General features: G+C 68.8%; 109 protein-coding genes and 4 pseudogenes (1 of these 113 cut by a window edge). 45 read left to right on the forward strand and 68 right to left on the reverse strand.

Features of this window, described 5'->3' with window-relative positions; translation table 11 throughout:
- Positions 1-250: hypothetical protein (locus tag ABZ552_RS31275; protein ID WP_357441521.1), on the reverse strand; the 250-nt coding region annotated here is incomplete at its 3' end.
- Positions 251-417: 167 nt separating this feature from the next.
- On the opposite strand from ABZ552_RS31275, the gene ABZ552_RS31280 reads away from it, so the two are divergent.
- A complete protein-coding gene (locus ABZ552_RS31280; protein ID WP_281874086.1) occupies positions 418-966 on the forward strand; it encodes a hypothetical protein in 549 nt (182 codons plus the stop codon).
- A gap of 91 nt (positions 967-1,057) precedes the next feature.
- The gene (locus ABZ552_RS31285; protein ID WP_281874087.1) at positions 1,058-1,396 is read left to right on the forward strand and encodes a hypothetical protein; all 339 of its coding nucleotides are present in this window, start codon (positions 1,058-1,060) and stop codon (positions 1,394-1,396) included.
- Positions 1,397-1,799: 403 nt separating this feature from the next.
- Here ABZ552_RS31285 and ABZ552_RS31290 read toward each other — a convergent pair.
- A pseudogene (locus ABZ552_RS31290) lies at positions 1,800-1,931 on the reverse strand (ANTAR domain-containing protein); the annotation flags it as partial.
- Between the two features lie 531 nt (positions 1,932-2,462).
- On the opposite strand from ABZ552_RS31290, the gene ABZ552_RS31295 reads away from it, so the two are divergent.
- On the forward strand, positions 2,463-2,807 hold the full coding sequence (locus ABZ552_RS31295) for a MerR family transcriptional regulator (RefSeq protein WP_281881038.1): 345 nt from the start codon (positions 2,463-2,465) through the stop codon (positions 2,805-2,807).
- A gap of 351 nt (positions 2,808-3,158) precedes the next feature.
- Here ABZ552_RS31295 and ABZ552_RS31300 read toward each other — a convergent pair.
- Positions 3,159-3,329 (reverse strand): annotated as a pseudogene (locus ABZ552_RS31300) (IS5/IS1182 family transposase); the annotation flags it as partial.
- A 98-nt stretch (positions 3,330-3,427) separates the two neighbouring features.
- On the opposite strand from ABZ552_RS31300, the gene ABZ552_RS31305 reads away from it, so the two are divergent.
- The 3 genes from ABZ552_RS31305 (at position 3,428) to ABZ552_RS31315 (ending at position 6,434) form a co-directional block, all read left to right on the forward strand.
- Entirely contained in the window at positions 3,428-3,784 is a 357-nt protein-coding gene (locus ABZ552_RS31305; protein WP_281874089.1) for a hypothetical protein, read from the forward strand.
- 185 nt (positions 3,785-3,969) lie between these two features.
- Positions 3,970-5,214 (forward strand): IS701 family transposase, encoded by a 1,245-nt coding sequence (locus ABZ552_RS31310; RefSeq protein WP_281880887.1) that lies wholly within the window; start codon positions 3,970-3,972, stop codon positions 5,212-5,214.
- 275 nt (positions 5,215-5,489) lie between these two features.
- Complete coding sequence (locus ABZ552_RS31315; RefSeq protein WP_281874090.1) at positions 5,490-6,434, forward strand: hypothetical protein; 945 nt, start codon at positions 5,490-5,492, stop codon at positions 6,432-6,434.
- 814 nt (positions 6,435-7,248) lie between these two features.
- Here ABZ552_RS31315 and ABZ552_RS31320 read toward each other — a convergent pair.
- Positions 7,249-7,443, reverse strand: coding sequence for a LysM domain-containing protein (locus ABZ552_RS31320; RefSeq protein ID WP_281874092.1), 195 nt, complete (start codon positions 7,441-7,443; stop codon positions 7,249-7,251).
- 9 nt (positions 7,444-7,452) lie between these two features.
- Positions 7,453-7,929, reverse strand: a complete 477-nt coding sequence (locus ABZ552_RS31325) for a LysM peptidoglycan-binding domain-containing protein (protein WP_281874094.1) — start codon at positions 7,927-7,929, stop codon at positions 7,453-7,455.
- A 431-nt stretch (positions 7,930-8,360) separates the two neighbouring features.
- Here ABZ552_RS31325 and ABZ552_RS31330 point away from each other — a divergent pair, with 431 nt between their 5' ends.
- The gene (locus ABZ552_RS31330) at positions 8,361-10,244 is read left to right on the forward strand and encodes a hypothetical protein (RefSeq protein ID WP_357441524.1); all 1,884 of its coding nucleotides are present in this window, start codon (positions 8,361-8,363) and stop codon (positions 10,242-10,244) included.
- A 133-nt stretch (positions 10,245-10,377) separates the two neighbouring features.
- Here the strand turns inward: ABZ552_RS31330 and ABZ552_RS31335 are convergent, their stop codons facing one another.
- Positions 10,378-10,770 carry a hypothetical protein gene (locus tag ABZ552_RS31335; protein WP_281874098.1) on the reverse strand — a complete coding sequence of 131 codons (393 nt, stop codon included), beginning with the start codon at positions 10,768-10,770 and terminating at the stop codon, positions 10,378-10,380.
- A 237-nt stretch (positions 10,771-11,007) separates the two neighbouring features.
- Here ABZ552_RS31335 and ABZ552_RS31340 point away from each other — a divergent pair, with 237 nt between their 5' ends.
- The 3 genes and pseudogenes from ABZ552_RS31340 to ABZ552_RS31350 all read left to right on the forward strand — a co-directional run.
- Positions 11,008-11,355 carry a hypothetical protein gene (locus tag ABZ552_RS31340; RefSeq protein ID WP_281874100.1) on the forward strand — a complete coding sequence of 116 codons (348 nt, stop codon included), beginning with the start codon at positions 11,008-11,010 and terminating at the stop codon, positions 11,353-11,355.
- Between the two features lie 5 nt (positions 11,356-11,360).
- A pseudogene (locus tag ABZ552_RS31345) lies at positions 11,361-11,537 on the forward strand (MerR family transcriptional regulator); the annotation flags it as partial.
- 8 nt (positions 11,538-11,545) lie between these two features.
- Positions 11,546-11,722: pseudogene (locus tag ABZ552_RS31350) on the forward strand (YnfA family protein); the annotation flags it as partial.
- Between the two features lie 15 nt (positions 11,723-11,737).
- On the opposite strand, the gene ABZ552_RS31355 reads toward ABZ552_RS31350, so the two are convergent.
- Positions 11,738-12,775, reverse strand: coding sequence for a YafY family protein (locus ABZ552_RS31355; protein ID WP_281874101.1), 1,038 nt, complete (start codon positions 12,773-12,775; stop codon positions 11,738-11,740).
- Between the two features lie 92 nt (positions 12,776-12,867).
- On the opposite strand from ABZ552_RS31355, the gene ABZ552_RS31360 reads away from it, so the two are divergent.
- Positions 12,868-13,284, forward strand: a complete 417-nt coding sequence (locus tag ABZ552_RS31360) for a VOC family protein (RefSeq protein WP_281874102.1) — start codon at positions 12,868-12,870, stop codon at positions 13,282-13,284.
- A gap of 39 nt (positions 13,285-13,323) precedes the next feature.
- On the opposite strand, the gene ABZ552_RS31365 is transcribed toward ABZ552_RS31360, so the two are convergent.
- The 3 genes from ABZ552_RS31365 to ABZ552_RS31375 all read right to left on the reverse strand — a co-directional run bounded on the left by ABZ552_RS31365 (position 13,324) and on the right by ABZ552_RS31375 (position 16,070).
- Positions 13,324-14,490 (reverse strand): MAB_1171c family putative transporter, encoded by a 1,167-nt coding sequence (locus tag ABZ552_RS31365; protein WP_281874104.1) that lies wholly within the window; start codon positions 14,488-14,490, stop codon positions 13,324-13,326.
- A 1-nt stretch (position 14,491) separates the two neighbouring features.
- The gene (locus tag ABZ552_RS31370; RefSeq protein ID WP_281874106.1) at positions 14,492-15,004 is read right to left on the reverse strand and encodes a hypothetical protein; all 513 of its coding nucleotides are present in this window, start codon (positions 15,002-15,004) and stop codon (positions 14,492-14,494) included.
- A 229-nt stretch (positions 15,005-15,233) separates the two neighbouring features.
- Entirely contained in the window at positions 15,234-16,070 is an 837-nt protein-coding gene (locus ABZ552_RS31375) for an NAD(P)H-binding protein (RefSeq protein WP_281874107.1), read from the reverse strand.
- Between the two features lie 101 nt (positions 16,071-16,171).
- Between ABZ552_RS31375 and ABZ552_RS31380 the strand changes: the two genes are divergently transcribed.
- Positions 16,172-17,110, forward strand: a complete 939-nt coding sequence (locus tag ABZ552_RS31380; RefSeq protein WP_281874109.1) for an AraC family transcriptional regulator — start codon at positions 16,172-16,174, stop codon at positions 17,108-17,110.
- A gap of 30 nt (positions 17,111-17,140) precedes the next feature.
- Here the strand turns inward: ABZ552_RS31380 and ABZ552_RS31385 are convergent, their stop codons facing one another.
- The 4 genes from ABZ552_RS31385 to ABZ552_RS31400 all read right to left on the reverse strand — a co-directional run bounded on the left by ABZ552_RS31385 (position 17,141) and on the right by ABZ552_RS31400 (position 22,327).
- Complete coding sequence (locus tag ABZ552_RS31385) at positions 17,141-18,658, reverse strand: serine/threonine-protein kinase (RefSeq protein WP_281874111.1); 1,518 nt, start codon at positions 18,656-18,658, stop codon at positions 17,141-17,143.
- A complete protein-coding gene (locus tag ABZ552_RS31390; protein WP_281874113.1) occupies positions 18,655-19,920 on the reverse strand; it encodes a hypothetical protein in 1,266 nt (421 codons plus the stop codon). Before ABZ552_RS31390 ends, ABZ552_RS31385 begins: the two co-directional genes overlap by 4 nt.
- A 13-nt stretch (positions 19,921-19,933) precedes the next feature.
- A complete protein-coding gene (locus tag ABZ552_RS31395) occupies positions 19,934-21,403 on the reverse strand; it encodes a serine/threonine-protein kinase (protein WP_281874115.1) in 1,470 nt (489 codons plus the stop codon).
- Positions 21,404-21,682: 279 nt separating this feature from the next.
- Positions 21,683-22,327 carry a dihydrofolate reductase family protein gene (locus ABZ552_RS31400; protein ID WP_281919022.1) on the reverse strand — a complete coding sequence of 215 codons (645 nt, stop codon included), beginning with the start codon at positions 22,325-22,327 and terminating at the stop codon, positions 21,683-21,685.
- Between the two features lie 58 nt (positions 22,328-22,385).
- Here ABZ552_RS31400 and ABZ552_RS31405 point away from each other — a divergent pair, with 58 nt between their 5' ends.
- The gene (locus tag ABZ552_RS31405; RefSeq protein WP_357441529.1) at positions 22,386-22,925 is read left to right on the forward strand and encodes a helix-turn-helix domain-containing protein; all 540 of its coding nucleotides are present in this window, start codon (positions 22,386-22,388) and stop codon (positions 22,923-22,925) included.
- Here the strand turns inward: ABZ552_RS31405 and ABZ552_RS31410 are convergent.
- Positions 22,883-24,091 (reverse strand): MFS transporter, encoded by a 1,209-nt coding sequence (locus tag ABZ552_RS31410; RefSeq protein ID WP_357441531.1) that lies wholly within the window; start codon positions 24,089-24,091, stop codon positions 22,883-22,885. The two genes, ABZ552_RS31405 and ABZ552_RS31410, sit on opposite strands and share 43 nt — an antisense overlap.
- Before the next feature lie 84 nt (positions 24,092-24,175).
- Between ABZ552_RS31410 and ABZ552_RS31415 the strand changes: the two genes are divergently transcribed.
- From ABZ552_RS31415 to ABZ552_RS31435, 5 genes are all read left to right on the forward strand, one after another.
- The gene (locus ABZ552_RS31415; protein WP_281919026.1) at positions 24,176-24,628 is read left to right on the forward strand and encodes a helix-turn-helix domain-containing protein; all 453 of its coding nucleotides are present in this window, start codon (positions 24,176-24,178) and stop codon (positions 24,626-24,628) included.
- A gap of 191 nt (positions 24,629-24,819) precedes the next feature.
- Positions 24,820-27,618 (forward strand): aminotransferase class I/II-fold pyridoxal phosphate-dependent enzyme, encoded by a 2,799-nt coding sequence (locus ABZ552_RS31420; RefSeq protein ID WP_357441605.1) that lies wholly within the window; start codon positions 24,820-24,822, stop codon positions 27,616-27,618.
- Between the two features lie 111 nt (positions 27,619-27,729).
- Positions 27,730-29,043 carry a solute carrier family 23 protein gene (locus tag ABZ552_RS31425; protein ID WP_281874126.1) on the forward strand — a complete coding sequence of 438 codons (1,314 nt, stop codon included), beginning with the start codon at positions 27,730-27,732 and terminating at the stop codon, positions 29,041-29,043.
- A gap of 91 nt (positions 29,044-29,134) precedes the next feature.
- Positions 29,135-29,326: a DUF3072 domain-containing protein gene (locus ABZ552_RS31430; protein WP_281874128.1), complete on the forward strand. Its 192-nt coding sequence runs from the start codon at positions 29,135-29,137 to the stop codon at positions 29,324-29,326.
- Between the two features lie 42 nt (positions 29,327-29,368).
- Positions 29,369-29,521: a hypothetical protein gene (locus tag ABZ552_RS31435; RefSeq protein ID WP_281874130.1), complete on the forward strand. Its 153-nt coding sequence runs from the start codon at positions 29,369-29,371 to the stop codon at positions 29,519-29,521.
- Positions 29,522-29,987: 466 nt separating this feature from the next.
- Here the strand turns inward: ABZ552_RS31435 and ABZ552_RS31440 are convergent, their stop codons facing one another.
- Entirely contained in the window at positions 29,988-30,767 is a 780-nt protein-coding gene (locus tag ABZ552_RS31440; protein ID WP_281874132.1) for an SDR family NAD(P)-dependent oxidoreductase, read from the reverse strand.
- Positions 30,768-31,113: 346 nt separating this feature from the next.
- Here ABZ552_RS31440 and ABZ552_RS31445 point away from each other — a divergent pair, with 346 nt between their 5' ends.
- Both ABZ552_RS31445 and ABZ552_RS31450 read left to right on the forward strand, forming a co-directional pair.
- Entirely contained in the window at positions 31,114-31,779 is a 666-nt protein-coding gene (locus ABZ552_RS31445) for a PAS and ANTAR domain-containing protein (protein ID WP_281874134.1), read from the forward strand.
- 243 nt (positions 31,780-32,022) lie between these two features.
- Complete coding sequence (locus tag ABZ552_RS31450; protein WP_281874136.1) at positions 32,023-32,694, forward strand: serine protease; 672 nt, start codon at positions 32,023-32,025, stop codon at positions 32,692-32,694.
- A 38-nt stretch (positions 32,695-32,732) separates the two neighbouring features.
- On the opposite strand, the gene ABZ552_RS31455 is transcribed toward ABZ552_RS31450, so the two are convergent.
- Positions 32,733-32,921 (reverse strand): hypothetical protein, encoded by a 189-nt coding sequence (locus ABZ552_RS31455; protein WP_281874138.1) that lies wholly within the window; start codon positions 32,919-32,921, stop codon positions 32,733-32,735.
- A gap of 208 nt (positions 32,922-33,129) precedes the next feature.
- On the opposite strand from ABZ552_RS31455, the gene ABZ552_RS31460 reads away from it, so the two are divergent.
- The gene (locus ABZ552_RS31460; RefSeq protein WP_357441535.1) at positions 33,130-33,696 is read left to right on the forward strand and encodes a hypothetical protein; all 567 of its coding nucleotides are present in this window, start codon (positions 33,130-33,132) and stop codon (positions 33,694-33,696) included.
- Positions 33,697-33,890: 194 nt separating this feature from the next.
- On the opposite strand, the gene ABZ552_RS31465 is transcribed toward ABZ552_RS31460, so the two are convergent.
- Together ABZ552_RS31465 and ABZ552_RS31470 are read right to left on the reverse strand one after the other, a co-directional pair.
- Positions 33,891-34,598, reverse strand: coding sequence for a hypothetical protein (locus ABZ552_RS31465; RefSeq protein WP_350356414.1), 708 nt, complete (start codon positions 34,596-34,598; stop codon positions 33,891-33,893).
- Between the two features lie 494 nt (positions 34,599-35,092).
- The gene (locus ABZ552_RS31470; RefSeq protein ID WP_281874144.1) at positions 35,093-35,578 is read right to left on the reverse strand and encodes a carboxymuconolactone decarboxylase family protein; all 486 of its coding nucleotides are present in this window, start codon (positions 35,576-35,578) and stop codon (positions 35,093-35,095) included.
- Positions 35,579-35,746: 168 nt separating this feature from the next.
- On the opposite strand from ABZ552_RS31470, the gene ABZ552_RS31475 reads away from it, so the two are divergent.
- A complete protein-coding gene (locus tag ABZ552_RS31475) occupies positions 35,747-36,667 on the forward strand; it encodes an RNA polymerase sigma-70 factor (RefSeq protein ID WP_281874146.1) in 921 nt (306 codons plus the stop codon).
- On the opposite strand, the gene ABZ552_RS31480 is transcribed toward ABZ552_RS31475, so the two are convergent.
- Complete coding sequence (locus ABZ552_RS31480) at positions 36,657-36,920, reverse strand: twin-arginine translocation signal domain-containing protein (RefSeq protein ID WP_281874148.1); 264 nt, start codon at positions 36,918-36,920, stop codon at positions 36,657-36,659. The genes ABZ552_RS31475 and ABZ552_RS31480 overlap by 11 nt on opposite strands.
- A 448-nt stretch (positions 36,921-37,368) precedes the next feature.
- On the opposite strand from ABZ552_RS31480, the gene ABZ552_RS31485 reads away from it, so the two are divergent.
- A complete protein-coding gene (locus tag ABZ552_RS31485) occupies positions 37,369-38,109 on the forward strand; it encodes an NAD(P)H-binding protein (protein WP_281874151.1) in 741 nt (246 codons plus the stop codon).
- 12 nt (positions 38,110-38,121) lie between these two features.
- On the opposite strand, the gene ABZ552_RS31490 is transcribed toward ABZ552_RS31485, so the two are convergent.
- Positions 38,122-41,328 carry a BTAD domain-containing putative transcriptional regulator gene (locus ABZ552_RS31490; RefSeq protein ID WP_357441538.1) on the reverse strand — a complete coding sequence of 1,069 codons (3,207 nt, stop codon included), beginning with the start codon at positions 41,326-41,328 and terminating at the stop codon, positions 38,122-38,124.
- Between the two features lie 27 nt (positions 41,329-41,355).
- Here ABZ552_RS31490 and ABZ552_RS31495 point away from each other — a divergent pair, with 27 nt between their 5' ends.
- On the forward strand, positions 41,356-42,108 hold the full coding sequence (locus ABZ552_RS31495) for a hypothetical protein (RefSeq protein WP_357441540.1): 753 nt from the start codon (positions 41,356-41,358) through the stop codon (positions 42,106-42,108).
- A gap of 67 nt (positions 42,109-42,175) precedes the next feature.
- On the opposite strand, the gene ABZ552_RS31500 is transcribed toward ABZ552_RS31495, so the two are convergent.
- From ABZ552_RS31500 to ABZ552_RS31520, 5 genes are all read right to left on the reverse strand, one after another.
- The gene (locus ABZ552_RS31500) at positions 42,176-43,891 is read right to left on the reverse strand and encodes an ABC transporter ATP-binding protein (RefSeq protein WP_357441541.1); all 1,716 of its coding nucleotides are present in this window, start codon (positions 43,889-43,891) and stop codon (positions 42,176-42,178) included.
- Positions 43,888-45,807, reverse strand: a complete 1,920-nt coding sequence (locus tag ABZ552_RS31505) for an ABC transporter ATP-binding protein (RefSeq protein ID WP_357441543.1) — start codon at positions 45,805-45,807, stop codon at positions 43,888-43,890. Before ABZ552_RS31505 ends, ABZ552_RS31500 begins: the two co-directional genes overlap by 4 nt.
- Positions 45,808-45,823: 16 nt before the next feature.
- The gene (locus ABZ552_RS31510; protein WP_357441545.1) at positions 45,824-46,768 is read right to left on the reverse strand and encodes an alpha/beta hydrolase; all 945 of its coding nucleotides are present in this window, start codon (positions 46,766-46,768) and stop codon (positions 45,824-45,826) included.
- Positions 46,769-46,943: 175 nt separating this feature from the next.
- Positions 46,944-47,621 (reverse strand): response regulator transcription factor, encoded by a 678-nt coding sequence (locus ABZ552_RS31515; protein WP_281919035.1) that lies wholly within the window; start codon positions 47,619-47,621, stop codon positions 46,944-46,946.
- Positions 47,618-48,838: a sensor histidine kinase gene (locus tag ABZ552_RS31520; protein ID WP_357441547.1), complete on the reverse strand. Its 1,221-nt coding sequence runs from the start codon at positions 48,836-48,838 to the stop codon at positions 47,618-47,620. Before ABZ552_RS31520 ends, ABZ552_RS31515 begins: the two co-directional genes overlap by 4 nt.
- 3 nt (positions 48,839-48,841) lie before the next feature.
- On the opposite strand from ABZ552_RS31520, the gene ABZ552_RS31525 reads away from it, so the two are divergent.
- Positions 48,842-49,096 (forward strand): hypothetical protein, encoded by a 255-nt coding sequence (locus ABZ552_RS31525; protein ID WP_281874166.1) that lies wholly within the window; start codon positions 48,842-48,844, stop codon positions 49,094-49,096.
- Between the two features lie 106 nt (positions 49,097-49,202).
- Here the strand turns inward: ABZ552_RS31525 and ABZ552_RS31530 are convergent, their stop codons facing one another.
- From ABZ552_RS31530 to ABZ552_RS31545, 4 genes are all read right to left on the reverse strand, one after another.
- On the reverse strand, positions 49,203-49,397 hold the full coding sequence (locus ABZ552_RS31530) for a hypothetical protein (RefSeq protein WP_063023499.1): 195 nt from the start codon (positions 49,395-49,397) through the stop codon (positions 49,203-49,205).
- Between the two features lie 373 nt (positions 49,398-49,770).
- The gene (locus tag ABZ552_RS31535) at positions 49,771-51,012 is read right to left on the reverse strand and encodes an oxygenase MpaB family protein (RefSeq protein WP_281919037.1); all 1,242 of its coding nucleotides are present in this window, start codon (positions 51,010-51,012) and stop codon (positions 49,771-49,773) included.
- 458 nt (positions 51,013-51,470) lie between these two features.
- Positions 51,471-51,671: a hypothetical protein gene (locus tag ABZ552_RS31540; RefSeq protein ID WP_281874173.1), complete on the reverse strand. Its 201-nt coding sequence runs from the start codon at positions 51,669-51,671 to the stop codon at positions 51,471-51,473.
- Between the two features lie 190 nt (positions 51,672-51,861).
- Positions 51,862-52,410 (reverse strand): PadR family transcriptional regulator, encoded by a 549-nt coding sequence (locus ABZ552_RS31545; protein WP_357441550.1) that lies wholly within the window; start codon positions 52,408-52,410, stop codon positions 51,862-51,864.
- Between the two features lie 46 nt (positions 52,411-52,456).
- Between ABZ552_RS31545 and ABZ552_RS31550 the strand changes: the two genes are divergently transcribed.
- Together ABZ552_RS31550 and ABZ552_RS31555 are read left to right on the forward strand one after the other, a co-directional pair.
- Entirely contained in the window at positions 52,457-53,011 is a 555-nt protein-coding gene (locus ABZ552_RS31550) for a peptide deformylase (protein WP_357441551.1), read from the forward strand.
- Between the two features lie 179 nt (positions 53,012-53,190).
- Positions 53,191-53,844: a LysM peptidoglycan-binding domain-containing protein gene (locus ABZ552_RS31555; RefSeq protein ID WP_281919039.1), complete on the forward strand. Its 654-nt coding sequence runs from the start codon at positions 53,191-53,193 to the stop codon at positions 53,842-53,844.
- Between the two features lie 8 nt (positions 53,845-53,852).
- Here ABZ552_RS31555 and ABZ552_RS31560 read toward each other — a convergent pair whose 3' ends face one another.
- Positions 53,853-55,094 carry a PepSY-associated TM helix domain-containing protein gene (locus ABZ552_RS31560; RefSeq protein WP_357441553.1) on the reverse strand — a complete coding sequence of 414 codons (1,242 nt, stop codon included), beginning with the start codon at positions 55,092-55,094 and terminating at the stop codon, positions 53,853-53,855.
- 189 nt (positions 55,095-55,283) lie between these two features.
- On the opposite strand from ABZ552_RS31560, the gene ABZ552_RS31565 reads away from it, so the two are divergent.
- Positions 55,284-55,448, forward strand: coding sequence for a hypothetical protein (locus ABZ552_RS31565; protein WP_357441555.1), 165 nt, complete (start codon positions 55,284-55,286; stop codon positions 55,446-55,448).
- 194 nt (positions 55,449-55,642) lie between these two features.
- Here ABZ552_RS31565 and ABZ552_RS31570 read toward each other — a convergent pair whose 3' ends face one another.
- The gene (locus tag ABZ552_RS31570; protein WP_281874184.1) at positions 55,643-56,200 is read right to left on the reverse strand and encodes a TetR/AcrR family transcriptional regulator; all 558 of its coding nucleotides are present in this window, start codon (positions 56,198-56,200) and stop codon (positions 55,643-55,645) included.
- Between the two features lie 379 nt (positions 56,201-56,579).
- Here ABZ552_RS31570 and ABZ552_RS31575 point away from each other — a divergent pair, with 379 nt between their 5' ends.
- Positions 56,580-56,771, forward strand: coding sequence for a hypothetical protein (locus ABZ552_RS31575; protein ID WP_281874186.1), 192 nt, complete (start codon positions 56,580-56,582; stop codon positions 56,769-56,771).
- 15 nt (positions 56,772-56,786) lie between these two features.
- Here the strand turns inward: ABZ552_RS31575 and ABZ552_RS31580 are convergent, their stop codons facing one another.
- Positions 56,787-57,257, reverse strand: a complete 471-nt coding sequence (locus ABZ552_RS31580) for an SRPBCC family protein (RefSeq protein ID WP_281919043.1) — start codon at positions 57,255-57,257, stop codon at positions 56,787-56,789.
- 164 nt (positions 57,258-57,421) lie between these two features.
- Between ABZ552_RS31580 and fabG the strand changes: the two genes are divergently transcribed.
- Genes fabG through ABZ552_RS31600 form a run of 4 tightly spaced genes read left to right on the forward strand, consistent with a single transcriptional unit; the run spans position 57,422 to position 61,178 of the window.
- On the forward strand, positions 57,422-58,174 hold the full coding sequence (gene fabG, locus ABZ552_RS31585) for a 3-oxoacyl-ACP reductase FabG (RefSeq protein WP_281874190.1): 753 nt from the start codon (positions 57,422-57,424) through the stop codon (positions 58,172-58,174).
- A 55-nt stretch (positions 58,175-58,229) separates the two neighbouring features.
- On the forward strand, positions 58,230-59,096 hold the full coding sequence (locus ABZ552_RS31590) for a sugar ABC transporter permease (protein WP_281874192.1): 867 nt from the start codon (positions 58,230-58,232) through the stop codon (positions 59,094-59,096).
- Entirely contained in the window at positions 59,086-59,907 is an 822-nt protein-coding gene (locus ABZ552_RS31595; RefSeq protein ID WP_357441559.1) for a carbohydrate ABC transporter permease, read from the forward strand. Before ABZ552_RS31590 ends, ABZ552_RS31595 begins: the two co-directional genes overlap by 11 nt.
- Positions 59,904-61,178 (forward strand): sugar ABC transporter substrate-binding protein, encoded by a 1,275-nt coding sequence (locus ABZ552_RS31600; RefSeq protein WP_357441561.1) that lies wholly within the window; start codon positions 59,904-59,906, stop codon positions 61,176-61,178. Before ABZ552_RS31595 ends, ABZ552_RS31600 begins: the two co-directional genes overlap by 4 nt.
- A 36-nt stretch (positions 61,179-61,214) precedes the next feature.
- Here ABZ552_RS31600 and ABZ552_RS31605 read toward each other — a convergent pair whose 3' ends face one another.
- From ABZ552_RS31605 to aztB, 6 genes are all read right to left on the reverse strand, one after another.
- Complete coding sequence (locus tag ABZ552_RS31605) at positions 61,215-62,339, reverse strand: amidohydrolase family protein (protein ID WP_357441563.1); 1,125 nt, start codon at positions 62,337-62,339, stop codon at positions 61,215-61,217.
- Between the two features lie 275 nt (positions 62,340-62,614).
- Positions 62,615-64,450: a hypothetical protein gene (locus tag ABZ552_RS31610; RefSeq protein WP_357441565.1), complete on the reverse strand. Its 1,836-nt coding sequence runs from the start codon at positions 64,448-64,450 to the stop codon at positions 62,615-62,617.
- A gap of 241 nt (positions 64,451-64,691) precedes the next feature.
- Positions 64,692-65,600, reverse strand: coding sequence for a class A beta-lactamase (gene bla / locus ABZ552_RS31615; protein WP_281874201.1), 909 nt, complete (start codon positions 65,598-65,600; stop codon positions 64,692-64,694).
- A gap of 83 nt (positions 65,601-65,683) precedes the next feature.
- Positions 65,684-66,847 (reverse strand): zinc metallochaperone AztD, encoded by a 1,164-nt coding sequence (gene aztD / locus ABZ552_RS31620; RefSeq protein WP_281874202.1) that lies wholly within the window; start codon positions 66,845-66,847, stop codon positions 65,684-65,686.
- Positions 66,848-66,878: 31 nt separating this feature from the next.
- Positions 66,879-67,796 (reverse strand): zinc ABC transporter substrate-binding protein AztC, encoded by a 918-nt coding sequence (gene aztC / locus ABZ552_RS31625; protein WP_357441567.1) that lies wholly within the window; start codon positions 67,794-67,796, stop codon positions 66,879-66,881.
- Positions 67,793-69,796 (reverse strand): zinc ABC transporter permease AztB, encoded by a 2,004-nt coding sequence (gene aztB, locus ABZ552_RS31630; protein ID WP_357441569.1) that lies wholly within the window; start codon positions 69,794-69,796, stop codon positions 67,793-67,795. The genes aztC and aztB overlap by 4 nt, the downstream gene beginning before the upstream one ends.
- Before the next feature lie 57 nt (positions 69,797-69,853).
- Between aztB and aztA the strand changes: the two genes are divergently transcribed.
- On the forward strand, positions 69,854-70,540 hold the full coding sequence (gene aztA / locus ABZ552_RS31635; RefSeq protein ID WP_357441571.1) for a zinc ABC transporter ATP-binding protein AztA: 687 nt from the start codon (positions 69,854-69,856) through the stop codon (positions 70,538-70,540).
- On the opposite strand, the gene ABZ552_RS31640 is transcribed toward aztA, so the two are convergent.
- On the reverse strand, positions 70,537-71,736 hold the full coding sequence (locus ABZ552_RS31640; RefSeq protein WP_357441573.1) for an MCE family protein: 1,200 nt from the start codon (positions 71,734-71,736) through the stop codon (positions 70,537-70,539). The genes aztA and ABZ552_RS31640 overlap by 4 nt on opposite strands.
- Before the next feature lie 148 nt (positions 71,737-71,884).
- Here ABZ552_RS31640 and ABZ552_RS31645 point away from each other — a divergent pair, with 148 nt between their 5' ends.
- Positions 71,885-73,249 (forward strand): cytochrome P450, encoded by a 1,365-nt coding sequence (locus tag ABZ552_RS31645; RefSeq protein WP_281874211.1) that lies wholly within the window; start codon positions 71,885-71,887, stop codon positions 73,247-73,249.
- 52 nt (positions 73,250-73,301) lie between these two features.
- Here ABZ552_RS31645 and ABZ552_RS31650 read toward each other — a convergent pair whose 3' ends face one another.
- The 7 genes from ABZ552_RS31650 to ABZ552_RS31680 all read right to left on the reverse strand — a co-directional run bounded on the left by ABZ552_RS31650 (position 73,302) and on the right by ABZ552_RS31680 (position 80,601).
- Positions 73,302-74,528, reverse strand: a complete 1,227-nt coding sequence (locus ABZ552_RS31650; protein WP_281874213.1) for a cytochrome P450 — start codon at positions 74,526-74,528, stop codon at positions 73,302-73,304.
- A 31-nt stretch (positions 74,529-74,559) separates the two neighbouring features.
- Complete coding sequence (locus ABZ552_RS31655) at positions 74,560-75,675, reverse strand: dihydrodipicolinate reductase (protein ID WP_357441575.1); 1,116 nt, start codon at positions 75,673-75,675, stop codon at positions 74,560-74,562.
- A 1-nt stretch (position 75,676) separates the two neighbouring features.
- Positions 75,677-77,278, reverse strand: a complete 1,602-nt coding sequence (locus ABZ552_RS31660) for an acyl-CoA synthetase (protein ID WP_357441577.1) — start codon at positions 77,276-77,278, stop codon at positions 75,677-75,679.
- 24 nt (positions 77,279-77,302) lie between these two features.
- Positions 77,303-78,553, reverse strand: a complete 1,251-nt coding sequence (locus tag ABZ552_RS31665) for a hypothetical protein (protein ID WP_357441579.1) — start codon at positions 78,551-78,553, stop codon at positions 77,303-77,305.
- A 5-nt stretch (positions 78,554-78,558) separates the two neighbouring features.
- Positions 78,559-79,110, reverse strand: coding sequence for a nuclear transport factor 2 family protein (locus ABZ552_RS31670; protein WP_159839742.1), 552 nt, complete (start codon positions 79,108-79,110; stop codon positions 78,559-78,561).
- Positions 79,110-79,337: a ferredoxin gene (locus ABZ552_RS31675; RefSeq protein ID WP_281874223.1), complete on the reverse strand. Its 228-nt coding sequence runs from the start codon at positions 79,335-79,337 to the stop codon at positions 79,110-79,112. Before ABZ552_RS31675 ends, ABZ552_RS31670 begins: the two co-directional genes overlap by 1 nt.
- 61 nt (positions 79,338-79,398) lie before the next feature.
- On the reverse strand, positions 79,399-80,601 hold the full coding sequence (locus ABZ552_RS31680; RefSeq protein WP_281874225.1) for a cytochrome P450: 1,203 nt from the start codon (positions 80,599-80,601) through the stop codon (positions 79,399-79,401).
- Between the two features lie 339 nt (positions 80,602-80,940).
- Between ABZ552_RS31680 and ABZ552_RS31685 the strand changes: the two genes are divergently transcribed.
- Positions 80,941-81,816 (forward strand): LLM class F420-dependent oxidoreductase, encoded by an 876-nt coding sequence (locus tag ABZ552_RS31685; RefSeq protein ID WP_357441582.1) that lies wholly within the window; start codon positions 80,941-80,943, stop codon positions 81,814-81,816.
- 95 nt (positions 81,817-81,911) lie between these two features.
- A complete protein-coding gene (locus ABZ552_RS31690; protein WP_281874228.1) occupies positions 81,912-82,490 on the forward strand; it encodes a TetR/AcrR family transcriptional regulator in 579 nt (192 codons plus the stop codon).
- 15 nt (positions 82,491-82,505) lie between these two features.
- Here ABZ552_RS31690 and ABZ552_RS31695 read toward each other — a convergent pair whose 3' ends face one another.
- Positions 82,506-83,372 carry a mycofactocin-coupled SDR family oxidoreductase gene (locus tag ABZ552_RS31695; RefSeq protein WP_357441584.1) on the reverse strand — a complete coding sequence of 289 codons (867 nt, stop codon included), beginning with the start codon at positions 83,370-83,372 and terminating at the stop codon, positions 82,506-82,508.
- Positions 83,373-83,545: 173 nt separating this feature from the next.
- Here ABZ552_RS31695 and ABZ552_RS31700 point away from each other — a divergent pair, with 173 nt between their 5' ends.
- The 3 genes from ABZ552_RS31700 to ABZ552_RS31710 all read left to right on the forward strand — a co-directional run bounded on the left by ABZ552_RS31700 (position 83,546) and on the right by ABZ552_RS31710 (position 85,512).
- A complete protein-coding gene (locus ABZ552_RS31700; RefSeq protein ID WP_281919057.1) occupies positions 83,546-84,034 on the forward strand; it encodes a nitroreductase family deazaflavin-dependent oxidoreductase in 489 nt (162 codons plus the stop codon).
- A gap of 146 nt (positions 84,035-84,180) precedes the next feature.
- The gene (locus ABZ552_RS31705; protein ID WP_281874233.1) at positions 84,181-84,555 is read left to right on the forward strand and encodes a helix-turn-helix domain-containing protein; all 375 of its coding nucleotides are present in this window, start codon (positions 84,181-84,183) and stop codon (positions 84,553-84,555) included.
- A gap of 189 nt (positions 84,556-84,744) precedes the next feature.
- Entirely contained in the window at positions 84,745-85,512 is a 768-nt protein-coding gene (locus ABZ552_RS31710) for a hypothetical protein (protein ID WP_350356339.1), read from the forward strand.
- Between the two features lie 54 nt (positions 85,513-85,566).
- Here the strand turns inward: ABZ552_RS31710 and ABZ552_RS31715 are convergent, their stop codons facing one another.
- Complete coding sequence (locus tag ABZ552_RS31715) at positions 85,567-86,061, reverse strand: hypothetical protein (RefSeq protein WP_281874235.1); 495 nt, start codon at positions 86,059-86,061, stop codon at positions 85,567-85,569.
- A gap of 198 nt (positions 86,062-86,259) precedes the next feature.
- Between ABZ552_RS31715 and ABZ552_RS31720 the strand changes: the two genes are divergently transcribed.
- The gene (locus ABZ552_RS31720) at positions 86,260-86,910 is read left to right on the forward strand and encodes a hypothetical protein (protein ID WP_281919059.1); all 651 of its coding nucleotides are present in this window, start codon (positions 86,260-86,262) and stop codon (positions 86,908-86,910) included.
- 192 nt (positions 86,911-87,102) lie between these two features.
- Positions 87,103-88,467 carry a wax ester/triacylglycerol synthase family O-acyltransferase gene (locus ABZ552_RS31725; RefSeq protein WP_281874239.1) on the forward strand — a complete coding sequence of 455 codons (1,365 nt, stop codon included), beginning with the start codon at positions 87,103-87,105 and terminating at the stop codon, positions 88,465-88,467.
- A gap of 51 nt (positions 88,468-88,518) precedes the next feature.
- On the opposite strand, the gene ABZ552_RS31730 is transcribed toward ABZ552_RS31725, so the two are convergent.
- Positions 88,519-90,537, reverse strand: a complete 2,019-nt coding sequence (locus tag ABZ552_RS31730) for an AMP-binding protein (protein ID WP_281881042.1) — start codon at positions 90,535-90,537, stop codon at positions 88,519-88,521.
- A gap of 386 nt (positions 90,538-90,923) precedes the next feature.
- Here ABZ552_RS31730 and ABZ552_RS31735 point away from each other — a divergent pair, with 386 nt between their 5' ends.
- The gene (locus ABZ552_RS31735) at positions 90,924-91,157 is read left to right on the forward strand and encodes a hypothetical protein (protein ID WP_281874241.1); all 234 of its coding nucleotides are present in this window, start codon (positions 90,924-90,926) and stop codon (positions 91,155-91,157) included.
- A 6-nt stretch (positions 91,158-91,163) separates the two neighbouring features.
- Here ABZ552_RS31735 and ABZ552_RS31740 read toward each other — a convergent pair whose 3' ends face one another.
- The 3 genes from ABZ552_RS31740 to ABZ552_RS31750 are packed head-to-tail and all read right to left on the reverse strand — an operon-like array spanning position 91,164 to position 92,906.
- Positions 91,164-92,003, reverse strand: coding sequence for an RNA polymerase sigma factor SigF (locus ABZ552_RS31740; protein WP_357441587.1), 840 nt, complete (start codon positions 92,001-92,003; stop codon positions 91,164-91,166).
- Complete coding sequence (locus tag ABZ552_RS31745) at positions 91,993-92,427, reverse strand: anti-sigma factor (RefSeq protein WP_281874246.1); 435 nt, start codon at positions 92,425-92,427, stop codon at positions 91,993-91,995. Before ABZ552_RS31745 ends, ABZ552_RS31740 begins: the two co-directional genes overlap by 11 nt.
- On the reverse strand, positions 92,427-92,906 hold the full coding sequence (locus ABZ552_RS31750; RefSeq protein ID WP_281874248.1) for a DNA starvation/stationary phase protection protein: 480 nt from the start codon (positions 92,904-92,906) through the stop codon (positions 92,427-92,429). Before ABZ552_RS31750 ends, ABZ552_RS31745 begins: the two co-directional genes overlap by 1 nt.
- A 480-nt stretch (positions 92,907-93,386) precedes the next feature.
- On the opposite strand from ABZ552_RS31750, the gene ABZ552_RS31755 reads away from it, so the two are divergent.
- A complete protein-coding gene (locus ABZ552_RS31755) occupies positions 93,387-94,835 on the forward strand; it encodes a mannitol dehydrogenase family protein (RefSeq protein WP_357441608.1) in 1,449 nt (482 codons plus the stop codon).
- Here the strand turns inward: ABZ552_RS31755 and ABZ552_RS31760 are convergent.
- The 14 genes from ABZ552_RS31760 to ABZ552_RS31825 all read right to left on the reverse strand — a co-directional run bounded on the left by ABZ552_RS31760 (position 94,832) and on the right by ABZ552_RS31825 (position 109,975).
- Entirely contained in the window at positions 94,832-95,590 is a 759-nt protein-coding gene (locus ABZ552_RS31760) for an acyl-ACP thioesterase domain-containing protein (protein ID WP_281919061.1), read from the reverse strand. The two genes, ABZ552_RS31755 and ABZ552_RS31760, sit on opposite strands and share 4 nt — an antisense overlap.
- Positions 95,591-96,043: 453 nt before the next feature.
- Positions 96,044-97,462: a ribosome biogenesis GTPase Der gene (der, locus tag ABZ552_RS31765; RefSeq protein ID WP_281874252.1), complete on the reverse strand. Its 1,419-nt coding sequence runs from the start codon at positions 97,460-97,462 to the stop codon at positions 96,044-96,046.
- Entirely contained in the window at positions 97,459-98,166 is a 708-nt protein-coding gene (gene cmk / locus ABZ552_RS31770) for a (d)CMP kinase (RefSeq protein WP_281881045.1), read from the reverse strand. Before cmk ends, der begins: the two co-directional genes overlap by 4 nt.
- 35 nt (positions 98,167-98,201) lie before the next feature.
- Complete coding sequence (locus ABZ552_RS31775) at positions 98,202-99,281, reverse strand: pseudouridine synthase (protein ID WP_357441590.1); 1,080 nt, start codon at positions 99,279-99,281, stop codon at positions 98,202-98,204.
- Positions 99,282-99,290: 9 nt separating this feature from the next.
- Positions 99,291-99,947, reverse strand: a complete 657-nt coding sequence (gene scpB / locus ABZ552_RS31780) for an SMC-Scp complex subunit ScpB (RefSeq protein ID WP_281874256.1) — start codon at positions 99,945-99,947, stop codon at positions 99,291-99,293.
- 55 nt (positions 99,948-100,002) lie between these two features.
- Positions 100,003-100,809: a segregation/condensation protein A gene (locus ABZ552_RS31785; RefSeq protein ID WP_281874258.1), complete on the reverse strand. Its 807-nt coding sequence runs from the start codon at positions 100,807-100,809 to the stop codon at positions 100,003-100,005.
- 902 nt (positions 100,810-101,711) lie between these two features.
- On the reverse strand, positions 101,712-102,686 hold the full coding sequence (locus tag ABZ552_RS31790) for a ParA family protein (RefSeq protein ID WP_245548908.1): 975 nt from the start codon (positions 102,684-102,686) through the stop codon (positions 101,712-101,714).
- A gap of 160 nt (positions 102,687-102,846) precedes the next feature.
- On the reverse strand, positions 102,847-103,311 hold the full coding sequence (locus tag ABZ552_RS31795; RefSeq protein ID WP_281874261.1) for a cupin domain-containing protein: 465 nt from the start codon (positions 103,309-103,311) through the stop codon (positions 102,847-102,849).
- A 160-nt stretch (positions 103,312-103,471) separates the two neighbouring features.
- Positions 103,472-104,416, reverse strand: coding sequence for a site-specific tyrosine recombinase XerD (gene xerD, locus ABZ552_RS31800; RefSeq protein WP_281874264.1), 945 nt, complete (start codon positions 104,414-104,416; stop codon positions 103,472-103,474).
- A 6-nt stretch (positions 104,417-104,422) separates the two neighbouring features.
- The gene (locus tag ABZ552_RS31805) at positions 104,423-105,082 is read right to left on the reverse strand and encodes an NUDIX hydrolase (RefSeq protein ID WP_159839722.1); all 660 of its coding nucleotides are present in this window, start codon (positions 105,080-105,082) and stop codon (positions 104,423-104,425) included.
- Positions 105,083-105,086: 4 nt separating this feature from the next.
- Complete coding sequence (locus ABZ552_RS31810) at positions 105,087-106,808, reverse strand: CTP synthase (RefSeq protein ID WP_357441594.1); 1,722 nt, start codon at positions 106,806-106,808, stop codon at positions 105,087-105,089.
- Between the two features lie 220 nt (positions 106,809-107,028).
- Positions 107,029-107,973 carry a copper transporter gene (locus ABZ552_RS31815; protein ID WP_281874270.1) on the reverse strand — a complete coding sequence of 315 codons (945 nt, stop codon included), beginning with the start codon at positions 107,971-107,973 and terminating at the stop codon, positions 107,029-107,031.
- A 10-nt stretch (positions 107,974-107,983) separates the two neighbouring features.
- Positions 107,984-109,198, reverse strand: coding sequence for a putative cytokinetic ring protein SteA (gene steA / locus ABZ552_RS31820; protein WP_357441596.1), 1,215 nt, complete (start codon positions 109,196-109,198; stop codon positions 107,984-107,986).
- A gap of 342 nt (positions 109,199-109,540) precedes the next feature.
- A complete protein-coding gene (locus tag ABZ552_RS31825; protein ID WP_357441598.1) occupies positions 109,541-109,975 on the reverse strand; it encodes a hypothetical protein in 435 nt (144 codons plus the stop codon).
- 445 nt (positions 109,976-110,420) lie between these two features.
- On the opposite strand from ABZ552_RS31825, the gene ABZ552_RS31830 reads away from it, so the two are divergent.
- Positions 110,421-110,840 (forward strand): SRPBCC family protein, encoded by a 420-nt coding sequence (locus ABZ552_RS31830; protein WP_159839717.1) that lies wholly within the window; start codon positions 110,421-110,423, stop codon positions 110,838-110,840.
- Between the two features lie 9 nt (positions 110,841-110,849).
- Here ABZ552_RS31830 and recN read toward each other — a convergent pair whose 3' ends face one another.
- On the reverse strand, positions 110,850-112,219 hold the 3' portion of the coding sequence (gene recN / locus ABZ552_RS31835) for a DNA repair protein RecN (RefSeq protein WP_281874274.1). 415 nt of this gene lie beyond the right edge of the window; only the last 1,370 of its 1,785 coding nucleotides appear in the window; the start codon falls outside the window, past its right edge; it ends in the stop codon at positions 110,850-110,852.

The raw sequence follows: 112,219 nt of genomic DNA on the forward strand, positions 1-112,219 counted from the left end.
CCCATTCCTGCACTGAGATCACCCTTCCGATCGTGGATGGGTGGCCGATTTTCAAAGAGCGCCGGTGGCCGGATTTTCGAAGAGCGCTGACACCCGCGGCCGACCATATCCTGCAACGCCTACTTTCCCGCAGCAGCGCGCGATCCTCCAGGACATGGATCCCCGTGACGGTCAGGTGTCGTAAAACGGTTCTCGACATCCCGCGGGTTTCATCCGTAAGGGGTGATCCCTGCTCCTGGAAGGTGCTCATAGCCTGTGGTTGAGCGCCGCGTAGAGGTGGGAGCCACTGTGCGGGTCTGCCGTATGCACTGACCCGTTCGGCCGGCTCAGCGCGACACGGCTCGGGAGTCTCGGGTGAACTGGCCGGGTTGGTGTCGTTGATCGCAAGGCCCAGTGCACGATCTTGTTGGAGGGGCAATGACCAGAACCGATCCACAGGAATTCACCACCCTGCTCGACACCATCGCCCAGCGCCGCAGCGCCGGCGACGGCACAGTTTCGGCGCAGTCCCCCACGCACATCCCCGAGGTCAGAGCGGCGGATGTTCCGCAGGAGGTCAAAGACGCCCTTCAACCCGCCGAGACCGGCATGCTGGAGCAGCTCGGCCACACCGGCGCCGCCGCGTACACATACGCTCAGCGCGTCCTCGCCGGTGACATCTCCCGCGAACAGTTCGAGGACCTGATCAGTCAACTGATGGACAGCGCCCAAACCCAGTTCACTCAGCTGCGGGACTCGACCAAGGCAAAACTTCAAAGCCTCGGCCGCCAGCACCCCGACTGGCAAGCGATGATCCTTTCCGTATTCGAAGCGGTCACCAACCTGCAGTCCGACGTGCTGACAAAGGAATTCAACTTCCTCCAATCGCTGATGTCGAACACGCCCCAGCAGGCAGGCCAGTTGAACGGATTCTTCAGCGACTTGATGCGTCACCTCGAGGAAGGGTGGAGTCAGATCGTGGGGTGATACCGGCAGCTCGGCGTGGGCTCGGGCGTGGATGTGCGGGTTCGCGCCACCGTTTCCTTGCGTGACGAACACCCGATCGAAGGAGGAGACAATGACCAAAGCGGAACAAGCTCTCGAAGTGAAGCAGGATACGTTGTCCGAAGCATCGAAGTCGGCGGAACGTACCTCGGTCGGCTGGTACAAGCTGTACAACGATCTGGACCTCCCCGTCACCGCCGTAATAGCGGCCGGCCGTGGCGGGACCCGCCTGAGGGTGCTGGTGATTGCGCCCGGCACCACCAGTGCGCAGTTCGATGACGGTACTGATGCACTTTTCTATCAGGGGACCGGGCCGGGGGAGGTGTACGACTGCGTCAGCGGTTGTGTCTGGTACCACTTCCGTGGGGATCTGCGAGGCAACCAGGTCAACAACCTGAGCTGGTTCCAGTAGCCGTGATCCAGGGGTCCCGCACTGGCCGGGACCCCTGATGCGGCTGATCGCCAGCGGGCACCTGCGGCGTATCCACGGCGCGTGGGGGCCACGTCCGCAGGATCCGCCGGTAAGACGCCACCGCAGAGAGTTTCGCGAGTCGGAACCACCTGCCGGGTGTTCCCAGACCCCCAGGCACTCACGACGAGGTGTCGATAAACGATCGGTTCTCCGACATCCGCCTCTCCGGTGGTGTGGTTCAGATGCTCATGTCGGTGGATCCGTGTGGCGGGTGCCGCGGCTCGGCACGATCGGGGGTGGCTTCATCGGCCGGAGGGCGGGGCTGTCCGGCCAGGATGCGGTTCAGCTCGACGCGTATCGGAGCTGCGGGGGCTTGCCCGCCCGCGGTGGGTAGTTCGGTGAGGATGCGTCCGGCCAGTTCGCGTAGTCGCACGTTGGTGTGTTGCGAGTAGGACCGCAGCAGCTCGAATGCTTGCTGCTCGCCGATCCCGTAGACCAGCATCAGCATTCCTTTGGCCTGCTCGATCACCGCGCGGCCGGCTTCGAACGCGCACCGATCGGCGTCAGCGGGCGGTCGGGGTTGTTCGATGTCCACACACCCACCCCTACCCGCGGTGTGGCGTGGAGAAAAGCCCTACCCAGGAAGCGGGAAAATCTACATTGCAGGGTGTAGACATTCGGGAAGCTGGGGTGTACTTTCTCTGTTGTTGGAGATGAGATGTCTGGTTGGCCGGGCAGGTGAACTGCACCGGAAGCAAGATCCACCATCCCCTCCGGCGGAGAAGAGAATCCGGTGCAGTCGGCCGGACCGCCGGAGGGGATGACGAACTCCCGCAGACACGTCCGGCAACCCCAGGAGGTGGTGACTGAACAGCTCTTCCCAGATTCCGCGTCCCGGGCTGTTGCCGGGCGCGGTCCCCGCGGTCGGCTTCACCGTCCGACCGGCGGGATAGACGTGAAACCCCTCGATCCCAGGCCCCGGCGCACAACGCGCCGGGGCCTGTCGACGTTGAACCCCAGAGGTGTTGTGCAGCAAGCGAACGACCCCACCAACTCCACCCACCCCATCGACTCCGCCGACGCTTCCAGTGCCGCCGACCGGCTCGATCACGAGGACTACCCCGCCTACAGCATGGGCAGGGCCGCGGAAATCCTCGGCGTCACCCCCGCCTTCCTGCGCGGCCTGGACGCCGCCGAACTGCTGATCCCGCAGCGTTCAGCGGGCGGGCACCGCCGCTACTCCCGTTCCCAGTTGCGGATCGCCGCGCGGGTCCGCGCGCTGGTCGATGCGGGCACACCGCTGGAGGCGGCGTGCCGGATCATCGCCCTGGAAGACCAACTCACCGAAGCCCGCGAGCTCAACGCCGAAATCACCCGGCGAAACCCGCCCGCGCCGGACCGCGACAGCTGAGTCCGGTCAGCCGCGGCCGCGGGTGCCGAGTTCGGCCCACACCGTCTTGCCGGGTCCGTGGTAGTCCACAGCCCAGCAGGTGGCCAGCTGATCGACCAGGATCAACCCGCACCCTCCGGTGTGATCGGGTCGGCGGATCCGCGCGGGCGCGGGTGAAGCATCCTCGACCTCCACACGCAACCAGCCGTGGCCGGCCACCATCAACCGGCAACCACGCGGGGCGCGGGCGTGCACGACAGCGTTGCCGGCCAGCTCGTCAGACACTTGCACCGCGTCCTCGATACGCAGGAATTGGTCGACGGGCTGATCCATATGTACTTCCAGAAGCGGACGCCCGGCATGCTCGACTATCTTGCGGCCTTTGATCTTCTTGCCCGCGTCGTAACCGGTCGTGCCGGCAGCGACCGTGTCGGCGCCACGAACGGTCTGCGAGTCGATTACCGCGGCAGTGGGCCGCGTGTCACGCCCTGCCTGGACTCGTGCCCGGTCCCGCAACACGTCGTGGATGCGTTGCCACACACCGGCTTTTGTCCACCGCCGCTAGATGTCATACAACGAGAGCTTCCCAGCGCTGATGGAAGCGATGGCCTGGCCGGACCGATCGGGGATACCGTCGCTTCATGTGTACCTACGGTTTCGTGCACTACAAACTGCACTATGCGTGCGTGGGGTGCCGGGTGTCGTTCAAGCGGCACCCGCCGATTGCCGGTGTAGCGCACCATTGCCCGCGATGCGGTAAACCGATGTTATGTGCGGGGCATGATTTCGCGGCGCCCCCTCGCCGTGACACCCGGGCGTGGTCGGTGGTCGCTGCCGTGGTCGGCGCCGGATTGCGTTACGAGGGTTTCGAACCGTGCGGCTGTGGCTGGGAACCGAAATACCGGCCGCGGACCCGCGCCGAACTTCGCGCCCGCCGCAAGTTCGCCACACGCAACGCTGTTCCGCTCGCCGATGCGCTCGCCCGCCCTAACGTGTGAACACACTGCCCAAGCGCACCGCAACCGGTCGAACGCGCCGCACCACACCGGACACGACCCCGAAGACAGGAATCAGGACCGAATACGCCTCGACCGCGCCTGAGGCCGAGTTCTCACATGCGTTCTAATAGTGCTTTGTTAGATGCGCCGGGATGTGCTGTGCTGCAATGGTGTTGCGCGAGGAGATGGACGTGGTCCGTCCGGTGATCGAGGAGTTCGCCGCCGAGATGTTCGCCGGGTTCGCCCGCCGGGACCAACGAGCCAAGGGGCAGCTGTACCTGCGGGGCCTGCTGGCAGACGGTAAACGCAAGTCGATGCAGCCCATGGCGGCGCGGCTCGGGGTCGATCATCAGCAGTTGCAGCAGTTCGTGACGACCTCGACCTGGGACCACACCCAGGTCCGGGCCCGGCTGACCGGGTGGGCGGCGCGGTTCGTCGACCCCGACGCCCTCGTGGTCGACGACACCGGGTTTCCCAAGGACGGGACAGCATCACCGGGTGTGGCGCGAATGTACTGCGGGGCGTTGGGCAAACGCGGCAACTGCCAGATCGGAGTGAGCGTGCACGCGGCCACCGACTGGGCCTCGGCCGCACTGGATTGGCGGCTCTACCTACCGAAGTCCTGGGACGACCACACCGCCACCGACCCGGACGAAGCCGAACAGATCACCGCACGGCGGGCACGGTGCGCGATTCCCGACCACGCTCGGTTCCGGGAGAAGTGGCGGCTGGCGCTGGACATGCTCGACGAGGTCCTCACCTGGGGAATGCCCGCCCGGCCGGTGATCGCCGATGCCGCCTACGGCGACAGCACCGCCTTCCGCGCCGGACTGACCGAACGCGGCCTGACCTACGTCCTGGCGGTCTCGGCGGCGACCAGCGTCCACCCCGCCACCGCTGAACCGGTGCCACCGACCTACTCCGGATTCGGGCGACCCCCAACCCGCACCGACTACCCCGACAAGCCCGTCACCGCCAAGACGATGATCATCACCACCGGCCGCTCAGCGGGACGGTTCGTCACCTGGCGGCGCGGCTCCCGCCACACCGCATCGAACCCGGGCGCGGTGATGCGCTCCCGGTTCCTCGCCTTACGGGTGCGCCCGGCCAACCGCAACATCACCCGCGGACCGGACGGCAGCCTTCCCGAATGCTGGCTGCTGGCCGAATGGCCCACCGGCGCGGCCGAACCCACCGACTACTGGCTGGCCACCGTGGCATCAAGCATCCCGCTACGAGACCTCGTGCGGCTGGCGAAAATCCGCTGGCGCATCGAACACGACTACCGCGAACTCAAAGACGGCCTCGGCCTGGACCACTTCGAAGGCCGATCCTGGCTCGGCTGGCACCGCCACGTCACCCTCACCTCCATCGCCCAGGCAATCTGCACCACGCTGCGCCTCACCCCAAAAGCCCCTGCGCAGGCCTGACCCTCTACGCCGTCCTGCGCCGACTCCAACACCTACTCGCCACCTGGACCGGGCACTGCCACACCTGCCACCAACCCCTACCAGCCCGAACACAACCACCCCACACCTAACAAAGCACTACTAAGAGGGCATCCGAGAACTCGGTGTCGCTGGTGATTTTCAATTGGCGAAGATGGCCTGGACCTGAATGTGGCATGTGTCCAGACAGCTCGTTTGATGTGGCGTCACCACGGCTGAGTTTGTTGCGGCGCGACGGTTCTGGTCAGAATGTGGGGGTGGCGCATGCTGATCTGGCTGCTGTGTGGTGGCGGGAACTGTCCGACGAGTCGGCAATGGGGGTTGCGCGTGCGGTAGCCCGCGAGAACGATGCGGAATTGATCGGTGTTTATCGCCATGAGTACGCGGGCCGACAGCAGCGTATTGCCCTGTTCGAGCGGGCGGGTATGCGGTTCTCGTTGGTTCCGGCCGACCGTGTGCGACTCGGTTACGACGGGGACAGGTTCGTCCCGTCGCCGCACCAGGTGGTCAGCTATGCCGATAGCGTTGAGGAGTACGGTCTGCCTGCGATCGCGGAATTCGTCGATGCGATGACTTCGCCGGATCGGGTGGTGGAACTTCCTGCGATGCTTGTCGGGGTCGAGGCACTGGAACCGTGTCTCGAGAGCGTGCGGATCGATGATCCCCGGGTTCAGCAGCTGGTCGCCGAGTCTGGTCCTCGCACTGGCACGATCACGCACTTGGGCCCCGGCGGCGGTCTGAAGGTCGAGTTCGGCGAGCTGGGACAAGTGCAGCGCGCCTGGGTGGCCGAACAGATCTCCTACGAGCAGGCGTTGGGAAGTGCGTCTGTGCTGGGCGTGCGGGCGAGCACTCCGGATGAGTGGGAATATGCCTGTGGTGCTGGGGCCAGCACTCTGTTTCGATGGGGCGATGACAGCTTGGACGACGGATATCCGTTCGATCACCGGAGGGGCCCGCACCGGGAGTCGAACTTGTGGGGTCTGAAGATCGGTCAGGATCCGTATCGACACGAGTTCACTACGGAGCCGACCATCGTCTGCGGTGGTGACGGGGGCGGTGCCACGTGTGGTGGAAGCGGGTTCTTCCTGGGGTGGCTCACGCTGGCCACCGCTTACCGCGACAAGGATTTCGGGGCCTGGCTCAATTCCGAAAACGGCTACATCACCGAATTACTCATCCGGCCGGTCGTCGAGATGGCCTGAAAGGTAGTTCGAAGAACTCAGGTGCGCTGGTCGGTTCGGGCGAGGCGTCGGTGAGTGTGTGGATGGCGGCGATGTAGGCCATGGCTTCGTGGCGGTCGGGTCGGGTCTCGTAGTCGCGGACCAGGCGGCAGTTGACCAGCCATCCGAAGCTTCGCTCGACGACCCAGCGGGGGCATGGCGTTGAATACGGTGGAGGTATCGCTGCGTTCGACGATCTGAACCATCGGTGCCAGAACGGATTTCGCCCACTGCACGAGTCGTCCGGCGTAGTCGCCATCGGCCCACACCAGCGAGATCGTGGCGAAGCGTGCCCGCACGGCGGTCAGCGGCTGGTGGACGGCGTCACGGTCCTGGATGGCGGCACTGGTGACCACGACCGCCACAACGCCGCGGCGAACCCGGAAGCGATCCGAGGCCGGCGAAACCGGCCATCGAGCCGAGCGGACGAGTCCGCGGGCAGGGTGTCGGACAGAGCGATAACCGCGCCGCCGAGGTCGCGTCCGGCGGCCGCGAGAGCGTACATGGCGGGCACGATGGCGAACACCCACTGGGCGTGGTGTGTCGACCTTCAAGCGGTTCGACTCCGGCCTCCGAGCCCCGCCGAGCCGAACCTATGGGTCGATACGCTGTCCACGCACCCGATCGGGTCCGCGGAATCGCCCGGCCGAGTCCCCCAGCCCCGTGCGCTGCACCGCACCTCGGCGAGAACATTCGGTCCGGCGCCGGTGTGGGTCCGGCCCTCCCAGAAGTGGAAGCATCCGCGACTGGGAGGGTTGCCCGTCGTCCGGATCCTGTCTCCCGCATCGATCGACGACTATTCGACGTCCGCCGTTCCGGCGAGAACGGACCGCAAGGGGAGCATGATCTCCTGGCCGACTCTGATCAGGTTCGGGTCCGCGATGTGGTTCAGCTCGGCGATCATCCGGAGGAATCTCAGATCGCCGTACTTCTTCTTGACGATCCCCGACAGGGTCTCCCCCGCGACGACTGTGTGCCATTCGGCTGCCATGAGTGTCTCCTAGCTCTTCGGGGGAATGATCAATTCCTGGCCGACGCGGATGACGTCGGGGTTCGGGATCTCGTTCGCTTCGGCGATCAGCGGGAACAGTGCCGCGTTCCCGTAGAAGCGCTTGGCGATCTTGGACAGCGTGTCGCCGGAAACGACCTTGTACGTGATGCCGGGAATGATCAGAACCTGGCCGACGTGAATCACGTCGGGATCGTCGATTCCGTTCGCCGCGGCGATCAACGGAAACAGGTGCGAATTCTGCGGGCGATAGAAATGCCCCGCCAGGCCGGAGAGGGTTTCGCCACGCACCACCGTGTGCTTGCGACTCACGTCGGGGAGAATCAGGACCGTCCCGATGCGTATCGAGTCGGGATCCGGAATCCCGCTGGCGACGGCGATCAGCTCGAAAAGCGAAGCCTGCCCGTAGAATCGTTTCGCGATCGCCGACAGGGTTTCACCCGCGGCGACCGTGTGGGTGTTGAGCATGATTCACTCCTTTTCGATGAAACCTCGGCGTTTCGGTACCCGAGGATGTCGATAATTCGATGAACGATGTCCGGGTCGGAATCGCCGAAACCAGCGTATAGTCGGCACAACGGCCGTCAAAGTCCTCGGACGGACGGATTCGAAGTCGGGTAGTGCGCTACTCATGCCGAAGCGCTCGGAAAGCAAATAATTGCAGCGCCCTCGACCGCGCCGTGCGCGGCCATCTGCTTCGAAATGAGTAGTCGACTACTCGTTACCACCCGGATGGGTGAGCCTACGGTTGGCCCCATCCAAGATCAACGCGGCGAGTCATGTGATGACGGTATCGAGCCCGGGTCGAACGCGCACATGAGTGCCCGCGAGGCGGCTGGGTTGGTTCGCAGTACGGCCAGATCAGCTCGATGATCGAGAAGTAGTTCGGCGGAGGAGATATGGACGCCACAGCACGAACGGATGCCTTGGCGACGGAACTTTCCGGGGCCCTCACAATGGCATCGCGGTGCCCTGGAAATCTCTCGCAGAACAGCCAGGACTACCGCCTCCGGGCTGCACAATTCTTCACCGAGAACGACCGGGTGGCGCGTGCTATCGACAGCGAACTCGGTGAATTGTTTCGCGAGGACCCGGAGCTCGGCCGCCTGGTCGAAGCCACGAGCCGCAGGGGCGGCCGCAAGCGTCTCGCGCAACACCTGCGGCAGACGCTGCCCGAGCACCCGCATGCACAAGAGTCCCTGCTCTCCTTGACGCAAGGGACCGCCGACCCCGCCGCCAGCCGTACACCCATAGGCGGCGCGGTGTCGTGGAGCCGGTCGTCGGGATGGTTCAGTCGCGAAGTCGTTCTGGTGCTGATGAATGTTCTGATCGTCGTCCCGATCGTGTTCGCGTTTCTCACCGTATGGGGTGGAGTTCATCGTCACAGTTCGGCAGACGACGTGTCCACCGCCGCACTGAGAGTCTTCATCGTATGGGTCCTGTCTTTCTTGCCCAGCTGGTTGTATATCCGATTCCTCGGGCAGCGCGCAGGCGCCCTGTGGAGCGAGTACGTCATCAATCTCCACCGCCTCGCAGTGGACGAACCGAGATACCTGCCGCGACCACCGAAGTCCTCCGAGTTCTACGCGGAATGGCTCGCGGACGGCGGCTACCTCCAGGAGGAGGAACACAATATCTATCGGCAGAAGTTCAACGCCTATTATGGACGCGCCGTTTCCTCCGCGGGCGGATCCGATTTCGTTATCAAGACCGACACGCTTTTTCCCATCTTCCTCGCCACGATCGGTTTCGCGACTTGCTGGACAGCGGTCCTCTGGGATCTGAGCTTCGTCGAGAACCCCACGACCGCGTGGGATATCCTCAAGTTCGGATTTCTCGGCGCCTACGCATTCACCGTGCAGAGCCTCGTCCGCCGGTTCTTCCAGAGCGACCTCAGGCCGAGTGCGTATGCCTCCGCGCTCCTGCGGATAATCGTCGTCTTCGCCACCTTGGTGGCCTTGTATCAACTGATCGACAGTTTCGAAGCCGGTGTTCGATCGGCAATTGCCTTCGTTGTGGGCGCTTTCCCGATCGTCGGCATCTACGCACTCCACAGGACGACGGCGGTCGCTCTGCGGGCTGCGGTACCCCAGCTCACTCCGAATTATCCGCTCAATCAGATCGACGGCCTGAACGTGTGGTACGAATCCCGGCTCATCGAAGAAGGCATCGAAGACATGCAGAGTCTGGTGACGGCGAATCTCGTCGATGTCATCCTCCACACGCGTGTTCCCATCGGCCGACTGGTCGACTGGATCGATCAGGCCCAGCTGTACTTCCACCTGGACCACAGTGAAGTGACGCGGCGTGAACGCCGGCAGGCCCTGCGTCAGGACAACACATCGTCGTCCAAACCCTCCTCCGAGGACCCGAGCTGGACCGCACAGCTCAGCGGAAGCCTCGGCCCTGGCGTTCGCGCCGGCACCAACACCCGCGTAAGGCTGCGCCAACTCGGCATCCGAACGGCGACCGACTTGCTTATCGCGTTCCCGCCCAGCGAAGTCGACCCCCGCACCGCCGCCGAACCGACGGGTCGGCAATACCGATACCTCACACCGGCAGGCATCGATCTCGAGCAGATCCGCATGCTCGTACGCGTTCTCAACGAAAGCAGCGAGCTGGTTCCCGTCTGGAACTGGCAACGCAGGGGCGCTCGTATCCGCCCACCTCAGGAAACGTCGAACAGAAGGCGTATCAATGGGCTGGAGCACTCCCAGCCGGAGACGACCGCAAGTGCACTCCGTCGACGAGAGCCACAACGAACGATCTTCGACCCGCACTGAACACCCCCGGCCGAGGTCCCGCGTTCCTCGCCGGCGCGGGATCGGCACATCCTTACGCGGCCTTACCGGCCGGTGGGGTCATGATCATCGTTGTTCACCGGCCGTGCCGATCTTCGTGGCGCGGCCGGAGCCGTCACGGTGCATCCAACACACTCGCCGGGACACCGTAGGGCAGAAATCGCACTCGACGGCGATCATCGGTGTTGTCGCGATGCGCGCGCAAGGCCTCGAGTTCGCTGGGAAAGACCTGGTCGACCCTGGCCTCACCGCTGTCATCGATGCTGTAGATCACCCACACCCCGCTGCCGGTCGCACCGGTGGTCTCGCCCTCGGGTTCCGGTGGGCGTGGCCGTTGCGGTTGGACGAACTGACCGAGCAGCGACGCCAGCGAACCGACGCTCGCGTGATCTACGCGATCCAGGAACACGCCGGCTTTCCCGAGCAGATCACGGAGCTCGGTTCCCGCTCCACGCAGTGCGCGTTCGAATTCTTCCGGATCGATGCCGAAAGGCCCGTTATCTGGCATCGCATGTGCTCCTGGAGACGAGTTGGGCGTTACGTCCTCAGTGTCCTCGCGAAACGCCGACTTCGCCACGACGGCCTCCGCGCCGTGGCGCTTTCCGACCGCACCGGTGGGTAGCCCCGACGGTTTGCCGATAGTCGGTCTCCGACATACCTGCGGCGCGGTTGCGTGCGGTCCGGGCGTAATTTTGCGCGGGTCGGGGTTGCATCCTGTACCTGGGTACAGGCTTACCGTGGCGGCATGATGATTTCGTCTTCGTCGGGTGATTGGGTGCCGGATTCGTGCACCCTGCCAACCGCTGAGCGTCCTGTTCGAGTCGCGGAGTTCGATCGGTTCTTCGCTCAGTCGGTGCGGCACACCCATCGGCCCGCCCGCACGCTGCTGGATCTGGTGCTGGCCGGCGACGCCGAACCGGCCGGCCGTGACCTGGCCGCCCGGGAATCGGCCTGCTGCTCGTTCTTCGCTTTCACCTTCGACACCACCGAGACCGGACCGGTGATGCACATCGAGGTTCCCGAGGCCCAGGTCGATGTTCTCGACGCGCTCGCCGTGCGGGTGGACGCCTTGATCGGCGGAGGCCGGAGTTGACCGGCTTGCGCACCGGCGAGCTGGCCGAAGCGGCCGGGGTGAACACCCAGACTTTGCGGTACTACGAGCGACGCGGGCTGCTCGCCGAACCGCGGCGGTCCCTGGGCGGGCATCGGCTGTATCCCGAACAGGCGGTGACGGTGTTGCGGGTGATCAAGGCGGCGCAGCGGCTCGGGTTCACCCCACCGCACAACCCGACGCCCACTTCGGCCGCATCCTCGCCGCCTACGGTGGCGTGTTCGTCGCGGGCTCGCTGGCCTGGGGCATGGCGCTGGACGGCTTCCGGCTCGACCGCTGGGATGTCACCGGCGCCCTAATCTGCCTGATCGGCGTCGCCGTCATCATGTACGCACCGCGCCACGCCTGACCCCTCGTTCCCGCGTCACCCCTGGAGCGGGGCTTGCGGTCTCTTTTCCGGGTTCGACCAGGTGACTCGACCCTGTCCGCTGTTCGCCGCGGCGGCGTAGCGGCGGGCCAGGCGGGCGAACGCGGCGGTGAGTTCGGGCGGCCCGAGGACTTCGATGTCAGCGTCGAACCTGCCGAGAACGCCGGCGAGTGCGGTCCATGACCACGAGCCGAGGACCACTCGGCAACTGTCGGGATCGAGCGCCTCGACTACTCCGTCGTGGAGGAACGGTGCGACCTCGGTGGCGGGCAGACGCAGGATCACGGCCCCACGGCATGGCCAGTTCCCGGTCGCATCCGAGCCACGGAACCGGCTGGTCACGAACGTGGTGACGTCTCCCTCCGGAAGTTCACGCGGAGTGAAGCGGGGGCCGGTGGGGATGCGCGGGGCGATCCGGTCGGCGCGGAACGTCCGCCAGTCCTCGCGGTCGAGATCCCAGGCCACGAGGTACCACCGTCCGCCCCACGTGACGAGATGGTGGGGTTGCACTCGACGTGCCGGGCGCGCGGCGGCATCCGTCGGTGATGCGCCCGCGTAGTCGAAACGCAGCACCTCGCGGGCGTGGACAGCGGCGCCGATCGCCGTGAGGACCTCCGTGCCGGCCTCGGGCGCGGGCCGGTCCTCGGGCGGTGCGACGGCGGTGATCCGGAGGGTGTCTATGCGGTGGCGTAGGCGCGCGGGCATGACCTGGCGGACGGTGTTCAGCGCGCGTGCCGCGGCCTGGTCGATACCGGCGCCTGCGGTGGTGGCGATCTGGAGTGCGACGGCCAGGGCGACGGCCTGTTCGTCGTCGAACAGCAGCGGCGGGAGTTGGGCGCCTGCGCCGAGCCGGTATCCGCCGTCGGGGCCTTTGGTGGTGGCGATGGGGTAGCCGAGTTCGCGCAGGCGGTCGATATCGCGGCGCACGGTGCGCGGGCTGACCTGCAGCCGCTCGGCCAACAGCGCCCCCGGCCAGTCCCGGCGCGCCTGTAGCAGGGACAGCAGCGCCAGCAGTCGCGCGGAAGTTTTCGGCATATCGCTCATCCTGTCCGAAGTAGCGGACACAACCTGGCCACTACCCTTGCGAATGTTGCTCACGTCAACCGACGAGCCGAACAGGAGCAACTGTGTCTCTCACAACCACCGCCCACTTGAACTTCCGCGGTGACGCCCGCGCCGCGCTGGAGTTCTATCAGTCCGTCTTCGGCGGTCAGCTCGCCGTCGTCACCTACCAGGACGCCGGGAACCTCGGCGGCGAGGCCGACCAGATCATGTGGGGCCGAGTACAGGCCGACAACGGATTCCATGTCATGGCCTACGACGTGCCCGTGCAGACGGGCTACGACCCGGGCGAGAACGCGTTCTTCGTCTCCGTGCGCGGCACGACCGTCGAAGAGGTCTCGGGCTATTGGGAGAAACTCACCGCGGGCGCGACCATCGTGGTCCCGATGGGCCCGGCGAACTGGGCGCCCGCCTACGGGATGCTGCGTGACCGTTTCGGTGTCGTCTGGGTCGTCGACGTCGTCGGCGAGTACAACGGATAGGGCGTCACGACTTCGTCGAGCAGATCCGCACGGTCATGACTACGGCGACTTCGTCAGGCCGCGGACGTGTGGCCATGCCTCGGCGAGCGCGAGCAGCTGATGCAGTTCCGCGGTGAGATCCCTGGCACCGGGCCGGATCTGGTGCCGGGGTGGGAACCGGCTCGCGCGCGGAGGGTGCCCAGCAGCCTTGGCGGCGATGGCCTCGGCGACGCGGCGAGCATGGATATGCGGGTCACCGCCGGTGATGGCCAGATCGCCGGGGCTGTCGCTGTAGCGCTTGAGATGGAGGAGGCTGTCACGGATCTCGACCGTCATGCGGTGCAGACGGATGGCCGGGTCGGTTCGGCCGTGGTGGTCGCGCGGCGCCTCCAGGACGATTCCGGGCACGGCCGCGGTGAGATCGGCCCACATCGGCTGCAGCCGACGGCAATAGCGGCTGGTGCGGTCCCATCCCATGTGGGTGAGCAGGGTGCTGATCAGCGGCACCGTGACCACGGCGGGAGCGCCGACGGCCGAGAGGAGGAAGCCGCTCCATGCCTTCCAGCGCATCTCGGGATCCCATGCCGGGTGGCCGGCCAGGACACTGCTGACGGTCTCGATCGGGTATACGACCGCTACGACCCCGAGAGCTGCCACGGTGCCGAGGACCGCTGTGTACAGTGCCCGTTCCTGCCAGGTGGTGTCCCCCGCGGCGCGCATCTCGCGCACGCTGACCCGGCCGACGCGCAGGGCGGTGGCACCGAGCGGCAGGGAGAACACGACCCAGATGACGACAGCGCGCCAGCCCAGGGTTTGGTCGATCAGCTGGTCGGCCCGGCGGGCGGGCGCGCCCGCGATCAGGATGACGGCGGTGGCGGTGACCGTGACGAGGTAATAGCGCCGCTGTCTGCGCCATGTGTGGGCGGGATCGGCGCCTGCCCACAATTCGGCGATGCCGTAGATATGCGAGACGGCCAGCAGAACCGCGCCCAGCGACAGCTGCCGGGCGATGTTCACCACGTCGCGGTCGTCGCCGGGCAACAGCCAGGCCAGTGACTGTTCGAACCATGCCTCCCGCAGCAGGTGCTCGAGGAGGGCGGCGGCGAGCGCGCGGTTGATGAGCCGGTCGACGAGGCTTTCCCGCAACAGCCACCACCGACCGGCGAGCACCGATGCGAGCACCGTCAGGACAGGCCAGCTGATCAGACCCGGGACAGGAGAAGTCATCTCATCGGTGCCGGTTCCGGAAGAACGTCGAGCGGAACCGGCTCGCCGACCGCTTCGGCAGCATCGCTTCGACCAGCAGCAGGTCGGCGAAGGTTTCGGCGGCGCGCTCGCGCTCACTGCCGTAGTCTTGGCGCCCCAGGACGCTGTGAATGGTTTCCAGCGACAGCGACGGCATCAATTCGCGCAACGGTAGATCGGTCGCAGGACCGGCGGGACCGCTCGAAGTCTCTCCGTGGCCGAGCAGCATGTGACCGATCTCGTGGGCGATGATGTGATCGGCATGCCATTCGGTGTCGGCCCCGTACATGATCACGTCGTCGTCTTCCCGGGCGATCCACAGGCCACTTCCGGTGCCGCATCCGTTTCCGGCGAGTGCGCCGACGTCGATCGGGCACAACGTGATCGACCGTCCCCGATACGCCGCCACCCGCTCGATGTATTCCGTCATGTCCCATGGATGGGGGATCTGTACCAGGCGACCCAGCTCCTCGAATCGCGCGGCGAGATCCTCCATTACGCCTTCCCCTCGTCGATCACGGTCACCTATTGCCGATAATGCGGTGAGCGTAGTCGTCTACGGGGTCTTGTCGCCGACCTGGCTTGCCTCACAAGCTTTCTCGGAACCGAATGAGAACAAGATCGCACGCCGCTATGGCTTGGGTGGGCACGCCGGGGCTCCGTCGGCGGGGGTCTCGCTGGGGGCATCGACCGCAGGGTCGCCATCGGCCGGATACCGGGCGCGGCTATCTCCAGGTGGCAGCGTGTTCGAGGGCGTAGGACTTCAGCTGCCGTGCCGGGTGACCGGTGAGCCGCTCGACCGTATCGGTCACCACGGCGTTGCCACCGTCCCGAATCAACCGGAACAGGCCCTGCTGCCAGGTGATCGAGCGTTCGTCCAGACCGGCCTGCCGCAGGCCTTCGGCGAACTGATCGGCAGTGATGGGCACGTAACCCAGGTCCCGGCCCGCGGCTTCGCCCAGGGTTTGGGTGACCTGCCGCAGGGTGAGGGCCTCTGGGCCCGTGATGATGTGGACGTCTCCCGCATGCCCCTCCTCGGTGAGTGCGGCGACTGCCACCTCCGCGATGTCTCGGGTGTCGACGAAGCCCACCGCGGCATCGGCGACCGGGAGCGCGAGCTCGCCGTTCTCGCGGAGGGCCGCCGCGAAGCCTTCGCCGAAGTTCTGCTGAAACCAATTGGGCCGCAGAATCGTCCACTGCTTACCCGAAGCGCGCACGTCCGCCTCCCAAGCGGCCATCGGAATCGCGTCGGGCAACTGCTCGACACCGAGCACCGACAGCAGCACGACCTTGCGCACGTGCGCAGCGGTGGCCAGCAGATCACCGACCAGGCCGGGTTCCTCGGGTGCGGCGTACGGTCCGACGACGTACAGGCTGTCGATGCCGTGCAGCGCCGGAGCCCAGGTCGCACGATCGGCCCAGTCGAAACGCACCGGCTCGACTCCCGCGGTCACCGCTGCGGGGTTGCGGCTCGCCGCTCGCACGTCGACGCCGCGAGCCACCAGCGCGTCCACCACGGGCCTACCGGTCTTGCCGGTCGCGCCGAGCACCAGAACAGTCATGGGGTTCTCCTCAGATCGTTTGTCCGAGAGCGAATCTACGGATCGCGGCCAGGATGATGAATGCCTGAGAATCCGGAATACATGTCCTAGAGTCCTGGCTTGTGGACGTTCTCTCCGACGCGCTCGCCGCGATGCGAACGGGCCGAACCCGCGCGGCCCGCACCGACGTACGCGCGCCGTGGGGCTTGCGCTTTCCGGCCGTCACCGGCACGACCTTCCATGTCGTGCTCAGCGGCACCTGTTGGCTGCTGGCCGACGGAAGCGAACCCCTCGCGCTGAGCCCCGGCGACGTGGTCTTCCTCCGCACCGGAAGCTCGCACGCTCTCGCCGACGACCTTCGAACGCCGCTGGTCGATTTCCTTCCCGAGCGCCAGGAGCCCGATTCGCCGATCGGCCATGTCCGCGTCGACGGTTCGGGACCGCGGTCGATACTGCTCTGTGGCGCATACCAGCTCGATCGAACGCGGCCGCATCCGCTGATGAGGGACCTGCCCGAAGTTCTGCACCTGCCCGCCGGGAACGCGGACCTCGGTCATCTCGTCGGCCTGCTGGCGACCGAGTTCGACCGGGATCGGCCCGGCCGCGACGGCATCGTTCCCCCACTGGTCGACGCGATGCTGCTCTACATCCTGCGCACCTGGGCCGACGAGTGCGCCGATTCGCCGGGATGGGCGCGAGCGCTCCGCGACCAGGCGATCGGCCGAGCCTTGCGCGACATCCACGCTCGCCCAGCCGCCCCTTGGACCGTGGAACAGCTGGCGGCGCGCAACGGCCTGTCCCGGTCAGTGTTCGCGCAGCGGTTCACCGCGCTGGTCGGCGAACCGCCGGTGTCGTATCTGACCTGGTGGCGCATGACGAGTGCCGGCCGCATGCTCCGCGAATCCGACGCCCCGCTCAGGAATGTGGCCGCACAGGTGGGCTACAGCTCCGAGTTCGCCTTCGCCAAAGCGTTCAAGCGCGCTTACGGCGTCGCCCCGGGCTTGTACCGGCGCGCCGAGAGAGGCGAGACACCGACCATTCCGACTCGATCTCCAGCCTGAGGTCAAGATCCATCGCGCGCCGCGTTTCGGCTAGAGCGGGGCGTCGCGCCACCAGCGGTCGTACAGATCCTGCCCGGAGGCGCCGCCGCGGACCAGGACATGGCAGAAGTCGCGGATGGGTGGGTCGAACTGCACGAGGAGGATGCCCGTCGGCCGGCCGGCCGCGCCGGCGACTTCGCCCCAGACGACTCGTCCGGTCCCGGCGATTCGCTGCCATGACTCGTCACCGCGCACCGTCATGTCGGCGAACGGCGTCACCGGGTTCGGCTGCCGATCGGTGTTGCAGTTCACGACGAGGCGCTCCACCGGGTTTCGGTCGCCGTCGCACAGGAGTCTGGCCAGCTCGCCGAGTTGCGAGTTCAATTCGACCGGATTTCCTCCCCGATCTACCGGATGGCATCGGATGCCCCCATGGCCGAACGCATTCGGCGTCGCCGGCAACAGCCTCGGGAACTGCCGGACCACGGTCTGGTAGCTGCCCCAGTCGGTGCGGTCGCCGACTGCCGTGGTCGGCGCCGCCGCGGTACTCGACCGGGCGACCGAGGTGGGCAAGGCCGAGGACTCGCCGCTGGGGCTGCGGGTCAGGGCGAGGACGGTCCCGATGCCGAGCACGACGGCGGCCACCGCGACGGCCGCGGCGAGCACGAATCGTTTCCGCGACCGGGATGCGCGGGAACCGCCGACCGGAGCCGGCTGTTCCTCCGTCCCGAGCGCCGCCGCGAGTGCGGCGGCGAGTTCCCCGCACGACGGGTAGCGGCGGGCCGGGTCTTTGGCCAGCGCGCGGGCCACCACCTCGTCGACTCCGTGCGGCAGGGACGGTCGCACCGCGGACGGGCGCGGCGGCGCGTCCCGCAGATGGGCCCGCACGATTTCGGCCGCGCTCGGCCGCGCGAAAGGCGGCGCCCCGGTCAGCAACTCGTAGAGCGTGCAGCCCAACGCGTAGACGTCGGCGCGGTGATCGACGGCGCCGCCCGTGAGCTGCTCCGGGGCGGCGTACGCGAGCGTCGCCCGCACCGTTCCCGTCTCGGTCGACGACGCCGGCCCCGCCTGCGCACTCGCTATACCGAAGTCTGTGACGAAGACCCGGTCCGGTTCGTTCTCGCGCGATTCCAGCAGGATGTTGCCCGGCTTGACGTCGCGGTGCAGCACCCCGGCCCGGTGGGCGGCGTCGAGACCGCGCGCGACCGCGCCGACGATGTCCGACACCCGGTGCGGCGGCAAGCCGCCGGGCGCGCGGCGCAGCAGAGCACCGGTATCGAGACCGTCCACGAATTGCATGGCGATCCACAGCCGCCCCTGGTCTACGCCTCGATCGTGAACGGCGACGATATCGGGGTGGTCGAGCTGGGCGGCGAGGTCGGCCTCGCGCACGAACCGGGCCCGGAAGGCGGCGTCGACCGCCTGCTGCGCCGACAGCACTTTCAGCGCGTCCCACCGCGGAAGCCGGGGATGCCGGGCCAGGTAGACCGCGCCCATGCCGCCCTTGCCCAGCAGCCTTTCGATTCGGTACCCAGCGAAAATTGTTCCCGGTGGAAAGAGTTCGGTCATTCGGACTCGCTGTTCAGCAATACGGCGTACTGGGCCGCCGCCCGCTGCTGGGCGTCCGTCACCGTCCGTCCGGCGACGACCGCCAGGTAGCGTCCGAACAACACCTCGCACCGGAAGCGCGGCGCGAACTCGGTGCCGTCGAGCCGCTCGCCGCAGCGCGTGTCCGGCAGCCCCGCGGGCACGGGCGCGGGCCGGACACCCGCCGCTGTCAGATCGCCGGCGTGGGCGTCGAACTCCGCGCGGGCGATGGCGACGGTCGCGTACCGCGCGACCCAGTGGTGTCCGATCGTGGCCAGCGACTCCTGCGGTTGGCCTCTCTCCGTCCCCTCCAGCGGACGTCCGCTGTGCAGGTAGGCGCCGCGCGGGCCGTAGACGATGCCCACCGGCCAGATCGCGGCGTTCCATCCCGCGGTCCGGACGCTGCCCGGGGCGATCGCCGCCGGGAACGTCCATTGCCCGGGCTTGTCCGGAACGACCCGCCGGAGCATGCCGTCGCGGTCCAACGGGAGCGCGGCGATCTTGTCTTCCGGCGTGGGCTGGAAATCGCGCAGTCTCGCCACCTGCGCACCGAAGGCGCGACTCGCGAGCCCGGTGAGCGCGGCGGGGTCCGGCGTGGTGTGCCCGGCGAGCACGTTGATCACGAACGATCCGTGCGCCATGGTGGCCGCGAGCGTCGGCACCGTCGGTCGCCAGTGGCTGTGCGCCGCAGCATGTTCCGGGATCGCGATCGGTACGTTCTCGGCACTGACGGCGGCGTCGACGGCATCGATTTCCTGTGCGGCCCGTCCGGCCGACTCGGCGTCGGGGAATCGGAGCAGCATCACGGTGAGCATGCGGGCGGCGCCGACGATCGGGGAACCCGCCATTTCCGTGTCGCTGCCACTGACCGAGAAACCGGCCAGCATCCCGTGCCGTTGCAGCACCGCCTGGACCGGTGCCGACAACAGTCCGGAGGTCTTGACGGGGGTCGGCAACGGCGCCACCCGCACCGCGCCGAGACCGAAGACCAGGGACGGGTAGGCCTCGACCGGATCGATCACCGCCTCGGCCATGCGCACCGACTCCACCACCCGCCCGTACCGATTCTCGGCGACGTGTGGCTCGGTCAGTGGCTCCACGGAGTAGTAGCCGACGTCGAGTGCGGCCAGATCCGCGTGCGCAGGCACCGGTTTTCCCTGCCGCACACAGCCGCTCACCAGCAGTACGGTCACCAACACCGCGATCGTGCCGACGACGCGAGTCGCCGCTGTTCGATCGGACATCCCCGTCACCTTGTCACAGTGGCGCATCGGCCCACCACCGAGCGCGCATTTCGGCGCCGGAATCGCCACCGACCACTTGCAGTCTGCAGAATTTCCGGTTCGGAGCGTCGAAGTACACGTCGAGCCGACCCGAGACTTCCCCGAGCACCGTCGTGTAATTGCTCCAGTGCAGACTTCCGGCGCCGGATGCACGGCTCCACTGCTCCACCCCCTCGGTCCGGTCACGGGGGATCTGAACCATCGCCGAGCGATCCGCGTTGCAGAAGACCTCGAGCAGAACCGTGGGGTCTCGGTCACCGTTGCACCGCAGTGCCCCGACGGGGACCTCGGTCGCGAAGGCGATCTGCCTGCCGTTTTCGTCCACCGCCCGGCAGAACGCGGCCTCCTGATAACCGACCCCGTCCGGCGAGAACGGCAGTAACTGTGGAAAAGCCTCCGCCATATAGGCATAAGCCCCCCAAGCGCTCGACACCGCCGGCACCGGACTGGTCGAGCGCGGAACCCGGCGAGCCGCTGATTCGTCGGGACGCGCCAACGCCCACACGGATATCGCGACCGACACCACCACCGCGGCCGCGGCGACGATCGCGAGGAGTCGCCGCCCACGGGGATGCCCCGTGCTCGCCGCGGCGACCCCCGGTATCTCGCCCGTCAGGGCCGCCTCGGCCGCGCGCGCCAACTCCCCGCAGCTCCCGAACCGATCGCCGGGATTCTTGGCCATCGCCTTGGCCACCACCGCGTCGAACGCAGCCGGCAGCCCCGGCTTCCCGAGCGAAGGGCGGGGCGGCGGCTCGTTCAGATGGGCGTACATGACCGAACCCGGACTGTCCCTGGGGAACGGCACCGACCCGGTGAGCATCTGATAGAGCGTGCACCCCAGGGAGTACACGTCGCCACGCCGGTCGGCGCGGTCTCCGCTGATCTGTTCCGGGGCCGCGTAGGCGAGGCTGGCCGTCATGCCGCCGACGGCGAGGGTTGGTGAGTCGTCGGCGGGACGGGCGATGCCGAAGTCCGTGACGAGCACGCGATCCGAGCCGTCGGGCTGGGGGGCGACCAAGATGTTCGCCGGTTTCACGTCACGATGCAGCAACCCGGCGCGGTGGATTTCGTCGAGCCCGCGGGCCGCCTCGGTGACGATGCGAACGGCGCGCGCCGGGTCCAGACCCGCCTGGCCGCGCCGGATCAGCTCCGCGACGTCCACGCCGTCGACGTACTGCATCGTGATCCACAGCCGACCGTCCTGTTCGCCGCGGTCGCGCACCGCCACCAGATTGGGATGCTGCAACCGGGCCGCGATTTCGGCCTCGCGCAGGAAGCGAGCGCGGAACTCCGGATCGTCCAGGTGCGAATCGGCCAGAATCTTCAACGCGTCCCTGCGCGGCAGCCGGGGGTGCTGGACGAGGAAGACGGTGCCCATGCCGCCCGCGCCGAGGCGGCGTTCGATCCGATACCCGGCGAACACCGCGCCGTCGACAACGTCCACCAACGATCCCCTCCCGCACCGTGCCCACGAATGGGCCGACTATAACGCTCAGATCCCCTGTTGCCCAGGTGCTTCCGGTCCCACTGCCCGCACTCGGCGACTTCGACGCGCAGGCCGAGGTGAATGCGCGCGTTCGGCTGAGGCCCGGCACAGTGGCGGAAGCCGTGACGATCGCCGCGGCGCAGCTGCGGACGAGGCCGTCGCTCGGCGCGGACCCCGCTACGGACGTTGCGCTCGGTGTGGCACCGGCTCGGCTGCTGCCGCGCCGGCATCACCACGTCACCGTCGCCAGAAGAAGTGGTGCACCACCCCACTGGGGCTCGGGATCCGCTCCAGGTGAAAACGGTCGACGAGTTCATCGGGGCTCTCCCACAACCGCTCGCCGCGACCGAGTTCGGCCGGCGCGACGGCGATATGCATCGTATCGATCAGATCGGCCTCGAGGAATTCCCGGACTGTGGCGACACCGCCGCCGATGCGCACGTCCTTGCCCTCGGCGGCATCGAATGCCCGCGTCAGCGCCACTTCGGGCGTCGCGTCGAGAAAATGAAACGTGGTTTCTCCCAGCGTGAACGAGGGACGCACGTGGTGGGTCAGGACGAAAACGGGTGTGCGGAACGGGGGTTCGTCTCCCCACCAGCCCTGCCATTCGTAGTTCTCCCACGGCCCCCGCTGCGGACCGAACTTGTTGCGTCCCATGATCTCGGCGCCGATGTTGTTGGTGAAGTCGCGAGTGCAGTAGTCGTCCAGGCCGTAGGTTCCCCCCGGCTCGGTCCGGGTGGGCCAGTGCGCGGTGGCGCCCGTCCAGAAGAAGAGCGCGCTCGGATCGGCGTGGCCGAAGGGACGCTCGAAGCTTTGCCCTTCCCCGGAACCGTATCCGTCGCTGGACACATTGAAGTTCTGAACGCGGACCAACTGTGCCATCGGGAACCCTTTCTGGTTGCAATATGCAATCGGTAAGGAACTTACCTACACTGATCCCATGGTGCAACCAGTTGCTCATGACAAGCTGCCGGTACCTCCCGGGAAATCGGGCTGCCCGATCAATATGACGATCGAGCTGCTCGGCGACCGCTGGAGCTTGATCGTCCTGCGCGACATCATGTTCGGCGGCTACACCCACTTCCGCGAACTGCTCGCCGCGTCCCTCGAGGGCATCGCGTCGAACATCCTGGCCAATCGCCTCGCGAAACTCGTCGACGCCGGTCTGCTCACCCGCGACGACGACCCGAGCCACCGCCAGAAGGTCGAATACCATCTCACCGAGGCGGCGATCCAGCTCGTCCCCGTCATGGCCCAGCTCGGCGCGTGGGGCGCAAACTGGTTGAACACGGCGCCAGAGCTGACTGTGCGAGCCGAACTGCTGGCCGCCGGCGGTCCCCCGGTCTGGGAGCGATTCATGGCCGAACTCCGCGCCACCCACCTGGCCGGAGCGCCGATACCCACCGATGGCGTGCTTGCGGAACTGACCGCCGCCTATCAGGAGGCGGCAGCCGGGGCGGAACACGAAACGGCTGGATAGATCCGCCTGCCGAGCCGGTCCAGTCCCCAGGCAACCAGCGCGGACAGCGCGAAGAGAGCGCCGACCCCGCAGGACGCCCGCCACCCGCCTGCACCGTATGCCCACGTGGTCGCGACTGCTCCGAGGGCGGATCCGAGGGAGTAGAAGGCCATGTAGACGCCGATGACGCTGCCTGCGCGATTCGGATGCGCGGCGGTGAGCAGGTGCTGACTGCTCACGTGCACGGCTTGGACGGCAAAGTCGAGCAGGACGATGCCCGCCACGAGTACCCCCAGGCACGACCGCCCCTGGGCGATGAGCGCCCAGGAGCCGATGAGCACTGCCAGCGACCAACCGGTGATCGCCTGGGCGTGACCGGTGTCGGCCCATCGTCCCGCGCGGGCGGCGCCGAGTGCTCCGGCCAAGCCGGCCAACCCGAACAGGCCGATCTCGGTGGTGCCCAGGTTCCAGGGCTGGGCGCTGAGCGGCAGCGCGAGCCCGCTCCAGAGGGTGCCGAAGGAGGCGAACAGGAACAACGCGACCAGGCCCCGGCTCAGGAACAGTCGATCGGTGCGCACGAGCCGCCCCATCGACGCCAGCACCTGCGTGTATCGCGCGCCGGTCGCCCTCACGTCCGGGTGCAGCCTCGCTCGGGCGAGGATGGCCAGCGCCGCGCAGAGGACGGCGAGCAGTGCGTAGACCGCACGCCAGCCGACCGTGTCGCCCAGCGCGCCCGCGAGGACTCGGACACCGAGAATGCCGATCACCACACCCGAGGTGACGGCGCCGATGTTGCGGCCACGCTCGCTCGGTTCGGAGACGGCGGCGACGTAGGCGACCGTGACCTGTACCACGACCGCGAACATTCCCGCGATGGTCAGTCCAGCCATGACGAGGATGCCGTTGGGTGCGGCGGCCGCCATCGCGGCCCCCATCGCGGTGAGCGCCAGATGCGCGGTGATGAGCCGTCGGCGGTTCAGCACGTCACCGAGCGGAACCAGCACGACCAGGCCGGCGAAGTAGCCGATCTGTCCGGCGGCGACCAGGCGGCCCAGCGACTCCGGCCGCAGTCCCAGATCGCGCCCCGCCGCCGCCACTACCGGCTGGACCGCGTAAACCGTCGACACCGCCACGGCGCACACCAGCGCCAGGATCAATCGCTGGGATCGGGTCACTCCCGTCGACACCGCGCCTCCTGATTTGGTAGCAGAATGAAACCATTCGACCGTAGGCATAATGGTTTCGATTTGCAACCGATGGAGAGGAGTGCTGTGCCGCCCACACACGGTTCGCCCCGCGAGTGGACCGATCCCACCTGCCCCGTGGCTCGAACGATCGACCTGGTCGGCGATCGGTGGAGCCTGCTGATCGTGCGCGACGCCATGGACGGCGCGGCTACGTTCACCGAGTTCCGGCAACGCCTCGGGATCGCGCGGAACATCCTCGCCGACCGTCTCCGCCGCCTCGTCGACCACGGCATCCTCACCGTCAACCCGGCTCCCGGTGGCAAGCGCCGCGTCTATGAACTCACCGAGGCCGGACAGGATCTCTTCACCACCATCGTCGCGCTGCGGCAATGGGGAGAACGCCACGCTTTCACCGACGACGAGCCGCATTCGACACTGTTGGGCCTCGACGGCAGCCCCATCGCCGAACTGCGCCCCGCAACCCCGGCCGGAGAGCCCGTCACAGCGGCGACGGCCCGAGTCCACAAGGTCGGCTGAACCATGTCGCAGCAGCGGGTCGGCGGGCTTGTGCGATCAGTGCTGCGACTTCCGTCCACCCGCCGCGACTGCCTGCGCCTAGGAATTCGATCTAGGGCGGAGCACAATGACTGCAGGGATGAATGTTCGAGGGTGCTCTGTCCTGGTCGACTGATCACTTCGCCCACCGACCGAGGGGCGTGACTGACGACATGCATCGAGACGGCGAACGCCCGAAAGGGCTTTCTGTTTCCGCGCTGGCGGCGGTAGCGAACCCGTCGTACTCGCGGATCGACACGTGGAATCTGCTCGACGACGCGTGCCGCCGGCTCGCCGATGTCAACAGCGCCGGGCTGGACACCACCCACGAAGCCGCCCGGGTGCGGCGCCTCCTCGATCGTCTCGGCGCCTACGAGCGGTACTGGCTGTACCCGGGCCCGGCGCGGCTGGCGGCGTTTCGCGGATATCTCGCCGATCTGGCGACGGTGCGGCTCGCCGAGGAAGTGTCGCTGGCCGTGCGCCTGCTCTCCGAGTACGGCGACCGCGCGGCCTTGTTCGACACATCCGCACCGCTGGCCGAGCAGGAACTCGTGGCCCGGGCCAAGCAGCAGCAGTTCTACACCGTCCTGCTCGGCGACGATTCCCCGCCCGAGGCGCCCGAGGGCCTGGCGGAGAGCCTGCGGGCGCTTCGCGAATCGTCGGACGATGTGCAGTTCGAACTGCTCGTCGTGGCGAGCATCGAGGACGCCATCACCGCTGTCGCGTTGAACGGCGAGATCCAGGCGGCGATCATCCGGCACGACCTACCGCTTCGTTCCCGCGACCGGCTGCCGTTGATGACCACGTTGCTCGGCGCCAACGACGGCGTGGTCGTGACCGACCGCGCCCCCGACTGGGTCGAATGTGGCGAGTGGATCCGGAAGTTGCGACCGCATATCGACCTGTATCTGCTCACCGACGAGTCGATCGCCGCGGAGACCGAAGCCGAGCCGGACGTCTACGATCGCACGTTCTACCGGCTGAACGATGTCACCGACCTGCACAGCACGGTGCTCGCGGGCATCCGTAGCCGGTACGCCACACCATTTTTCGACGCCCTGCGGGCCTATGCGGCCGCGCCGGTCGGTCAGTTCCACGCCCTTCCCGTCGCGCGTGGCGCGAGCATCTTCAACTCCAAGTCGCTACAGGACATGGGTGAGTTCTACGGCCGCAACATCTTCATGGCCGAGACGTCGTCCACCTCCGGCGGGCTGGACTCCTTGCTGGACCCGCACGGCACGATCAGGGTGGCGATGGACAAGGCCGCCGAGACGTGGTGTGCCGACCGGACGTACTTCGTGACCAACGGGACGTCCACCGCGAACAAGATCGTCGTGCAAGCCCTGACCCGGCCCGGCGACATCGTGCTGATCGACCGCAATTGCCATAAGTCGCACCACTACGGCTTGGTGCTCGCCGGGGCGTACCCGATGTACCTGGACGCCTACCCGCTCGAACAGTTCGCGATCTACGGCGCCGTGTCGCTGCACACGATCAAGAAGGCGCTGCTGGATCTCGAGGCGGCCGGTCAACTGGACCGGGTGCGCATGCTTCTGCTGACCAACTGCACGTTCGACGGCATCGTCTACAACCCCCGGCGCGTGATGGAGGAGGTCCTGGCGATCAAGCCGGACATCTGCTTCCTCTGGGACGAGGCGTGGTACGCGTTCGCGACGGCGGTGCCGTGGGCACGACAGCGCACCGCGATGGTTGCCGCCGAGCAACTCGAATCGACGTTGTCGTCGCCGGGATACGCCGAGGAATACCGCCGGTGGCGTGCGTCGATGCACGGGGTCGACCGTGCCGAGTGGAGCAATCGCCGGCTGCTTCCCGACCCCGAGCGTGCGCGCGTCCGCGTGTACGCCACGCATTCCACCCACAAGTCGCTTTCCGCGCTGCGGCAGGCGTCGATGATCCATGTCCGCGACCAGGATTTCACAGCGCTCGCCCGCGAGGCATTCGCCGAGGCGTTTCTCACCCACACCTCGACGTCGCCGAACCAGCAACTCCTGGCGTCGTTGGACTTGGCCCGCAGGCAGGTCGACATCGAGGGCTTCCAGCTGGTCCGGCACGCCTACGACATGGCGCTGGTATTCCGTCATCGCGTCCGCAAAGACCGGTTGATCGGCAAGTGGTTCCGCATCCTCGACGAGGACGACCTGGTGCCCGACGAATTCCGGCCCTCGGAAGTCCGCTCGTACCGGCAGGTCAGGCACGGTGGCCTGGCCGAGTGGAACGAGGCGTGGCGGTCCGATCAGTTCGTGCTCGACCCGACCCGGGTCACCTTGTTCATCGGCGCCACCGGCATGAACGGGTTCGACTTCCGCGAGAAGATCCTGATGGACCGCTTCGGCATCCAGATCAACAAGACCTCGATCAACAGCGTGCTGTTGATCTTCACCATCGGCGTCACCTGGTCGAGCGTGCACTACCTGCTCGACGTGCTGCGTCGGGTGGCTGCCGACTTCGAGACCAGCCGGAGCGCGGCCGGTCGAGCCGATCGAGCGCTGCAACAGCGCCGGATCGACGAGATCACCAAGGAACTGCCCGCACTCCCCGATTTCAGCGAGTTCGACAGCGCGTTTCGTCCCGACGGGGCCAGCTCGTTCGGCGACATGCGATCGGCCTTCTACGCCGGGTACGAGGAGTCGGACCGCGAGCATGTCCTGCTCGGCGACGCCGGGCGACGGCTCGCCAAGGGGATACCGCTGGTGTCCGCCACCTTCGTCGTCCCCTATCCGCCCGGCTTCCCCGTGCTGGTCCCTGGACAGGTGATCTCGACGGAGATCTTGTATTTCCTGGCCGAACTCGACGTCAAGGAGATTCACGGATACAACCCCGACCTCGGGTTGTCGGTCTTCACCGAGGCCGCGCTCACGCGGCTGACCGCGGCTCGGCATGCGACTACCGCGGCCGGTCCGCCGGAGGCAGCTCCAGCTGCCGTGAATCATCGCCGGGTCGGGATCACGTGAGCTGTCCGGCAGGTTCTCCGCTCGGAAATCGGAGGTAGACGGATCGATCGCGCCCGGCAGCCATGGTGGGCGAACCCGGCGCAACGATCGAAGATCCCGCACACTGCTCCCATGACACCCGAATCGCGAACAGGATCGATGTTCCGCTGGACCGAGGTCGGCACCGGCGGCGTGATCGCCCCCGGCGAGCGATTGACCTGGCCGCGCACGATCGGGATCGGGTTGCAGCATGTGGTGGCGATGTTCGGCGCCACCTTCCTCGTGCCGGTCCTCACCGGGTTCCCACCGTCGGCGACGTTGCTCTTCTCCGGGGTCGGCACCCTGCTGTTCCTGGTGATCACCCGTAACCGGCTGCCGAGCTATCTGGGTTCGAGTTTCGCGATCATCGCTCCGGTCCTCGCGGCGACCGCCTCGCACGGAATGGGTGCGGCGCTCGGCGGGATCGTCGTCGTGGGCGTCCTGCTGATCGTCATCGGCGTGGTGGTGCACTTCGCAGGCACCCATTGGATCGAGGCGCTGATGCCGCCGGTGGTCACCGGCACCATCGTCGCCCTCATCGGCCTGAACCTGGCTCCGACCGCCAAGACCAACTTCGAGAAGGACGCGGTCACGGCGACAGTCGTGCTCATCCTGCTGATCCTGTGCCTCGTGCTCTTTCGCGGTTTGCTGGGCCGGCTGGCGATCGTCGCCAGTGTCGTGCTCGGCTATCTGCTCGCGCTCGCGCGCGGTGCGGTCGACACCACGGCGATCGGGGACGCCTCCTGGGTAGGGCTGCCCGACTTCCACGCGCCGAGCTTCCACCTCTCGGTGCTCCCGATGTTCCTGCCGGTGGTGCTGGTGCTCGTGGTGGAGAACATCGGCCACGTCAAGTCGATCACGACGATGACCGGCATCGACTACGACCGGCGTATGGGCCGCGCGCTGGCGGCAGACGGCGTGGCGACGGTGCTGGCAGGCAGTGGCGGCGGCTCGGCGACCACCACATACGCGGAGAACATCGGCGTGATGGCCGCGACGAAGGTCTACTCGACCGCCGCCTACTGGGTAGCCGGTGCCGCGGCGATCGCGCTCAGCCTGTCACCGAAGGTGGGAGCGGTGATCGCCGCCATCCCGCCCGGGGTGCTCGGTGGTGTGACGACCGCGCTCTACGGCCTGGTCGGGATCCTCGGCGTGCACATCTGGGTGAGCAACCAGGTGGACTTCGGCAAGCCGATCAACCAGTTCACCGCCGCGATCCCGCTGGTTATCGGCATCGCCGACTTCACCTGGGTGATCGGCGACCTCGACTTCGGCGGCATCGCCCTCGGCGCCGTCGCCGCACTGGCGATCTACCACGCGATGCGGCTGATCGGGGGATGGCGCGGAACGGTCGGAGCCCACCGCGCGGATGCGGTGCGCGAGCCGGAGAAGTCGACGGATCGGTGACCCTTCGCCGGATCATCACATCGGTGATTGACGATCGCCTGTCCGGGTAGGCAGGAGTCGAACACCTGTTCTGTCGATGTGAGGAGTGGCTATGGTGCAGCCGAAGCCGGAGAAGGATCCGGATCAGTGGACCACCGGCGAGGAGCCGATGACCGGCCCGCAGGAGTCCTATCTGCACACCCTGGCCCAGGAGGCGGGTGCGGAGGTGCCGGAGGAGTTGACCAAGGCGGAGGCGTCGCAGCTGATCGACGAGCTTCAGCAGCGCACCGGCCGCGGCGCCTGACCGGCTCGGTCGCAGCGCCCTACGTCTCCGAGGAGAAGACTGATGAACCATCCGTACGACGCCGCGCACGACGAAGGCGCGCACGAAACCTCTGACGATCGGGAAAAGGACCTCCTCGAGGGCGGGTCCAAGGCTTCCGGCGACTTGGCGGGCCCAGGTCCCGGAGACGACCAGCATGAAGACCCCGATACGTAGGGCATGCGCCGGGACACTGCTCCGAGATAGTGCTGGAGCGCCCGATACCACGGTGCGGTCTCATGGCGGGCCCGCGTCCGCGAGGCCACGAGCGCACGCGAACTCGGCAAATTCATGTCCGAGGAAGAGGCGTGGAAGCGGGTGCGGCAGGGCACGGCCCAATTCCTTCCGGACGGGCGTGCTACCGAAGGTCACCACGTAGTGGGAGACAACACCGCGGCGATCGCGTTGTATCGCCGCAATGGATAGGTGTCCTCGATGCACATGGACAAGCGCCTTCCTTCCAGATGATCGGAGATGTTTGCGAGCATGCCGGGGTGTTCAGTCCGTCGGCTGAGCCGGCTCGGCCTGCCCATCGCGGAACACTTCCGCAATTGCTCTGCTGTTCACAGCAATACTGTCGCCGAGCCTCGCTGATACCGGTCTGACACGCTCACCGACATGGCGTTCGGACGGGAACGGTCGATCAGGTCAGCACGGTCACCGCTTCGCCCGGCGAAGAGTGTTGCTGCCAGAGGTGTTCGGCAATGTCGTCGGGTTCGTGGGTCAGGCCGGAGCCGACGGGGCCGACGATGGTCACGCGGGCGACGTGGATGCCGCGCTCGGGCAGGGTCCGGGCGAGCAGATCGACGTAGGCGCCGAGACCGGCGTAGGCGAGTGCGCTCACCGCTCGTTCCGGACTGGGGTTCACCGCGGCTCCGCCCGTGGTGAAGAGCAATGTGCCGCAACCACGTTCGAGCATTCCCGCCGACACCGACCGAACCACCGCGGCGGCGCCGACCACGGTGAGGGCCAGCGCGTCTCGGACGTCGATGGGAGAGGTCTCGAGCACCGGGCGGATCAGTCCGATGTCCGGCAGCGGGCTGAAACAGACGACCTCGGGGGCGCCGAGGGTGGCGATGAGATCGTCCAGGGCACGGGTGATGTCGTCGATCTCGGTGATATCGCCGGTCGCGGTGAGGATGTGGCGCCCGTCGCCGCGCAGTTCGTCGGCGACGGCGTCGATCCGGGAGCGGGTGCGGGCGACCAGTCCGATGGGGTGTCCTTCGCGGGCGAAGCGTCGCGCGACCGCCGCGCCGATCCCCGGACCCGCCCCGACGACGAACACCGGTCCGTTCACCGTGCGCTCCGCCTTCGGTTGATTCGTGTCCATGTCGACCGTCATGCCCGCGGCGTGGCCGCTCAATCGTCCACGCGATCGGGCGTCGACCTTCGCCTCGGTGTGCGCGACCGGCAGCTCGCTCATCCGCTGGTCGATCAACGGTGAACGACCGCGTTCCGCGGCGGCCGGTCGGCGCCGCTGCGCCTGCCGTGGGCGCGTCGGGAGAGGTCCGCGGGCGCCAGGCGCCGCGCCACCGTGCGTCGAGAATCCGCGCCGCAACGGTGCGCCCCGATTCGGCTCGCGAAGACGTGCACAGGTCGACGGCCGGGCGGCGGAAGGCTCGGGCAGACCCGTGGTGGGGACGGACGAGGAAGGCCGGGCTGATCGCGGTCGAAGCCCGCGCGCCCTCGGCGCCGACCGCGCTCGGGTCGTCGCGGCGCTCGATCCATTGTGACCTCCGGCGCCGACGTGAGGGAGCATGATGAGACAGGTGAGCCACGCCGATCGGCGGGACGCCGCGGACAGCACCGGGCCGGAGGACGAACGTCCCGACCGGGTCGGCAGCTTCCGGTTCTGGTTCGACGACCAGCGCTGGGAATGGTCCGACGAGGTGGCCGCACTGTACGGCTACCTCCCCGGCCAGGTCCAGCCGACCACCGACCTGGTGCTGTCGCACAAACACCCCGCCGACCGCGCCGCCGTCGCCGACGCCCTCGCCACTGCGGTCCGTGACCACGGCGCGTTCTGCAGCCGCCACCGCATCATCGACACCGCGGGCAACGTCCGGCACGTGCTCGTGGTCGCCGACCACATCTTCGACGGCACCGGCGCGGTCGTGGGCACCTCGGGCTACTTCATCGATCTGACCGCCACCGTCGACCAGCAACGGCGTGAAGTCCTCGACGAGGCGCTGCCGGAAGTGGTCGAGGCCCGCGCGGCGATCGAACAAGCCAAAGGGATGCTGATGCTGGCCTACGGCCTGACCGCCGAGCAAGCCTTCCAAGTGTTGCGGTGGCGGTCCCAGGAGACGAACACCAAATTGCGGGTGCTGGCGGCCAAATTGGTCACCGTCGCCGCGGCGGCCGGTGGCGGTCCCGTCGAGCAACGGACCAGGCTGGATCATCTCCTGCTGACCATCCACGAATACCCCGACTGACTATCGCCCGCCGCCGGCTTCGGCGCCGCCGCGGCAGGCTCGCCGACTTCGGAAAGCCCGGCTCACCGGCTTCGCGATGCGAGCAGGTCGGTGCGCGCTGCTGCTGGTCCAGCGGCGCGCTTCATCGCGGCGGACCGCGCTGGGAGCGGCGTTCCGTTTCCGTCTCGCCGGCGTGGGTAGCCCGCAGTGGCAGACGCTGCGGTGCAGGTCGCCGAAGGCACGTTCGGTCCGGTGGGAGGAACAATGACTCGTTCGCTGATCAAGGTCGTCGCCGCGGCGGCACTCGCGTGCGGCCCGATCTCGGCCGGCGCAGGCACGGCGGCCGGTGTTCCGCAGTTACCGCCGCCGCCGATGGGCGGTGGTTCGGGTATCGCGATCGATGACCGAGCCGAATGCACGCTCACCACCATCGGTTACGACGCGGCGGACAGGTTGGTGGGATTGACGGCCGGCCATTGCGGCGAGCCGGGGGCGCACGTCACGTCGGTGACCTACCCGAGCTACGGGGTGCTGGGGCGATTCGTCTACGCCGATCAGGAATTGGACTACGGAGTCATCGAATTCGATGCCGCACGGGTCGCTCCTACCCGGGAGGTCGGAGGGTTCTTCATCGACGGCCTCGGCGGTCCCGCGCAATTTCCCGACATCGTGTGCAAGAAAGGCCGGACCACCGGCCGGACCTGCGGTGTCGCCTGGGGCGACATGATGGGCGACAGCAGCGACACCTGGACCCAGATGTGCGTGCTCAAAGGCGATTCCGGCGCGCCGGTGGTGCTGGGTTCCACCCTGGTCGGCATGGTCAACGCCTACTTGGGCATGGGGTGCCTCGGCCCCGAGGTGGGCACCGACATCAACGCCATCCTCGCCGACATCGACTCCCGCGATGGCGTCGGCGCCGGATTCCGGCCGATCTGAGTGCTGCCCGCAGGCCGGATAGGCGTACCGCGCAGCCGTCAGTCCGCCGGTGCGACCGCTTCGACGGCGTTGTCGTACACCTGAGACGCGTCGCGGACCTTCGTCGCCAGAAATCGCATGCGCTCCGAGGTGAGATAGCCGCCACGATAAGCCGTCTGGTCGAGTTCAGCGGCCACCTGCTCCAATGCCAGGCGCGCGTGCCTAATTGTCGGTGTCTGCCGAGTCATGAACGGGTTTTACCAGCGCCCCTCGATAAAACCGCCGCAACGCGCCGATCCGTGCCCTCTTGTATTCCGTCGAGCGGCCGAGACAATTTCCGACTTCCGGTATGGAAATGCCTCATAGTGGATACCTATCGACAACCGAATGGTTGAGGGAGAAAGATCATAGCTGACGGTCGACGATGCCCGCCCGGGGGGAATCCACACAGGTCCCATGATTGGACGCCCAATGATTATCAAGAAATTAGTGGCGACCGCCCTGTTGGCCGTAGCGTCGACAGGAATAGCAATGGCCACAGCGCATGGTGAGGGCACCCTGGCAGACCTCACGATGAACGGGGTGGATGGTCCTATCTCCTACACGACGACGCTGGCGGCGGATCACCGTACCGCTACCGTCGATCTGGCCTCGGGGAAGTTCGAGGTGACGCCGGACGCGGTCAACGTGATCGCCGACAACGGCGCGATCGTCGGCACGATACCGACGACACTGCGTATGGAGACCGGGCAGAACTTCAGCGTCACACCCGCGCTCGACCAGTCGGGTAGGACGTTGACGTTGACACCGGCGGCCGGCGTGCCGTCGCCCGCCGCGGTCACACCCGAGGTGCAGGGCCTGATGCACGACGCCCTGTTCGGCGGCGCGGTGATCGGTGCGGCGATCGGCTGCGCGATCGGCATCGCCATCGGAATCTGGTTCTTCGTCGTCGGCGCCGTCATCGGTTGCGCGGTCGGCGCCGCAGTCGGTGCGTGGTTCGGCTTCTTCTTCACGCCGTTCTGATCCATCGGAAGAACCGAATCGAGGAAATCCACACGGCCGGGCGGTCACCATCCGCCCGGCCTCGCACTACGCGAAATCGTCACCGGCCCCTGCTCGCCGCCTCGGCCGCGCCGCAGGCACCACCGAGCGACCCTCCCGCCATGACGACAGCGTCCTGACGCATCGGGGTGCGGCGGCCGACTTGCCGACGGCCGTCACGCCCCGCGACTGCTACCCGGCCGACCGTGCTCTACCGCAGACACGGTGCTCTTGGCGCCCACCATGCGTACGAGGCTGAAGATGGGGAGACCGATCACCAGATGTTCGATGCCGGTGGAGATACCCACCCACAGGTGGCTGGACAGCGCCAGTGGGATGATCACCGCCGCGGCGGTGAGGATTCCGACGATCCAGCCGAAGAACAGTTCCGGTGACGGAGTGCCCAAGCGAAGCAGATACCAGAGCACCCCGGCCAGCAGTGCGCAGATGAAGGCCACCACGGCGAACCAGTACGCGTCCTGGGACATCGGGCTCCACACCCCGAACTCACCGCTCTCGGTGACCCGGGTGGCGATGATCTCGATGATCCAGGCGCACAACCAGGCGGCCAGCGCGGTCACCACGGCCGCCGCGATCACACCGCCGACGAACATGCCGACGTTGACGTCCGGACCCTGTTGTGGCCGCGACCGACGGGCCGGACGATCGGACTCGTACGCGCTGTATCCGTGATCGGGGCCGTACCCCGAGCCGTGGCCGTATCCGGAATCTTGGCTGTATCGGAGATCCTGGCCGTAGCCGGGTTCCGGGCTGTATCCGGAATCTTGTTCGTACCCGCGATCGCGGTTGTATCCCGGATCACGGTAATTCCCCGGCTGATAACCGGGTTCATAACGTGCGGTGTGCTGGTCGCGCGGATCCATGGGATTCAACCGCCGATCACCTCCGTCCGAAGCATGCGTGTGCGTCGAGTGTAGGGCCGCACCGCACCGACTGCCGCCCGCCTCCCCAACTCCCCTCTCCGCCGTGGTCATACCACGGTGCACACCGCCTCGATGGAACCCGCTGCCGCGCAGCGCAGTTATACCTGTCCGGGCACGAGGCCGCGGAAATCTCCCGCTCTCCTCCCTGTCCCGCAGCAGCGTTGGCCGAGGAACCGATGAAACCGCCTGGTGCCGTATCCGACCCGATAGGACCGGTGTCGCGATCGATATGTTGGCCCGATCGCGACACCGGCCTGTTCGTCCGTGGCCGGGCATCGCACGAACGCGATGGACCGCGCGACCGGGATCACCGGGGCCGCGCGGTTGCGGCCCGTCTTCGCCACCCGGCATCCGTGACCGCTCGGCGGTGCGCGCGGTTCATGCCACACTGGCGTAGATGGAGCGAGCGAATGCCGGCCGGATTCGCCTCCCGGTCAGTTCGCGATGGCCTCGAACATGCCGGGCTGGTAGGAACCTCCCGCCATGCGCGTGATCACGCCCAGCCGGTTGGCCGCGTTGATCATGGCGACCAGGTAGATCAGCGCGGCGACCTGGTCGTCGTCGTAGTGCGCGCGCACCCGCGCCCAGGTCTCGTCGGAGACGCCGCGGTGGGCGTCGGCGAGCCGGGTGCCCTCCTCGGCCAGCGCGAGCGCGGCCCGCTCGGCCTCGGTGAACACCCCGGACTCGCGCCACGCGGCGACCAGGTTGATCCGGACCGCGGATTCACCGGCGGCCGCCAGCTCCTTGGTGTGCACGTCGGTGCACCACCCGCAACCGTTGATCTGGCTGGCGCGCAACTCCACCAGTTCCAGCGTGGCCTTCGGCAGCGTCGACTGCGCGATCGCCAGGCTGGTGCCGGCGAACCGCTTGCCGACCTTGGCGCCGAGCTCGCTGCTGTTGAGATCGAAACGGGATTCCATGACGTGGTCCTCACTCGCGTTGGTGCGTGAACGAACACCAGACGTAGGCTGCCCCAGCCGTATAACAGCGCACCGGCGTGACGTACGCCACCGTGCCGCGGTGTTACGAGACGGCGCGGCCCGGCGTCTGGTGGATGACACAGTCGACAGGGAACAGGAGCCATCCCCATGGCCGATACATCGCAGAGTGCGCGCGGCGATCGCGACACCCGCCCCGCCGCGGCGACCGACGCGTTCGTCACCCACCGCAACCTGCTGTTCACCGTCGCCTACGAGATGCTCGGCTCGGCCGCGGACGCCGAAGACGTGCTCCAGGAGACCTGGCTGCGGTGGGCGGGCGTCGAACTCGGCACGATCCAGGATCAGCGCGCCTACCTGGTGCGGATCACCACTCGCCAGGCGCTCGACCGGCTGCGCGCGCTCGGCAGGCGCAAGGAGTCCTACGTGGGCCCCTGGTTGCCCGAGCCGCTGCTCACCGCGCCCGACGTGGCCGAGGACGTGGAACTGGCCGACAGTGTGTCGATGGCGATGCTGCTGGTGCTGGAGACGCTGTCGCCGGTCGAGCGAGCGGTGTTCGTGCTGCACGAAGTGTTCGATCTGGCGTACGAGGAGATCGCCGAAGCCGTCGACAAGAGCCCGGCCGCGGTCCGCCAGCTCGCCTACCGCGCGCGGGCGCACGTCGCCGCCCGCAGGCCGCGCGGGGTCGTCTCCGCGGCCGAGACCCGCGACGCGCTCGCCGCGTTCCAGCGCGCGGTCGAAACAGGCGATCTACAGAACCTGCTCGACATCCTCGCGCCGGACGTCGTCCTGCTCGGTGACGGCGGCGGCGTCGTCCAGGCCACCCTGTCGCCCGTGGTGGGAGCCGATCGGGTGGCCCGTGTGCTGGCTGCCGGGCTGGGCAGGCTCGCGGCGGCGGCGCGGCAGCCTGCGCAGGTCAACGGCTATCCGGCGTTGATCCTGCGACGAGACGGCGAGATCGACACCGTGGTGGCGCTACGGATCGACGACGGACTCGTCACCGGCCTCTACGCCGTGCGCAATCCCGAGAAGCTGTCCCGGATGCAGCGCGAGACCGTCCTCAGCCGCTGAGCGGGGCCACACCAGCCATGATCAGCTGGAGGTAGGCGTCATCGATGTCCCCCTCGCCGAAAACCGCGGCCAGGGCGGCGCGTTCGATCCGTCCGCGCTCGGCGGCCCGCACGAGGCCGAGCGCCGCCTCTCGGCCCTTGGCGCTCGGCTCCTGTTCGATCAGCGCGGCCACGATGGCGGCGGCGCTGTCCGCGAGGAATGATCGGCGCGAGCAGCATCCACCAGAGACCGCCGTAGGCGAGGAACGCCGCACCGCCGAGCTCCCCCACGAACACCCCTACGGGGATTTGTCGCGCCCCTTACGTCCGCGCAACGAAACAGTGTTGCGCCGAAACGAACCTCGGGAGTTCCGGTGCAAGACCACAGTCCGGCGCCAGAGCAGTGATGGGTAGGCCGCTTGCCGGAATCGCCTTCGTCCACACCGGTGCGGTACCGGTCGCTGGACGGGACGGCGCGAAGTGGGTGGACGACGGCCACCGGTTCCGGGCCGTCGGCACCGGCGACTGACCGGCGAACCCGTCGCCCGAGCAGACGCGGTACCAGGACCGGAACGAACCGATAACGGTTCTGTCGTGCGGGATCGCGAACTGGCCCCGCCGCCGATTAGCCAGTGGGATGCTGGCTCGGCCGCAGAAGCCATAGCAATCGCCCGCCATCAACCGCCGGGGTGCCCGGTGGCCGACCGCGAAAGGCGAGAAACCATGAAGCTCACAGTCATCGGCGGTACGGGGCGGATCGGGTCGCAGGTGGTCCGGAAGCTGACCGCGGCCGGACACGAGGCCGTCCCCGCCGCCATGTCCACCGGTGTCGACCTGATCAGCGGTCAAGGACTGGACCAGGCGCTGGAGGGCGCGCAGGTCGTGGTCGACCTGGCGAACTCGCCGACCTTCGACGAGGCCTCGCTGGAGTTCTTCCGCACCTCCATGCGCAATCTGCTCGCCGCTGGGCAGAACGCCGGTGTCGGGCACCAGGTCGTGCTGTCGATCGTGGGCGTGGACCGAGTGCCCCAGCTCGACTACTACCGGGCCAAGACCTTGCAGGAAGACCTGCTGCGGCAGGGGCCGACGCCGTACTCCATCGTGCGCGTCACGCAGTTCTTCGAGTTCATGGACGCGGTGCTGTCCTGGACCTCCGACGGCGACACCGTCCGTCTGCCCGCCACCCCGATCCAGCCGATCGCCGCGGCGGATGTCGTCGACGCGGTCGTCGAGGTCGCCACCGGAGACCCGCTGGGCGGGATCCGCAACGTCGCGGGCCCGGATGTGTTCACCCTCGACGAACTCGGCAGGCTCACCCTCGCCGCACGGCACGACGACCGCACCGTCGTCACCGACGACACCGCGGGCATGTTCGCCGCCGTCCCCGGCGATGTGCTCACCGCGGGCCCGGACGCGCGCCTGGCGCCCACGCACTACCGGGAATGGCTCCGCAACACGCACTGAACCGCCGATCGATCAAGCGAACGGCCACTTGGTCAGCCGGTCCTCTGCCCGTGACTCGTACGGCCGTGCGCCCAGCGCACGCGCACGGTCGCGCGCCGCCACCACCTCGTCGCGCGCGCCGGGGAGACCGAGGATTCCGCGTGCGGTGCCGCGGTAGAGGCCGGACGGCCCGAGGCACACCAGGCCCGGCCATTGCACGAGCAGCGTCTCGCCCCAGCCCTGGGTCAGCGGTTCGAGTCCGGCGGTGAGCTCCACTACCCGGTCGCGCTGCCGCGGCGCCGCCTGACCCACCGCGAGCAGCGCCTCGAGCAGCAGCGGCACCCGCACGACGACGCGCGGACCATGCCATCTCCCCGGCAGCGCGACAATCGACTCGATCGACGACATCGCCCGGGCGTGGTCCCCGAGCTCCGCCGCGGCCATCGCGACCACGAGCGCGAAGTCCTCGTCGAAGTCCTCGGCCATGCGGTCCGCCTCGGCCAGTGCCTCGCCGAGCCGTCCGCGGTGCCACAGCTCGATCGAACTACTGGTCAGCAGCGAGGCCTCGGCGAGCAACCGGGCCTGATCGTCGACCGCTCCCAGATCGGCGGCGAAGCGCGTCATCAGCGCCTGGGACCGCTGGTAATCGCCACGCAGCACCGCGAGCATCACCTGCCACCAGAGCTGGGTGGCCGCGAGGTCGGTGCCGCCGTCGGTGGCGAGCCGGGCGAATTCGGCCGACAACCGGCGCACCAACCGCAGGTCGCCCGCCTCCAACGCGCAGACCCGGCGCAGATGGACCGCCGTCGCCCGGGCAGCGCGATCGTGTCCGGCGAGTTCCTCTAGTTCCTCGGCGATCTTGCGCCGGTCGGCGACGGTCGCCGGATCCCAGGTGCAGACGAACTCGGCCAGCAGCACCTGCGGCCACGACCGGCTGCCCGGTGCGCTCCGCGCCCGCGCTTCGGCCAAGGCGTCGAGATCGCCCGCGAGGCCGTGGATGGCGCGATCGGCGGCCTCGATGGCCTCCACCTCGGCCACCAGATCGGCGTCGAGATCGAGGCGGTGCGCCAGCGCCTGCGCCCGTAATCCCGGCGAACCCGTTTGCACCACACCGTATCCGGAGAAATACCCGGCTACGCCGCGCGGTGCGGCCAGCAGCGCGGTCCGCGCCAGCCCGGCCCAGTCACCGCGTTCACCGCAGCGCCGCCCCGCGCGGTCGAAACACGCGGCGGCCGCGTCGTATCGGCCCAGGCGGTTGTGCGCTTGTCCGGCGAGCCAATCGAACTCGATCGCCGCCTGCGCGTCACCGGGATCCGTGTGCCGCAGCCCGCGCGCGGCGAGTTCGGCGCATTCGGTGGCCGCATCGCGCCGCAGCGCGTCCCGCGCCGCGGCAGCACAGGCGTTCGCGGCGGCGGGATCCAGCGAATCGAGCGCGGCCGCGCTGCGATGCACTGCCTGCGCCACAAGTGCGCCGGGTCGCACGTCGGCAAGAGCGTCCGCGATCCGCTTGTGCAGCAAGGCTATTCGGACGGCGCCGATCGTGGCCAGCACGGCGGCGCGCACGAGTTCGTGCCCGAAGGCGACGACACCGTCCTCGATCGAGACCACCCGCGCGGCGACGAGTTCGCCGATCCGGTCGTCGAACTCGGGCGCGCCGTCGGCGGCGGCGACCAATCCCACCGGAGCGTGCGGGCCGATGACGGCCAGCACCTCGGCGAGCGTTCGCGCCGACGGCGAAACGCCGCCCAACTTCGCCGCCGTGATCTCGGTGGCCGCGCCCCCGACGTCCAGCGGACGTCCGGCCCGCACGAGATCGCACAGTTGCGCCGCGACGAAGGGGCTGCCGCCGCTCAACGCGACGATCTGAGCTTGCGCCTCGGGAGCCGACGAGCCCGCATCCACCCGCACCAGCTCCGCCACGGCCGAGTCGGACAGCGGCGAAAGATGCACCGCGACAGCCGAACCCGCGTCCCGAAGCAGCCGCACCGCGGCGTCCACCTCGGGCGGGAGGGGCTCGGGCCGCATGGTGAGCAGCAGCAGGACGGGATGGGCGCGCAGCACGCGCAGGGCCGCCGCGATCATTCGCACCGAGTCGGGGTCGGCCCACTGCACGTCATCGATGACCGCGACCATCCGGCCGGTCTCCCGCACCACTTCCGCGAACAGCGTGGCGAGGGCGCGCGGCGTCGGGATCCCGGGAACGGTGCGCCCGGCCAGCGCTGCCTGATCCAGCCACGGCGTCAACGTCGCCAAGGCCGAAGAACCCCCGCCGCTGCTGCCCGCGGTGAAGAAGGCCGTGTCGCCGTGGCGTCGCACGCTGTCCTCGACGACGGCCGTCTTGCCGATGCCGGGCGCGCCGCGCACGGTCACGACGACCAGCCCTCGCTGCGACCGGTCACGGGCGCGGTCGAGAACGGCGGCGACGTCGTCGCGCCCGACGAGGGCCGACCGTCCGGGCGACGGCGGCTGCGGCGGATTGCGGATCTCGTTCTCGACCCGGGCGGTGCCGGGCGCGGGATCGAGGCCGAACTCGTCGCGCAGCGCACGTCGCAGCCGGGTGAGCACGTCGAGCGCCTCGGAGACCCGTCCGCAGTCGCGCAGCGCCAGCGCCAGCAACCGCGCCGTGCCTTCCCGGTGCGGATGCCGCTCGCGCTCGTCGGTGAGCAGGGTGACCGCGTGCCGGGCCCGGCCCAGCACGATCAAGCCCTCCGCGCACAGTTCGACCAGTTCCGACCGTAGCTCGTCCAGACGCGCCCGCTCGGGCGCGAGTTCGGCGATGTCGCCGACGTCCGGCAGCGCGTCGCCGCGCCACAGTCGCAGCGCGCGTTCGAGCAGATCGACGGCGCGTGCGACGTCACCGTCGGCGTGCGCCGCGCGGGCGTCCCTGGACAGCACGTCGAGCAGGTCGAGGTCGGTGCCCGAGCCGCCGCACCGCAGCACGTAGCCGTTCGGGCCCGTCTCGATCCGCACTTCGGGGAGGGGCCGCAACGCCCTGCGCAACCGCGACACATAGCCCTGGAGGGTGACCAGGGCGCTCTCGGGCGGCCTGCCGCGCCACAACAATTCGCACAGATACCGCGCGCTGCGAGCGGTGCGCTCGGCCGCCAGGATGACCAGGAGATCGGCGTGTTTGCGCGCCGGGATGGTGATGCGAGCGCCGTCCGGGCCGCGCACCTCCAGCGGCCCGAGCACCGCGATGGCGGGCGGGTCGTCGCCGGACCGGCCGCGCACCAGCGTCACACCAGCGCCCTCGTCGACTCTTGGCTCATGACACACACGCAAGCACTCCTGCCAACCCCGGCCACCGGCGACGAGCGGACCGCAGGCGGTCCCTCTCGCGAGACTGTACTGCGGATGTGCGGCGCCGCGCTGACCATCGGCGGCGTCCTGTGCATCGCGGGCGGCACGCTGCACCCGATCGTCGCGCGCAAAGGCCACTCGGTCGAGGCGCTGACCAGCCCGGGGACACCGATCGCCCAGACGCTGCTCGGTATCGGAACCGTCCTGCTCGTGCTCGGCCTGCCCGGGATGTACGCGTGGCTGCGGCCGCGACTCGGCACGGCCGGGTTCCTCGGCACGGTCTGCTACCTGCTCGGCAATATCGTCACCGCGACCGGGCACCTCACCGTCGAATTGTTCGTCGCCTATCCCTTCGCGCACGACCCGGCCACCGCGCATCTGATCGCGGACAACGACAACATGATCGATACGACCGCGTTCGCGCTGTTCAACTCGATCGGCGGTCTGGTCATGCTCGGCGGCATGGGTCTGCTGGGGGCGAGCTTGTTGCGCCACAACACGATTCCCCGCTGGATCGCGGTGCTCACACTGCTCGGCATGGTCGGGTTCTTCCTGCCGATTCCCGCCACCCAGGGGTTGTCCGGATTCATCTACGAGGCGCCGCGCGGCATCGCCGTCGCCGCCATCGGCGTGCTGATGCTGCGCAGCCCGGCCGGACTGCGCCGCTGGGCGAAGCACACGCGCGGCCCGTCCGCACCGGACCACGAGCGGACCGCGTGATCGGGCCGCTCCGGATCGAGCCGAGAAGCCGGCACCGCGGCTCGGGGGCAGCCGCGGTGCCGGTACCTCATTCGCTCGCCACCGTCGCCGTGGACATCGCCCAGAAGTCGGCGTAACGGCCACCGTGGCGCAGCAACTCGTCGTGGCTGCCCTCTTCGACGATCCGGCCGTTGTCCAGGAAGACGATGTGATCGGCCCGGCGAACGGTCCGCAGGCGGTGCGCGACCATCACCACCGTGCGTCCCGCCATCAGCCGCTCGATGCCGTTGTGCACGGCCGCCTCGTTCACCGGGTCCAGCGCGGAGGTGACCTCGTCCAGCAGCACGATGGGCGCGTTCTTCAGCAGCGCTCGCGCGATCGAGACGCGCTGGCGCTCACCACCGGACAGCAGCGCGCCGCCCTCGCCGACATTCGTCGCCCAGCCGCGGGGCAGCCGCTCGATCACCTCGTCCAGCCGGGCCGCGTGCGCCGCGGCCCGCACGTCGGCTTCGTCGGCGCCGGGACGGCCGAGGCGCACGTTCTCCTCGATGGTCCCGTCGAAGAGGTAGACGTCCTGGAAGACGATGGCGATCCGCTCCATCAACACGTCGGTGCCGATCGCGCGCACGTCGGCCCCGCCCACCCGCACGGTGCCGCCGTCCACGTCGTAGAACCGGGCGACCAACTGCAGCAGTGTGCTCTTGCCCGCGCCGGACGGTCCGACGATGGCGACCCGCCGTCCCTCGGGCACCGACAGCGACACGTCGTCGATCACGGTACGGCCGCCGTGCCGGAAGACGACGGACTCGAACGCCAGGTCGTGTCCGGCCGGCCGGATGGGCCGGCGGGGTTCCGGCAGCGGCTCGGTGCCCAAAAGAGTGTCCAGACCGGCAAGCACGGAACGGGCGCTGCGGAGTTTGCCCGCGATTTCCGACAGTGCCAGCAGCGGGTCCGCGCAGCGGGCGGCGAGCACCAGGATGGTCAGGATCTCCGCCGCACCGACGTCGCCGCCGAGCGCCAGGTAAGCGCCCAGGGCCAGCAGCGCGGTGAACATCGCCTGGACCGTGAGCGCCAGGCCCACGATGCCGGGCAGCGCCGACAGCATCGCGCGGCGGGAGGCGCGTTCGAGTCCCGCCAACGAGTCGTCGAGCAAGCGGAATCGTTCGGCGGTCCGGCCGCCTGCCCGCAGCACCGGCTGCGCCTGCAGATATTCGATGACGCGGCCCGTGGCTTCCTCGGCGCGTTCGGTGCGTTCGGCGTCGGCGGCGGCCATCGACCGTCCGGTCCAGATCTGGATCGCCGCCACGACCGGTACGGCGGCCAGCGCGGCCAGCCCCATGCGCCAGTCGTAGGCGAGCAGCACGGCGACGATCGTCAGCGGAGTCACCGCGGCGTTGATCATCGGTGCCAGCAGATGCGCGATCACGCTCATCGCCTGCAGCACACCCTGGCTCGCCAGCACCGACACCTCTCCGACGCGGCGCGCGGTGAACCAGCCGAGCGGCAGTCGGGCCAGGTGATCGCCGAAGCGGCGATAGACCCCGCGCAAGAGCGTGGTTCCCACGAGGAATCCGGACAGATCGCTGCGATAGCGCAGCGCCGCGTAACCCGCGATCGCCGCTGCGAACGCGATCAGCCAGGGCCACGCGTCGGTGGGCGTGTTCCCGAACAGCGCCCGCAGCACCGGGGCCAGGAGCGCGTAGGACAGACCTTCGGCGATCGAGGTGGCCGTCATCAGGGCCACGGTGCGACGTACGGGCCGGGCGTACTCGTATCCCAGCACGCGCAGCAGGATGCGGATCATCGGGACTCGCCTCCTCGCGATGCCTGGTCGGTGACGTCGGCGGGCCGCGGGGTGGTCGCGTTCCGGCGGCCGCCCCACGCTCCGATCTCGCGCCGCAGCACGCCGCCGAGGGTTTCGATGTCATCGGTTCGGGCGGATCGCTGCGACCGCCAGAAGTCGGCGAACTTCCCTCCCCGCGCCACCAATTCGGCGGGGTTGCCGCGTTCGACGATCTGGCCGTTCTCCAGCAGCACGACGGCGTCGGCGTCGGCGATCGTCTCGAGCCGATGCGCGATGACCAGGATCGTCCGATCGCCCTTCAGTGTCGTCAGGGCTCGGCGCACCGCGCGCTCGGTCTGCGGATCGGCGAAGGCGGTCGCCTCGTCGAGCACGAGAACGGGCGCGTCGGCCAGCAGCGCGCGTGCGAGCGCGATCCGCTGCGCCTCACCACCGGACAATCCGGCATCGGCGCCGATGACCGTCTCGTAGCCGCGCGGCAGCTCGAGGATCCGATCATGGATGTTCGCCAGCCGCGCTGCCCGGACCACGGCGTCGCGGTCGGCCCGCGGTACCGCCAACGCGATGTTGTCCGCGACCGAGGCGCGCAGCAGCCGTACGTCCTGGAAGACGAAGGAAACCTTCCGGTAGAGCTCCCGGCTGCCGAGTGCGCGCAGATCGACGCCGCCCAGCCGGACCGATCCGTGGGTGGGGTCGTAGAACCGGGGCAACAGCTGCACCAGTGTGGATTTCCCGCTTCCCGACGGCCCGACGATCGCGGTGACCGTCCCCGGCTCGAGTACCAGGTCGATCCCGCGCAGCACCTCGTGCTCGGCTTCGTAACCGAACCGGACGTCACGCAGTTCCACCCGGTGCCCGCGCGGCGCTGTCGGGTGCGCGGGCTCCGGCAGCGACGGCACCGCGAGCACGTCCCGGATCCGGCCGACCGCGCGCCGCGCGGCCTGCAGATCGTCGAAGCCGTGGCCGAGCGCGGCGACCGGAGCGGTCAGGCCGAGTCCCAGCAGCAGAAACGGCAGCAGATCCGCCGGGGCGAGCGAACCGCTCGGGATCAGCACCGCTCCGCCGAGCAGCACGACCAGCAGCACGAACGGCGGCGACAGCACCACCTGCATCGCCGCGCCGATCCCGGCCAGTCCGTGCACCATGCGCAGGAAGGAGTCCGCGAAATCGTCGGTGGCGGTGCGGAACCTGCGGTGGGCGCGCTCGCCGGAGCCGAACGCCTTGACCACCGAGATGCCCTGGACGAACTCGACGGTCGCGCTCGCGATCCGGCCCATTCCCGCGTCGAATTCCTTCTGCTCACGCAACCGGGTGGGGGTCATCATGAGGGGTACGAGCGCCACCGCCAGCACGACCGGTACCAGCGTGATCAGGGTGAGCCGCCAGTCGACGGTGAACAGATAGATCAGCGACACCAGCGGCACCACGAATGCGGCGACGAGCTCGCCCGGGGCGTGGGCGATGAGCGGATGCACGGCATCGACGTCCTCGCCGACGATCTTCGCCAGCTCGCCGCTGCCGCGCCGGGAGAACCAGCCGATCGGCACCCGCCCCAGGCGGGCGGCCAGTTGCCTGCGGAACGACAGTTGCACCCGGCCGTCGAGCAGATGCCCGATGCCGGACGACGCGGCCGTGCACAGCAGCCGGACGAACAGTCCGGCCGCGCCCGCGAGCACGATCATCCGGACATGATCGTGATCGATAGCGTTAGGCGACAGAAGAATCCGTCCCAGCTCGACAACCGCGAGCAAGGGCGCCAGGCCCGCGACCGCGCCGACGATCTGCAGGACGACGACGGCGGCGAAACCGCCCGCGTAGGGGCGCAGCAAGGTCGCCGTGCTCGGCTCCGCCGGGGAATCGACGTCCGGCGCGGGTGGGGTGGTCTGCTTGCTCGCGTCGGCGAGTTCGATGATGGTCATCGTTCTCCCGCCTTCGTCAAATACCTTGGGAGACTGTGGTCTTGGAGGCCGCCGACGCCTCCGCAGTCAGGGCGCGGCGCAGGGCGGCGGCGAGTTCGGCGCTCTGACGCTGGGACACGTCGGCGGACATGACCGCCTGTGACCCGTGGAAGGTGCCCGGCCACTGGTGCAGTTCGACCGGCACGCCCGCTCGCAGCAGGCGCAGCGCGTAGTCGATGTCGTCGTCGCGGTTCGGGCAGAACTCGGCGGTGGCGATGTAGGCGGGCGGCAGCCCGGACAGGTCGGTGGCCCGCGCGGGCGCGGCGTACGGCGTCGCGGGCGTGACGCCCAGGTAGTGCTGCCACATCTGGGCGACCTTCGCCCGAGTCAGGAAGGGCGTGTCGGTGAAGGTGCGCGCCGACCAGGCCTGCTGCCGGTCGTCGAGGACGGGCTGATTGAGCAGTTGGAAACGGATCGGCGGTCCCTGCTCGTCGCGCGCGCGCAAGGCGACCGCGGTCGCGAGGCCCGCGCCGGCGCTGTGGCCGCCGATCGCGATCCGCGCCGGGTCGATGCCCAGCTCGGCCGCGTGCTCGGCGGTCCAGGTCAGCACCGCGTAGACGTCGTCGTGGGCGGCGGGGAACGGATGTTCGGGGGCCAAGCGGTAGCCCACCGAGATCACCGTCGCGCCGGAATTGCCGGCGAGCAGCGTGGCCCACGGATGTTCGGTGTCCAGATCACCCATGACGAATCCGCCGCCGTGCAGCCAGATGATCGCGCCCCGCGCCTCGCGGGGCCGATAGATTCGTACCGGCACCTCGACAACGCCTGGCACCGTGCGGTTCTCGATGTCCAGGTGCGCGGTGGCCGGCGCCGGGATCGCGGCGGCCAGCGCGGCGAGGTGCGCCCGGGCCGTGCCGGGGTCGGACAGGTCGGCCGGGGGGAAGAAGGGAACAGCTGCTTCGAGTTCGGGATCCAGGATCATGCCGTCGATCGTCGCGCCCGCCGGGCATGCTCGGCTTCCGGCGACGGGAGTCGCCGTCTACGTGAATACGCGTACGACGATCGCGATCGGCTGCGCCGGTCGTCGTACCCCCTCGCGCACTCGGCAGCGAGATGCGCACGGAATTCACGTTATTCGCGACGCTGCACGGCACCGGCTACTGCGTGGGATCGGTCAGCCCGGTCTGGTAGGCGATCACGACCAACTGCGCTCGGTCGCGCGCACCCAGTTTCACCATCGCGCGGCTGACGTGGGTGCGTGCGGTGGCCGGGCTGAGAAACAGTGCGGCGCCGATCTCGTCGTTGCTCATGCCCTGCCCCACCAACGCCAGCACTTCGCGCTCGCGGTCGGTCAGCACGGCCAGCCGCTCCTGCGCGGACTTGGCGGCTCTGCGCTGGGCGGTGAACTGGCCGATGAGGCGGCGGGTGACCCGCGGCGCGAGCAGCGCGTCACCGGCGGCGACCACCCGGATGGCGTGCAAGAGCTCGGCGGGTCCCGCGTCCTTCAGCAGGAATCCGCTCGCGCCCGCCTGCAAAGCGTCGAAGACGTTCTCGTCGGTGTCATAGGTGGTGAGGATCAGCACTTTGACCTGCTCCATCCCGGCGGCCGCCGCGATCTGCGCGGTGGCGCGTATCCCGTCCAGCCGCGGCATACGGATGTCCATGAGGACGACGTCGGGGCGAGTGGCACGCGCGAGTTCGACAGCTTCCGCGCCGGTGGTGGCTTCACCGACCACCGTGATGTCGTCTTCCAGGTCGAGCAGGACTTTGAAGCCGGAACGGACCAGGCGTTCGTCATCGGCGAGCAGGACCTTGATCGGTGGCGTGGAGTTCACAGGCCCGATCCGACCGGGGTCAGGGGCAGGCGGGCGGTGACCTCGAATCCGCCGCCGGGACGCGCCACCGCGTCGAGTTCACCGCCGAGCAGCAGGCAGCGTTCGCGCATTCCGACGATGCCGCGGCCGGTCGTGGGTGAGCCGTCGGGACGCGCCGGGACCTGCGCGGAGTCGCGGCGGCCCTCGTCGGCCACCCGTATCCGCAAGGTGTCGATACCGGGTTCGAGCGCCACCGTGACTCTGGTCGGGCCGACGTGCCGGATCACGTTCGTGATCGATTCCTGCACGATGCGATACGCGGCGCTGCCCACCGCGCTCGGCAGCGGCGTCACCGGGGAGGTCTGCTCGACAGCGATGTCGAGCCCGGCGTCGCGGGCCTTGCCGACGAGTTCGTCGATCTGGTCGAGGCCCGGGTACGGCTCGCGTTCGTCGCCATCGCGCAGGACCCCGAGAATCGCGCGCATCTCCCGCAGTGCCCGCGAACTGGTCTGCTCGATGGTGCGCAACGCTTCCCGGGCCTGTTCCGGTCGCTTGTCGAGCACGTGCGCGGTGACGCCGGACTGCACGTTGATGATCGCGATCGCGTGGGCGACGGTGTCGTGGACTTCCCGGGCGATGCGCAATCGTTCGGCGTCGACCCGCGCCCTGGCTTCCTCGTCGCGGGACCGTTCGGCCAGTTCCGCCCGTTCTTGCGCGTCGGCGGCGATGACCCGGCGGGATCGCACGGACTCACCGAGGATCGTGCTGATCACCGACGCGCCGATCCGGAAGAACACCCAGCCGATGGCCACCAGCGGCTTGATGTCCGCCGCGGCGATCAGCCAGCCGAGGGCGAGCACCGTGATGCCCCCACCGGCGATCAGCAGCGATCGCCGCCCGTCTCCGTAGGCGGCGAGGGTGTACAGGGCGACGAAAAGCGCGAGATAGGAAGCGCGGTCGGGGAAGCCGAGACCGAAATAGACCAGGCTGGCCAGCGCCGTGACCACGAACACCGCGACCGGCTGCGTCCGGCGCGCGGCCACAGCCAGGCCGCTGACGATCAGCAGGACATATCCGAAACCCGACACCGGTGTGTACGCCGGCTCGAGCGGCACCGGGATCGCGGCGCTCTGCACCTGGATCACGGTGACGAACAACGCCAGCAGGACATCCGGAAACCAGGCGGGCCGGCGCGAGAACCAGGCGGACAGCCGTCGCGACGCCGCCTGCACAACCATGCCGTGAGCGTACGGCATCCCCGAGTGCTCGCGCTCCCGCGCGGACGCGCGACCGGCTACGACGATCGACGCAGCCGCCCCCGGCTCGCCTACGCGTACGTGCGTAGGCGAGCCGATCCCGTCGACGGGACGACCGGGTTTCCGGACTGCTCCTGCTCCGGTCGACGCACAAGGGTGCGCGACGAATCCCCGCAATCGCCGCACGGCACTCTGGTCGAGCGGCGCGAGAACTTCGCCTGGCGCGCGTACGAGCGCTGAGCGGGCGCGGCCATGGGCGCCGACTCATCGCTCCCGGTCGAGCACTTCGCCCGGATGCGTGGCGCGGCAAACGCCGTCGGGCCGGAAGAGGTTCGACCTGCGGTACTCACCGCCAGAGATCGCCGCAGGGCAACTCCGGCAACTCGACGTGGACGTCGTCATCGATGGTGACGATCAACTCCGGATGACTGCGCGCCAAGCCCGCGGCCACGCTCCTGGCCTGTTCCGCACAAGCGCGGTAATCCAGGATCAGGGCGCCGGATTCGATATGGATATGCCGGATATGCTGCGGATTTGTCATCGCCGCGGCACTGTTCGGCGTGTCGCTACCGATGCGGCATATCCCGCTCCGCTTCCGGACATCGATCGCATCGCGGTCGAGCCATGCAGCGGACCCAGCGTCCAATGGCTCATTGAATGACGAACTCCTCATAACTTAGCTGGAGATATGTCGCTTATCCTCGGCTGGGCCGACCGCCGTACCGGCGCTGATGACGAGGTGCGACTCATCTCGGTGATCTCATACAAAGAATAATTAGTAACTTACTAGCTAACGCCCGCGGGCTCAAGCACTCTTCGGCAGCAGACTGCCACCCCCTGACCTGCGGCTGCGCGCCTGCCGCCCGGGCACCGGTCGCCGGCGCGCCGGAACCCGGCGTGGCAGCGGCGGCGAATCAGCGGGGCGGTCGGTTCATGTCCCGGTTCATCGTCGGGATCTCGATGCTGATCGGCATCTCCAGTTCGGCCAGGTAGACCAGGGCCGCCTGCCGGAGGAACTCGTCGAACAACCAGTAGGCATCCGGCGCCAGCGGCACCACCGGAAGCAGTCCTTCGCGCACGGCGATGAACGGCCCCCAGCTCACCCGCAGCAGCGGGTCCCAGACCGGCTCCCTGGCGATGGCCAGCCCGTCGGCGATCTTGTCGCCGAGCAGGAAGCGGGTGAACGCACCGAGCACCGGCTTGGTCAGGATGGCCAGATCGAGATTGGCGCCGAGGCGCAGCAGGCGGTCGGCGAGCTTGGCGCCCTCGGGGGTCGCCGCCAGGATCGGGTCCAGCACCTGGGCGGCCTGGGAGTTGGCCTCGGCCCACGAGTTCGGGATGTACTCGTCCCGGATGCCGAGCATGTGCGCGCACACCTGCCACGAGTGCAGGAACCCTTCGGACTCGGCGGCGGGGATCGGCACGTTCCACGCGGTCAGATGCTTCATGACGGTCGTGGGCAGGCTGTGCCAGGTGACCATCATGTCGTTCTGACTGATCGGGATGTCCTCCTCGGCGGAGTGCACCCAGTGCGGGGACTGCGGCAGCAGGTGGCGCACCGCGGCGTGCACCAACCGGGTTTTCAAGCAGGTGACGACCATCTCGCCGTCGGGGCCATAGGCATTGGCGGTCCCGATGTCGTAGCCGAGCTTGGCGGTCTTGGAGATGCGGTCCTTCAGATCATGGCCGCCCTTGGAGTAGTAGACCGCGCGCGCCTCCTTGGGAATGACCGTGCTCATCATGCCGCTGGCCAGGCCGTACAGCACGCCGAGATACAGGCCGCGCTTCTTGTTGAACTCGACCGCGGCGGCCAGCTTGCCCCGATCCGCCCAGGGCGGCAACTGACGGGCGTATTCCATGAAGTCGCGCAGTTCCGTCGGCAGCCCGGCGGGCAGCGGCTGGCCGTTCCTGGTCCAGGTGCGCAACAACTCGTTGACCCTCGGTACCTCCCCCCGGTCCACCAGTGAGGCGACCAGCTGGTCCACCTCGGGATCCCACACGGTGAGCGGGTCGGCCCCGTCTCCCGTGCCCGCCACCGAACCCTGCGGTGACCACGTCCACGGCTCCGCGCGCGCCGGGGTCACCATGGCCAGAGCGCCGAACGCGCCCAGTACGCCCCCGGCCTTCAAGGCATTACGCCTGCTGAGTCGATCCATGTCTGCGCCACTCCTCATTGAGCGCGGGCGTCACCGTGATGATGCGACGTGTGGTGCGACGCCCGCCAGCTCGCCGTCGCAAGCGAGAAGAACAGTCATTAACTTAGCAAGATGGATGCCTCGTTGTCTCCACTTTTCAGAACTTGTTCTCACCCGCTCACGCCGCGCTCGGGCGCCACCGCCGACGAGGTGATCACCAGGTATGAACAGCATATTCGCAGCATTCGGACACACGTTCCACAATCGTCCGCTACCCCAAAGCCAGCGGAAGCGGTAGCGGCATCACCTCATACGACGCCCGGTTACATCGCTAATCGATAGTCACATAGCGCTCGGCGCGGAAGCGCCTCGGCGATCGGCTCCGATCCGCATGCACTGGAAGGCACCTCGACAGCAGGACCCCGGACACGGAACGGGCCGGGCGGTTGTACCGCCCGGCCCGTGTTGTCCGGTCGACGTCAGCGACCGGCGTGGCTGTGCTGGCCGCCACGCGCCTTGGCCTCGGTGGGCTGAGCTTCGGCGCCCTTACGCCCGGCCGCGCTCGGATCGGCGGAGTTGCGTTCGCCGAAGCTGCCGGTGCTGGCCTGGCCGCCGCGGCGCGCCTGCTCCTCGGTGTCGGAGCGGTTGCCGAACTGCCCGGGGTTGTTCTGGTCTGCCATCACTTGCTCCTTTCGGTAGCGGATGAAACCGACTGTGGCTCTGTGCGCCACGTCTTGGTGCTACCCGGCACCTGGTGACCCAATCAGCCCCGGCGCATCTTCACACGATCGAAAAGAACTGCCCCGCAACGGCCTCCGTGAGTACCCGTCATCGGTGGCCGAAACGTCTGCGGTGAGCACGTCTCTCGGGTCACGAGCGCGCGGCGTCCAATTTGTCGATATCGGCGAGCACCTTTTCGTGCCAATCGATTTCGGTCTGGATACGCATGGTGGCGTGTTCGACGATGAGGTCGTCGGCGGCGCTCTGGTCGGGCCAGCGCCGGTCGAGCTGGTGCTCGACGCGGGAACGTCGTGCTCGCAGTGCGGCCAGGCGCTCTTCGAGGTATCCGCGCAGCAGTTCGCGGTCGAGATCGTCGCTGACGGCCAGCGCGAGATCCACCGGATCGGGGCGGATGTCCACTTCGGTGAAGGCTTCGTCGCGCAGCGCCCGCAGCTCCCGGCGCCCTTCGTCGGTGATCTCGTAGACGGTGCGCGCGGGCAGCGCGCCGTCTTGTTCGGTGCGCAGCGGCCGGATCAACCCTTCCCCCGCCATCCGGTGCAACGCGCCGTAGAGCGATCCGGGTTTGACCCGCGACCACAGGTCGGCGCGATCCAGGCGAGCATCGCGGCGCAACTGATGGCCGTGCATGGGGCCGCGTTTGGCCAAGGCGGCGAGGACGAACAACCGGGTCTCGTTCACCCCGCTAGTCTGACACGACTACTCGTATTTGAGTACCCTCTCGGACATGACTGTCCGACCGATCCTCATCGCCGGTGATCCGCGGCTGACCACGCCGGCGATCCCCGTCACCGTTTTCGACGACGACCTCGCCGCTTTCGTCGACGACTTGTTCGACACCAACACCGCCGCCAACGGGGCAGGCCTGGCCGCCAACCAGATCGGGGACCCACGGGCGGTGTTCGTCTACGACTTGGTCGACGGGGGCCGGCGGCACCGGGGCCACGTGATCAATCCGGTCCTGCGGACTTCCCCGCTCCCGGAGACGATGCCGGATCCCGACGACTTGGAGGGGTGCCTGTCCGTGCCGGGCGAGTGGTATCCCACCGGGCGGGCGCACTGGGCCGAGGTCACCGGCGTCGACCGGACCGGGCGCTCTGTCACCGTCGAAGCCACCGGCTACCTCGCCCGCTGTCTCCAGCACGAGACCGACCACCTCGCCGGCCGCTTCTATCTGGAACGCCTCCTCGGCAGAAACAAGCGAGCCGCCCGTCGCATGATCAAAGACCGGCACTGGACCCAGCCCGGCAACAGTTGGCTTCCCGGCACGGATACCCCGTGATCCCAGGTGCCCGGGAAAACGAGTAGTCGGGTACTCACGATCGCGCCGCCGATCCCGGCGAGCATTCGGTGGTGCGGAAACACCCCGCGGATATCCGCGGTCGGCCCGACGCCACCGGCGGCGACGAGAGATTCCGCAGGAACGCAGTCGCGGCGACATTCGCCGCCCGATCAGAGTAGGTGGAACAGTTGAAGAAATACGAAGTCCACCCCGGCGACACCCTCTCCGGGATCGCGCATCGCGAGTACGGGGACAGCAGCCTGTTCCCGGCGATCGCGCGCCAGAACCACCTCGCCGACCCGGATTCGATCGATGTCGGACAGCAACTCTGGATTCCTTACATCACGCGGCGGCATCTCGTCACCACGACCGACTCCACCGCGACGCGCAGGCAGATCACCCAGCGCTACTACGGCACCGAGGACACCGGCGTGCAGTTGATCTGGGAAGTCGTCAACGGTGTGGCACAACGGGAAATACAGCCGGGCGCCTGGTTGCACATTCCGGAACTGGGCGACGTCGGCCACCATACGGTCGTCGAAGGCGAGACCCTCGCGATTCTGGCCGAACGCTGGTACGGCGACGAGCATCTCGCGCTGGTGATCGAACTGGCGAACCACCTTTCGGGCGCCGAACCGGCGCCCGGCCACGTGCTCGTCGTGCCCGGCCTGAACCGTCGCCGAAGCGTCGCGGGCGATACGTTGCGCACGATGTGCCGCCATGTGTACGGCACCAGTGATCTGGACACCCGCGTCGGGGTCGCCGCGGCGGCGAACCACATCGGCGACCCCGACACGATCTTCGCGGGCCAGGTGATCTACTTCCCGTCGTAGCTCCTCGATTACGTCGCCGCGCGGTTGCCGCGGCGCCGGGTCCGGTGCCGTACCAGCCAGGTCGACAGACCGGTGACGGCGAGGGCGAGCGGAGTCAGTCCGAGAGCAAGCCAGATCAGCCGCCACCAGCCGTTCACCAGCCAGCCGAAGTGGGCGGGCTCGAAGACTTTGGCGTAGAACGTGTTCGCCAGCGGCCGGTCGTGGCTCGCGTCGACCACCTTGATGTCGGAGCCGTCGTAGGCGTTCACGTAGACCAGCACGTCGCCGCTGTAGAACAGGCGGTGCTCGCGCGGGGAATAGGCGCCGGCGACCGTGGCGCGGTAGTACGGGGTGGTATCCGTGGGTAGCACGAGGTAGGCGAGCCGGCCCGGCGCGGCCCGGTGCGCGATCTCACCGGCCTCGCCGAGGGAGAGAGGGGCCCGGCCCGCACCGCCGGACCGCGGCACGAACGACTTCTCGGTGCGTTCGAGAACGGCGTTCCCGCCGGTGGCGACCAGCCAGGCGCGTTGCACGGCAGGCCATTCGATGGTGATGCCGGTGATGCCCCACACCAGCAGGAACGGCACGGCGATGATGCCGATCAGGTTGTGCAGGTCGCGGTCCCGGGCGAAGCGGCCCTTTCCCAGCCGGACCCGGAACCCATGGCGCAGCCGTTTGAGCGACGGCCACCAGATGACCGCACCGGACACCGCGAGCGATACCAGCAGGAGGCCGAGCGAGCCCACGATCACTGCCCCCCATTTGATGTGGATGACCGGCGCCTTGCTCTCCAGGACCGGGATCGCGCCGGAGTACCGCGCACAGCCGAAGGCGCAGTTGTGCAGATTGGCCAGCCAGCCCAAGAGTCCGTCGGTCAGCTGCACCCGCTCGTTGATCGACCCGGTGCCGGGATCGACGGAGTAGGCGGCGGTGTAGTCGATGTTCCCGATCACGAGCACACCGCCGTCGGCGCCGACCCAGCCGACGTCGAAATCGGGATCGGCGGCACGAACCAGCGCGACGGCCTGCTCGCTGTCGAGCACCGGCGGTCCGTCGGTGTGCCGATAGAACGAGGCGTGCTGGGCCCGGAACAGTTCGGCGTGGTAGAGCAGGACCGCGCCCGAGGTGGACTGGATCACCAGGACCAGCCCGAGCAGCAACGCCGACCAGCGGTGGATCATGATCAGCCTGCGGCGCACCGGTTTCCGGGCTCGCCTGCGCGCTGCGACGATCCGCTTGCCAGGCTCGGGCACCACCGCGGTCGCGTTCATAAGGATAGGCTAACTTCAAAACCGGCCTTCCCAGCCCAGGCAGGACGCATCGCCCGGCCGACCCCGTTGCACGCGAGGTCACCCCATCCGGCACCGCTTGGCGAGCCTCACCCCCGCAGGCGCGCCGGTCCGCCCGCTCCCGGACACCTGCGCCGGCTGGCCCTCCTACTGCGCTGCTGCATCGACCACATGGCGATCACCGCCGAGATCGCGCAGATCCACGATCCGATCGGGCTCGCCGACGAACCCGTCGAAATGGTCGACATCATCACCGACTCCGCCGCACATACCGCCGAAAGCGTTGTCGCCGTGCACGGTCCGGCACAGCGGCACACACGTGCCGCCGCAGTGTGACTGCGCACCCGCGGCGCCGACGCCACGGTACACCGGTTGCGCGCCCGCTGTCGTCGGAAACCGGATAGACGTCGGGCAACGGGAATTCGCCAACGGCCTGCTGCACATCATCCGTTCGTTCGACCGGGTCGCAGACGCGCTCACGTCGATCGATCGCTCGTGCTGAACGCGCACTGCCACGCGCTCCCTCGCCGTCAGTCGTGCAGCGCGCGGTCCAGCAACGCCCACGCCTGCCGGGCGGTCTCCTTCTTCGATTGCGCGTCGGTCTTCGACAGCACGGCCGCGAGCATCGCCAGCGCCAGGACCACGTCCGCGGTGGTGATGTCCGCACTGATCGTGCCGCGCTGAGCCGGGTCCTCGAGCTTCTCCGCGATGAGGGTGATCAGCCGTCGCGCCACCTCGAACAGGCGCATGTCCTCGGTGTTGGTGGGATGGATCATCGCGATGAAGGCCGCCGAGGTGGTGATCTGGTCGACCATGATCGCCAGCAGATCGTCCACGGTGACCGCGGGATCGGCCGCCAGCGCCTCGATGCCGTCGATGTTCTCCTCGAACACCGCCAGCGCGATGCTCTCCCGGGTCGGGAAGTGCCGGTAGAGCACGCCCTGCCCGACTCCCGCGGCCCGCGCGATGGAGCTGAACGGCGCGTCGAATCCGCTGTCGGCGAAGACCTCTCGCGCCGCCTGGATCAAGGCCGCCCGGTTGCCGGCCGCCGCCTTCGGCCCCCTGTTCACACGGCGTGGCGAGGTCATTCGGGCAAGGTTACCGGACCGGGACGGACCGCCCGCACCGCGCCGAACGCCCGGGAACGGGCGGTACGAGCCGCACCCCCACTGACGCGCGGCCGTCACCTCGCGCACACTACGTGCGATACCGGACAATAGTGTCCGGCACGGCGACGGAGCCGGATCGGCTCGACTCGGCGGGTAGGGACGCCGTCGCGCCGCGCCGGATCCGGCGCTCCTTCGACGCCACCACGCCCTACCGGATCGTTCGGACACCACGACGCTGTCACCACCACGACAGCCGCACCAGCCCACGCTCGGAGCCGACCACAGCCGTCCGAGACCGCACGGGACCGTAACCGGGCACACGGGAAAGGCGCCCTCACCGCCGAGGGCCGGTATGTCCATGACTTCGTCCATCACCAGCTGGGTCCGGCGCTCGTGCGCGACCGTCGGCGGCATCCAGATGGCGCAGGCCGCGGATCGCCTGTTGCACGGCGGCGTGGTCGAGCAGACCGCCCGCGACATGATCAGCACCCAAGGACAGGAAGCCGGACTGATCGGCTTGCTGCCGGCCCGATCCGCCGGCCCGCGCTGACGCGATCGGTTACCGCTAGGACGAAACCCTTTGCTGCTCGGCGAGTGCGGCGAGGCGGTCGAGGGAGGCCGAGAGTTTGTCCGCGGTAGTCGCGCGAGCGCGGACTTGGCGCTTCTCGTCGGTGAGCGACGTCCAGTCATAGGTGTGCGTGACCCGGGTGCGGCCCTCGCCCACCGGCTCGAGCTCCCAGCGCCAGAGGTGGCCGGGCGGCTCCTTCCCGGGCTCCGACGGGCGCCACGCGATGCGGCTGCCCTCGGCGAACTCCACGACGTGATTGTCGCGCACCGCTCCGTTGGTCAGCGTCGTGCTGAACACCGCACCGGCTGCGCGCACCCGCTGCCCGGTCGCGGCCTCGGCCAGGTTGTCGTTGCCGTCCCAGCGCGGCTGCTCGGCGGGATCGGCGATGAGCTCGAAGATGTCCGCCGGGCCCGCGTTGATCTCGCGGCTGGCGCTGACGATACGGGGAACCTCGTTCTGGTCGGTCACGTGCCGATCGAAGCATCGGGCCGAGAGCTGGGCAAGCCTTCTGCTCGAGACCGGTGGAAATTCCGCGCCGATCCGGGCCCCGAGATCGACGGCCGGTCCCGGACACGACGGCGGGCCGGTGCGGTATGACTGATCCGATATCCGACCGACGAAGGGACGCGCTCATGGGCGAGCGAGTTGCAGTAGTGTCCGGCGCCGCACGAGGGATCGGCGCGGCGATCGCCAAGCGCTTGGCGGCGGACGGGCTTCGGGTCGGCGTGCTCGACCTCGACGCGGCAGCCTGCGCCGATACGGTCCGCGCGATCACCGAGGCGGGCGGACAGGCCCGCGCGCTCGGCGCCGACGTGTCGGACGAGGAATCGGTCGCCGCCGCCGTCCAGCAGCTGGAGAACGAGCTCGGCGCGCCGACCGTCGTGGTGAACAACGCGGGCATCCTGCGCGACAACCTGCTGTTCAAGATGAGCGTCGCGGATTGGGACGCGGTGCTGGGCGTGCACCTGCGTGGCGCATTCCTGCTCACCCGCGCGGTGCAGAAGTACATGGTCGAGCAGAAGTGGGGGCGGATCGTGAACATGTCCAGCACCTCGGCGCTCGGCAATCGCGGCCAGGCCAACTACTCGGCGGCGAAGGCCGGCCTGCAGGGCTTCACCAAGACCCTGGCCTTCGAGCTGGGCAAGTTCGGCGTGACGGCCAATGCCATCGCGCCCGGATTCATCGTCACCGACATGACCGCCGCCACCGCCGAGCGCGTCGGCGTCTCGTTCGAGGACTTCCAGAAGGCGGCCGCCGCGCAGATTCCCGTGCAGCGCGTGGGAACTCCGGAGGACATCGCGCACACCGCCTCGTTCCTCGTCAGCGAGGGCGCCGGTTTCGTATCCGGCCAGGTGATCTACGTGGCGGGCGGTCCGACCGACTGACGACGCCGCCCCGCCCGCGGGGTGGAGGTGGGCGGGGGCGGTAACGTCGCAGCACATGAACCGGCTTGGGGCTCGTCGTAGCGTGACGAGTTATGTTCTGCTGCTGCCGAGCCTGTTCGGCGTCGGCGCGTTCCTGATCGCGCCGATCCTGGTGGTGGCCTGGCTCAGTCTGCACAGCTGGAACCTATTGGGGCCGCTGGATTTCGTGGGCCTGCGCAACTGGCGCTCGGTGCTGACCGACGCCGCGTTCGGCCATGCCCTGCTGGTGACGCTCGCGCTGACCGCGATCGTGGTGCCCGCGCAGACCGTGCTGGGTTTCGCGGTCGCGGCGTTGCTGGCGCGACGGCGCGGCGCGACGAGCCTGCGGGTCATGTACACGCTGCCGTGGATGTGCGCGCCGGTGGCGGTGGGTGTGGTGTGGCAGTGGATGTTCGCGCCCACCGGTGGCGCCGTCAACGCCGTACTCGGCCGGCGCGTCGAGTGGTTGTCGGATCCGGCGCTGGCGCTGCCGTCGGTGGCCGCGGTGAGCGTATGGGCGAACTTCGGGTACGTGGCGCTGTTCTTCGTAGCCGGGATCCGCGCGATACCGAGCGAAATACTCGACGCGGGAGCGCTGGACGGTGCCACCGGCTGGCGGCGGATTCGCTGGCTGATCCTTCCGCTGCTGCGTCCCACCATGTTCTTCGTCCTGGTCACCGGCGTGCTGAGCGCGTTCCAGACCTTCGACACGGTGTACGCGCTGACCAAGGGCGGGCCGGGCGATCGCACGGACGTCCTCGCGATGCGGATCTTCACCGAAGCGTTCGACGCGGCCCGTCCGGGCCGCGCCGCCGTCATGGCGCTCGTGGTGTTCGCGGTGATGTTCGCGATCACCATGGCGCAGCACCGCTACTTCCGGAATCGGACCACCTATGAGTTCTGATCGCCTTCGTTCGGCGGCAGCCTACGCGGCGCTCTCCGCCGGGGCTCTGCTGACCGTAGCTCCCCTGCTGCTCAGTGCGCTCACGGCGGTCAAGACGCCCGAGCAGTTCGCCACCGGATCGCCGCTGGCCCTTCCGCATCCGATCACCGCGGAGAACTTCCGGACGGTGCTGGACTACGGATTCGGGCGGGCGGTGCTGGTGACCGCCCTGATGACGACGTTCGTCACCGGGGGCCAGCTGGTCACCTCGGTGCTGGCGGCATACGCGTTCGCGCGCACCGAATTCCCGGGCCGGGACGCGTTGTTCTGGATGTACCTGGCCACCATGATGGTGCCGCCGATGGTGACGCTCATCCCCCTCTATCTGATGTTCGCGCAACTGGACCTGCTGAACACGTTCTGGGCGCTGGTGCTGCCGTTCGTATTCGGCTCGCCCTACGCGATCTTCCTGCTGCGTCAGTACTTCCGGGCGATCCCGCAGGAGCTGATCGGGGCGGCGCGGCTCGACGGCGCGAACACCCTCGACATCATCGTGCACGTGATGGTGCCGATGAGCAGGCCGGTGCTGGCGACCTTGACGCTGATCACGATCGTTTCGCAATGGAACAACTTCATGTGGCCGCTGGTCGCGAGCAGCGGGCGCTCGTGGCAGGTGCTGACCGTGGCGACGGCGAACCTGCAGACCCGGTACAACGCGCAGTGGACGCTGGTGATGGCGGCCACGACACTGGCCATCGCGCCGCTGGTGGTGCTGTTCGTGATCTTCCAGCGGCAGGTGCTGCGCTCGATCGCGTGGACGGGAGTGAAATGAGGACCTCGACCCGCGTGGTGGTCGCCCTCGCGCTCGCCGCGGTGCTGCTGGTCGCGGCCGTCCTGTGGCTCGGCCGCGACGGCGACGGGTCCGGCCGCACGGTGCTGGGGCTGCGGATCTGGGACGAGAGCCTCGTCCCCGCCTATCGTGCCTCGCTCGCGGAATTCGAACAGGCGAATCCGGACATCGACGTGCGGATCACGGTGGTGCCGTGGTCGTCGTATCAGCAGAAGCTGCGATTGGACGTGGCCGGAGGCACCGCCGACGACCTGTTCTGGACCAATCTGTACGAGGACTACGCCGACGCCGGACGCTTGATCGACATCGGGGCGGCACTCGGTCCCGAGGCCGTGACAGCCTGGGACCCGTCGGCGGTGGCGCAGTACACCCGCGACGGAAAACTCTGGGCTGTCCCGCAATTCGTCGATGCCGGGACAGCGGTCTACTACAACCGCGACTTGCTCGCGGCCGCGCACGTGGATCCCGCGGAGCTGAACGCGCTGCGGTGGAATCCGGACGGCGACGACGCCTTACGCCCGCTGTTGCGCCGGTTGGCGGCGGTCGCCCCGTACGCCTACAACGGGGGCCGCGACTTCCAGTCCGTCGAACTGCCCTATCTGGGCTCGGCGGGAGCGCGCTTCCAGGACGATCGCGATCACTTCGTCTTCGACAGCCCGCAGGGCGTGGCGGCGTTCGACTATCTGGTGCGGTTGATCGCCGACGGACTCACGCCCTCGCCCGCGGACACCAACGCCAATCCCGACTTCGCGAAGAACGCGTTCCTGCAAGGAAAACTGGCGCTGTTCCAGTCCGGAACGTTCAATCTCGCCCAGATCGCCGAGCAGGCCCGCTTCGCCTGGGGCGTCGCGTTGCTGCCCGCGGGCCCGGCCGGGCGGGTGAGCACGAACAACGCGATCGGCGTCGCCGGTAACGCGGCCACCCGGCATCCGGACGCGGTACGCCGGGTATTGGCCTGGCTCGGCAGCGGCCCGGGAAATCGCTTTCTGGCCGAAGGCGGCGCCATCATCCCGGCAGTCGTCTCCGAACAGCAGCGCTATCGCGACTACTGGGCCGGGAAGGGGGTCGACGTCGCCCCCTTCTTCGACGTGCTGCGCGGCCCGCGCATCTCTTCCGGTGGCGGGCCGGGTTTCCCGGCCGCATTGCGCGCCGTCGACCCGATCCTCGCCGAAATGTATCTGGGCCGGATTCCGGTGCCGGAGGCGCTGTCACGTGCCCGCGCCGCGGCCGAGGAGGCGGTCGCGCGGAACTGAGCGACCGCAGCCCCTCTGGCGTGCGGCGACGGCCGCTCACGCGTCGACCGCCGCGGCCAGCCGGGGCAACTGCCGCAACGGGTTGATCCGTTCGACCTCCATCCGCTGATCGGCGTCGAAGATGTCGCTGAGGCCGGGAGCGGGATCGTGGGTGCCCGATTGCGGCAGGGTGAGCGCGCTGAATGGCCAGTCCGAACCGAAGACGACGTGGTCGCGGGAGCTGACCGCGAGCACGCTCGCCATCGCCGCGGCCGATCCGCTGAGCGCGGTGTCGTAGTAGAAGTTCGCGATCTGGCGTTGCGTGTCGAGGATCGACGGCCGGGGCAGGTCCGCGGGCCAGAGTTCGCCGATCACCGTTTGCGCGGCCACGCCGACGCGGTGGGACAGGAACGGGAGCGTCCCGCCCGCGTGCGCCAGCTGGAAACGGATGTTCGGGTAGCGCTGCGTCATGCCGGTGACCATCATCAAGGTCGCCGCCCGGGTGGTGTCGAAGGTGAATTCCTCGAGGAAATCCGGCAGCGGCAGCTTCGGTTTGGCGTCGGCGGGGATGGCCGCCGGGTGCACGAAGACGTAGGCGTTGCGTTGGTTCAACGCGATCAGCAACGGCTCGAAACGGGGGTCGCCGAGATAGCTGCCGTCGTAGGCGGACAGCAGGACCACACCGTCGAGCCGCAGTTCGTCCAGCGCGTAGACGGCCTCCGCGATGGCGGCGGGGATATCGGGTATCGGCAGCACGGCGAAGGCGCCGAAACGTTTGGGATGCGTCCGCAACAGTCCCGCCGCGTAGGTGTTGCAATAACGGGCCAGGTCGCTGGCCTCTTTTCCGCGCAGGAACGACACGCCGGGGTCGGACACCGACAGCGCCTGCGCCTGGATGCCGTAGTAGTCCATGAACGCCAGCGCGTGTTCCGGCGACCAGTCCGGGGTCGGGTATCCGCCGATCGTGACGTGACCGTGGTCGAGCAACGCCGCGCGGTAGTCCGGCGGGAGGAAATGCGCGTGCAGGTCGATCCGGTAGGTGCCCGACGGCGCGGGTTGCCGAGTGCGAACCGGGTTCGCGCGAGCGATCGCCGCGGTCGCGGCCGCGCCCAGCGTTCCCGCGAGGGCGCCGCTCAGCGCCCCACGCCTGGTCATCGTCCTGCGGAATCGGGAAACGGTCATCGAAGTCCTCACTTGTCCGGACGGGGAAGCGGACCGAGCCGTCGACGCTCGTCACCGTCTCCGTCACCACGGCATCCGATGAAATCATCAACTACGACGAAATCATCGTCAAGGCTCAGGTGAGGAAATCTTCAGCACCGTGGAGGTCATCAGACATCTCCCCGTGCGTTCAGGCTCAACCGCAGCCACGCCCCACGCGATCGGGACGCGGGAGCAGGCGAAGTGGGTCGCGCGGCGGCCGGACGATCGCGCGGCACCGGAAACGGTGTGGCGGTTCAGTTGTCGTAGGAGGCGACACCGATCGGTCCGACGCCGACGCACAGGTTCAAGTCCGGTGTCGTGGCGGCGATCCGGAGTGCGGACCCGCTGCCTATGAGACGAACGAACACGGTGTTCGGGCCTTTCCGGACCGGCGCCGTGACCGCTTCGCCGTGTTCCAGCGCGACGGTGATCCGGCCGTCGCGGCTGGCGAGGTAGTTGAGTTGCGCTGTCCATTTGTTGTCGAGCATCGGGCCGTCGAGCGGCAGGCGCGCCGGGGCGGAGCCGTCGATGCGGTGCCCGCAGCCGGGCTCCGGTCCGGGCAGGATGATCCGGTTCCACCAGACCGCCGCGTCGACGATCGCGCCGCTGTCGGTGATCATCCGCAGGTGCGGTGTCGAGTCCGCGAACGTGCCGGGGGCGGCCACGGGCGCCAGCACATTCTTGGTCAGATTCTGCGGATAGGCCAAGGGATTCAGCACATTCCACGGCACTTCCTGCTCGAGCAGGGGCGCGCCGTCCCACGCGCTCAGGCCCGATTTCACGGTGGTGATATAGGACTCGGTCGGCCCGACGCGCCACGACCGCACGAAGGTCCAGGTGGACCAGAGACTGCTGACGACGAACACCACTGTCAGGGCGACAGTCACGGGCCGACCCGGGAGTGCCGGTCCCCGGGACGGCCGGGGACGGGCCCGCAGCACGAGCGCACCCGCGGCCGCCAGTACCACCGCCGTGTCGGCGAAATAGCGCAGCGACTGCATCAACTCCCCCGCGGTGTTCGGTCCGCCGCGGGCCAGCGCCACGGCCAGCTGCGCGATCAGGACGTAGGCCGCGGCCGTCAGCCAGACCGCCGCGATCCGCTGCCGGGCGCGCATCGTCACCACCACGACGGCGACCAGCGCGAGCCAGGCCGCTACCACCGCCCACCCGGGCGGATCCGCCCACGGCGTGGACGGTAGCCACCGCTCCCACACCCAGGGCCCGCCGAACAGGGCCGGCACGATCCCCAGCGACGCGGCGCCGGGCAGCAGGTCGCGCAACTCGTCCCACCCGTCGGGCAAGCCGGGACCGTCGACCACCACGAGATAGGCGATCGACCAGCAGGCCAGGACCGCGCCCGCCCCGGCCCACAGCGGCGCGCCCCGTCGCGCCACCACCCGAATCGGGTTCGCGCCGCCGTCGACGTAGCGGGCCAGCGCCGCGACGGCGAACGCGACGAACGGCACGACCGCGGACTTCTCGAAGAACAGCAGCGCCAGCGCCGACACCGCGATCCCGGACAGCGCGTACCGGCGCCGCCCGGTCCGGACCAGCAGCACCGCGTCGCCGATCACCCAGGCGAGGGCGAACTGCAGCGGCACGGCGTTCAGCGCGGCGGCCCACCAGGCGAACGCCGGGATCGTCAGAGGGCAGAACAGGTAGAAGACCAGCGGAAACAAGATGGGCCATCGAGGGCCCGCGAGGAGCAGCAGCATGCGCACCACGGCAACCGACGCGCCGAGCTGCATGAGCAGCAGCACCACCACGGGACCCGCCCAGACCAGCGGCGCCACCGCGTTCACCGCCCATGCGATCGCGAAGGCCAGCGGCATGAAGTGCCCGTCGTGGTCGTACAGCAGCAGGTCCGTCGACCACAACCCGAATCGGGCCGCGCGGCCGACCAGGATGAGATCGTCCCAATAGAAGTAGCCGCTGGCGGCCACCCACCAGCGGATCGCCAGTTGCAACACGAGCAGGCAACCGGCCACGACGACTACCGGCCGCACGTGCGGAATCCTCCGGAACCGGCCCCGCGCCGTCGCCCGAGGGACGCGCGGCGACTCCGGCTCGGTGAGCACAGCGGTGTCCATGCCATCCCACCGTAGCGGCGGTCGGGCCGCGGATCCGTCCCCGCGCGGCTACGGGAACTGCCGGTCCCGCCGATACGACAGGTCACTCGACGGTTGCACTTCCTCGATGTCCAATGCCGTGTCGGCCGGCAACGCCTCGATCAGCGCGACGCTGCCCGCGATGCCGGTCCACGGGAGGTCGATCTCGGTCGAGGTCGCCTTCGAGCGGGACCCGCACTCGGTCGACTACCGCGTCAGCCCGCTAGGTGAGAGTTTCCATGACGTACGCGGCGGCTTCGGCGAGGAGGGCTTGGTCGTACGAGGCGTCTCGGGCGGCCTTGCTGGACATGACGGCGACGATGAGGGGCGCGGAAGCCGGGGGCCACACGATCGCGATGTCGTTGAGGGTGCCGTAGTCACCGGTCCCGGTCTTGTCGGCCACCGTCCAGCCCTGCGGTGCGCCGGCCCGGATCCGCTGGGCTCCGGCCGGGGTCGCGTTGCGTTCCATCAGGTCGCGCAGGAAGTCACGTTTGTCGGGCGGCAGCGCGTCGCCCACCACGATGCGGTGGTACAGCTCGCCGAACGCCCTCGGCGAAGTCGTGTCGCGCGGGTCTCCCGGGGTGGCTTCCGTGATCGCGGGCTCGATCCGGTCCATCCGGGTGACCGTGTCGCCCAGACTCCGCGCGTACGCCGTCAACTCGGCGGGGCCACCCAGATCGCGAAGCAGGAGATTGCCCGCGGTGCCGTCGCTGTAGCGGATCGCGGCGTCACACAGTTGCCGGATCGTCATACCCGTATCCAGGTGGCGTGGGGTGACGGAGGCGTTCTTCAGCAGGTCGTCCCGGGTGTAGGTGACGACGGTATCCAAGTGCGACAGCGGGTTGCGCTGCAACACCGCCGCCGCGGCCACACCCTTGAAGGTCGAGCAGAACGCGAATCGTTCGTCCGCGCGGTGGGCGATGGTGGCGCCCGTCCCCGTGGCGCGGGCGTAGACCCCCAAGCGAGCGTCGAACTTTCGTTCCAGTTCGATCAGGCGTTCGTGGCGCTCGTCCGCCCGCACCGCGGGAGCGGAGGAGGACGACGCCTGGTCCGTAGCGCACCCGGCCAGCGGTATCAGCGCCGCCGCGGTCAACAGCGCTCGACGGCCGATTCTCCAGGGCGGCGATGGCATACGCGTCCTTTCACTCGGGGCACAGGTGCGCACCCAGCAGGCCACGGTGATTATCCTGCGTCCCCACCGACGAGAGCCCCGCGTCAGTGCCCGACCACGCCGCTCACTTCGTTCGGTGTGCTCGGCAGCGTGACGCTCGCCGTCTTGGCTCCGGTGGCCAGGTCGACGCGGTGGATCTGCTTCGCGGCGGGATCCGAGACGTATGCGGTGCCGCCGCGGACGAACAGCGCGGGACGGGGCTTCTGCCATTCCAGCGGCTCTTGCCAGGGGCCCGTCACCGGAATGGTGCGCACGACGGCGCCCGCACCGGGATCGATCACGTGAATGCGGCCGTCGGTGCCCAGGACCAGCGCTTCGCCGTGCGGGCCGCGGGCCAGTGAGCGGAAGGTGTAGCTGGTGCCCAGATCGACCAGGCGCAACGCGCCGGTGGCCGTGTCGATCAGCGAGACGCGTTGCGGGCGTTCGAGTTCGGCGTCCTTGTCCTGCTTGTAGTCCCCGAGGACGACGGGCGAGACTTCGCTGCCCGCCTGGTTGCCGATCCGGCCGTACTCGGTCGGGCTGGTCACTTTGGCGATGACGCCGTTGCGGTAGATCAGCACGCCGTTCTCGCAGCCGATCACCACGGCCTCGCCCGCGGCCGTCGCCTCCCCGTGCACGCCGGGGCAGTCCTCGTTGCGCGCCTTCTCGGCACGGTTCTTGTCGAGCACCACGATTCCGGTCCGCTTCTCCTCGGTGCCGAGCGTGACGACGAGGTCGCCGCCGGCGAGTTCGATCGCGACGCCGTGGTGCGGGGCGGCGGCGCGGTAGGTGGAGGTCCCCGGCCGCCCGCCGGCGAGATCGGCGGAATCGAACGCGACGACTTCGCCGGTGCCGTCGCTGAACAGCACCGTGCGTCCGGCATGCCGGACCACGTGCCCGGGGTGGGGTCCGGGGAAGTCGGTGCCGGTGAATTCGGCTGTGGCGGCGTCGAAGACGCGGAAGCCCTCGTTGGTCGAGACGATCAGGTGACGGTCGTCCCCCGCGGGGTTGAGCCGGTTGAAGCCGTCGAGCTCGACCGTGGCCGCGAGTGCGAGACTGTTTCCGTCCAGTACGTGGATCCCGCCGTCGTAGGTGATCGCGACGGGATCGGCGATCGGTGCGCGCCGGTCTTCCGTTTCCGGGGAAGCGTCGGCGCCGCAACCGGCGAGCACGACGGTCAGCAAGCCGATCAGAGCGGACGATGTCGTGGTTCGTGACCGAACGGGCATGAGTAACTCCGTCTTCGTTGGTGGTTGGGCGCTAAGGGGCAGCGCGGCCGCGCACGATCGCCTCCGTGTTGGCCCGCATCATTTCCAGGTAGGTGCCCGCACCGCCGCCCGGTTCGGTGAGGGATTCGGAGTACAGGGAGATGACCTGCACGCGCACACCGGCTTGCTCGGCCAGCACGCGGGCCAAGCGGTCGGGTTGCGAGGAGTCGGCGAAGATCGCGCCCACCCCGGCGGCGCGGATGGTTCCTGCGAGGGCGGAAAGATCCGACGGGCTCGGTGACGCGAGCGTGGTTCCGCCCGGGACCACCGCGCCGACCACCTCGAAGCCGAATCGCCGTGCCAGGTAACCGAAGACGTGGTGGTTGGTGACCAGCTTCCGCCGTTCGGCGGGGATCGTGGCGAACCGCTCGGTCATCCAGCGCTCGAGCCGGTCGAGTTCGGCGAGGTAGCGATCGGCTCCGGCGCGGACGGCCGCGGCGTCCACGCCGGGAACCCGGTCGACGATCCGGTCCCGGATGACCTCCACCGCCCTGCGCACGCGACGCGGATCGGTCCAGAAGTGCGGATCCGGCCTCCCGTCCGCATCCTCCGTCGTATAGCCGATGGGGTCGATCGCCGCGCCGACGGCTACGCTCGCCACCCCGTCCTGCTCGGCCGCCTCGACATTGCGCAGCACGCTCTCCTCGAGGCCGAGACCGTTGTAGACGATCAGGCTCGCGCGTTCGAGCTCGGCCGCCTGCTGCGCGGAGACGGCGAAGAAGTGCGGGTCCGCGTTCGCCGGCATGAGCACCGTGACCTCGACCGCGTCGCCCGCGACGGCGCGGGTGAGGTCGCCGAGGATGTTGGTGGTGACAACGACGCGGTCGCGGTCCGCGCCTGCGATCGAGCATCCGGTCAGCGCGAGCAGCGCGACGACGAGCGGCGCGAACCAGCGGGCAGCGTGTCTCATCGGCCGGTCTCCGCGATCGAGGTGGGCGCGATGTCGAGGCGGAACGTGCGCGCCGTGCGCAGGTTGTCGGTGTAGTCGATCTCGTGGATCGCCCGCGCGGCGGGATCGTTGACGTAGGCGCGGTGTTCGTCCACCAGGATCCGCGGCGAGGGCGCGCCGTCGGGCACCGGCGCGATGAGCGGGCGCGCCGGGGCGGACTCGCGGCCGGACGCGACGTCGTAGCCGTGCAGGAAGCCGTCGGCGGTGAGGGTCAGCAGAGCGGAGCCCTCCCCCGCCGTGTTCGCCGCGACCACCGGACCGGTCGCCACGACGGTCCAGGTCTTGCTCCTGACGTCGAGCACCCACACGCCACGCCGTCCGGCCTCGGCCACCAGCGTCGCGCTGCCGGGCCGATGGAAGAACTCGACCGCGCGCTCGTCGTCCGCGGTGCCCTGCGGGTAGGGGATCTTCTCGCCGGTGAACACCGTGTTCCGCGCCGTCACCAGCAAAGCACCGTCGGCGCAGCCGAAGACGACGCCCCGCCTGGTCACCGCCGAGCCGCGCGGATGCGGGCACGGCTGCGCGAGCACCTCGGCGGGCGCGCCGTCCCGGGTGCGGACCTCGATCCGCCCACCGGCCGGCACGGCCACGAGCAGACGCTCGGCGTACGGCACGGCGGCTCCGTCCGCGATCGCACCGCGCTCCGTCCGCGACCCCGCGCCGAGCGCGGACCGATCCAGCAGTGTGGTGCCACCGGTTTCGAAAGCCACTGCCGTGACCGCGCTGTCGGCATGCACGGCGGATATCCGGCCACCGGTGAGCTCGCCGAGATCGCGGGTGGGTGCGCGGTAGTAGTGCACGTGGTCGCCGTGGTCGACCGTCCACGCGCCCGCGTCCACGATCCGCGCCCCGTCGCGGGCGGACAGGAACGCGAAGCGCCCGTCGGCGGTCACCCGGTCGACGCCTGCCATCCGGCCGAGATCCTGGACGTCCTCGGTGACGAGGTCGACCACCCGCACGGCGCCGGTGACGGTGTCGGCGGCGATGAGACGCGGCTGCGCCTCGTCGGTCTCCTCCGCACCCGCCACGTACCCGTGCGGAGCGGGCGCGGCGGGCGCGGCTTGGTCTGTCCCGCAACCGATCAGGGGCATGATCGCGGCAAGCGCCAGCGCGAGCGCCAGTGGTTTCGGGGTCACGCGGAAGGAGCGGATCCGGTCACGAAGCCAGGACGACAGCGCCGAGACGAAGAACAGGGCGACCGCGGTCGCCGCGATGGTCGCTCCCGCGGCGGTGCGCGCGTGCCACGAGATCAGCAGTCCGGCGAAGGTGGCCAGCGCGCCGAGCGCCGCGGCGGTGAGCATGATCAGCGGGATGCGGTGCACCCAGTAGACGGCCGCCGCGGGCGGGGCGATGAGCAGGCCGAAGACCAGCAGTGTGCCGACGATGTGGAACGACGCGACGATCGCCAGGGTCACCAGGGCGATCAGCGCCACGTTCGCCAGGCGGGGCCGCAGTCCGAGGGTGTGCGCGGTGCGCGAGTCGAAGGTGAGCGCGACGAACGCTCGGTAGCCCAGCAGCGAGATCGCCGCCGCGAGCACCGAAGCCGCCGCCAGATACCACAGGTCCCGCTCACCGACGGCGAGCACGTCACCGAAGAGGAAGCCGGTCAGATCGACCGCGAACGAGGGCGATCGCGACACGATGATCACGCCCGCGGACAGCATCCCGACGAACAGCAGTCCGATACCGGTGTCCGCGGCGAACCTGGTGCCGCGGCCGAGCACGGAGACTCCGGCCGCCATGGCCGCGGCGCTGAAAGCCGCGCCCACCAGCAGGTTTCCGCCGAGCAACGCGGCGATCGCGACGCCGGGCAGCATGCCGTGCGCCATCGCGTCGCTGAGAAACGCCATGCCGCGCACCACCACCCAGGTGCCCGCCAGCGCGCACAGGCATGAGACGAGCAATCCGCCCCACAGCGCCCGCTGCACGAACGACACCTCGAACGGGGCCAACCACTCCATGAGGCAGCACTCTACAATGATAACGGTTTTCATTTCAATGAGTTGATCGGAGCCCGCATGCCGCCGCCCGCTGTCGACGTCGCCGAGGTGACGGCCGGTTATCGAGGACGTCCCGTGCTGCACGCGTTCAGCGCCGCGATCCCGGCCGTGCGAGTGACCGCCCTCGTCGGACCCAATGGTTCCGGCAAATCCACCCTGCTCGGGGTCCTGGCCGGAGTCATCACGCCCACCGAGGGCACCGTTCACCGGGCACATCTGCGGCGGCCGGCGTTCGTCGTGCAACACAGTGCGGTACCCGCGACCCTGCCCATCACCGTCCGCGAGACGGTCGCCATGGGGCGCTGGGCGCACCGCGGCGCATGGCGGCGTCTCACCCGGCAGGATCGCGCCGTCGTGTGCGCGTGCTTGGACCGGATGGCCATCGCCGACCTGGCCGAGCGCAGGCTCGACACCCTCTCCGGAGGTCAGCGTCAACGCGCGCTGCTCGCACAGGCACTCGCGCAGGAGTCCGACTTGCTCCTGCTCGACGAACCGGCCACCGGCCTGGACGCCACCGCCCGGCAGGAGATCACCGAGGCGATCCGCCACGTCAGGGCGCAGGGCGTGACGGTCGTCCACGCGACACACAGCCGCGAGGACGCCCTGCGCGCCGACCACTGTCTGCTGTTGCGGGACGGCCGAGTCATCGGCGAGGGCGATCCGCACACGGTCCTGCGCGGAAGCCTCCACGAGACGGTCGACTAGCGCGGCACGCCGGGCATTCCGGCGAAGAGGATCTGAAAGACCTTGGGCGCGTTGGGCGCAATCGTGGTGGACGGGGTGAACGGGGCGCCTTCGTTGGTATCGGTGACCACATAGTCGGCGTGGCTGCCGGGAACCCGGTCCAGGATCCCGCCGCAGCGCGGCCCCCCGGTCGCGTTCACTTTCGGCAAGTCGTCCGGATATTCATAGGGCTGCGCCCCGTACATGAAGCTCGCGTTGAAGATGGCCCCGGGTTTGTTACCGCCGATGATGGCCTCGGCCGCGGGAAGCGCTGTCGCGATGCCGACCACGACGCAGTACAGGACAGGTGAATACGTGTCGAGCAGCGAAGCGGTCGGTCGCAGGATCGCAGGCACCGCGGTGAGGTCCCGCTCGTCGGCCGTCAGCGTCGACCGGGTGGTGTCGGCCAGGCCGATGAGGCTGAGCAGCACGGCGTCCAGGTCTTCCGCGTCCTGGGCGACCGTCCGGCCGGTCGCGGTGGCGTTGTCCGCCGTGCGCAGCAGATCCGGGGCGGTGTCGGCGTAGAGGCCGGTGACCTGCCCGGCGGCGGAGAGATCACGCCGCAGCGCGGGCAGGCTCGGGTTGATCTGCCGCAGGTAGTCGTCCGCGCGCGCGAGCAGATCGCCCAGCCGGTCGCCGCGTCCCTGTAGCGCGGCGGCCAACGCGGCCAGGGTGGCGTTGAGCTTTCCCGGTTCGACCTTCGCCAGGATGTCGCTCAGACGCTGGAACAGCGTGTTGAATTCCACCGTCACCGATTCCGCGCGGATCGTCGATCCGGGGCGCATGGGAGTCGGCGAGGGCATGCTCGGCACGACGAAATTCACGTATTTCGCGCCGAATACGGTGGTGGAGCGGATGTCCACCGTCGCGTTCGCGGGCACCAGCCGCAGCAGTTCGGGATCGAGCGCGAGACGCAGACGCGCCCGATCACCGTGGAATTCCACGGCGTCCACCCTGCCGAGCTCGACGCCCCGCATGCGCACCTTGGCGTCGGTGTCGAGCACCAGTCCCGTACGCGACGTCTCGACGGTGAGGGGCACCGTCGCACGGAAACGCCCGGCGTACATCGTCACCGCGACCACGACGACCGTGGTGACGAGCAGGATCAGCACCGCGCCCGCGATCTTCAACCGCAGGAGCCGCCACGTCACCAGCATTGTCTGCCTGCCGAAATTCATCGTCGAATCCACCGATCACGCATCCCGCGGCCATGGCGTCCGGCGTGCGCGACGGCGGCCGCGTCTTGCCGGACGCTCGCTAACCGTAGTACTGTCCAGACACGTGTCCATCATAAAACTTGGACACTTATCTGGGGAAGGATTTCCAATGACTCTGGTGAAACCACGGCGGGTATCCGGAGGCGACCACGAGCACGGTCATCTGGAGGAGTTCCGCGTCGACCCGATCGGGCTCATGCGCCGGGTCCGCACGGAGTGCGGCGACGTCGGCTCGTTCGACCTGGCCGGGCGTCAGGTCATCCTGCTGTCCGGCGCGGAGGCCAACGAATTCTTCTTCCGCGCCGGCGACGACGACCTCGACCAGGCCGCCGCCTACCCCTTCATGAAGCCCATCTTCGGCGAGGGCGTCGTCTTCGACGCCAGCCCGGAACGCCGCAAGGAGATGCTGCACAACCAGGCGCTGCGCGCCGAGCACATGCGCGGGCACGCCGCGACCATCGCCCGCGAGGTCGAGCGGATGCTCGCGCGCTGGGGCGACGAAGGCGAGATCGACCTGCTGGACTTCTTCGCCGAGCTGACCATCTACACGTCCTCGGCCTGCCTGATCGGGGTGAAATTCCGCAACGACCTCGACGACCGCTTCGCCCATCTGTACCACGACCTGGAACGCGGCACCGACGCCCTCGCCTACGTCGACCCGTACGCCCCGATCGAGAGCTTCCGCCGGCGCGACCAGGCGCGAGCCGAGCTGGTCGAACTGGTCCAGGCGATCATGGATCGGCGGGCCGCCGACCCGCCCACCGGCAAGGACGACCGGGACATGCTCGACGTGCTCATCTCGATCCCGGGCGACGACGGGGCACCGCGCTTCAGCGCCAGCGAGATCACCGGCATCTTCATCTCCATGATGTTCGCCGGTCATCACACCACCTCCGGCACGGCGGCCTGGACGATCATCGAACTGCTGCGCCACCCCGAGGTGCTCGGCCGCGTGGTCGCCGAACTCGACGAGCTCTACGCCGACGGCTCGGACATCAGCTTCGGCGCGCTGCGCCAGATCCCGGTGCTGGAATCCGTGCTCAAGGAGACGCTGCGTCTGCATCCGCCGCTGATCATCCTGATGCGGGTGGCGCGCGGCGAATTCGACGTCTGCGGGCATCGGATCGAGCCGGGTGACCACGTCGCCGCCACGCCCGCGATCTCGAACCGGATCCCGGAGGACTTCCCCGATCCGGACGCCTTCGATCCGGGCCGCTACATCGATCCCAATCAGGCCGACCTGGTCAACCGCTGGACCTGGATTCCGTTCGGCGCGGGCCGCCACCGCTGCGTCGGCGCGGCGTTCGCGCTGATGCAGCTGAAGGCGATCTTCTCGTTGCTGTTGCGGGACTGGGAGTTCGAGATGACCCAGCCGTCGGACAGCTACCGCAACGATCACTCCAAGATGGTCGTGCAACTCGCCCAGCCCTGCACCGTCCGCTACCGCAGGCGCCGCAGGGACGTCAACGGCTGACAGCGCGGCCGGGCCGTGAGCTCCCCGTCGGTGACGGGGAGCCCGCCCGGATCTACTCGTAGCGCACGTGCCAGCTCTTGATGCCATTGATCCACCCGGACCGCAGCCGCACGGGCTCGGCGACCTCCCGCAGATCGGGCATCGCGTCGGCGATGGCGTTGAACATCAGATCGATCTCCAGTCGCGCCAGGTTCGCGCCCACGCAATAGTGAGCGCCGGTGCCACCGAAGCCCACATGCGGATTCGGATCGCGCAGCACGTCGAACGTGAACGGATCCGTGAAGCCCGCCTCGTCGAAATTCGCCGAGCTGTAGAACAATCCGAGCCGCTGGCCTTGCCGGATGTGCTGCCCGCCGAGTTCCAGGTCTTGCGTCGCGGTGCGCTGGAAGGCGGTCACCGGGGTGGCCCACCGGACGATCTCGTCGGGTGCGGTGCGCGGGCGCTGCTGCCGGTAGACCTCCCACTGCTCGGGATGGTCGACAAACGCCTTCATCCCGTGCGTGATGGCGTTGCGCGTGGTCTCGTTGCCCGCCACAGCGAGCAGGATGACGAAGAAGCCGAACTCGTCGGAGCCGAGCGCCTCACCGTCCACATCGGCGTGCACCAGCTCGCTCACGATGTCCCCCACCGGGCAGGCGCGCCGCTGCTCGGCCATGTTCCAGGCGTAGCCGAGGATCTCCGTGGAGGCCATGGCGGGATCGCCGTACTCGGGATCGTCGTAGTTGAGCATCTGGTTGGACCAGTCGAACAGCTTGCGCCGATCCGCCTGCGGCACACCGAGCAGCTCGGCGATCGCCTGCAACGGCAGTTCGCAGGCGACCTGTTCGACGAAGTCGCCGCTGCCGGACTTCTTGGCCTCGTGCACGATCCGCGCGGCGCGTTCGGTCAGCGCGGCGCGCAGGCTCTCCACCGCGCGCGGGGTGAAGCCCTTGGAGATGATCCGCCGGATCTTGGAGTGCTTGGGCGGATCCATGTTCACCAGCAGGGCGCCGGTGAGCGACATCTGCTCCGGCGTGATGTCACCGGGCAGGCGGATGATGGCCCCTTTGCGCTCCGAGGAGAACAGCTCCGGGTGCTTCGAGATCTCCTTGATGTCGGCGAGCTTGCTGACCACCCAGTAGCCGCCGTCGCGAAACCCTCCGGAGGACTCGTCGGACTGCGCGTTCCACCACACCGGGGCGGTCCGGCGCAGCTGCGCGAATTCCGCTACCGGACTGCGGTTCTCCCACAGCGCCGGGTCGGTGAAGTCCCATCCGACCGGTAATGCCGGTGCTGCCATTGCTACCTCCTAGATGAAACGGGCACGCCGGTCAGCGCGGCGAAGTTCGCCGCGCGGCGCCGGGTTCGGCCGCCGCGGACGCGTCGCAGGCGGCCCCGCGCAACGATGCGGCGGCGCGCCCCGCCACGAGCGGCAGTTCGAGATAGGTCCGCACACCCGGCGGGGCGGCGACCACGTAGGGAATCGAATTCACGCAGTGCATGGCCGTGGCGACGATGCCGGGGTTACGAACCAGACCGGCGGCGGCGCTGTGCGCATGCATGCCGGTGAACGTCACCGTCGCACCGGGATCACCGACGATCTCGACCTCGTAGCGCTCACCCGCCGGTCCGAAGGTCCACGGCGGGTCCAGGTTCTCGGTGCCCATGAACCAGTTCACCGCGGCCGTGATCACCGGCGCGCCGCCGACGGTTCCCTGCCAGCGGAAGCGCTGGGCGGCGACGCGTCCCGGCGCGATCGGGCCGATCGGCGAATCGATCGGCGCGGTGGCCACCGCCGTCTCGTGCGTCACCCGCACCTGCTCGTCGAGCACCATGCCCAGCGCTTCGGCGATCATCCGGACCGACTGGCCGTAGCCGCCCGCGAGCACGTCGGCCATGACGCTGGTCGCGGCCTGCTCCGGCGTCGCGCCGAACAGCATCCAGTCCCGGACCACCTCGGGCGCGCCGTAGGTGCGGATGTCGGAGAACTCTTCGGCGCGGACCGCGGTGATCCGTCCCGACAGCGCCGACACCACCAGCGGGATCTTCTCGGTGATGCCGCCGGGATGTATGCCGGTGCCGTGCAATGTCACTCCGGCGGCGCGGCACAGCTCGTCGTATCGCTGCCGCTCCGCGGGGCGCGGATGGAACCAGCCCAGCGGGGTGACGATGTTCTTGCCGGAGCGCAGGATGGCGCGCACCGTCTCGGTGTCGGCCAGGAAAGGGCTGTACAGCACGCAGTCGGCCGGTGTGGCGAGCAGACGGTCGGCGTCGGTGGTCGCGCGCACCCCGACTGGCGGGCGTCCGACCAGCTCGCCCAGATCCATACCGTCCTTGTCCGCGCTGTGCACCCAGGCTCCGGCCAGTTCCAGCTCGGGATGGTCGAGAATGCCCTCGATGGCGGCCCGTCCGACCCCGCCGGTCGCCCATTGGATCACCCGGATCATGTCAGTCCGCCTTGTGGTCGGGCCCTCGACCGGCTACGTACTGCTTGGCCCACCGGTAGTCGGGTTTGCCGCTGGGCGCGCGCACGATGGCGTCGGCCACCCAGATCTGTTTGGGCACTTTGTATCCGGCCAGGAAAGTGCGAACGTGCGCGTGCAGGTCGGTGAACTGGAGCGGCCCGGGGCCGGTCAGCGACACCACGGCGGCGACCTGATGCCCCCAGCGTTCGTGCGGCACCCCGATCACCACCGCGTCGTAGATCGCTTCGTGGGTCTTCACCACGCTTTCGACCTCTTCGACGAACACCTTCTCGCCTCCGGTGTTGATCACCATATTGCCGCGGCCGAGCAGCGTGATCGAGCCGTCGGTTTCGGCGCGGGCTCGGTCGTCGGTGACGACCATGCGGACGCCGTCGACGGTCTTGAACAGCTTCTCGGTCTTGCCGGGGTCCTTGTAGTAGCCGATCGGCACGTTGCCGGTCTTGGCCAGCCAGCCCTCCGATCCGGGCGCGACAGGGCGGCCGTCGTCGTCCACGACGACCGCGCCGCGGCCGGTCTGCACGCGGGGGCCGCGGGCGGGGTCGTCGTCTTTCCGGGCGAAACCGATGCCGCCGAAGCCGGTTTCGGACGATCCGATGGAATCCGAGACGACCGCCCAGGAGAACAGCTCCAGCAGCGCGTTCTTCACCGGTTGCGACAGCAGCGCGGCGCCGGAGGCGATCGCGAGCAAGGACGAGGCGTCCACCGGCTCGCGCTGGTACGCCTCGATCAACGGTCTGGCCATGGCGTCGCCGGTGATCACCATGACCTGCGGGCGTTGCTCGGCGACGGTCCGCCAGACGCGCGCGGCGTCGAAGCGGGACTCGAAGATCACGGTGTTGCCCGACCACAGCGCGGTGAAGGTGGGCATCATGGCGGCGGCGTGGATCAGCGGCGGCAGCACCAGCCACCTGCTCGGATCGATCCCGGCTCCGGTGCGGGACTGCTGGAACTCGTCGGCGACCGGTTCGCCGGTGTAGAAGTCGATGCCGCCGCCGAGGACCCGCCACATGTCCTCTTGCCGCCACATGACGCCTTTCGGCATCCCGGTCGTCCCGCCGGTGTACATCATGAACAGGTCGTCGGCGCTGCGGTGAACCGCCGGACGATCGGCGGGCCGACCGGCAAGGGCGGACTCGTAACCGGCGCCCTCCGCGGCGGGGCCGCCTTCGTCGGCGACGCAGATCGTGTGCCGCAGCGCGGGTGTCCGCGCACGGGCTTCCCGCACGGCGTCGGCGTAACAGGAATGGTGCACGAGCACTTCGAGATCCGCGTTGGCGTAGACGTAGGCCAGTTCCGCCACGCCGTACCGGTAGTTGATATTGATCGGCACCGCGGCGAGCTTGAAGCACGCGATCAGCGTCTCCATCGTCTCGATGCTGTTGTGCATCTGGAAACCCACGTGCGTTCCCGCCGCGACGCCGACGCTCGCCAGATGGTGCGCGAGGCGGTTGGCACGGGCGTCGAGTTCACCGAAGGTCACCCGGCGGCCGGACTGGATCAGCGCCACCCGCTCGGGCATGGCGTCCACGGAATGCTCGAAGAGGTCGGCGAAGTTGTTGGCCATGTCGTTCCATCTCTGGGTGGGCGGTCACACGACGGTGAGCGGCAGGGGTATCCCCCGGTCGGTGAAGGTGAAGGCGGCGCCGGTGCTGAACCGGGTCAGCGCGACCTCGGTCGCCTCCCGGAACGACTTGTCGCCGAGCGTGACGGCGGCGCGCCAACCCCACTCACCCGCGGCGACGACTTCGGCGCAGAAGCGCGGGTTCACGCCGCGGACCAGCGTGTTCAGCGGCTGCAGGTGGTCGGGGTCGAGCATCGACGGCCAGGTTCCGTCGGTGTGCGCGCCGCTCGCGGCCGGGAACGTCACCGTGACCGTGCCGCCGGTCTCCTCGATCTGAATATCGGTGTAGGGCAATGGGTTCAGCGCCGGATGCAGTCGCAGCACCGTCGCGAGCGCGGCGGCGTCGTCACCGAGACCGAGGCAATCGCGCAAGCGCTCACTGGTCAGCCCGGCGATCCCCGCGAATTGTTTACGCCCGATCTCCAGCGCCGCGGCGGCGTCCACCCGGGCGCGCACCGCGATCATGAAACCGAGGGTGAGCAGATGATGTTGCAGGCACACCTCGTCGGCGAGACGGACCAGCGCGGAGCGGGAGAAGTCCGCGAAGCGCACATCACTGAGCAGGGGGCCGGAGTAGTCCGGCCGCCCTTCGTCGTCGCGGTCGATCGCGGCCAGCTCCAGTCCGGCCGCCGCGGATCCCGCGACCAGCTCGGCGTTGGGCGGCACCGGCGGCGGCACGTGAGCGGGATCGATGACGACCGTCCACGCGCACACCGGCTTGCGGTCGGCCGGACGGCGGGGCGGGCGGTGGATCGGCCGGACCTGGGCGTGCGGGTTGGTGGCCAGCGCGGTCGCGTCGAAGGTGGGGTCTTCGATGTCGTGGCACATCGACACGACGAAGTCATCGCCCATCGGTTCCACATCGGCCAGCGCACCGCAGTGGTCGAGCCAGAACTCGCCGCGGTGGTGGTCGTCGACCCGGAACCGGAAGTCCATGAACTGCGGCGGGGCGCCGATGTCCAGTTGCAGGCCCTTGAAGATGGTCTCCACGCCGTCGCCGGAGAAACCGAGCGCCCGCTGCATGCGCCGGGTGTAGACCGGGCTGGCCACCTGCCACTCCTCGATGGCGATCGCGGTCATGCCCTCGCGGCCGAAGGCGGCGATCGAATGGGCCATGCCGGAGCGGTCGATGAGGTGCCCGCACAGGAGCAATTCGGGAACCAGCGCCGCCAGGGTGTCCCGGTCCAGGTCGGCGAATCGGCTGTGTGGTGCGGCCATGTCGGTCACCACAGCGGAACGGGGGACTCGCCGACGCGATACCAGCCGGGCAGTGGCTGGCCGGAGACGGAGCGCTCGATGCGCTTCTGCATGCCCGGCGTCAGCGCCTTGTTCGTGATCATCTCCAGGAACAGCGCCGAGACGTTACCGAAGTCGAAGAAGTCGCGCTGCCAGGACCATTGGAAGTCGCCTGCGTAGCGGAACCAGCTGCCGCCGATGCCCTCGGGCGAGTAGTTGCGCCCATCCGGACGTGTGGCCTCGCTGACCTGCTTCCAGAGTCCGATGACGTTGCCGGTGCGGTCGTCGACCACGAACTCCTGGTAGGGGTAGGTCCAGCCCTCCAGCCCGGCCATCTCCTGGCCGAGGGCCAGATCGCGGATCTCGTCGCGCCCGACGGCCATGAACTCCTGGGTGGGGCCGTAGTTCCAGCCGTAGGTGGCGTCCTCGGTATACATCTGCGCGAGCGGCTTCCAGTCGCCCTTTTCCTCGCAGCGCTGGTTCTCGACGATCCAGCGCTGGATCATCTCGTCGAGCTCGGCGCGGTCGAAACCTGGCATCAGTCGGTACCTTTCGGGGAGGGGTCGGTCGCGCCTTCGCCGGCGATCGACAGGGCTTGGGTAGGGCAGTAACGGATCGCGTCCGCCACGGCGGGCCGGAGGCCGGCGTCCGGCCCGTCGTCGAGGATTTCGACCCGGCCACGTTTGGGCACCCGGAACACCTCCGGCGCCTCGGCCTGACAGACCGCGTGCCCCTGGCACAGATCCAGATCGGCCCGGATTCTCATGACCGGCTCCGCGCGATCCGGTGCGACGAGCCCGGCCTGCGGAACCGTTCGGATCGGCGGCTCATCGCGTCTCCACGGTGATGGGTAGGTGCGCGAATCCACGCACGTTGGACGAATGCACGCGTTGGATGCCGTCGGGAACGATGTCGAAACTCGCGACCCGCGAGGCGAACTCCCGCAACGCGATCGTCGCTTCCAGCCGGGCCAGATGAGCGCCGAGGCAGAAATGCACTCCCGCACCGAAACTCGCCGAACCCGACTTGTCGGCACGATCGATGCGGAAACTGTCACCGTTGTCGAACACATCCGGATCACGGTTGGCCGAACCGATCAGCAGCAGCACCTTCGACCCCGCCGGGATCGTGCCGCCGTGATAGTCCAGATCCTCGGCCGCCGTGCGCGCCACCATCTGGCTGGAGGTGTCGTAACGCAAGGTCTCTTCGACCCAGTCCGAGACCAGATCCGGGTCCGCGGCGACCTTCGCGTACTCCCCCGGATTACGCGCCCCCCAATACAAGGCGTTACCCAGCAATTTGGTGGTGGTCTCGTTTCCCGCCACCACCATCAGAAACAAGAACCCGATGATCTCCTCGTCCGACAAGCGGTCGCCCTCGATCTCCGCGTCCAGCAGAGCCGAAGTCAGATCCTCTCGCCGCGCACGCCGCCGCTCGGCCACCATCTCGGCGTAATAGACCAGCAGCTTCATCGACGCCTCCGCCGCGGCCACCGGAACATCCAGCACACCGTCCTCCCGGTGCACCACCAGATCCGCCAACCGGCGGATCTCCACCCGATCCGCTGCCGGGACCCCCATCAATTCCGAGATCACGTCCATCGGCAACTTGCCCGCCACCGCATCGATCCAATCGAAACGACCACCGGCCACCGCGGGCTCCAGATACGACAGCGTCAGCTCCCGGATCCGGTTTTCCATCTCCGCCACCCGCTTCGGGGTGAACCCCTTGAACACCAAGCGCCGCATCCGCATATGCCGCGGATCGTCCATCGCCAGGAACGACATCACCCGATGCGCATGCGGCCCCCACGCCGCCGGATCCAGCGACACCCCGTTCGCACTCGACAACCGCGCACTGTCACGGAACGCCCCGACCACATCCGCGTGCCGCGACAAGGCCCAGAACCCCAGATCCGGGTTGTGATACAGCGGCGCCTCCTCCCGCAGCCTCCGATACGTCGGATACGGATCCTCGTGGAACCCGTAGTCATACGGATCGAACACCAGCGGCTCCACCGCAGCGGTCATCGCCCACACTCCCAAACCGAGAACACGTTCCCCACTGGGGGCGGCTGGACCGCACACCTGGGAGACACATAGCTGGACATGTGTCTGGACGGTACCACTGACACATTTTCAGGACAATCCCCGAACGACCGATCTCTTTCGAACCCAGAGGCCGATGCCGTCGATCTGCCCCATCCCGCCGAGAAACAGAAACGCGTTCTTGCTGCGGTATACTAACCGGACTAGCTTCCGAACAGTTGTCCAGACAGCTAGACTCAGACAGCCGCCTCGACCCGGCGAGAAGCGCGGCAGGCGGAAGACGGACGCCACACCGAACGACTCGACGAGACAAGGGTTCCCATGCGATTCGGCATCGTGCTGTTCACCAGCGACCGCGGCATCGCGCCCGCCCCGGCCGCCCGCGCCGCGGAGCAGGCGGGATTCGCCTCCTTCTACGTCCCCGAGCACACCCATATCCCGGTCGCGCGTACCGCGGCGCACCCGCGGACCGGGGACGCGTCCCTGCCCGACGACCGGTACCTGCGCACGCTCGACCCATGGGTGGCGTTGTCCATGGCGGCCGCCGTCACCGAGCGCATCGAGCTGGCCACCGCCGTCGCGCTCCCGGTGGAGCACGATCCGATCACCCTGGCCAAGACGATCGCCTCCCTCGACCATCTCAGTGGTGGCCGGGTGCTGCTGGGCGCCGGATTCGGCTGGAACACCGACGAACTCGCCGACCACGGCGTGCCGGCGCGCAAACGACGCACCGTGCTGCGCGAATACCTGGCCGCGATGCGGGCGCTGTGGAGCCAGGACGAGGCGAGCCACGACGGCGAGTACGTGCGCTTCGGACCGAGCTGGGCGTGGCCCAAGCCGGTGCGGCGCGCGGTGCCGGTGCTGATCGGCGCGGCCGGCACGGAACGCACCTTCCGCTGGATAGCCGAGTCCGCCGATGGCTGGATCACCACGCCGGGAGAAACGGAGATCACGGATCGGCTCGCACTGCTGCACGAGATCTGGGAGCAGGCCGGTCGCTGCGGACGTCCACGCGTGGTGGCTCTCGACTTCACACCGGACGCCGCCCGCCTGGACGATTGGGAGCGCGCGGGCGTCACCGACGTCGTCTACGGGCTGCCGGACAAGGATGAACCGGCGGTGCTCGCCTATCTGGAACGACTCTCCGGCAAGCTGACCGCCGTGGGACGGCCACTCGGCATGGGCGCCCGGCCGTAGCGCTCACGCACGGGCATTTCCACAGTGGTCGGACATACACCCGTTCGCCCACCATGGAAGTTGCCCGAACAGAATGACAACACTAGTCTAGACAGATGTCCGAAAGCCATTCCAGAACCGTCGAGGCGACGCGGCGGCGCTTGTCCGGAAAACAAGCCGACACCGTTGAGAAACTCACCAGATCGGCGCTGGAAGTGCTTTCCCGGGAAGGGTTCGCGGGCATGACCATCCGGATGGTCGCCGCCAACGCCAAGGTCGGTACCGCCACCGCCTACACCTATTTCTCGTCCAAGGAGCACCTGGTCGCGGAGATCTTCTGGCGCAGGCTGCGCGCGACGCCCTCGCCCGTCAGCACGGATCCGGACGCCACCGTGCGCGTGATCGCCGAACTCCGCAGCATCGCGTTGCTCGTCGCCGACGAACCGGAATTGTCCGGCGCGGTCACCAGCGCACTGCTCGGCCGCGATCCGGATGTCGAACATTTGCGGGCGCGCATCGGTCTGGAAATTCGCGCCCGGCTCGCGCATGCGCTGTCCGGAAGTCCCGACGCGGACATTCTGAAATCGCTCGAATTGCTGTATGCGGGCGCGCTGGTCCACGCCGGGATGGGCTACGAATCGTATTCCGACATCGCGGACCGCATCGAGCGGTCCGCGCTGCTCATCCTGCAGTGACGCGGCGGGCCTGCGTCACTGCCCGGCCAGGCCCAGTTTCAGCGACGCCCCGCCGTCGACGAACATCTGCAAACCGGTCACGTAGCGCGACTCGTCGGAGGCCAGGAACGTGATCGCATGCGAGATGTCCGAGGATTCGACGTAGGGAATCGGCATGGCCTGCATGAACGGAAAGGTGACCTCGGCGTCGGCGCGCGTCGGGTTCTGCACGTCGGGCCGGAAGATCTGATACATGCCCGGATTGTGCAGCATGTCGGTGTCGACATTGGTCGGGTGCACCGCGTTGATGCGGATCGAACTCGGCCCCAGCGTCAACGCCAACGTCTGCGTGTAGGACCGGATCATCTTCTTCGACAGACCGTAGCCGTCGCCGCCGGGGCCTTGCAGGGCCTGCTGGCCGTTGAACCCGGTCTGCGGCACCAAGCCCGCCACCGAACCGGTCACGATGATCGAGGCGCCCGCGCCCAGATGCGGCAGCGCGGCGTGCACGGTGTTCACCACACCGACGAAGTTGACGTCGAAGACGTCGACGAATCCCTGCAGCGGCACGTGGTGGCCCAGCGGGCAGATCCCGGCGTTCGCCACGACCACGTCCAGGCGCCCGAGTTCGGCGACGCCCGCCTCGATCGCCTCGTGCAGCGCGGGACGATCCCGCACGTCGACCTTGCGCGCCACGACCCGGCGGCCGGTCTTCGCGACCAGTTCCTCCGTCTCCGCCAGGTCCGCTTCGGTGGCCAGCGCGTACTCGTTACTGGCGATGTCGGCGCAGATGTCGAAGGCGATGATGTCGGCGCCCTCTTCGGCCAAGGCGACCGCGTGACTGCGGCCCTGCCCACGCCCCGCACCGGTTACCAGAACGACTTTGCCGCTGACCCGATCCATGTTTCCTCCACCGTGCTCGTCGCCGGTTCCCGCCACCGCCGCGACACGCCTCGTATCGCTATGGAATAGTAACCGGACATCTGTCTGGACGATACTACGGACAAGGGTATGGATCAATCATTCGCCACCACACTCGAGTACGCCTGCGCATCCCCTCGCGATCGGGGCGTTCGATGACGCCGAACCGGCCGCGCCATCTCGATTCCCCGCTGGTCGCGGCGCTCATCAAGTACATGTCGAGAGCCCAGGTGTGGGTCTTCCGCCGGACCGCGGGACACGTCGGCGGGCGATGGCGGATCGGAGCGGGCTTCCGCAAACCGGTGCCGACGCTGCTGCTCGAGCATCGGGGCCGCAAATCGGGCAAGCTGTTCACCGCCCCGCTGCTGTACCTCGTCGACGGCGACGATTTGGTGATCGTCGCCTCGCAGGGCGGGTTGCCGAACCATCCGCAGTGGTACTTCAACCTCCTGGCACATCCCGCGGCCATGGTGCAGATCGGCGCCGAGCAGCGCCGCGTCCGCGTCCGGGTGGCGACGCCGGAGGAGCGAAAACGCTTGTGGCCCTCGCTGGTAGCGCTCTACGCGGACTTCGACGCCTACCAATCCTGGACAGAGCGCGAGATACCGGTGCTGATTCTGCGGCCGGACGACGAGGGGCACTGAGCCCGCGCCCGGCGCGTCGAACGCGGTCCGCACCCGCCCTCCCTCCATGATGTTCAGCGTTCCCGGCGCGCTGGGCGCTGTCCGCCGCCGGAGCAGTGCGACGCAATCGATCGACTCGACAGAGGATGGGAGAGCGTGTGGCGAAAATGGGTAGGCGGAAACGGTCCAGGCTGATCACCAGCGGAATGCTGCGCGAGAAGCACCGGACGGACGAGCCCGGCGAGCCGGCGCGCCCGGCGCCGGAGCTTCCGGACGAGGTCGAGACGGAGGTCGCGCTCGACCTCGACGCGCTCGCCGCGCGGGTGCGTGCGCGGCGGCGGGAGCGGAAGTGGACCCAGGCGGATGTGGCGGGCAACGGCGGCCCGCCGGCCAAGCTGGTCAGCGAGATCGAGCGGTCGCGCAACGCGCAGCCGAGCGCCGAGGTGCTCGACCGGCTCGACGCGGGACTCGAGTGGCCGCCCGGCACCAGCGCGATGATCTTGCGCGCCGAGCAGGCAAGCGAACTCGCCGCGGCGCACTGATCGCCGATTCGAAAATCGGCCGGTCGGAGAATCATTCGATATCTCCGACCGGTCGAGCCGGAACGCTCATAGGTTGCTGTGGGCGCTGCTAGGCTGCTCAGCGACCCTGAACGACTGCTCTTGCGCCGCCGGAGTGCGCGGGTCCGGCCGTGCTGGACGCAGGTGTGAACCCGATGAAGGATTGGACGAATGATGAAACTCCGCGGCACCACTGCGGCAGCGATACTCGCCATCGGCTCGCTCACCATCGGCGCGGGCGCCGCGCACGCCGAGCCGGCTCCCGACATCACCTACTCGGCCAAGATCGTCGACCAGACCGTGGTCGCCGCACTCCGGGGCGGGACCTTCGAATTGTCCAAAGCGCTGCGTGATCAGCCCGCAGGCGACGAGCACGCCCGACTAACCGAGCGCGACGGAGTGCTCGTCGACCACACGGGCACCCCGGCCGATATCGCGCAAGTGATCGACGTGGTCGATATCCGCGACCGCGACGGCCACGTCACCATGACGTTGCCGCTCGACTTCCGGCTCGCGGGCGCCGCCATTCCGGTGCGTCCCGAGGTGAAGAAGGACAGCACGGTGCTGGAGCTGAAGCCGACCCGGCCGGAAGGCGTCGCGATCACCGAACCGCTGGTCGCCACACCGGTCGCGTCGATGACCGAGAATCAGCGCGCCCGCGACGAATTCGCCAGCCAGTTCGGACTGGCCACGGCCATCGGAGGTTTCGTCGGCACCGCCATCGGCGCCACGATCGGCTGCCTGGTCACCATCGCCCTCGGTTGTGTGGCCGGCCTGCTGACCGGCGCGAGCCTCGGCGGCATCCTCGGAACCATCGCGGTCGGCGGACCCACGCTCGTCGTGGCGGGCGTCGACCTGCTCACCACGCTGCAGGCGGCCGAGGGCACCACCCGCTTCGCCGACAAACCCGTCCAGGCCACGCCCGCGCAACCCAAGTGATTCCGTCCCGGCGGTGTGCCACGCCGCCGGGCGAGACCTTCGACGACCGCGCCGCTACAGCGGCGCGGTCGTCGTGTTCGAGCGTCCCACGCGCTCGTCGTTGATCAGGTGATAGGCGCGCCCCAGATCGTCGAGCGCGCGCTCCCATCTGGTGTCCGCGTCGTGGCCGCGGGGATTGCGGCTGAGCAGCAGCAGGACTTCGGCCGCGTCCGCCGACCGCGCGGCGGCGTCCAACAGCACCGGCACCGGATCCACGGTGGCGCCCGCCGCCAGCGCGCCGATCCGGTCGTGCAACCAGTGCGCGTCGAAACGCGCCTGCTCCGTGGGGTTCTCGCCGTTCACCGGGAGGGTGCTCACCGCCGCGGCCCTGGCGGCCTCCTCCTCGTCCATCGTCGTGGTGACGACTTGGCGCAGCTCACTGCTCGCGATCCGATGTAGCAAACCGATCAGTAGGACGCGCTCGGCGTCCGGACCACGCAGACCCGTGTCGTCCAGTCGCCCGCCGACCTCCTCCGGGTCGACGCGCAGGATCGACAGAACCGCTCGCAACTGCGCAATCGTTACCACTTCGTCCGCCCCTCCTCATCGTCGCGGCCCCACCATCACACCTCGGCGACAGCCTGCCAAACCCGAGGCGCGTTAACCGTCCGGTAGCCCTTTTGCCGGTCCGGCGTGTCTTCACCCTGCGGTCCAGGTCACCTCGAACCGCAGGATAAACCGGGGTCCAACTTGGGTACTCCAGAAATCATGAGAGCGATACCGGCGCGGGTCACTGGTGACACGACCACGCCCGCAGTGCGCGAGTCCGAACACGGCGGTGCGATCGCGAGCACGAAATGGCGGCGGATCAGGGAGGTGATCGCCACCCGCACCGTCGCCGATGCCACGCGAGAAGTGTCGATCGAGGTGGGAAAACCGCAGATGGCACCGGGTGACACCGGCGTGGTGTGCGGATTCCGCATCCAGGGCATCGGGGAGCGGTGGGCGCACGGCGCCGATTCCATCGCCGCTCTGTACCGCGCTTTCCAGGAGATCGCTCAGGAGCTGCGGGAGGCCAACAGCCACGGCGCGCACTTCGCCGTGACGGAGCCCTCCGACCCCGGGTTCCCCGCCGCCCCCACCCGTCCGTCGCGCGCCGCCACGACCGCCGTGCACGAACCGCAGGCTCTCATCGCCGCCCGCACGCTGCGCGATGCCGACAGCTCGTTGTCGATCATCATCGGCAGGCCCTACCTGGCGGCCGACCGGCGCAAGCATCTGTGCCGGTTCCACATCAGCGAGCAGGGCGCGTCGGTGGCCAGCGGTGTCGACGAGATCCAGGCGCTGCACAACGCGATCAACATGATCAGCGAACGCCTCGAGCTGCCGCAGGATTGGCCGGTCAGCCGCCTGTCCTGAGACCCAGACGCACAATTCCGCGGCGAACCGCCCAGCCGGTCCGGATTCGGCATCGAATCATCGGTTGGTGGATCGTCGTTCGACCGGCGCGGCATCCCGCGCCATGAGCAGTCCGGCCGCCCGTCGCCGACCTTCCCCCACGTCCTGAACCAGACCGTGGCGGAGTCGAGCGTCGCCAGGAGGGAACTGCCCATGGAATTCATCTCGCCGGTGGACGCCCTGTTCCTCGTCGCGGAATCACGCGAGCATCCGATGCACGTCGGTTCGCTGTCGATCTTCGACCCCGCGGACGGCACCGGGCCCGAGTTCGCCCGGCGCGCGTACGCGACGCTGGCGGCCGACCAGAACTTCCACCCCATGTTCCGCAAGCGCCCGGCCCGGTTGTTCGGCACTCCGCAGCTGGCCTGGACGGTGGACAGCGCCGTCGAGCTCGATTACCACGTCCAGCGCTGGGCGCTGCCGGAGTCGGGGGGCTTGGACGCCCTGACCGAGGTGACCGCAGGGCTGCACAGCACCCTGCTCGACCGGCACCGGCCGCTGTGGGAAGCACATCTGATCGAAGGGCTCGCCGGCGACCGGGTCGCCTTGTACGCGAAGATGCACCACGCGCTCATCGACGGCGTCGGCGCGCAACGGCTGCTGCAGCGAACGCTCACCACCGACCCCGAGTCCGGCGAGGCGCTGGTGCCCTGGCATCTTCCGCCGTCGACCGGGCGCCGTGAGCACGAACCGCGCAAGCACACGCTCGGCACCCGGGCGCGTGCGCTGCTCGCCGCGGCGGGCTCGGCGCCTTCCGTGCTACGCCTCGCCCGTACCGCACTGCTCGAACAGCAATTGACACTGCCCTTCGCCGCGCCGCGCACCATGTTCAACGTCCCGATCGGCGGGGCCCGCCGGTGCGCCGCCCGCTCCTGGCCGCTGGACCGGATCCGGCAAGTCAAGAAGATGACCGGCACCACGCTCAACGACGTGGTGCTGGCCATGTCGGCCGGTGCGCTGCGCACCTATCTGCTCGAACACGTCGCGTTGCCGGACAAGCCGCTGATCGCCATGGTGCCGGTCTCCCTGCGTCCGGAATCCGACGACGGCGCGAGCGGGGGCAACGCCGTCGCGGCGCTGCTGTGCAATCTCGCCACCGACCTGCCCGACCCGGCCGCGCGGCTGGCCGCGATCAGCTCCTCGATGCATCGCAGCAAGGAGATCTACCGGGCGCTCTCGCCCGTACAGGCGGTGTCGCTCTCGGCGCTGACGTTGAGTCCGCTCGCGTTGTCGCTGCTGCTGCCCGCCACGGTCGCGCTGACCAGCCCGCCGTTCAACATCGTCATCTCCAATATCCCGGGGCCGCGCGAACCCCAGTACTGGAACGGCGCCCGCGTCGCCGCCAGCTATCCGCTGTCGATCCCGCTCGACGGCCAGGCGGTGAACATCACCCTCACCAGCAGCGCCGACAGCCTGGACATCGGCATCGTCGCCTGCCGCCGCAGCGTGCCCGATGTGGCCAGGCTGCTCGATCACTTGGAATCCGCGCTGACCGATCTGGAGGACACCGTCTACTGATCGCCGGACGCTGCCGTTGTGCCGAGACCTCGTCGCGCCCAGCAGGCGGGGTCAGGACGAACTCGCCGTCCCCAGCCCGTTGATCGACGGCGGCAGCTCCGGTGTGGCCGCGCCGGGACCGGCGAGCAGACGCTTGAGGATTTTGCCCGTGTCGCCGCGGGGCAACGCCGACAGGAAGGTGACGTCCCGCGGGACCGAGAAGCGGCTCAACCGGTTGCGGATGTAGGTGCGGACCATATCCGAATCCAGCCCCGCCCCTTCCCTTTTCACCACGAACGCCACCAGCCGCTGACCGAACTCGTGGTCCGGCACACCCACCACCGCGACGTCGCTGACCTGCGGCAAATGCGCGAGCGCCTCTTCGACGGGACGGGGGAAGACGTTCTCGCCGCCGGAGATGATCATCTCGTCGTCGCGCCCGGCGATGAACAGCCGCCCCGCGGCGTCGAGATAACCCAGATCGCCGGTGTCGAGCATGCCGTATGCCTCGTCCGGCGGCGCGGAGTTGACGTAACCGTCGAACAGCATGTGATTGCCGACGAAGATGTGACCGGTGGCCCCGATCGGCAGCCTGCGATGATCCGGTCCGAGTACGGCGACCTTGGTGCCCAGTGGCGGGCGTCCCGCCGTGGTCGGGGAGGTGTGCAGGTCCTCGGGGGTGGCGATCGTCGCCCACGAGACCTCGGTGGAGCCGTAGACGTTGTAGAGGACGTCGCCGTAGGCGTCCATGAAACGCTCGACGGTCGCGCCGGCCAGCGGCGCACCACAGCTGATCATGTGCCGCAGGCTGGAGGTGTCGTAGCGGCCGCGCACGTGCGCGGGCAGATCCAGGATGCGCTGCACCATGGTCGGCACCACGATCACCGTGTTGACCTTGTGCTCGGCGATGCGGCGCAGGCAGTCTTCCGCGTCGAAGCGTTCCGCGAGCACCACGGTCGCGCGCAGCGCGGTGCTCAGTTGCAATCCGGCCAGCCCCCAGGTGTGGAAGAGCGGCGCGGGGATCAGCATGGTCTCGTCCATCTGCATCGGGATGCGCGACAGCAAGGCCGCGATGGACCCGAAGCCCTTCGGATGCGGCCTGCGCGCCCCCTTCGGCGTCCCGCTGGTGCCAGAGGTGAGCACGATGAGCCGGCCCGGCTGGGCAGGCGTGCGGAAGGTCGTGTGCCCCTCGGCGACGAGTTGGTTCACGGTCGTCCGGTCCGGCACCGGGGGGCGTTCGTCGGTGTTGTATCGCGGGATGTCGGCGTGCAGATAGCGCACCAACTCCTCCAGGTCACCGTCGACGAACAGCGCCGACAACCGGTCGCGCTGGACGATCTCCTCGATGGTGCGGCCCGCGAGCCCGGAATTGAGCAGCGCCACGTCCACGCCCAATTTGCCCGCGGCGACCATGCATTCGACCATGGCCGCGTGATTGCGCGCCAGCAGGCCGATGGCGTCACCCGGACCGAGATCGTGCGCCGCCATCGCGCCGGCCAGCGCGTTGGTCCGCTCGTGCATGTCGGCGAAGGTACGGGTGCCGCGATCATCGATGACGGCGATGCGCTCTGGCGTGGACGCCGCTCCCGCCGCGTACCCGCCCGCCAGATTGAACCCCCACTTCGCCAGCGAGCGCAGCTGTTTGAAGCTGCGATCGAGACGAACCGGCAGCACGACGCCGGTGGCCACCATCTGCCGCGCGACGCCCGCGTTGCGCCGGATCGGCGAATCCTCGCCGTTGACGACCAAGGACGTGCGCGCGCCTTTCGCGACGTCGGCCACCCGCTTCAGCCCGCTCTTGGTCCAGTCCGCGATCGCCACGTTGGACAACTCGGCCACGCGCGGGTGCACCCGGCTCGGCGCGAAATAGGTGACCGTGACCTTGGTGCGCTCCTCGTCGCCGTGCAGCCGCACCGACGCGAAACTGCCCAGCGCGGCGTACTGCATCTCGAAACTCTCGTACCACCGGCCCACGCTCAGCCGGATCTGGTGGGTGCGGATGCCGGACCGGTAGGTGCCGACGCGCATCTGCCAGACGACGGTGCCATCGGCCGATTGGATCTGCTCGCACGCACCGATACCGGTGAACATGCGCGGATACGTCTGCGGTTCGAGCAGCAGATCCCAGATGGTCTTGCGGGCGATCGCGAACTCGGCGACCACATCGATGACATCGGTAACCAACTTGTGCACTTCTCGTCGGCCGGTTCGAAGAACTTCGGGTCGGCGGGTAGCTCCTTTGTAACGTCAGTCACAGATAAGGTCAAGTAGCCCCCGGCTCGTCGCCACTACCAGCGATACGCAGGAAATACGCTGCGATTGCCCAGCATTCACCTGCGCCTGGGAACCGGCCCAAAGCACGCGCGCCGCGCCTGTGAATCAGCCCAACGATCACGTAAACGCCCGCCGTCCGCCGACCGCCGCTCCTAACGTCGCAGACGCCTGCTCGGCAGGACCGCACGCTGGCTGGAGAGGTTATGGACGACAAGCCCGCACGACGAATCGCGCACTCCCGCGCCGAGGAAATCCTCGATTTCTTCGGCAAATGCCGAGCGTGTGGCTATCCCGCTTACGCGGCCACCACCACGGTGCGTTACGACAACGGCGATATGGAGACCAAGGTCATCGCCAGTTGCGCCCTGCCGTGCGGCTGGACGGGCGAGGTCTCCGCCACGCCGATGACCGAGTCGGCCGCGCGACCGCGCACCTAGACCGCCTCAGGCGGCGCTCGACGCGAGTTCGTCGGAGCCGAGCGCGCGCTCGCGCAGGTTGCCCAGAATGCGGGCGAGGATGCGCGAGACCTGCATCTGGGAGACGCCCAGCTGCTCGGCGATCTGGCTCTGGGTCCGGGACTCGTAGAAGCGCATGATCAGCACCTGCCGATCGCGCGGCGGCAGCTCGGCGATCAGGGGACGCACCGCCATCGCCTGCTCCAGCAGGTTGTAGCACGGTTCCTCGGCGCCGAGCGTGTCGGCGAGCGACTGCGGCGCGCCCTCGGCGTCCTCTCGGCCGCCGGTGTCCAGCGAGTTGGTCTGATAGGCGTTGCTCGCGACGAGCGCTTGGGTGACCTCACCCAGTTCGACGTCCAGCTCTTCGGCGATCTCCCTGGCCGTCGGCATCCGGCCGAGGCGGTGCGACAGCGCTTCGGTGGCGGGGCCGACGCGCAACTGAATCTCCTTGAGGCGGCGCGGCACTCGCAACGACCACGTGTTGTCCCGGAAGTGCCTGCGCACCTCGCCCATGATCGTGGGAACCGCGAACCCGAGGAAGGAACTGCCGCGCGAGACGTCGAACCGATCCACCGCGAGTACCAGCCCGACCCGCGCGATCTGCAGCAGGTCCTCGTAGGCCTCACCGCGACCGGAGAACTTGCGGGCGATGTGCTCGGCAAGCGGAAGACAGCGCCGCATCACCTCCTCGCGCAGCGCCGCGCGGTGCGGATCGCCCTCCTCCATCGCGGCCATCTTCTCGAACCACGGCTCGATGTTGTCGTAACTATCGCCCGCGCGGGTACGGCTCGCCGTGGCATTTCCGTCGGTCGTGAACTCACGTGTCATCAAATGGTCCTCGTTCCCAACTGAATTCGATAACGGTCGGGTACCCGCCGAGATCGGAATCAAAAGGGTCACGGGAAATCGACCGGGAACTGGTGAGCATGCGGACCAATTCCCAGCTCAACGGGTCGCTTTCGACCTCGGCCACGGCCACGGCGTCGACGCGCACGCTCATCCGGCCCAGGCCGTAGGTGAACGCGCAGCCGAGCGTCGAGCCGGGAACGGCGCCCGCGATGAGCATGGTGGCCGCCTCGTTCATCGCCAGGCGGATATCCGCGGCCGCGTCCAGCGGCACCTCGGCGACCAGGCAGACGGTGTCGCTCAGCGCGCGGATCAAGGCAAGGTGCCGCGCGTCGGCGGGGATCCGCACCGCGACCGTGGTGGTCTCGGTGGCGGGCGCGCCGAACGCGCACGTGATCAGCCGCATCAGACCGTGGCGAGCTGCGCTTGCCACATCCAGTGCAACTGCTCCAGCCGGGCCGCGATCGCCAGGAACAGATCCTGGGTCACCGGATCGGCCTTCTCGGTCGCCGCAATCCGCTCACGTAGTCGCTTGATCACGGCGGCGAGGTTGCCGACGATCGTGTCGATGATGTCGGTGTCCTGCTGCCAGCCCTCGCCGATGCCCAGCGCGCCGGAATCCTTGGCCACGGTCGCGGCGCGCCCGTCCGGGCTGACGCCGACGGCGGTGGCGCGTTCCGCGGCCGCGTCGGTGAACTCCCGCGCCGCGGTCACCAATTCGTCCAACGCCAGGTGCACCGACCGGAAGTTGGAGCCGACCACGTTCCAGTGCGCCTGCTTCGCGATCAGCGACAGGTCGATCAGGTCGACCACCGTCGCCTGCAGAGTCTCGCCCGCGATGCGCTGCTGTTCCGGGTCCAACGTACTGGTGATGGGTTGGGACATGGTTTGCACCTTTCTGCCGTCGATCCGGGTCATCGACGGTCTACCCAGTCGTGCCGCGCTAAACCTTCCGGTAGAGTGCCGGGCCGGGAAAACGGGGCGGGCGCCCCGGCTCATGGCGCGGCCCTGCTGCTCGACTCGTCCAAGCGGAGCGGGGGCGCGAACAGGCTGGTAGGACCGATGCCGGGCACCACGCGGTCGGCCGAGCGGAGCGACGCGACACGGTGGCGATCGGCGACGACGTGACCGAATTCGCACCCGCCCCGCTTCTGTGTGTGCGGACCGTTCGGGTCCGTCCGGAGGCGGCAATGCCATCGCCGCACCACGGTGCTGATCCGCAACCGGGCGACCGGCTCGGACAGCTCGACGCACCGAGGCCGCGCCGCCCGGCCCGGGACCGTCGCTGCACTATGGTGTGATCCACACAACACGGGGAGGTGCGTGATGCCGGAGCGGACGGCGACGCCCTTACGGGCAGCGACGATGGCGGGATTCGCCGGTCGCGTCTCGACACCGAGTTACGACCGATCCCGGATCTCGACGGGCATAGTGCATTTCGGAGTCGGGGCGTTCCATCGAGCCCACCAGGCGATGTACGTGGACCGCTTGCTCGAACGCGGGCTCGGGCAGGACTGGGGTATCTGCGGGGTCGGCGTCCTGCCCGGTGATCGCCGGATGCGCGATGTGCTACGGGCCCAGGACGGCTTGTACACGCTGTCGACGGTCGAGCCGGACGGCACGTGGACCACACGCACGATCGGCTCCCTCATCGAGTACCGGTACGCGCCGGACGATCCGGAGGCCGTCGTCACGAAACTCGCCGATCCCGCCACCCGGATCGTCTCGCTCACCATCACCGAGGGTGGCTACCACATCGCCGCCGCCACCGGGGAGTTCGACGCCGACGATCCCGGCATCCGCGCCGATCTCGCCGGGACCGGGGCGCCGGTGACGGTTTTCGGGCTCGTCACCGAAGCGCTGACCCGGCGCCGATCCCGCGGCGTCGCGCCGTTCACCGTGCTGTCGTGCGACAACATCGAGGGCAACGGGAACGTCGCGCGGCGGATGTTCGGCACGTTCGCCGGGCTGCGCGATCCCGGACTCGGATCCTGGGTGGCCGAGCAGGTGTGCTTCCCGAATTCGATGGTGGACCGGATCACGCCGGTGACCCCCGCCGCAGCGACCGGCGAGATCGAGCGTCGCTACGGCCTCACCGATCAGTGGCCGGTAGTGACCGAACCGTTCGTCCAGTGGGTGCTGGAGGATTCGTTCGGACTCGGCCGACCGGCCCTCGAGGAAGTCGGAGTGCAGGTCGTCGACGATGTCACCCCGTACGAACTGATGAAACTCCGGTTGCTGAACGCGAGCCATCAAGCGCTGTGCTACTTCGGCTATCTGAGTGGCTACCGGCTGGTCCACGAAGCCGCGCGGGACCCGGCCTTCCGGCGCTTCTTGCTGCGCTATATGGACACCGAGGCGACGCCGACGCTGCGTGCGGTGCCCGGAGTCGACCTGGACGACTACAAGCGGACGCTGCTCGACCGGTTCGCCAACCCCGCGATCGGCGACACCATCGCCCGGCTGTGCGCGGAATCCTCCGACCGGATTCCGAAGTGGCTGCTGCCGGTGGTCCGGGCCCAGCTCGCCTCCGGCGGCGACATCGAGTGCGCGGCGGCGGTCGTCGCGAGCTGGGCTCGCTACGCCGAGGGCGTCGACGAGCACGGCGAACCGATCGAGATCGTGGACCGGCTGCGTGACCGGCTGATTCCCCTCGCCCGGCGGGAGCGCGAGGAACCCGCCGCCTTTCTCGGTGAGCGCTCGCTGTTCGGCGACCTGATCGAGCACCCTCGGTTCGTGGCCGCGTACTCGGCCGCTCTGCACAGCCTGCGCACCAGGGGAGCGCACGCCACCGTGGCGGAGCTGGCCCGCTAACGAGGAGTGACGCGGGCGACCGCGCGGCAATCCGCGCCGACCGCGAACCACACGTCCAGGCTCGATTCCCCGCGTCGCGCGACGAGCTCGACGTTCTCGCCGGACCGCACCGGCTTCCCGTATTCGACGACCACGCGGTGCGGCCCGGATTTCAGTTCGGCGTGATCGGCGAGTACCTCTTCGAGCGCGGTGAGGTAGACGGCGTTGTTCATATGGTCGAGCAGGTCGATATCGGTGACCCGCAGCGGGAAGGGCCGGATCTGCACGCCGGGTTCACCTGCCGCCGGCATGGGCTCGGTGAGCTCGGCCTTCCAACGGAGCCGATGCTCGGTGGTGCACGCCAGCATGGGCGCGAGGAACCGGTCGCTCATCCTTGTCGGCACGCCCGACTCCGTGCCGAAGTGGATGAGGAAGCTCTCGGTCTCCACGAGGCCGCCCGCGCTGCCGGAGATCTGCACCCGCATCGCGCACCACCGGGTGGACGTGGCCGAGGGCCAGCGCCGCAGCGTCGCCCACTCACCGAACGCGAGTGGTTTGAGGGCGTCGATCACTGTCCGGCGGATCACCCACAGCCGGTGGATATCGCCGTCCGCCAAGACGTCGAGATGGTCGTAACCGACGTCCTGGAGGTAGCGCGCGACGCCGTCGAGTCGCAGGCGCTGGTCGCGGTCGGTGTCGGCGAGACGCACGGGCCATCCCGTCTCGAAGGGAGTGAGGACGGCCGGCGGTTCCGGCAGCACGCTGGGAATGACCATGACCGGATGATGCCAGCTATTTGCCACTCCGGCGACGAGTACGCGCATATCGTCATCTATACGAGAAGATGGGCGGTTTTATTAGTAAATTTCATGGAACATGCCGCACCGAAAGCGAATCGCCAGCAGTTAGCTCGTGATCGGATGGCAATCACGTCGTGTACGCTGCGGGGTCCCGTGGGCGCCGCCCGTCGGCGAGTGCGCGTGCCGGATCCAGGAACGGGGCAGCCTGACCGTCCCCCGCCCCGAGTGGCCGGATCGCAACCTGTCCGAGCGACGAGATCCATCGGCTTCAGCGGCCGGACGACGGGGCCGAGGACCTCGCGAGGCGTAGCAGGTGCGGGGGCCGCGCCAATGGGGCCCCGCCTACGGCCGCGACAGGATGTGCGCGCCTTCGAGCGCACACCCGTGCCGACGCCGGCCGCGGGGCCGCCTCCGGTCTCGGGTGACCGCCTACTTCCTCGACCGATCCCGCTTCTCTCGCACACGCACCGAAATGCGGACCGGCGAACCCGCGAACCCGAACTCCTCGCGCAACCTGCGCTCCAGGAAGCGCCGGTAGCCCGCTTCCAGGAAGCCGGTGGTGAACAGCACGAACGTCGGCGGCCGGGTGGTCGCCTGGGTGGCGAACAGCACGCGGGGCAGCCTGCCGCCGCGCATCGGCGGCGGGGTCGCGGCGATCACTTCCTTCAGCCAGGTGTTGAGCCTGCCCGTCGAAATGCGCTTGTCCCAGGACTCGAGCGCGGTCTCCATGGCGGGCACCAGCTTCTGCACCGCGCGACCGGTCTGCGCGGAGATGTTCACCCGCTGCGCCCACGGCACCCGCATCAGCTCGCGGTCGACCTCACGCTCCAGCTGCAGGCGGCGATCCTCGTCGACCAGGTCCCACTTGTTGAACGCCAGCACCAGCGCCCGCCCGGAATCGGCGACCATGCTGATCACCCGCAGGTCCTGTTCGGTGATCGGCTGCGAGGCGTCGATCAGCATGATCGCCACCTCCGAGGCCTCCAGCGCGGACTTGGTGCGCAGCGAGGCGTAGAACTCGGTGCCGCTGGCGTTGGCGACCTTACGGCGCAGCCCCGCGGTGTCGATGAATTTCCAGACCTTGCCGCCCAGTTCGACGAGGGAGTCGACCGGATCCACCGTGGTGCCCGCGACATCGTGCACCACGGAGCGCTCGTCGCCGGCCAGCTTGTTCAGCAGGCTCGACTTGCCGACGTTCGGCTTGCCGACCAGCGCCACCCGGCGTGGGCCCGCACCGCCGGTCCCCTCGCGCGGCGTCTCGGGCAGCACCTCGAGCACGTCGTCGAGCAGGTCGCCGGTGCCGCGGCCGTGCGCGGCGCTGACCATGCGCGGCTCACCTAACCCGAGCGACCACAGCGCCGCCGCTTCCGCTTCCACCCGCTGGTCGTCGACCTTGTTCGCGACCAGGATGACCGGGACCGCGGAACGGCGCAGTTTCCGCACCGCCGCCTCGTCGGTGGCGGTGGCGCCCACGACGGCGTCGACCACGAGCAGGATCGCGTCGGCGGTCTGCATGGCCAGCTCGGCCTGGCGGGCCACCGATTGCTGCAACCCCTTGGCGTCGGGCTCCCAGCCGCCGGTGTCCTGGACCAGGAATCGGCGGCCTGCCCAGTTCGCCTCGTAGGACACGCGGTCGCGGGTCACGCCGGGAATGTCCTCCACGACCGCCTCACGGCGGCCGAGAATCCGGTTCACCAGCGTCGATTTGCCCACGTTCGGGCGCCCGACCACCGCGAGCGTCGGCATCGCGACGTGGTGTGCGTCCTCGAATTCGCCCTCGAGCTCGGCCAGCTCCCAGTCGGCCTCGTCGCTCCAGACGCCATCGCCTGCCAGCACGTCCTCGTTCATCGGTCACCTCCGGCCCGGTACGCCGAGACCTGCTCCGCCACAACGCGATACAGCTCGTCGATGACCTCGTCCATGGACAGTTCGCTGGTGTCGACGTCCACCGCGTCCTCGGCCGGGCGCAGCGGGGACACCTTGCGGGTCGAGTCGAGGGTGTCGCGGCGCTGCACGTCGGCGAGCACGCCCGCGTAGTCGTCGCCCCGGCCCTCGGCGATGTTCTGCTGATTGCGCCGGTGGGCCCGCGCCTCGGCGGAGGCGGTCAGGTAGATCTTGGCGTCCGCGGCGGGCAGCACGACGGTGCCGATGTCGCGGCCCTCCACCACGATGCGCCCCGCGGCCGCCGTGATGTCGCGCTGCATGGCGACCAACAGCTCGCGCACCTCCGGCACCGCGGAGACCGCCGAAACGGCCTTGGTGACGGCGTCACCGCGAATCTCCGACCGCACGTCCTCGCCGTCGAGTTCGATCACCTCGCGGCTGGGATCGGTGCCGATCGACAGCGGCAGTTCCTTGACCGCGGCGGCGATGGCGGCGGTGTCGGTCAGCTCGATGCCCGCGCGCAGCACGCGCAGCGTCGCCACGCGGTACATGGCGCCGGTGTCGAGGTACCGGGCGCCGAGCCGGGTGGCAAGCCGCCGCGACACGCTCGACTTGCCGGTGCCCGACGGCCCGTCCATGGCGACCACCAGCGGGCTCGTACCGGCCATCCGCGCCGGCGCCTGCACCGGGATCTCCACACCGTTCACAACGACACCGCCTCGTAGAGTTTGCCGATTTCATCGCGGCCGAGCACCCGCAGGGTGCCGGGCCGTTGGTCGCCCAGCGCGACCGGACCGATATGGGTACGCACCAGCCGGACGACCGGATGGCCCACCGCGTCGAGCAGGCGCCGCACGATGTGCTTGCGCCCCTCGTGCAACACCACCTTCACCAGGGAACGTCCCTCCCCCAGTTCGAGCACCTGGAAGCGGTCGACCTTGGCGGGGCCGTCCTCCAGCTCGACGCCTTCCCGCAACCGCTTGGCGACCGCACGATTGTTCACCTCGCCCTGCACCGTCGCCAGATAGGTCTTCGAGACCTCGAAGGACGGATGCATGAGCCGGTGCGCCAGATCGCCGTCATTGGTGAGCAGCAGCAGGCCCTCGGTGTCCGCGTCCAGCCTTCCGACATGGAAGAGGCGCTGCCCCGCGGCGACCCGCTCCGCCACGATGTCGCCGACGCAGGGGCGCCCCAGATCGTCGGACATGGTGGATTGCCAGCCCTTGGGCTTGTTCAGCGCGACGTGCACGAGTTCCTCGCGCACCATCACGCGGGTGCCGTCGACGCGCACCACGGCGTGCTGCGGGTCGATCCGCAGGCCCTGCTCGCGCACGATCATGCCGTCGACCTCGACGCGGCCCTGCGCGATCATCTCCTCGGCGGCCCGGCGCGACGCGACGCCCGCCTTGGCGAGGACCTTCTGCAACCGCTCTCCCTCGCCCCATGGGAGCTTGGTGTGGCCACCGGACTCGGTGACCTCGACGTTCTGGTGGCGCGCGGGCTTGGCATTGCTCAGCAGCGGCGGCTGCACGGCCTGGCGCTGCGGCTTGGGCTTCTTCTTACCGGCCGCGGCCGTGTGCCGCTGCGGATTGGGAGCCTGCCCCGATCCGCGCTGCGCCAGTCCCCGGCCCGCACCACCCTGCTGGGCGCCACGGGCGGTTACCCCCCGCTGGGCCGAACGCGCGTCGCGCGAATTCGAGCTGCGGCCGGCCCCGCCCCGTTCGGGCTGGGCGCCGCGTTTCCTACGATCCGGTGTGCCATCTCGGCGAGCGGGCGTATTCATGATGTCCTGTCACTCTTCGGTGCCGAGGTCCAAATCGGCCTCGGCGGGTTTCTTCAGCCTGGTGTACCGGGGGTCGGTCTCCAGGCTCTCGTTGATCTCATCGATCAGGTCGACGCCCGGAAGCAGGGGCGCCAGCGGCGGCAGGTCGCTCAGCGAAGCGAGCCCGATCCGTTCCAGGAACAGCTCGGTGGTGCGGTACAGCGTCCCGTTGGTCTCCGGGTCGACGCCTGCTTCGGCGATCAGGCCCCTGGCCAGCAGCGTGCGCATCACCCCGTCGACGTTCACGCCGCGCACCGCGCTGACCCTGGTCCTGGTCACCGGCTGACGGTATGCCACCACCGCCAGCGTCTCCAACGCCGCCCGGGTCAGTTTCGACCGGGAGCCGTCGAGCAGCATCCGCTCCACATACGGCGCGTACTCGCTGCGAGTATAGAAGCGCCAGCCGTCGCCGACGAAACGCAGATCCATCCCGCTGGACCGCGCCGACAGTTCGGCGGACATCGCGCGCAGGGTGTGCTCGACGCGCTCCGCGGTGTCGCCGAGCGCGGCCGCGAGCTGGTCAGCCGGTGCGGGCGAGTCGACGACCAGCAGCATGGCCTCCAGCGCGGAACGGAACTCGTCGTCCGCGAGCGGCTCCGGGGTGAGTTCCACCACTGCCTCGCTCACGACCGAGCCTCGCCGGAGCCCGGCCCCGTCGTGCGCGATCGCGCGCTGTGCTCGCTCACCCGTAGTCCTCCTCGATTGTCACGGTGTCCGCCTGCTGCGCGGCCTCGTCGCCGATCCAGCTGACCGCCAGGGGTCCCAGCGGATCCGGCTGGTCGAACTCGATCGTCTTGCCGCGATACAGCTCGAGCAGCGCCAGGAAACGGGCGACGATCTGGACCGGCACCTCGCAGTCGGCGACCAGCTCGCCGAACGAGGTCCACGCGCCCGCACCGCGCTGTTTGAGCCGTTCCAGCACCAGGGCCGCCTGCTCGGCCACCGAGATCGCGTGCGTGTGCAAGTGGTCGAGCCCGACCTTGGGTACCGGACGGGGCCGGAAGGCCGCCGCGGCGATCGCGGCGAACTCGGCCGCCCCGACACCCAGCGTAACCTCGGGCAGCAGGCCCGCGTAGCGCTCCTCCAAGCCGACCGCCCGCGGATAGCGGCGCAGCGCGGCCGCCTCCAGCTCGCCGAGCAGTTCGGCGACCTGCTTGAACGCGCGATACTGCAGCAGCCGGGCGAACAGCAGGTCGCGCGCCTCGAGCAGTTCGAGATCCTCGGCGTCGGTCATCTCCCCGGACGGCAGCAGGCGCGCGGCCTTCAGATCCAGCAGCGTGGCGGCGACGACCAGGAATTCGGTCGTCTGGTCCAGGATCTTGTCCGCGCGCAACGTGTTCTGCCGCGCCATGTTCGCGGTCAACGCCTTGGTGTAGGCGATGAACTCGTCGGTGACCTTGTGCAACGCCACCTCGGTGACGTCCAGTTTGCGCGAGCTGATCAGGGTGAGCAGCAGATCGAACGGACCCTCGAAGTTGCTCAGCCGCAACCGGAACCCGGACGGCTCGGCCGTCGGCTGCTCCCCCGCCTTCGCTGTGCCCGGTGAAGATCCGGAGGCGTCCGGCGAACGACCGGCTGCGTCAGGTGCGCCCGCAGAACCACCGACTGCGTCGCGCGCGCCCGCCGGACCACCGGAAACCTCAGATGTTTCCGGCGAAGTACCAGGTGCGTCCGCCATGCCGGACGACATGCTCCGCGCAGGCGGTGAAGCGTCAGGTATGGGTGAGACATCCGCCGAACCGCCCGATGCGTCCCGCGCGTCCGGCGGACGACCGGCTGCGTCCGCTGCGTCCGCTGCGTCCGGTGGAAGGCCGGATGCGGTCGGCAAGGCGCCACCTGCGGCTTCGGCCACCGCCGAAGCCCCCGAAACGTACCGTGCGGCGTCCGGACCGACAGACGTTTCCGGTGCGTCCGCTGGACGGCTCACGGTCCCGGGTGCATCCGGCGAAAGGCCGGGTGCCGGTGAAGCGGCACCTGCGTCCGCCGAACGGGCGGACGGGTTCGGCGCATCCGGCGAACCGCCGCGGGCGTCCGGCGCGTCAGCGGGCCGATCAGCCGATATCTCGGCGGCCTCCCGCGCGGCAGCCTCGATGGGCTGCGTGGGTGGGCTCGTGGACGGTTCCTCCGCGCCGTGCGGCCGGAGCGGGGCATCGGCGTCCGGCTGGGGCGCGGCGGCTCCGAGAATGGCCGGGTTCGGGCGCCGGGGCGCCGCGTCCCGGCCCGCGGCGATGAACGCGGCGGCCGCGTTCCCGAGCGCGGGAGGCTGCCCCGGACCCGTCGGGTCCGGCGAGTCGGCCGCGCGGTCGTCGGGCCTGGCTGTCGATCCGGCCGAGGAAGACCCCTGGCCGGACGGGTCGTGGTGGGACGCAGACGAGGGGTCGGAGCGGCCGCTCACCGGCCGGATCGGTGGATGACTTCCCTGGCCATCGACCGATACGCTTCGGCGCCACTGGATTTCGGCGCCCATGTGGTGATCGGCTCGCCCGCGACGCTGGCGTCCGGGAAACGGACGGTGCGCGCGATGGCCGTGTCGTAGACCAGCTCACCGAACACCTCGACGACGCGCGCCATGACCTGGCGGGAATGCAGCAGTCGAGAGTCGAACATGGTGACCACTATTCCGTACAGGCTCAGCCGCGGATTCAGCCGGTCCCGCACCTTCTCCACGGTGTCGTTGAGCAGCGCGAGCCCGCGCAGCGAGAAATACTCGCACTCCATCGGGATGATCACACCGTCCGAACAGGCCAGCGCGTTGACCGTGAGCAGGCCCAGCGAAGGCTGGCAGTCGATGAGGATGTAGTCGTAGCGGTTGCGCACCGGCTCCAGTGCGCGTCCGAGCGATTGCTCCCGGCCCACCTCGTTGACGAGCTGGATCTCGGCGGCGGAGAGGTCGATGTTGCTCGGCAGCAGATCCATGTTCGGGACACGCGTCTGCATCAGCACGTCATCGATGGACACCTTGGAGCCGATGAGCAGGTCGTGCACGGTCGAGTCGAGATCGTGGTGGGCGACACCGAGACCGGCCGACAGCGCGCCCTGCGGATCCAGGTCGACCAGCAGCACGCGCCGGCCGTATTCGGCCAGCGCGGCACCGAGATTGATGGTGGAGGTGGTCTTGCCGACCCCGCCCTTCTGGTTGCACATGGCCACGATCAACGCGTCACCGTGCTCGCCGACCGGCGGCGGGTCCGGCACCAGCCGCAGCGGCCGTCCGGTCGGGCCGAGCGTCGCGTCCTCCGGGACCGGCTCGACGCCGTGGCCCCACAGCGTTTCCGCCGCGGCGTCCGAGTACGGACCCGGTCGCGAGCCCGTAAGCGGCTCCGCCCCAGCACCCATCGGCGGCTCTGCCGCTCCGGCTGTCGTCACGATCCGCTGCTCCTTATACGTTCCTGCCCGTTGCCTCGCCGAGCGTAGCGAGGCCGATCAGGGCCGACCTCGCTTTCGTGCGGTCCAGCTCTCGATAGACGCTACCGCTTGACGGCACTCGAGTGCCGCGCCTGCGCGCGGCGTGTTCGTCCTGTGCTGGTCAGCGCCATTGCGGTCCGCCATCGAAATGAACATCGAACCGGTCGTGCAATTCGTTCATGCTGTCCCAGTCCGCCTCCCCGCGCGCTATCCGGCCGAGTTGCCGGAAGTACTCGAAGCGGACGATACCGGGTGTGAGCACAGCCAGAAACTCCGCGGGCCCCTCCGCGCCGGCGCCGAAGGCGTGCACGACCCCCGGTGGCACCACCACCAGGCCGCCTTTGCCCACGGCGTTGCGGGCGCCGTCCACGAGGAACTCCATCGTGCCGTCCAGCACATAGAAGATCTCGGTCGACTTCGTGTGGTGGTGCGGCCGGGTGCCGTCCGCACCCGCGGCCAGGGTGAGCCGATTGGCGCCGAACAGCCCTGCGGAGTTCTCGCTGTCCTCGAGCAGCCGGAAGGAGCCGCCCCCTGGTAGCGGAACCGCCTCGACGTCGGCCTCGTGGACGATGAAAGACTTTGCCATGCAGCTCACCTCGTATCGTGGTCGGAGTCCGGGCCGCCGGTGAGCACACCGCACGCACCCGATGACCGAAGACAACCGGACCAGAGTCCACTTTGTTCCGCCCACGAGCCGCGCCGGCGGAAACCGCCCACACGAGTGAAATCGCCGAGCGCCGAACGGGTTACCGTGCGCGCGGGTGCGCGGTCGCCCAGACTTCACGCAAGGTGTTGACGGTGACCAGGGTGTAGATCTGGGTCGTGGTCACCGAGGCGTGGCCGAGCAGTTCCTGCACCACCCGGACATCGGCGCCACCGTCGAGCAAGTGGGTGGCGAAGGAGTGCCGCAACGTGTGCGGCGATACCGCCGCCGCGATACCGGCCCGTTCGGCGGCGGTGTGCAGCACCTGCCAGGCGCTCTGCCGGGACAGCCGCGCGCCCCGGGCGTTCAGGAAAAGGGCTCCGGCATTGCCCTTTCCGCGCGCGGCGAGCACCGGCCGTCCGCGCACCAGGTAGGCGTCCACGGCGGCCAGGGCCGGCCGCCCGATCGGCACCAGGCGCTGTTTCCCGCCCTTGCCACGCAGCACGACCGACCGTTCCTCGAGATCGAGATCGTCCACGTCCAATCCGACCGTCTCCGAGATCCGGGCGCCGGTGGAATACAGCAATTCCAGCAGCGCGCGGTCGCGCAGGCCGCGCGGTCCGCCGTCGACGCCCGCCGCGGCGTCCCCCTGACCGCCACCCGCCGCCTCGAGCAGCCGCAGCACCTGGTCGTAGGGCAGCGCCTTGGGCAGCCTGCGGCCCGGCGCGGGCGGCTTCACCGCGTGCGCCACGTCGGTGTCGGTCAGCCCCTCCGCGGCGGCGAAGCGATGCCAGCCGCGCACGGCGATCAGCGCGCGGGCCACCGAACTCGCCGCCAGCGGCGGGTGCCCGTGGCCGCCCGACCGCAGCGCCATGGTGAACTCGGCGACGTCGGACTCCGCGACCCGGTCGAGCGAGCGAATGCCGCGCCCGGTCAGGAAGTCCAGATAGCGGCCGAGGTCACGCCGGTAGGCCCCCAGGGTGTTGGGCGCGACGCCGCGCTCGACGGCGAGATGGTCGAGGTAGGCGTCGAGCTCGCGACCGAGCACCTCCGGTCAGTCTTCGGACTTCTCGGCCGCCTTGCGGCGGAGGAAGGTCGTGGGCTGACCGTCCCAGGGCGCGTCCGGCGGCCGCGGTTCGATGCCGCCCGCCCGCGCGGCCGCCAGCGCGAGCACGCCCGCGACCGCGGTGGCGTTGACGATCTCCCCGCTCAGCGCCGCGCGGACCGCCGCGTCGACCGGCATGCGGACCACCTCCAGATCCGCCTCCTCGAATTCGGGATCGGGCCGGTCGGTCTCGTACAGCCCGCGGGCCAGGTAGATCCGCAGCGCTTCGTCGGTGAACCCGGGCGAGAGCGCGACGTCCACCAGGACCGCCCATTCCCGGGCGGCCAACCCGGTCTCCTCGGCCAGCTCGCGGCGCGCCGCGAGCAGCGGATCCTCCCCGGGCACGTCGAGCAGCCCGGCGGGCAGCTCGAGCAGCCGCCTGGCGATCGGGTGGCGGTACTGATTGATCAGCACCACGTTGCCGTCGTCATCGATCGCGGCGACGGCGACGGCGCCGTGATGCTCGATCACCTCGCGCTCGACGACCCGGCCGCCCGGCATGCGCACCTGGTCGAGCCGCAACGCGAGGATCGCGCCGCTGTAGACGGTCTTGCTGGATTCGATCTCGAAATCGTGGCTGCCGGGCTCGGCAGCACCCCCGTTGGTCATGCCGCTACGCCTGTTCCGTCGCACCCGCCAGTTCTTCACCCGGAATATCCACCGGAAGCCGTTCGGCCGCTTTGTATTTCAATGCCGCCGAGATGAGCGCCGCGAACAACGGATGCGGGCGGGTCGGCCGGCTCTTCAGCTCCGGGTGCGCCTGCGTGGCGACGAAGAACGGATGCACGTCGGCGGGCAGCTCGACGAACTCGACCAGGTGCCCGTCCGGCGAGGTGCCGCTGAACCGCAAGCCGCTCTCGGCGATCTTGTCGCGATAGGTGTTGTTCACCTCGTAGCGGTGGCGATGACGCTCGGAGACGTGCTCGCTGCCGTAGGCCTGCGCGACGACCGAGCCCTTCTCCAGCGTCGCCGGGTAGGCGCCAAGCCGCATGGTGCCGCCGAGATCGGCCTCGCCGGCCACGGCCTGCTCCTGGTCGGCCATGGTGGAGATGACGGGATGGGGTGTGTCCGGCTCGAATTCGGCAGAGTTGGCCTCCGCCAGCCCCACCCGGCGCGCCGCCTCGATCACCATGCACTGCAGTCCCAGGCACAGGCCGAGCAGCGGGATGCCGCGGGTGCGCGCGTAGTGGATCGCGCCGACTTTGCCCTCGATGCCGCGAATGCCGAACCCGCCGGGAATCAGCACGGCGTCCACGTCGCGCAGCGCGTGCTGGGCGCCGGTAGGGGTCTCGCACTCGTCGGAGGGCACCCAGCGGATGTTCACCTTCGCGCGCGAGGCGAATCCGCCCGCGCGCAGCGCCTCGGTGACCGAGAGGTAGGCGTCGGGCAGGTCGACGTACTTGCCCACCAGCGCGACCTCGACCGTCTCGCGCGGCGAGTGCACCCGGTCGAGCAGGTCGCCCCACACGGTCCAGTCCACATCGCGGAACGGCAGTCCCAGCCTGCGCACCACGTAGGCGTCCAGGCCCTCCCGGTGCAGCACGCGCGGGATGTCGTAGATCGACGGCGCGTCCGGCGTGGAGATGCAGGCGTCGACCTCGACGTCGCACATCAGCGCGATCTTGCTCTTCAGGGCCTGCGGCACCTCGCGGTCGCAGCGCAGGATCAGCGCGTCGGGCTGGATGCCGATATTGCGCAGCGCCGCCACCGAGTGCTGGGTCGGCTTGGTCTTCAACTCACCGGAGGGCGCGAGGTAGGGCACCAGCGACACGTGCAGGAAGAAGACGTTGTCCCGCCCGACGTCGTGCCGGATCTGGCGGGCGGCCTCCAGGAACGGCTGCGACTCGATGTCGCCGACGGTGCCGCCGATCTCGGTGATCACCACGTCCGGGGTCTGGCCCTGCAGATCCGGGCCGCGCATGGCGAGGATCCGGTTCTTGATCTCGTCGGTGATGTGCGGGATCACCTGCACCGTATCGCCGAGGTACTCGCCGCGGCGCTCCTTGGCGATGACCGACGAATAGATTTGCCCGGTGGTCACGTTCGCGTCCCGGGACAGGTCCCGATCGAGGAAGCGCTCGTAGTGGCCGACGTCCAGGTCGGTCTCCGCGCCGTCCTCCGTCACGAACACCTCGCCGTGCTGGAAGGGGTTCATCGTGCCGGGATCGACGTTCAAGTACGGGTCGAGTTTCTGCATCGTGACGCGCAGCCCACGCGCCGTCAGCAGCTGACCGAGGCTGGAGGCGGTAAGACCTTTACCCAATGAGGAGGCGACACCACCGCTGACGAAGATGTGCTTCGTGTCCGTTCGCGCCTGAATCCGTGTTTGACCCACGGGTCTTCACGGTAACACGAATCCGCCCGTCCGTTCGAATGCCACGCACGTTTGCCCGCCGATCGCCGAGACTGCGATCAGAGCCACGGCGGTCGGATTGTGAGGTCGGTCGCGTCCCGCTCGCCGGTATTCACCCCGAGCCGGTGGCCCGGCGTCGGCGTAACGATCGATCAAGCCCGTGAACTGCGAATACCCCGGCGACACGACCCCGCTCAGTTCATCAGCCCGGGACGGCGGCCAGGGTGAGCGACGTGGCTTTGGCGCCGGTGCCGTAGCGTCCGGCGCCACCGTTGAGCTGTTCGCCGAGCGCCAGCGCGGTGGTGACCCGGCCGAGTTCCCGGTCGAGATTGTCGACGGTGCTCACCTGGGCCGCGAGCGCGGCGTCGGTGCGGATCACCGCGATCGGCCCCTGCCCGTCGGCGGCGCCCGCGCGCCCCGCGAGGACCACTCCCGCCCCACGGCCGCGCAAGGCGCCGGCGAAGCGAGCGGTATTCGAGCCGGCACCGTTCTCCGCGGCGGCGACGCCGTTGCCGGTGATCACGACGGCGAGCTGCGCGGGCCGCACCGGCGTGTCGCCGTAGGCGAGGAACCCGCCGCCCCGCAGGGTCTCCAGGACCAGCCCCAGTTCCTCCGGCGTGCTCCGGGTTTGCCCGTTCCCCGGATCGAGCAGCAGCACCAGTCCGAGCAGATCACCGGCCATGCTGCCCTGGTCCACCGCGCCGGTCCGCAGCTGCGCCCCGGCCGGGATGACGTTCGTGAGCGCCGTGCGCATCCGGTCCCCCTCCGTGGCGTCGACGAACGCCTCGGTGAGCGCGATCCGGCCGGTGACTGCCGCCCCGGAGACCGCGAGCGCCCGCGTCACCGCTTCGACGTCCCCCGGATCGGCGTCCGGCGTCGTGAACACGACGACGCTGCGATCGGCGAGCGCACCGCCGAGGATGCGCCCCGACGACCCCGCGATGAATCGGTCGGCGGCCACGGCCTGCTCGCCGAGCAACCGATTCTGCTCGGTCAGGATGTCGACCTGCTGGCGCAGGTCGGTCTTGTCCGCCCGCAATCCGGACAGCAGATCGGCCGCGAGCGTCTGAGACCCGAGCACCACACCGATCGCGAGCGCGAGAAAGATCGCGACGATCGAGATGGCGTGCTGGCGCATCGAAATCATCGTTCTCCGTTCAGAATTCCCAAGATTCGGCTTGCCCCTGCGCCCACCGCGCGAAGCGGTTCCAGATGTCCACACCCCAGTCCAGGACGTCCCCGCCGCTGTTGGACGCCAGCAGCACGACGATCACCGCGACCAGCGCGGCGAGCACGACCAGCGCGACGGCGACCCCGGACACGCGGTTGCGGTAGAGGGTGGCCACCGCCTTCGCGTCCATCAGCTTCGTGCCGACCTTGAGCCGGGTGAGGAAGGTGGCCGGATTGCTGTCGCGGCGGCCGCGGTCGAAGAAGTCGTCGAGCGAGGCGGGCGCCCCCGCGGTGACGATCAGCGCCGCGCCGTGATGGTCGGCCAGTAGCAGCGCCAGATCGGCGGCCGATCCCGAGGAGGGGAACGTCGTCGCACCGATACCGAGGTCCTGGATGCGCTCCAGCCCTTTGGCATGGCCGTCGGTGTCGGCGGGCAGGATCACCTCGGCGCCGCACTTCATGGTGGCGGTGGTGATCTCCTCGGGGTCCCCCACGATGACGTCGGGCCGATACCCACGCCTGCGCAGGGTGTCCGCGCCACGGCCCACGCCGATGAGGATCGGGGCGTACTCCTTGATGAACGGCTTGAGCCGCTGCAGATCCTCGGCGTGCTCCGGGCCGTCGGCGACCACCACCACGTGCCGGTGCTTCATCACCAGATCCAGTTCCGGGACACCGAACCCGTCGATGAGCAGCGCGCTCTCGGTGCGGATGAATTCGATGGTGTTGCCCGCGAACGCTTCGAGATGATCGGCCAGCCCGTTGCGCGCCTCGATCATCCGCTCCGCGATCGCGCACTCGGTGAGTTCGATGCCCTCGACGAGGACCTCCGGTTCCTTCTTGATCAGCTTGTCGGCATAGACCACGCCGTCGACGACGCGAACTTTGACGCCGTCCTTGATCTTCTTGAACGCATCCGAACTCACCGTGTCCAGCAGCAGGATCCCGTTGGCGACGAGCGCTTCGGGTCCCAAATTCGGGTAACGGCCGGAAATGGACGGCGAGGTGTTGATCACGGCCCCGACACGCGCCTCGACCAGCCGGTCGGCGGTCATCCGGTCGAGGTCCATCTCGTCGAGGACGACGATGTCGCCCGGCCCGACCCGTCCGAGCAGCCGCCGGGTGTTGCGATCCACCCGGGCCGTCCCGATCAGACCAGGCAACGTTTCGGTGTTTCTCGACAACAACGCCGGCATCTTCATGTGCCGATGATGGCGGCAAACCCTCAACCATTGGTGGAGGCGCGCCGTCCCGCACACTGCGGTCGGGCGTCCACGCCATTGCGCCCACCCTCTGAATCGACTACGCCGCCGCGCCGCGATTCGCGACGAATTCTCACTTATATTCACTGTTCAGAGCGCTGCTCCGAACCGGATGCCGCGCCACTGATGATCCACGACGCTCGAACCACGTCACCTGCCCAGAGGCCCGGATCGATGCGCCGCAGCGACTGCCCGCCCGAGATCGGAGGTCGCGTCACGGCCCGTTTCGCCAGCCAGCGAATCAGCCGCTACCGCACTGATCCGAAGTGACGGCTGCCGTCGTCAGCACCACTTCGCCTGCGGGCGGCACACGGTCCAGCCGCTACCGTCCGGACGCGGCGCGCGGCTCCAAGCCGCGTCGCCCGTGCTGTCGTCGAGACCGCTTTCGGCGGGCCGAGGCTTGTTCTTGCGGTGATACTCGCGCAGGGCATGCTGATGCTCGTTCTGCCGCAACGGATTCGGGTCGGAATGCTGGTAGCCGAACGGGTCGATCTCGTGCCACCCAGTCGAGTCGCCGTGCGAACCCGCGCGACCGGAGTGGTCGGAGCGGGACAACGACTCCGCGGCAGCCCCACCGGCCGCGCCGATCGCCCCCGCGGCGAGACCGGCCACAATCAGCGCGAATGCGCCCGTTTTCACCGGTTTCCGGCGCCGGCCGGCCGGGCCGCGGCGGCGCTCCCCGCCCGTCTCGGTCACCACTGGAAGAACGCTGCCCATGACGGCCCCTTTGCCTCGGCGCTTCCGCTGTCCGATGGAATTCATCCACCGTTAACCTACTAAGTTCAATAGTAGATGATGAAACGGACATTGCGGACATCACTTGCACACGATCGCAGTCACCACGGCCGAAACCCTTTGAACGCAAGGTGCAATATGGGAACCGAAGCGGCTGGGTACGTACCTTCCTTTCGTCTAGCCGAGACCCGACTTCGAGTAACTTGCGAGCGTTGCACGGGTTTCCCCAGTAGATCGAGCCGCTGTGTGCGGCGGCCACCACTCTCCCCTGCTCGAGCTCGGCGCCGAAGGGCCTGGCGTCACCAGCCCGGAAATCCTCCCGAAGAGGACGGCGCGCCACCGATTGTGATGCGGACGACACGACCGCCGAGCGGCGCCCGCTGTAGCTATATGCTGCCGGTCACACGTAACCGGAAGAGGAGATTTCATGGCCAGCACCACCGTCGACGCCGTCATCGCCGCCCCGCGCGAGGTCGTCTACCGGCTCTTCGCCGACCGCGAGAGCATCAGCCCCTACATCCCGGTCCAGGTCAAGCTGATCAAGCCCGGCCTCACCGAACGCGAGGGCGTCGGCGCGCAGCATCTGATCGGTCTCGGCCCGGTCGGGGTCACCGAGGAGATCACGAAGCTCGTGCCCGGCGAGCGGATGGAATACAAGATCGTGAAGGGCGCGCCGGTGAAGCGGCACGTCGGCATCGTCACTTTCGCCGACGCCGACAACGGCACTCTGGTCTCCTACACGATGGAATCGGACCCGTCGCTGCCGGTGCCCGCCAAGGTGCTGGAACTCGGTCTGAAGAACCTGATCGGCCAGTTCATCAAGGGTGCGCAGAAGGCGGTGCGCTGACCGGCGCGCTCAGCGCGCGGCCGCCTCGGCGCCCGCTTTCTCGGCACGCGCCGTCGCGAGCAGTTCCTCCGCGTGCGCCCGGCCGGTCTCGGTGTCGTCGAGACCGGCCAGCATGCGCGCCAGCTCGACCACGCGCTCGTCGTTGGTCAGCGCACGGACGCCGCTGTTGACGGCGCCCTTGCCGTCGTCGGATTTGTCGACCACCAGGTGCGTGTCGGCGAACGCGGCGACCTGCGGCAGATGGGTCACCACGATCACCTGATGCGTGCGCGCCAGCCGGGCCAGCCTGCGGCCGATCTCCACCGCGGCGCGCCCGCCGACGCCCGCGTCGACCTCGTCGAACACCATGGTGGCTCCGTGCTCGGAGCCGGCCAGCACCACTTCCAGCGCCAGCATCACGCGCGACAGCTCACCTCCGGACGCGCTCTTGCTCAACGGCAACGACTGCGCGCCCGAATGCGCCGCCAACCGGAACTCGGCCTCATCGATACCCATGGCGCCGGCATGCAACTCCTGACCGTCGACGGTGAGCGGCGCCGAGTCCTGCGCGCCCGCGAGCACCGGCCGCACCTCGACTTCCAGGCGCGCCTTGCCCATCGCCAGACCACCCAGCTCGGCGCTCACCGCGGCGGCCAGCTTGCCCGCCGCCTTCCGCCGCGCGGCGCTCAGCTTCTTCGCCGCCTCCCGCACCCGTTCGGCGGCGGTGTCCACCTCGGCGGCCAGCTTCGCCAGCGCCTCCTCGGAGACGTCCAGCGAACCGAGCCGGGTCCGGGCCTCCTGCGCCCAGGCCAGCACCCCATCGATGTCCGCTGCGTACTTGCGGGTCAGCGTCTTCAATTCGGCCTGCCGGGTGAGCAGCGAATCCAGCGCCCCCGGATCCGAAGGCAGATCCGACAGATACCCGCTCAACTCGGTGGTCACGTCGACCACCACGGCGATGGCGTCGGCCAGGCGCGGCGCGAGCGCGACCAGCGCCGGATCGTCGGCGGCTTCGATGCGGGCGCGCGCGGTGCCGAGCGCTTCCATGGCGCCGGACCCGTCTCCGGGTGCGTCGGCAGGGCCGGCCAGCGCCTCATGCGCGGTGGCCGCCGCCGCACGCAGCGAATCCAGGTCGCTGAGCCTGCGCACCTCGTCGACGATGCGCACGTCCTCGCCGGGTTCCGGAGCGATGGCGTCGATTTCGTTCAGCGAGTGTTCGAGGCGTTCGGCCTCGAGAGCCAATTCCCTGCTGCGCGCGGTCCGTTCGAGCAACTCGGTGCGGGCGTCGAGCCAGGATCGGCGCAGCACCTGGTACTTCCGCAGCAGCGCGGACACGGCGTCGCCCGCGAACCGGTCCAGCGCCGACAACTGCTGATCGGGACGCTGCAACCGCAGCTGGT

Origin of the sequence: Nocardia sp. NPDC019219, from assembly GCF_040632645.1 — a bacterium.
Taxonomy (GTDB): Bacteria; Actinomycetota; Actinomycetes; order Mycobacteriales; family Mycobacteriaceae; genus Nocardia; species Nocardia sputorum.

Bases quoted from the DNA above. Each gene is read 5' to 3' on its own strand.
- ABZ552_RS31605 (WP_357441563.1), bottom strand. From the start codon at position 62,339: ATGACCGTTTCCCGATTCCGCAGGACGATGACCAGGCGTGGGGCGCTG.
- ABZ552_RS31320 (WP_281874092.1), bottom strand. From the start codon at position 7,443: ATGGCAGCCGAATGGCACACAGTCGTCGCGGGGGAGACCCTGTCGGGG.
- ABZ552_RS31670 (WP_159839742.1), bottom strand. From the start codon at position 79,110: ATGCCAGGTTTCGACCGCGCCGAGCTCGACGAGATGATCCAGCGCTGG.
- ABZ552_RS31575 (WP_281874186.1), top strand. From the start codon at position 56,580: ATGACTTCGTCCATCACCAGCTGGGTCCGGCGCTCGTGCGCGACCGTC.
- ABZ552_RS31600 (WP_357441561.1), top strand. From the start codon at position 59,904: ATGAGGACCTCGACCCGCGTGGTGGTCGCCCTCGCGCTCGCCGCGGTG.
- ABZ552_RS31550 (WP_357441551.1), top strand. From the start codon at position 52,457: ATGACTGTCCGACCGATCCTCATCGCCGGTGATCCGCGGCTGACCACG.
- aztA (WP_357441571.1), top strand. From the start codon at position 69,854: ATGCCGCCGCCCGCTGTCGACGTCGCCGAGGTGACGGCCGGTTATCGA.
- ABZ552_RS31475 (WP_281874146.1), top strand. From the start codon at position 35,747: ATGGCCGATACATCGCAGAGTGCGCGCGGCGATCGCGACACCCGCCCC.
- ABZ552_RS31485 (WP_281874151.1), top strand. From the start codon at position 37,369: ATGAAGCTCACAGTCATCGGCGGTACGGGGCGGATCGGGTCGCAGGTG.
- aztD (WP_281874202.1), bottom strand. From the start codon at position 66,847: ATGCCCGTTCGGTCACGAACCACGACATCGTCCGCTCTGATCGGCTTG.
- ABZ552_RS31355 (WP_281874101.1), bottom strand. From the start codon at position 12,775: ATGCCGAAAACTTCCGCGCGACTGCTGGCGCTGCTGTCCCTGCTACAG.
- ABZ552_RS31570 (WP_281874184.1), bottom strand. From the start codon at position 56,200: ATGACCTCGCCACGCCGTGTGAACAGGGGGCCGAAGGCGGCGGCCGGC.
- ABZ552_RS31370 (WP_281874106.1), bottom strand. From the start codon at position 15,004: ATGGAGGATCTCGCCGCGCGATTCGAGGAGCTGGGTCGCCTGGTACAG.
- ABZ552_RS31405 (WP_357441529.1), top strand. From the start codon at position 22,386: ATGGTGCAACCAGTTGCTCATGACAAGCTGCCGGTACCTCCCGGGAAA.
- ABZ552_RS31610 (WP_357441565.1), bottom strand. From the start codon at position 64,450: ATGGACACCGCTGTGCTCACCGAGCCGGAGTCGCCGCGCGTCCCTCGG.
- ABZ552_RS31680 (WP_281874225.1), bottom strand. From the start codon at position 80,601: ATGACCGCTGCGGTGGAGCCGCTGGTGTTCGATCCGTATGACTACGGG.
- ABZ552_RS31750 (WP_281874248.1), bottom strand. From the start codon at position 92,906: ATGTCCCAACCCATCACCAGTACGTTGGACCCGGAACAGCAGCGCATC.
- ABZ552_RS31375 (WP_281874107.1), bottom strand. From the start codon at position 16,070: ATGACTGTTCTGGTGCTCGGCGCGACCGGCAAGACCGGTAGGCCCGTG.
- ABZ552_RS31675 (WP_281874223.1), bottom strand. From the start codon at position 79,337: ATGAGAATCCGGGCCGATCTGGATCTGTGCCAGGGGCACGCGGTCTGT.
- ABZ552_RS31685 (WP_357441582.1), top strand. From the start codon at position 80,941: ATGCGATTCGGCATCGTGCTGTTCACCAGCGACCGCGGCATCGCGCCC.
- ABZ552_RS31650 (WP_281874213.1), bottom strand. From the start codon at position 74,528: ATGGCAGCACCGGCATTACCGGTCGGATGGGACTTCACCGACCCGGCG.
- ABZ552_RS31775 (WP_357441590.1), bottom strand. From the start codon at position 99,281: ATGAATACGCCCGCTCGCCGAGATGGCACACCGGATCGTAGGAAACGC.
- ABZ552_RS31365 (WP_281874104.1), bottom strand. From the start codon at position 14,490: ATGACTTCTCCTGTCCCGGGTCTGATCAGCTGGCCTGTCCTGACGGTG.
- ABZ552_RS31385 (WP_281874111.1), bottom strand. From the start codon at position 18,658: ATGACCGAACTCTTTCCACCGGGAACAATTTTCGCTGGGTACCGAATC.
- bla (WP_281874201.1), bottom strand. From the start codon at position 65,600: ATGCCATCGCCGCCCTGGAGAATCGGCCGTCGAGCGCTGTTGACCGCG.
- ABZ552_RS31705 (WP_281874233.1), top strand. From the start codon at position 84,181: ATGGGTAGGCGGAAACGGTCCAGGCTGATCACCAGCGGAATGCTGCGC.
- der (WP_281874252.1), bottom strand. From the start codon at position 97,462: ATGAACGAGGACGTGCTGGCAGGCGATGGCGTCTGGAGCGACGAGGCC.
- ABZ552_RS31425 (WP_281874126.1), top strand. From the start codon at position 27,730: ATGACACCCGAATCGCGAACAGGATCGATGTTCCGCTGGACCGAGGTC.
- ABZ552_RS31450 (WP_281874136.1), top strand. From the start codon at position 32,023: ATGACTCGTTCGCTGATCAAGGTCGTCGCCGCGGCGGCACTCGCGTGC.
- fabG (WP_281874190.1), top strand. From the start codon at position 57,422: ATGGGCGAGCGAGTTGCAGTAGTGTCCGGCGCCGCACGAGGGATCGGC.
- ABZ552_RS31825 (WP_357441598.1), bottom strand. From the start codon at position 109,975: ATGGGCAGCGTTCTTCCAGTGGTGACCGAGACGGGCGGGGAGCGCCGC.
- ABZ552_RS31340 (WP_281874100.1), top strand. From the start codon at position 11,008: ATGATGATTTCGTCTTCGTCGGGTGATTGGGTGCCGGATTCGTGCACC.
- ABZ552_RS31695 (WP_357441584.1), bottom strand. From the start codon at position 83,372: ATGGATCGGGTCAGCGGCAAAGTCGTTCTGGTAACCGGTGCGGGGCGT.
- ABZ552_RS31465 (WP_350356414.1), bottom strand. From the start codon at position 34,598: ATGGATCCGCGCGACCAGCACACCGCACGTTATGAACCCGGTTATCAG.
- ABZ552_RS31725 (WP_281874239.1), top strand. From the start codon at position 87,103: ATGGAATTCATCTCGCCGGTGGACGCCCTGTTCCTCGTCGCGGAATCA.
- ABZ552_RS31760 (WP_281919061.1), bottom strand. From the start codon at position 95,590: ATGGTCATTCCCAGCGTGCTGCCGGAACCGCCGGCCGTCCTCACTCCC.
- ABZ552_RS31700 (WP_281919057.1), top strand. From the start codon at position 83,546: ATGACGCCGAACCGGCCGCGCCATCTCGATTCCCCGCTGGTCGCGGCG.
- ABZ552_RS31495 (WP_357441540.1), top strand. From the start codon at position 41,356: ATGACACACACGCAAGCACTCCTGCCAACCCCGGCCACCGGCGACGAG.
- ABZ552_RS31730 (WP_281881042.1), bottom strand. From the start codon at position 90,537: ATGTTCACCGGTATCGGTGCGTGCGAGCAGATCCAATCGGCCGATGGC.
- cmk (WP_281881045.1), bottom strand. From the start codon at position 98,166: ATGGCCGGTACGAGCCCGCTGGTGGTCGCCATGGACGGGCCGTCGGGC.
- ABZ552_RS31325 (WP_281874094.1), bottom strand. From the start codon at position 7,929: ATGCTCAACACCCACACGGTCGCCGCGGGTGAAACCCTGTCGGCGATC.
- ABZ552_RS31310 (WP_281880887.1), top strand. From the start codon at position 3,970: ATGGACGTGGTCCGTCCGGTGATCGAGGAGTTCGCCGCCGAGATGTTC.
- ABZ552_RS31335 (WP_281874098.1), bottom strand. From the start codon at position 10,770: ATGCCAGATAACGGGCCTTTCGGCATCGATCCGGAAGAATTCGAACGC.
- ABZ552_RS31815 (WP_281874270.1), bottom strand. From the start codon at position 107,973: ATGATTTCGATGCGCCAGCACGCCATCTCGATCGTCGCGATCTTTCTC.
- ABZ552_RS31390 (WP_281874113.1), bottom strand. From the start codon at position 19,920: ATGTCCGATCGAACAGCGGCGACTCGCGTCGTCGGCACGATCGCGGTG.
- aztC (WP_357441567.1), bottom strand. From the start codon at position 67,796: ATGAGACACGCTGCCCGCTGGTTCGCGCCGCTCGTCGTCGCGCTGCTC.
- ABZ552_RS31280 (WP_281874086.1), top strand. From the start codon at position 418: ATGACCAGAACCGATCCACAGGAATTCACCACCCTGCTCGACACCATC.
- ABZ552_RS31745 (WP_281874246.1), bottom strand. From the start codon at position 92,427: ATGCGGCTGATCACGTGCGCGTTCGGCGCGCCCGCCACCGAGACCACC.
- ABZ552_RS31720 (WP_281919059.1), top strand. From the start codon at position 86,260: ATGAGAGCGATACCGGCGCGGGTCACTGGTGACACGACCACGCCCGCA.
- ABZ552_RS31435 (WP_281874130.1), top strand. From the start codon at position 29,369: ATGAACCATCCGTACGACGCCGCGCACGACGAAGGCGCGCACGAAACC.
- ABZ552_RS31530 (WP_063023499.1), bottom strand. From the start codon at position 49,397: ATGACAAATCCGCAGCATATCCGGCATATCCATATCGAATCCGGCGCC.
- ABZ552_RS31500 (WP_357441541.1), bottom strand. From the start codon at position 43,891: ATGATCCGCATCCTGCTGCGCGTGCTGGGATACGAGTACGCCCGGCCC.
- ABZ552_RS31645 (WP_281874211.1), top strand. From the start codon at position 71,885: ATGACTCTGGTGAAACCACGGCGGGTATCCGGAGGCGACCACGAGCAC.
- ABZ552_RS31710 (WP_350356339.1), top strand. From the start codon at position 84,745: ATGATGAAACTCCGCGGCACCACTGCGGCAGCGATACTCGCCATCGGC.
- steA (WP_357441596.1), bottom strand. From the start codon at position 109,198: ATGAAGATGCCGGCGTTGTTGTCGAGAAACACCGAAACGTTGCCTGGT.
- ABZ552_RS31830 (WP_159839717.1), top strand. From the start codon at position 110,421: ATGGCCAGCACCACCGTCGACGCCGTCATCGCCGCCCCGCGCGAGGTC.
- ABZ552_RS31470 (WP_281874144.1), bottom strand. From the start codon at position 35,578: ATGGAATCCCGTTTCGATCTCAACAGCAGCGAGCTCGGCGCCAAGGTC.
- ABZ552_RS31430 (WP_281874128.1), top strand. From the start codon at position 29,135: ATGGTGCAGCCGAAGCCGGAGAAGGATCCGGATCAGTGGACCACCGGC.
- ABZ552_RS31510 (WP_357441545.1), bottom strand. From the start codon at position 46,768: ATGATCCTGGATCCCGAACTCGAAGCAGCTGTTCCCTTCTTCCCCCCG.
- ABZ552_RS31460 (WP_357441535.1), top strand. From the start codon at position 33,130: ATGATTGGACGCCCAATGATTATCAAGAAATTAGTGGCGACCGCCCTG.
- ABZ552_RS31660 (WP_357441577.1), bottom strand. From the start codon at position 77,278: ATGGCCAACAACTTCGCCGACCTCTTCGAGCATTCCGTGGACGCCATG.
- ABZ552_RS31735 (WP_281874241.1), top strand. From the start codon at position 90,924: ATGGACGACAAGCCCGCACGACGAATCGCGCACTCCCGCGCCGAGGAA.
- ABZ552_RS31505 (WP_357441543.1), bottom strand. From the start codon at position 45,807: ATGACCATCATCGAACTCGCCGACGCGAGCAAGCAGACCACCCCACCC.
- ABZ552_RS31595 (WP_357441559.1), top strand. From the start codon at position 59,086: ATGAGTTCTGATCGCCTTCGTTCGGCGGCAGCCTACGCGGCGCTCTCC.
- ABZ552_RS31420 (WP_357441605.1), top strand. From the start codon at position 24,820: ATGCATCGAGACGGCGAACGCCCGAAAGGGCTTTCTGTTTCCGCGCTG.
- ABZ552_RS31590 (WP_281874192.1), top strand. From the start codon at position 58,230: ATGAACCGGCTTGGGGCTCGTCGTAGCGTGACGAGTTATGTTCTGCTG.
- ABZ552_RS31565 (WP_357441555.1), top strand. From the start codon at position 55,284: ATGGCGATCACCGCCGAGATCGCGCAGATCCACGATCCGATCGGGCTC.
- ABZ552_RS31535 (WP_281919037.1), bottom strand. From the start codon at position 51,012: ATGGATCGACTCAGCAGGCGTAATGCCTTGAAGGCCGGGGGCGTACTG.
- ABZ552_RS31755 (WP_357441608.1), top strand. From the start codon at position 93,387: ATGGCGGGATTCGCCGGTCGCGTCTCGACACCGAGTTACGACCGATCC.
- ABZ552_RS31795 (WP_281874261.1), bottom strand. From the start codon at position 103,311: ATGGCAAAGTCTTTCATCGTCCACGAGGCCGACGTCGAGGCGGTTCCG.
- ABZ552_RS31520 (WP_357441547.1), bottom strand. From the start codon at position 48,838: ATGGTTGTGCAGGCGGCGTCGCGACGGCTGTCCGCCTGGTTCTCGCGC.
- ABZ552_RS31690 (WP_281874228.1), top strand. From the start codon at position 81,912: ATGTCCGAAAGCCATTCCAGAACCGTCGAGGCGACGCGGCGGCGCTTG.
- ABZ552_RS31655 (WP_357441575.1), bottom strand. From the start codon at position 75,675: ATGATCCGGGTGATCCAATGGGCGACCGGCGGGGTCGGACGGGCCGCC.
- ABZ552_RS31440 (WP_281874132.1), bottom strand. From the start codon at position 30,767: ATGAGCGAGCTGCCGGTCGCGCACACCGAGGCGAAGGTCGACGCCCGA.
- ABZ552_RS31455 (WP_281874138.1), bottom strand. From the start codon at position 32,921: ATGACTCGGCAGACACCGACAATTAGGCACGCGCGCCTGGCATTGGAG.
- aztB (WP_357441569.1), bottom strand. From the start codon at position 69,796: ATGGAGTGGTTGGCCCCGTTCGAGGTGTCGTTCGTGCAGCGGGCGCTG.
- ABZ552_RS31740 (WP_357441587.1), bottom strand. From the start codon at position 92,003: ATGACACGTGAGTTCACGACCGACGGAAATGCCACGGCGAGCCGTACC.
- ABZ552_RS31640 (WP_357441573.1), bottom strand. From the start codon at position 71,736: ATGAATTTCGGCAGGCAGACAATGCTGGTGACGTGGCGGCTCCTGCGG.
- ABZ552_RS31285 (WP_281874087.1), top strand. From the start codon at position 1,058: ATGACCAAAGCGGAACAAGCTCTCGAAGTGAAGCAGGATACGTTGTCC.
- ABZ552_RS31805 (WP_159839722.1), bottom strand. From the start codon at position 105,082: ATGACCAACGGGGGTGCTGCCGAGCCCGGCAGCCACGATTTCGAGATC.
- ABZ552_RS31400 (WP_281919022.1), bottom strand. From the start codon at position 22,327: ATGGCACAGTTGGTCCGCGTTCAGAACTTCAATGTGTCCAGCGACGGA.
- ABZ552_RS31330 (WP_357441524.1), top strand. From the start codon at position 8,361: ATGGACGCCACAGCACGAACGGATGCCTTGGCGACGGAACTTTCCGGG.
- ABZ552_RS31305 (WP_281874089.1), top strand. From the start codon at position 3,428: ATGTGTACCTACGGTTTCGTGCACTACAAACTGCACTATGCGTGCGTG.
- ABZ552_RS31540 (WP_281874173.1), bottom strand. From the start codon at position 51,671: ATGGCAGACCAGAACAACCCCGGGCAGTTCGGCAACCGCTCCGACACC.
- ABZ552_RS31665 (WP_357441579.1), bottom strand. From the start codon at position 78,553: ATGGCCGCACCACACAGCCGATTCGCCGACCTGGACCGGGACACCCTG.
- ABZ552_RS31560 (WP_357441553.1), bottom strand. From the start codon at position 55,094: ATGAACGCGACCGCGGTGGTGCCCGAGCCTGGCAAGCGGATCGTCGCA.